This window comes from Pantoea sp. SS70, assembly GCF_029866845.1.
Classification (GTDB): Bacteria; Pseudomonadota; Gammaproteobacteria; order Enterobacterales; family Enterobacteriaceae; genus Pantoea; species Pantoea leporis.
Window position 1 is genome coordinate 1499460 of record NZ_CP117199.1, and the last position, 113413, is coordinate 1612872.

Consider the following 113413-nt stretch of genomic DNA (forward strand, 5'->3'; position numbering starts at 1 on the left):
AATCGGTTGAGCTAATTTCCGCTAGAACACGATAACGATATTTCACTTATTTATTTACGCCCGCGTTTTGTGGCGTGAACTGCCGTTGCGGCAAACCAATTTATTTTTAGGGAGATATATATGGGTAGTTCTTCATTTGCTCAGGATTTAACTGAGCAGCGGGTCGCGCCTGCCACCTTCAATCGCATCTCACCCTCGCCTAACGCTGCAGAGGAGCTGGTATGTTACTGGCTGCAACCCGATGCTGCGGGATCGCATCTCACCTCTTCATTGCTGCCGACCTTTCCGCACAGCACGCCGGCTGAAGATGATTTCCTGCTGTTCAGCGCGGAACGCAGCGCCTTGCCGGCCAACCTGCTGCAGGACGTGGCAAAGCTCAGTGACCAGCGTCCCGAGCTAAACTGTTTTGTGGTCTCACTGGCGAAGCGCGAGCTGGCGAACGGTTTACACTCTTCTCTGCAGCTGTTTCAGCAACTGCATGCGCAGCGCTGGTGGCAGCAGGGCGGCTTTGTGGTGATCTTGCGTGCTGGACTGGCCCGCGCGGGTGGGCCGCTGACGCGTATTCAGGATGTGATGCTGGCCGGATTACTGCATACGCAAACGGCGTGGGTGCTCGATTACGCCAGTGAAGCGTCGCTGACCACTCAGGTAGAAGCCTCGCCGCGCTTAACCTATCAGCAATTTATTACCGATTATGAAAAACTCACGCGATTGTCACACTATATTCCGGAGCGAAACCGCTATCGGGAAAGTTATTTACGCAGCGGCTTATTACAATTAGTCCAGCACGAGTTAAGTGGTGCCGATAAATTCTCAGATAATACCCGCCATGCATTAACCTACTTTGCGGAAAACTTCCCGGCCAAAGGTGCAATGGAAAAACTCATGTTGAAACAACCTGACATCTATTTCTCCATGATGAAAATGAGAAAAAAGCTGGGCGCTTAGCACCAACGTTAATTTTAAGAATAACTCCGGTGTGCGCGTGAATACTTTTATGTCACGCTTAAGGCCACTGAGATAATCCCCAGATGCCAAAACACCTATGTCTATAAAACGTAACGCGATTGCCAACTATGTTGGTCAAATCTATCTGACGCTGTCAGGTATTTTGGTTGTACCACTTTATATTCAACACTTAGGTATGGAAGCCTACGGTTTAGTGGGCTTCTTTTCGATCTTATTAACCTGGCTGCAATTACTCGATGCCGGTGTTTCGACCACCTTGATGCGGGAAGCGGCGCGCTATCGTGCTAATCAGGCGGAATTTGTCTGGTTCCCGGCGCTGTTTGCCACGCTGACCAAATTCTTCCTGTTCTCCACGATTGTGCTGGTGGTGTTGGGTTGGCTGGCGACACCGTGGATTGCCACGCACTGGCTGGATGCGCGTCATCTTCCGGCGGGCGATGTGGTGATTGCCGTGGCGATTATGGTGATCACTGCGGCGATACGCTGGCGCACCAGTCCGTATCGCAGCGTGATTGTGGGCTTCGAACATCAGGTGTGGCTGAACGGCGTCAACCTGATTATCACCACCTTGCGCACCTTTGGCGCGGTGCTGGTGATTCAATTCTTCTCTAATGCGGTATTGGCGTTTTTTGTCTGGCAGTTGCTGGTGTCGATTGCCGAAGCGGCCTGCTGTATCTACAAATCCTGCCAGCTGATCCCCAAAGCGGCGCGCAAAGAGAAGCGCGGCGATCTGAAAGAGGTGCTGAAACCCTTTATTCGTTTTGCGCTCAGCGCGGCATTTTCCAGCGCGGTGTGGACCTTTATTTCGCAAATCGACCGATTGGTGCTCTCCAAGACGCTGCCGCTAAGTGAATACGGTTCATTTACCGTGGTGGCGACCGCCGCGACCGGTATTCTGCTGCTGAGTAGCCCGATCATGCAGGCCATCGTGCCACGCATGACCGGCATGAAAACCCGCAAAGAGGGCGATGCGGAGTCCTTAAAACTTTACCGCTACACCACGCAGGCGGTGGCGATCTTTATGGCGCCGCTCAGTATCACCATCGCCTGTTACGCCGGCCCGCTGCTGTGGGCGTGGACGCAGAAAAGTCAGATTGTTGATGAGATGTCGTTTGTCCTTAGCCTGTACGCATTAGGCAGCGGCATTCAGGCTATCTGCGGTTTGCTCTATCACCTGCAATACATCAACGGCAACCTCAAGCTGCACATGAAAGGCTTCACCTGCTTTGCCGTGCTGCTGGTGCCGCTCAACATCTGGTGCGCCATTCACTACGGCGCACTGGGCACCGGTTGGCTGTGGCTGGGCCAGAACATCTTCTATCTGGTGGGCTGGGCGTGGCTGGTGCATCGCCGCTTTGCGCCGGGCATTCATTTCACCTGGTTAACCCGCGACGTGATGCTGATTTGGGCGGTTTCTGCCGTCGTCGCCTGGCTGAGCACCATGCTGCCGATCGAGTGGAACCAAAATCGCTGGCTCAACCTGCTGTGGCTTGGCTTGATTGGCGCGTTCAATCTCGGCGTCTGCTGTCTGCTGCACAGTGTGGTGTTGAAGCGTCTCAGAATTCCGTTGTTTAACGTTGAGGAAAGAGGATGAGCATGATGTCATCTCACCGTATCCCTTCGGTTTCGGTCATCATACCGAACTGGAATTGCGCGCCCTGGCTGCCAGAAGCGATGGGTTCATTGCTGCGTCAGTCATCGCCGCCGGAACAGATCATTGTTATCGACGATGGTTCCAGTGACAGCAGCGTAGCCTGGCTCACGGCGTTTGCGGCTCAGCATCCGCAGGTAATCCTGCTAAGCGGTGAGCGCGGCGGCGTCAGCGCCGCGCGTATGAAAGGGCTCTCTGTCGCAACCGGTGATTTTGTTTACTTCATGGATGCCGATGATTTTGTCTCCACCGACTTGTTCGCCGACTTCCGTCGCGTGCAGGCGCGCCATGAAGATATCGATCTGTTCTGCTTTGGCGCGAAAATGTTTTTTGATGTGCCTGCCGCGCAGCGCCACTATCAAACCATTCACCAGCGTCATGTCAGTGGATTGCTGCCCGGCGGCAGCACCAGTTTACGTACGCTGATGCAGCATCAGTCGGCGCATCGCGTCGTGTGGAGCAGCATCATTTCGCGTCGCTTGATTGATCAACTGGCGCTGCAGTTTCTGCCGATTCAAAACCATGAAGATGCGCCTTACATGTTTGCGCTCTATCTGCAGGCGCGTAACATTTATTGCACCAGCCAAAGCTACTACTACAAACGCTTTATGCTGACGTCGCTGTCGCAAAGTACGCGCGATTTTTCCTATGTGAAAAATTACTTTATTGCGCGTGAAAGCAGCGAACAGTTCCTGCGCGATCGGCAACTGCCGGTGGATGCGGCGTTGCTGGATAGCTATTACCAAACGGTGATGCACAGCTGCCTGGCGCAGATGCGCAAAAATCACATGGTGATCCCAACGGATTGGCAACCGCAGGTGAATCAGCTGGTGCGCAATGTGTTGCAGCATAGCGCGCGTCTGAAGCTAATGTGGTATTGCCCGACGATTTACAGTGGCTTGCAGGCGTGTCGCGAACAGCTTGGCCGCTATTCTGCACGACGCTGATAACGATCAAATTGTGATGCAGTAGAACAATTTACTTTTGCGCCAGCGCACCTTACCATTCTGGCGCACATTTTCCCGTGCACCCCGACTTCCCTGGTTTCCGTCATTGAGGAGAGTGCATGTTATATCCTATCGTCCGGCCAGCGCTGTTTAAGCTTGATCCTGAGCGTGCGCACGAACTCACCTTTCAACAACTGCGTTTTATTAGCGGCACCCCGCTGGAAGGGCTGATTCGCCAGTCGCTGCCATCACGTCCGGTAACCTGCATGGGATTAACCTTCCCGAACGCGCTCGGCTTAGCGGCCGGTCTCGATAAGAATGCCGAGTGCATTGATGCCTTCGGCGCGATGGGCTTTGGTTTTGTCGAAGTGGGAACGGTAACGCCGCTGGCGCAACCGGGAAATGATAAACCGCGTATGTTCCGCTTAGTGCCTGCCGAAGGGATTATTAACCGCATGGGGTTTAATAATCTCGGCGTTGATCATCTGATTGCCAACGTTAAAAAGTCGCGCTTTAAAGGCATTCTCGGCATCAATATTGGCAAAAATAAAGATACGCCGGTCGAGAAAGGCAAAGACGATTATCTGATCTGCATGGAAAAGGTATATGCCCACGCCGGTTATATCGCCATCAATATTTCGTCACCCAACACGCCAGGATTACGCACGCTGCAATATGGCGAAGCGCTGGACGATCTTCTTTCTGCCATCAAATTAAAACAGCAAGAACTACAACAAAGGCACCTTAAATATGTGCCGGTGGCGGTAAAGATCGCGCCGGATCTGACTGAAGAAGAATTGATCCAGGTTGCCGACAGTTTGGTGCGCCACAATATTGATGGTGTGATTGCCACCAATACCACGCTTGATCGTTCGCTGGTGACCGGCCTTAAATATGCCGAAGAAATGGGCGGATTAAGTGGTCGTCCGGTGCAGTCACGCAGCACCGAAGTGATTCGCCGCCTGGCGCAAGAGCTGCAGGGCCGCTTACCTATTATCGGCGTCGGTGGTATTGATTCGCTGGTTTCTGCGCGTGAGAAAATTACCGCGGGTGCAACATTAGTGCAGATATACTCTGGATTTATTTATAAAGGCCCAGGCTTAATTAAAGATATCGTGACCCACCTCTAAGACATTTCCCACTTTACTGCGCCGAGGGGTTTATTTATCCCTTCGGCTCGTTTATATTTTGTCCTGCTGATGCCTTTTTCAGCTTTTTCTCAGATTTATTTTTTAATTAAGCGCCGTTTAGCGCAGCGATAAACCACAGGGCAGATCATGAAAATCAAACCTGATGACAACTGGCGTTGGTATTTCGACGCTGATCATGACCGCATGATGCTGGATTTAGCCGACGGCATGTTATTTCGCTCGCGCTTCTCGCGCAAAATGCTGACGCCTGATGCCTTTAATGTCAGCGGTTTTTGTGTTGATGACGCCGCGCTCTATTTTAGCTTTGAAGAACGTTGCCGTCAGAGTGGATTAAAAGGCGATCAGCGTGCGGAGTTAGTGTTAAACGCGCTGGTGGCTAGTCGTTTTCTCAAACCCCTGATGCCAAAAAGCTGGCACTTCACCAATCACGCGCACAGCTGGCAGCCCGCTGCGGGCGATATGGTGGCGGTGACGCTGGCTGATAGCGGCGAACAGGCACAACTGTTTGTGGTTGAAAGCGGTGAGAATGCCGCGCTGTGCTTATTAGCGCAAAACGCGTTAACCGTGGCGGGTAAAGGTATGCAGTTGGGTGATGCGATTAAGATCATGAACGATCGTCTACGTCCGCAGCAGCAGGAACAAACCGCCCACTTTGCGCGGGCGGTGTAATCGGCTTACGCCAGTTCGATATCGCCTGCCGGAATACAGCTGCAGCTTAAGATGGTACCATCCGCGCGCACCGCGCTTTTCTTCAGTGCCTTCACTTCACCCGCCACCAACGTCACTTTGCAGCTGCCACAAATCCCGGCGCGGCACGAGTAGGGAATGCGGAAACCCTGCATTTCCAACTGTTCCAGCAGCACTTGCTGATTATCGCCGCTAAAGCTCGTACCCTGATAATCGATGCTCACCGCGCTGTGGCTGCTGGCGGCTGGCGCCAGCGTTTCGACCACGGCGCCCGCACCGTAAGCGCGTGGGGTTTGCTTCTCGATAATGGTCACCGCATCGCCGACGCGAATAATGCCGCTATTAAGGGCGATCAAATTCAGGCCGAAATCGATATCGCCGCTGCCATCCTGCCCGCTGCGAAAACCCTGCAAGGTCGAGAGCGGTTCGCCATCAGGATGTTTACGGCCGCTTTCGGTACCGACGGTAGTAAACACGCAGCGGCTGCACGGCTTCGGCATCTCAAAGGTGATCTCGCCAATTTGCAGGCGTTTCCAGCTATCTTCTTCCCAGGCGGCCGCGCCGCTCACCACCAGATTGGGACGGAACTGCTCAACGCGCACGCTGGCCGGACAGCGCTGCTGCAGATCCTGCAACGAGGCCATATTCACCAGCAGGTAAGGAAAACCGTCGGCAAAGCTTAGCGGCACATGATCAAAACGCTTCACGCGGCGCGTCGGTTGCACGCCGGTCCAGCGCAGCTGCACCGGACGCGGGAAGAAGGTGCTTAACCAGTTGTTGATCGCGTCAGGTGCAATATGCGCGGTGAAATGGTTGCCCCAGACTTCGGTGGGTGACTGCTCAGCGGTGAAATCAGCGAAGCGGATCAGCGCCTGCGAACCATCCGGTGCCTGCAGAAACAGCCCGTCCGGCAGCAGCGCCGGGGTAAAGCGCACCATTTCCGGAAACTGGCGGGCGGTCACGAACGTGCCGTCCCGTTCGGTCACCATAAAGATGCGATCAAAGCCCAGACCGCTTTCCAGCACCTGCGCATGTGACAGTTGCAGACCGCGCATAGATTTAACGGGATGGATGTAAAGGCGTGAAAGCGTAATCATCACCACTCCAAAAAAGGGGTCATAAGTTTTAAAGAAGCTAACTTTATGACATAGCACGCTGATTCGCTATAATGCGCAGCAATTTAAGCAAGAGTAAAAAGTGACGATATGAATTCTCTGTTTGCCAGTACGGCGCGTGGGCTCGAAGAGCTGTTGAAAAGTGAGCTAGACGCGCTGGGTGCGCAGGATTTGCAGGTGGTGCAGGGCGGCGTCCACTTCCAGGCCGACGACCATGTAATGTACCAAAGCCTGCTGTGGAGCCGTCTGGCTTCGCGCATTTTGCTGCCGCTGGGAGAATTTGGCGTCTGGAGCGATCTCGATCTTTACGTGGGGGCGCAAAGTATCCCGTGGACCGAGATGTTCGACAGCAACACCAGTTTTGCCATCCATTTTAGCGGCACCAACGAGGTGATCCGCAACAGCCAGTTCGGTGCGCTGCGCATTAAAGATGCCATCGTCGATAGTTTTACCCGCCAGAATCTGGAGCGCCCGAACGTTGATCGTGAACAACCGGGCATCCGCATCAACGCGTGGCTGAACAAAGATCGCGTCAGCATCGCGCTGGATCTAAGCGGTGATTCACTGCATCAGCGTGGCTATCGCCAGCAAACCGGCGCAGCGCCGCTAAAAGAAACCTTAGCGGCAGCCATCGTGATGCGTTCCGGTTGGCAGAGCAGCACGCCGCTGGTCGATCCGATGTGTGGTTCCGGTACGCTGCTGCTGGAAGCGGCGTTGATCGCCTGCGATCGCGCGCCTGGCCTGCTGCGTACCCATTGGGGCTTCAATCGCTGGAAGAAACATAATCAGGCTGCGTGGCAGGAAGTTCATGCTGCCGCGAAAGAGCGCGCGCGCGTGGGCACCGCCGCTGCGACCGCCCGTTTCTTTGGCTACGATAATGACAGCCGCGTGCTGGAATCAGCGCGCGCCAACGCCCGTCGTGCAGGCGTGTTCGAGCTGTTCACCTTTGCGCAGCAGGATGTGATTAAGCTGAAAAATCCGCTGGCGGGCAAAGAGATTACCGGCACGGTATTGAGCAATCCGCCGTACGGTGAGCGTCTGGAAAGCGAACCGGCGCTGATTGCGCTGCACAGCCAGCTGGGCCGCATCATGAAGCAGAACTTTGGCGGCTGGAATCTGTCGCTGTTCAGCGCCTCGCCAGAGCTGCTGAGCTGTTTGCAACTGCGTGCCGATCGCCAGTTCAAAGCCAAAAATGGTCCGCTGGAGTGCGTGCAGAAAAACTATCAGCTGGCTGCGACCAGCGCAGAAGGCGGCGCGCAGATCGCCGAAGATTTTGCTAACCGCCTGCGCAAGAACCTGAAGAAGCTGGAGAAATGGGCGCGTCAGTCGAATATCGATTGCTATCGTCTGTACGACGCAGATCTGCCTGAATACAACGTAGCGGTCGATCGTTACGCTGATTGGGTGGTGATTCAGGAGTATGCGCCGCCGAAAACCGTGGACGCGAACAAAGCGCGTCAGCGTCTGTTCGATGTGATCAGCGCTACGCTGAGCGTGCTGGAGATCCCGGCCAATCGTCTGGTAATGAAGACCCGCGAGCGCCAAAAAGGCAAAAGCCAGTATCAAAAGCTGGGCGAGAAGGGCGATTTCTTCGAAGTGCAGGAATTTGATGCGCGTCTGCTGGTGAATCTCACCGATTATCTGGATACTGGTTTGTTCCTCGATCACCGTATCGCGCGCCAGATGCTGGGCAAAATGAGCGCAGGCAAAGATTTCCTCAATCTGTTTGCGTATACCGGTACCGCCAGCGTACACGCCGGTTTAGGTGGCGCGAAAACCACCACCACCGTGGATATGTCGCGTACTTATCTGGAGTGGGCCGAGCGCAACCTGCGCCTTAACGGTTTAACCGGCCGTAATCATCGCCTGATGCACGCCGATTGCCTGAGCTGGTTGCGTGAGAGTGACGAACAGTTTGATTTGATCTTTATCGATCCGCCGACGTTCTCTAACTCTAAGCGCATGGAAGACGATTTCGACGTGCAGCGCGATCACATGATGCTGATGCAGAACCTGAAACGTTTGCTGCGTCGCGGTGGCACCATTATGTTCTCCAACAACAAGCGCGGCTTCAAAATGGATCTCGACGGCTTAGAACGTCTGGGTCTGCAGGCGCAGGAAATTACCCAAAAAACGCTGTCGCAGGATTTCGCGCGCAACCGTCAAATTCACAACTGCTGGCTGGTTAGCCACGCCGGTAAGGAATAAGTTTTATGTCACTGATCAGTATCCATGGCGCTTACCTCTCGTTCAGCGATGCGCCGCTGTTGGATAACACCGAACTGCATATCGAAGAGGGCGAACGCGTCTGTCTGGTTGGCCGTAACGGCGCCGGTAAATCGACGCTGATGAAAATCATCAACGGCGAACAGCCGCTGGATGACGGCCGCATCATTTATGAGCAGGATTTGGTGGTGGCGCGTCTGCAACAGGATCCGCCACGCAACATTACCGGTTCTGTTTATGACTTCGTTGCCGAAGGCGTGGCCGAGCAGGCGGAGCATCTCAAGGCTTATCACGCGATTTCCCATCTGGTGATGGAAGATCCGAGCGAGAAGAACCTGAACGAGATGGGTCGTTTGCAAACCATCCTTGACCATCAGAATCTGTGGCAGCTGGATAGCCGCATCAACGATGTGCTGCAGCAGATTGGTCTGGATGCGGATACCGAGTTGTCTTCGCTGTCTGGCGGCTGGCTGCGTAAAGCGGCGTTGGGCCGCGCGCTGGTGAGCAACCCGCGCGTACTGATGCTCGACGAACCGACCAACCACCTTGATATCGAAACCATTGATTGGCTGGAAACGTTCCTCAAGACATTCACCGGCAGCATCATCTTCATTTCGCATGACCGTTCGTTTATTCGCAACATGGCGACGCGCATTGTCGATCTTGATCGCGGCAAGCTGGTTTCCTGGCCGGGGAACTACGATCTGTTCCTGACCGGCAAAGAAGAAGCGCTGCGTGTCGAAGAGATGCAGAACGCCGAGTTTGACCGCAAGCTGGCGCAGGAAGAAGTGTGGATCCGTCAGGGCATCAAAGCGCGCCGCACGCGTAACGAAGGCCGTGTACGTGCCTTGAAAGCGCTGCGTAACGAGCGCTCTGCACGTCGTGAAGTGATGGGCAAAGCCAATATGCAAGTCGGCGAAGCGGCACGTTCAGGCAAAATCGTGTTTGAGATGGAAGATGTCAATTACAGCGTGGGTGGCAAAACCCTGGTGAAAGACTTCTCTACTCAGGTGCAGCGCGGCGACAAAATCGCCCTGATTGGCCCGAACGGTTGCGGTAAAACCACCTTGCTGCGTTTGATGCTGGATCAGCTGAAAGCCGACAGCGGCCGCGTGCATTGCGGTACCAAGCTGGAAATCGCTTACTTCGATCAGCACCGCGCTGAGCTGGATCCGGATCGTACCGTGATGGATAACCTCGCTGAAGGTAAACAGGAAGTGATGGTTAACGGCAAACCGCGCCACGTGCTCGGTTATCTGCAGGACTTCCTGTTCCATCCGAAACGCGCCATGACGCCGGTGCGCGCCTTGTCCGGCGGTGAGCGTAACCGCCTGCTGCTGGCGCGTCTGTTCCTCAAGCCAAGCAACCTGCTGATTCTCGATGAACCGACCAACGACCTTGACGTCGAAACGCTGGAATTGCTGGAAGAGCTGGTGGATGGTTATCAGGGCACCGTGATGCTGGTGAGCCACGACCGTCAATTCGTCGACAACACCGTGACCGAGTGCTGGATCTTTGAAGGCAACGGCGAAATCGGCACCTTTGTCGGTGGCTATCACGATGCTCAGCAGCAGCGCGCAGCCTATAAGCAGGGCAAAGCCTCGCAGGCTAAACCGGCTACACCGGTGAAAACCGCTGAGAAAAGCGACGCCGCCAAACGTCCGGCCAACAAGCTAAGCTATAACCTGGCACGTGAGCTGGAACAGCTGCCACAAAAACTCGAGCAGCTGGAAACCCGCATCGGTGAGTTGCAGGCTAAAATGAGTCATCCAGATTTCTTCAGCCAGCCACACGATAAAACCCAGCCGGTTCTGGATGCGTTAGCGCAAACCGAGCAGGAGCTGGAAGTGGCGTTCGAACGCTGGGAAGAGCTGGAAGCACTGAAAAACGGCGCGTAATCGGAAGGAGTCAGCATGTGTGCAGCGGATCAAGCGCATCAGTGGAGTCTTTGTCCACAGTGTGATTTAACAGTAAAGCTGCCCGCTGTACCGGTTGGCAGCCGTGCGCGTTGCCCGCGTTGTCACACCACGCTGCAAGCCAACTGGCAGGAGCCGCGTCGACGTCCGACCGGCTACGCCTTTTCGGCCCTGTTCATGCTGGTGCTGGCCAATCTGTTTCCTTTCATCAATATGCACGTCGCGGGATTGAGCAGCCAGATATCGCTGCTCGAAATCCCCCAGGTGATGGATCGCGAAGATTACCGCAGCCTGGCAACGCTGTTTCTGCTGTTTGTGCAGGGCATTCCTGCCTTCTGCATGATCACCATTATTCTGCTGGTCAATAACGTCCGCATGCCGCACAGCCTGCGGCTTGGGTTGGCGCGCGTGCTGTTTCAGCTGCGTAGCTGGGGCATGGCGGAAATTTTTATGGCCGGCGTGCTGGTCAGTTTCGTTAAGCTGATGGCGTATGGTGAGATTGGCCTCGGCAGCAGTTTTTGGCCGTGGTGTCTGTTCTGCGTGTTGCAATTGCGCGCTTTTCAATGTGTTGATCGCCGTTGGGTGTGGCACCGCATCAATCCGTTACCGCCGTTGCCGAAAACGCCGCTGGCCGGTGTTAGCGGCCTGAAGCAAGGTTTGCGTAGCTGTCCGTGTTGTACCGCGATTCTGCCCGCTGACCAACTGGCGTGCCCGCGTTGTGGTGTGAAGGCGCATGCGCGCCGCAAGCACAGTCTGCAGTGGACGCTGGCGCTGCTGATCACCTCGGTGATGCTCTACATTCCCTCGAATATCATGCCGATCATGGTGACCGAAACGCTCGGTTCGCAATATCCTTCGAACATTATGGCCGGGGTAATTTTGCTATGGAGCGACGGTTCGTGGCCGGTGGCGCTGGTGATCTTCATCGCCAGTATCATGGTGCCTTCGCTGAAAATGCTGGCGATTGCCTGGCTGTGCTGGCACGGCAGCGGACGCGGTGGGCGCGATGATGAAAAGATGCACGTGGTTTATGAGGTGGTTGAATTCGTTGGCCGTTGGTCAATGATTGATGTGTTTGTAATCGCCGTTCTCTCTGCGCTGGTGCGGATGGGTCGGCTGATGAGCGTGTATCCTGCGCCGGGCGCGCTGCTGTTTGCCATGGTGGTCATCCTCACCATGTTTGCCGCAATGACCTTTGATCCGCGCCTGCTGTGGGATCGACAACGAGAAACTGAACGTAAGGAGCCGCGTCTTGACGGACAACCATCACGGGACTGCTAAGGTCGACCAGATTAAACGCTGGTCGCCGGTCTGGATTGTACCTATTGTCACGCTGTTAATCGGCGGATGGATTCTTTTTTATCACTTCAGCCATCAGGGCCCGGAAGTGACGCTGATTACCGAGAATGCGGAAGGCATCGAAGCCGGTAAAACCACCATTAAGAGCCGCAGCGTCAACGTCGGTGTGGTGGAAAGCGCGGTTCTGACCGACGATTTGCACCATGTAGAGATTAAAGCGCGTCTTAATTCGGGCATGGAAAAGTTGCTGCAGGGCGACAGCGCATTTTGGGTGGTGAAACCGCAAATTGGTCGCGAAGGCATTACCGGATTGGGCACGCTGCTTTCCGGTGCCTATATCGAGCTGCAGCCGGGCGCGAAGGGCGATAAGCCGGAACGTTATCAACTGCTGGATGCACCGCCGCTGGCGCCGCCGGATGCCAAAGGCATTCGCATAACGCTCGACAGTAAAAAAGCCGGTCAGCTTAATGCGGGCGATCCGGTGCTGTTCCGCGGTTATCGCGTAGGTTCAGTGGAAACCAGCAACTTTGATACCGATAAACGCATGATGACTTATCAGCTGTTTATCTCGGCGCCTTACGATCGCCTGATCACCACCAACGTGCGTTTCTGGAAAGACAGTGGTATTGCCGTCGATATGTCTGCATCAGGCATGCGCGTAGAGATGGGATCGCTCACTACGCTATTCAGCGGCGGCGTCAGCTTTGATGTGCCGGACGGCGCTGAGCTGGGCCGGGCGGCGGAGAACAAGGCGGAATACCATCTGTACGACGATCAGCGCAGCATCCAGGATTCGCTCTACAGTGCTCATACCGATTTCCTGCTGTTCTTCACCGATTCAATTCGCGGCTTGCAGGTTGGCGCACCGGTTGAGTTCCGCGGCATTCGTTTGGGTACGGTGTCACAAGTGCCTTATATGATTCCGGGCGTGAATCAGGCGCTGAATACGGATTATCGTGTGCCGGTGCTGATTCGCATTGAGCCGGATCGGTTTGTTAATCGCCTGGGCGGAGATTTCAATCTTGAGCAGCATCTGCAGGATGGCAAAAAACGCGGTCTGCGTGCGACGCTGAAAACCGGCAACCTGCTGTCTGGCGCGCTTTTTATCGACCTCGATTTCTACGATAACGCACCGGCGTATCAAGGCCCGAATCAGGTGGCTGGCCTGGAAGTGATTCCAACCGTCAGCGGCGGCCTGGCGCAGATTCAGCAGAAACTGATGGCGGCGCTGGATAAGATCAACGGCTTGCCACTTAATCCAGTGCTGAATGAAGCCACAGGTACCTTGAAAGAGAGCCAGCGCACCCTGCAGCGGCTGCAGAAAACGCTGGATAACCTTAATCAGATCACGGCGAATCCGGCGATGAAAACCCTGCCTTCAGACATGCAGCAAACCCTGCGCGAACTGAACCGCAGCATGAAAGGGCTGCAGCCAGGTTCACCGGCTTACAGCAAGCTGGTGGGCGATATGCAGCGGCTTGATCAGGTACTGCGAGAACTGCAGCCGGTGCTGAAAACGCTGAATAGCAAAAGTAACGCGCTGGTGTTTGAGGCCAAGCCGGGCCAGGATCCACAGCCAAAGAGGGCGAAACAGTGAAAAAAGGGCTAATTATCGGGGCGCTGTTGCTGCTGGCAGGCTGCAGCAGCACCATTGAAAATACCTATTATCAGCTGCCTGCGGGCAGCAATGTGGCGCGCGTTGAAAGTGCCGCGGGCACTGGCCAACCGATGATTTGGGTTGAGCAAGTAACGGTACCGGATTACATGGCGGGCAATGGCCTGGTCTATCAGACCAGCGATGTGAAGTACGTGATTGCAGCCAATAACCTGTGGGCCAGTCCGCTCGATCAACAGCTGCAGCAAACGTTGATCAGTAATCTCAGTAAAGCGCTACCTGGCCGCCTGGTTGCCGGTGCGCCGCTGGGCGATACGCACGATACGCTGTCGGTAAACGTTACCGGTTTCCAGGGACGCTACGATGGACAAGTGGTGGTGAGTGGCGAATGGTTACTGCAGCATCAAGGACGCCTAATCAAACATGGCTTTAATCTGACGCTGCCGCAAACCGAAGATGGCTACGATGCGCTGGTACGTACTCTGGCTCTCGGCTGGCAGCAAACCGCACAACAAATCGCAAATAGTGTCGTTTCGCTAAATTAAGATTTGTTCGATGCTTATGCTAAGTCCTTGATTTACTGTAGTGTGATCGCAGTCAAATCAGGGGCTTTTTTTATTGCCTAATCAGCCAGATAGACGATCAACTGACAATTCTACATGGCACTTTAACGTCAAAAACATGACATTGGCGTGAATTTTGCGCATTGACCTTTCTTCGGCATCGGGTTAGAACATTACTGTGGTTGAACATTATATCGCCACTCTTTCTTTCCACCCAGATTCCACCAGACCTGAAATGAGGGAAACGAGGCATGAAGAGACAGAAGAGAGACCGCCTGGAACGAGCACATTCACGAGGCTACCAAGCCGGTATTACGGGCCGCTCGAAAGAGATATGCCCTTATCAATTGATCGATGCACGGTCTCACTGGTTGGGAGGTTGGCGTCAAGCCATGGAGGACAGGTCAGCGGTGGCCTAGCACTGCTGGATGTCTAACATTATGGAAGAAACCTCCGCTGCGTGCGGAGGTTTTCATTTGGAAGGATTAGAAAGCTGAAGTGTCTTTGAACAGACCCACTTTCAAATCGGTCGCAGAGTAAATCAGGTTCCCGTCAACGAAGACTTCGCCATCTGCCACGCCCATCACCAGTTTACGGTTAATCACACGTTTGAAGTGAATTTTATAGGTCACTTTTTTGGCGGTAGGCAGGACTTGTCCAGTGAACTTCACTTCACCCACGCCCAACGCGCGGCCTTTACCTTCTGCGCCCAGCCAGCCGAGGTAGAAACCTACCAGCTGCCACATCGCATCGAGGCCGAGGCAACCCGGCATTACCGGATCGCCAATGAAGTGGCAGTCAAAGAACCACAGGTCAGGGCGGATATCCAGTTCGGCTTCGACGAAACCTTTATCGAATTTACCGCCGTCTTCGGTCATTTTGACCACGCGGTCCATCATCAACATGTTGTTGGATGGAAGCGGCGGTCCATTTTCGCCAAACAGTTCGCCGCGACCCGAGGCAATCAGGTCTTCTTTACTATAGGATTCGCGTTTATCTACCATGTTCTCAATATGCCTTCTTTTAGTGAAGCCCGAATATTAGCGAACAGTTGTACGCTGAGCAATGTTATCAGCTGTGGTTGAACCAGTTGAGCCAACGTAGTGGCCACGGACGCAGGCGAGCTTCCTGCTGGTTCAGCTGGGTAATACGTTCCTGAATGGTGCTAAGCAGAGATTCGCCGCTTTCACTCTGCCAGGCAATGCCGGTCAGCAGCGGCAACGCTTCATCTACGCTCTCAATGGCCCAAAGATGGAATTGTCCGGCCTTAACCGCTTCCACAACATCCTGATTCAGACTGAGATGGCGCGCGTTACTGGCAGGGAAAATGACACCTTGCTTGCCGGTCAGTTCACGTGAATGACAGATTTGGAAGAAGCCTTCAATTTTTTCGTTCAGGCCGCCGACGGGCTGCACGTTACCAAACTGATCAACTGAGCCGGTCACCGCAATCTGCTGGTTAACCGGCTGATTAGCCAGCGCACTGATTAACGCACAGAGCTCGGCCAGCGAAGCGCTGTCGCCATCCACTTCGGAATAGGATTGTTCAAACACCAGTGAAGCGGAGAAGGGCAGCTGTTGCTCTAGCTCAAGCTCGGCAATCAGGTAGGCTTGCATAATCATCATGCCTTTCGCATGGATGTTGCCACCTAATTCGGCTTTGCGCTCCACATCGGTGAACTCGCCATCGCCCGGATGTACTACACAGGTAATGCGCGAAGGTTCTCCCCACGGACGCGGATGGCCTGGGAACTCAACCACCGAAAGGCCGTTGATTTGCCCAACCACTTCGCCTTCGGTTTCAATCATGATCTGATTAAGCAGGATTTCATCACGCATGCGATCGGCGAGGAAGCCTTCACGCCATTGGCGCGCTTCCAGCGCTTCTTTCAACGCTTCGCCATTGATGCAGTCGCCATGCAGCGCCGCTTCTTGCAGCTGGCGACGCAGCCAGCGCGGGCAAAGCGGCAACGTGTCTTGATCACCGGTCATGCGTGCTGCTTCGGTGATCAACAATGGCCAGAAATCGGCTTCAGGCTGCGCTAATCCGGCTTGTTCGGCTTGCGTTAGCGTCCACTGGCACCATGACGTCATGTCATCTTCGTCGAGAATTTGTAAGCTCTCTTCGAATTCGCTATACAGCGCCATCTCATGAACTTCGACGTCCATTTCCTGGAAGGCGGCCAGTGCATCACGGTCGCCACACAGTACCAGACGCAGTTGCAACGGTAGCGGGGGAATGGCAACGGGCAATGGTTGACGCTCATCCTGTGAATACCAATCGAAGCGACCTTGCTCAATACACTTACGCAAACGCAGCCACAGCAGCGGCTGTGCCAGTAAAGTGTTGACCGCAAGAATCAACGTACCGCCATTGGTGCGATGCAGTAAGCCCGGTTCAGGCTGCACACGGTCTTTATATTGACGTACGCAACCGAACAACTGTTCAGCTTCAATCCAGTCGGCGAAATGCACGCCGCCCTGGCTGGTGAAGGGGCGATTGATATCGGTTGGCGGTAGAAGACTGACGTTATCGCCCATCACATGATAGTCGCCACCGTAAAGAGAAATCTCATCCGGCTGGAAACGTTGCGCCGCATCGGCGATGCAGGCCAGGTAATCGCTGTTTTCCTGACTGCGTAACAGCAGCAGCGGAAAACCCAGGGTTTGATGATGCAAATGCGCCAGCGCATTCAGCAGACGCGGCTGAACCGCGGCAAGACTATCGCAATCTTCCAGTGAGACGTTCGAGAAAATGGATTGGTAGCGGTCGCTATCCGGCTGCAGGGCTTGCCACGTAATTTGAGTGCTGGTCAAAATATTCGCATTAGTCTGATTTAGGAAAAGCGCGATTATACAGGAATCAACCTGGTTAATCACGGCGGAGTTCCGGCCCGGATTGTGACGGCTGCAACATGTTTTTCCTTGCTGCATCCAGGAAAAAAGCTGTTATTCTTAGTTTGTTACGTGATCACGATGAGATTCCGATGAAATACCAGCAACTCGAAAATCTTGAAAGTGGATGGAAGTGGAAATACCTGGTGAAAAAGCATCGGGAGGGTGAACTGATCACCCGTCATCTTGAGCTTAGTGCGGCGCAAGCTGCGGTCGATACGTTGTTGTCGATGGAAAACAGCCCGGTTGAGGTTAACGAGTGGATCGCCCAGCACATTCATCCAGATTTGGAGAATCGTCTCAAGCAGACGATACGTGCACGTCGTAAACGTCACTTTAATGCTGAGCATCAGCACACGCGTAAGAAATCGATCGATCTGGAATATCTGGTGTGGCAGCGTCTGGCAGGATTGGCGCAGCGTCGCAGTAATACGCTGTCAGAAACCATAGTTCAGTTAATTGAAGATGCTGAACGCAAAGAGAAGTACGCCAGCCAGATGTCTACGCTGAAGCAAGATCTGCAGGCGATCCTCGGAAATGGTGGCTCGGAAAAAGAGTAGAATCCCTTTTTCGTTCTCATTACATTCAGCCATAAAAAAACCCCGCCTTAGCGGGGTTTTTTACTGCGTGATAACTTAAGCCTGTGGCTGAGTTACAACGTCTTTGATACCTTTCACGTCGATTTCAACGCGACGGTCTGGCGCCAGGCAGTCGATCAGGGCATTGCGGCCTTTCACGCTGTCACAGGTGTTGCCAGTAACTGGGTTGGATTCGCCCATACCGCGTGCAGAGATCTTGTTAGAAGGGATACCTTTAGATACCAGGTAATCAACTACAGATTGCGCGCGCTTCTCAGACAGTTTCTGGTTGTACTGCTCTGAACCGATGCGATCGGTGAAGCCCAGTACTACAACAGAGCCGTCTTTCGGATCCATTGAGCTCAGCTGGCTGTACAGCTGATCAAGAGCCTGCTGACCTTCTGGCTTCAGAGTAGATTTGTTGAAGGTGAACAGAACGTCAGACTTCAGGGTGAAACGCTTGGTTTCAACAACTGGCGCTGGAGCTGGAGCCGGAGCTACAACTGGCGCTGCATCTTCATCCTGACCGAAACGGTAAGAAACGCCTACGCTCAGCATGCTGTTGTCTGGACGTGCACCAACGGTACCTGCGTCACCGATGTTGTTAACCCACTGGTAGTCCAGGCGAGTTGCCCAGTTTTTGGTCAGTGCGTATTCAACACCAACAGCAGCCAGCGGAGAAACGCCGGTGTCGTGGTCGCTGATGCGGCCAGTAGTTGGGTTGGTCTGAGTAGAGTCAGCACGCCATACCATACCACCCAGACGGGTGTAGACATCGAAGTCTTCGGTAATTGGGTAGCTCAGTTTAGCAGCCAGCTGAACGCCTTGTGCTTTGAATGCGCCATTGGTCACGGTGCCTTTGTTAGGCATACGGCCCAACCAGTCGTAGCCCAGCTCGAAGCCCAGGTACGGATTCGCCTGATAACCCAGGAATGCACCAGCACCCAGCTGAGATTCATGAGTTGGACCGTTGTTGTTCTCATAACCGTTACCGTAGTAACCAGTATCGTGATACTGAGACCAGCCCAGTTTAGCACCGGTGTACCAGGTGTTATCTTTAGGTGCGGCCTGCGCTACGGTAGCGAAGCCAGCCAGTGCCACTGCAATTGCGATAGCTGTCTTTTTCATTTTTGCGCCTCGTTATCATCCAAATAGGCAATGAGCAAAAAGGTTGCTCTTTGTGTTAATCCTTCGCCGGGTCTAAACGCTCGCTTTTGACTCTACCGAAAAAACGGAGGTTATTGAGCACCCTGGCGAGCTAAAGTCTACAACGAGATTGGAAACTTACAAGTATGATGTGACGCCGGGCAGCAAAAAAACAGCGATTTATACACACATTTTAACAAATCATATGGCTAAATCTTCGGTATTAGAAAACAAAAAAGCGTCTAAGCCATTGTCATAGCTGGCGGGAAAAGAATCAGTAGCTTAGATGCAACTTTTGCAAAAAAAATGCTGAGAAAATTCCTGGATTTACTTAATGAAACAAATCTGAGGGAATTTTTGACGCATTAGGTTGTCTGGAATGAGCATATTGACGTCCCTGTGGACGCAAAATCAGACCGAGTGCTTCACCTTCCGCCGCTGCTTGTTCCAATTCTAAACGCTCTTCATCACTCAATTCGTACGGAATCCAGGCAAGCACGACGCTGTAGTTACCTGTACGTAATGCCTTCACCATACTTTCAACGGTGTTAAAACGCTCAGATTCGGTGATGTGCATACTCTTTTCTAACGGTAATCCCGACTGCTGCATCCAGCTACGATTTAGCTTATGAGCCGGAGTGAGCCACAGCTGCCAGCGCGATTGCTCGCTCAACTGTTTTAGTACCGGAAGCAGCATAAGTTGCATCATTTCAGGTTGTTCGCTGGAGCGCAGTTCAGTAATTCCACCCAGCGAAGGTTGCGCTAAGCCAGGTGAAGCGAAACGATGTGAACGATCAGCAGGGCCAGAGAAATGAGTACGCATAATTTAATCACTCAGTAATGAACTGTATGGATGTACAGTAATGACTTCCTGGATAAAGATCAACCTCAATTTCTGAAAACGCCTCGCAATTTCTGCACAAGATCCCGCACTCCTGCTTTTATTCATTGAACAGCTAAATCGTTTTTTTTATCTTCTAACCAGATGAATCTGCGAGCTTTTATAGGAAATTTCCCGCGCATGGAATCCATTGGAGGGGGCGTTATGAAGAGATATAACCCGGTAGTTGAGCAATCGAAAGCGCAGTTGGCGGCATTAGGTAAAATTGAATCACGTACGCAATTTGGGGGGTATGCGCTGACTATTGAGAAGGTGATTTTTGCTTATATCAATGAAGATGCGCTTTATCTCCGAGCCAGCGAGGCGCTTCACGTCTATAACGCACAGCGTTCACTCGAACCGCTGATTTACCGCAAGCGTGGCGTGCCGGTGACCTTAAGCTACTTCAAAGTAGATACACAGTTATGGCAAAACCCCGAACAATTATTGCAGTTATCGGCTAGCTCATTGCGCGCCGCACAGGAGGAAGCGGCTACCAGACTTGTCTCGCTGCGATTGAAAGATCTGCCGAATTTAAGCCTGCGACTGGAGCTGATGCTGCATAAGGTGGGGATCAGTTCGGTGCGGTTGCTGTGTGAAACAGGATCGCGACAAAGCTGGCTGAAACTACGCGCGGTGAATAAGCACATTGGGTTAAAAACGCTGTTGGCGCTGGAAGGTGCAATATCAGGACATCATGAGGCGGCGTTACCCAGCGCCATCCGGCAAGAGCTCTATGCCTGGTATTTAAAAATGCTCCGCCAGCATGCGGCGGCGGAGCATCAGCAGCCTTAATCGTTGACGAGGGTGCGGCGTAGACGGGCAATTTCGGGCAGCAGCGCGACCAACAATCCCAATTGCTGAATCACTAATGGTGCGCGTGTATCCGGGCTGTTTTTCATCTCGCTCATGCGCTGCATTAGCGCCTGCTGCATCTCTGTGGCTTGCGCATCCGTAACACGATCGATCTGCAGCACATCTTCTATGAAGCAGACCGCGTCATCCAGTAAGGTCAGCAAGGTACTATCTGCCAGCTGTTCGCGATGCGCTCCCAGCGCCGAGATATAGCTGAGGAAGGAGTGGTTCAGACACAGCAGTCGAAACGCATTCTCACGTAGCGGTTGTTGTAGCTTAAGTTCACCACTGATGTTTGACACCACTGACGCTAGCTCAGCATCGGCGTTATGCGCATCGCGACGTGCCACGCGATAAGCCAGACGATTGTCCTTGCCTTGATGATATTGCTCCATAATCGCATCCAGATAGCGGCAGTTGGCATCCAATGTTCGATCGGCAACGGCGGTGATTTTGCGAAAACGCCAGTCGGGCCAGACAAAAGCCACGGCTAGCCATGCCAGGCCGCAGCCAAGCAAGGTATCCACCACGCGCGGCAGCGCCACTTCAAAGCCTTCGCCGAGCAAATTGAAGCACAGCAGAACCAGCAAGGTGATAAACAACGTGGCTTGCGCATATTGAATCTGGCGGAATGCGAAGAACAGCACGCCGCTCAGCACAATCAGCACCAGCTGACCTTCAATCGAGGGCACCAGCCACAAGACCGGCAAACCGATGGCGATGCCGGCTAAGGTGCCGCCAATACGCAAGGCGAGGCGTCGTCGGGTGGCGTTGTAATTGGGCTGACAGACGAACAGGCTGGTCAGCAAGATCCAGTAACCGCGATCGACGCCGGTGATTTGAATAAAGGCGTAGCCAACACACAATACCAGCGACATACGCACTGCATGGCGGAACAGGGCAGATTGTGGGCTGAGATGGCGACTCAGGCGTAAGCGGATATCCGCCCAGCCGCTGAGCCCTTCGCGTGACAGATGGTGATCGCTCTGCGGAGACGGTTCGGCCAGCATCTGCTCTGACTCAATCGATGCCAGTTGCGCATCAATGGCACGCAGATTACGCAGCAGCCAGAACAGTGCGTGAATGTGCGGATCCTGCGGCTCGTTCTGCTGAAGGCGTTGCAGCGCGGTTTCCAGCCGTTCAAAGGTGCGTTCAAAATGGCTGTCGTGATGCCACGGCTGACGCAGCAAAATGGTCTCCGCCAGTTGTCGACACGCGCGCGCTTGCATGTTCATCAGGCGCTGGAAACGGAACAGCACTTCGTTGTAACGCCAGTTATCACGCAGCAAATGATATTGCAGATGCGAGGAGCTGGCGCGTTCATGGATATCCTGCGCGACAAAATAGTAGTGCAGGCTGCGACGCGTGCTGCGTGAACCGCGGTCGCCACGCAAACGACTTTGAATGGTGCTTTTAGTGAGATTGAGCTGGGCCACCAACTGGCTGTTGACCATCGCCGTGGCAACCAGCGTAGCGTCATCCTGATCGCCGCCGTCAGGATCAAACAGGTTTGCTTTGGCTTCAAGATAGCGCGCCAGCTGGGAAAAACTGCCTGCCAGCTGTTCCTGCACCGGGCGCACCGGAAACATCAAATGACCAACAAAGGTCAGCAAGTTGTACCAAAGGGCACCGATCAACAGCAGCGCTGGCTGCATCCACCACTGCGGGAACAAGCCGATGCCCAGCATGGTATAAACCGCAATCAGCAGCGCACCAAAGGCGATGGTGGCATAACGCTGTCCCAGCGCACCGAGCAAAATAAAGCCCCAGCTGGAAAGCGCCAGACCCAGAGCAAACGCCCACGGATGGGGGAACAGCAGTTCCACCGACACCGAAGCAATACAGAAACACACCAGCGTGATCAAAAGATTGCGTACACGCCCAATCCAGCGATCGTCGAGATCCGCCAGCGCCGCGGCGACCACGCCCAGCGTCAGCGGAATGGTCCACTCGATTTGGTGCAGCCACCACGGTACCGCCGCGCATCCGGTTAAGGCAAAGAAGATGCGCAGCAAATAGCGCAGGCTGCTGTTAAACAGATAACGTCGCCAGCCTGGCAAGGCGTCATGAATCATTGAACGGCCTCAGTAGCGGCGACGCGCATTGGCTTCACGCGCAGCCTGCGCTTCTTCAACGGAGACCACGCGACGGCCAACCGGCCACAGCGCAATCGCGGCAATTTTGAAGTTGGCGATGCCAACAGGAATGCCGATGATGGTCAGACACTGCACGATACCGGCCGAGATATGCGCAAGACACAACCACCAGCCAAACAGTATCAGCCAGAAAATGTTAAGGAAGGTGCCGCCGGTATTCATCACATGGCTTTTACTGTCGGGACGCAGCACATCGACATGCACCGCTTCGTTGCCAAAGGGCAGCAGAGACAGTTTGGTGATTTCCCAGCAGGAACGCGTCAACGGCAGCGTAAAAATCAGCACGATGCTCATCAGGGTGGCAAACAGCCAGCTGAGGGTGGTGAAAAAGCCGCCGAGAATGAAATTAAGAATATTAAGTACGGTACGCATAAACGTGTTTTTCCTTTTGCAATCCGCAATATGTGGCGCCAAGTTTAGCCTGTTTTAAGGCTGGAGCGCCAAGAGTCTGACAGGTAAACTGCGCGATATCGAATTCCACATGACGGTGCGGACATGGAACTGAAAGCAACATCAATGGGTAAACGTCTGGCACAGCATCCCTATAATCGGGTGCGCTTGCTGGCCGCCGGCGTGGAAGTCAGTGGCGATCGCCATGAATATCTGATCCCGTTTAACCAGTTGCTCAACATTGCCTGTAAACGCGGCATGGTATGGGGCGAACTGGAGTTTCTGCTGCCAGATGAGAAAGTGGTGCGCCTGCATGGTACCGAATGGCAGGAAACGCAGCGCTTTTTCCACTACTTGCAGCACGCCTGGCAGCAGTGGAGCCAGGAGATGAGCGAGGTGAGCGCGGAGGTGTTGGTCGCGCTGGAGCAGGAAATCCTCGCCTTCACCCAACAGGATCGCTGGTTGAAACGCAGTGAGCTGAGCGCGGTAAAAGAGAGCATTACACGCCAGTTTTCTGCCTTGCCGTTGCCTCTCGCGCGTATTGCCGAGTTTGATAACTGTCGTGAGCGCTGGGAATTCTGCCAGCAATGGCTGGAGCAGGGTGAAGCGGCGATCCGCCAACGCAATCGCCAATGGACCAGCAAGATCCTCAGCGACTATCACGAATTCTTCTCCACGGTTGAAACCACGCCGCTCAATCCATCGCAATGCGAAGCTGTAGTGAATGGCGAAGACGCGCTGCTGGTGCTGGCGGGGGCGGGCAGTGGCAAAACCTCGGTGCTGGTGGCGCGCGCGGGTTGGCTACTGAAACGCAAGCTGGCGCAAACGGATCAAATTCTGTTGCTGGCGTTTGGTCGTCAGGCGGCAGATGAGATGAATGACCGTATTCAAACGCGCCTTGGTGAGAGCGCGATTCAGGCGCGTACCTTCCATGCATTGGCGCTGCATATCATCCGCGAAGGCAGTAACAAACAACCGGTGATCAGCAAGCTGGAAAGCGACAGCAAGGCGCGGCGACAGTTACTGATTGCGACCTGGCGTGAGCAGTGCAACAGCAAGAAAGCGCAGGCCAGCGGCTGGCGTCAGTGGTTACAGGATGAGCTGGAGTGGGAGATTCCCGAAGGTCCCTTTTGGCAAGATGACAAACTGGCGCAGCGCATCGCATCGCGCATGGAGCGCTGGCTGGGCTTGATGCGCATGCACGGCGGCGCGCAGGCGGCAATGATCGCGGATGTGGCAGAAGCGCAGCGCGATAATTTCAGCAAGCGTGTCAAACTGATGGCGCCACTGTTAAAGGCATGGAAAAGCGCGCTGAAAGAGGAGGGCGCGGTCGATTTCTCCGGGCTGATTCACCAGGCGATTGCCATTCTGGAGAAAGGGCGTTTTATCAGCCCGTGGAAGCATATTCTGGTCGATGAGTTTCAGGACATCTCACCGCAGCGAGCCGCACTGCTGACGGCGCTGCGTCAGCAAAACAAGCGAACCAGCCTGTACGCGGTGGGCGATGACTGGCAGGCAATCTATCGCTTTAGCGGTGCCGAAATGAGTTTGACCACCGCGTTCCATCACTATTTCGGCGATGGCGATCGCTGCGTGCTGGATACCACCTATCGCTTTAACGATCGTATTGGTGAGATAGCCAATCGCTTTGTACAACAGAACCCGCATCAGCTGCGCAAGCCGTTGAACAGCTTGTGCAAAGGTAATAAAAAATCGGTGACTTTGCTGCCGCAGGATCAACTGGAAGCGCTGTTCGATAAACTGAGCGGTTATGCCAAACCCGAAGAGCGCGTACTGCTGCTAGCGCGTTACCACCATTTGCGGCCGGCAATCCTCGATAAAGCTAAAACGCGCTGGCCAAAGTTAAAGCTGGATTTCATGACGATCCATGCCAGCAAAGGACAACAGGCGGATTTTGTTATTGTATTGGGGCTGCATCAGGGACGCGACGGTTTCCCGGCACAAGCGCGGGAATCCATCATCGAAGAGGGTTTGCTGCCGCAGCCGGAAGATTTCCCGGATGCGGAGGAGCGACGGCTGGCGTATGTGGCGATGACGCGTGCGCGCCAGCAGGTGTGGCTGATGTTCGATAAAGATCGGCCTTCGGTATTTGTCGAGCACCTGCGCGAATTAGGTGTGCCACAAAGCCGTAAGGCCTGATGATTAGGGTTTCAGGCGTTCGGCGAGATAACGCTGATAGTCTGGAATCTGAATCTCAATCTGTTGGGCAAACTTCGGTGACTGGATAATAAAATCTGCGGTGGTGCGGTTATTGGCCACCGGGATATTCCACACCGTGGCGAGGCGCAGCAGCGCTTTGACATCTGGATCGTGCGGCACCGCATTCAGCGGATCCCAGAAGAAAATCAGCACATCAATTTTACCTTCCGAAATCAACGCACCCACTTGCTGATCGCCGCCCATCGGGCCGCTTAGCATGGCGTTAACATCCAATCCGGTATGACGATTAATCAGATTGCCGGTGGTGCCGGTAGCGTACAACACATGCTGTTGCAGCGTGCTTTGGTTGGTTTGCACCCACTCCAGCAGCGAGGCTTTACAGTGATCGTGTGCAACGAGGGCGATATGTTTCTGAACCTGAAGGGTACGAACGGTCTGCTCCATAGGGCTTCCTGTTTCTTCTCATGCATTATGTGTTAATGCAGGAGTTTACCCCTGGCGTTTCATCACTATCAACTTGTGCGTAAGGTTTTCATCCAGCTAATAAAACGCAGACGTGTGGCGGCATCAAAACGCTTGAACCAGCCATGCAAAGAGGGAAGATCGCTAACGTCCTGCCAGGCGTAATCCAGATTCAACTGCGCCTCGCTGGCGCTCAGCGAATGTAAGGCAAAACGCGGAACCGAAGCGGCGTGGGCATCACGATTATAATTCACCATCGCCTTTTCGAAATCGGTATCACCTGGCTTCGGCAAATGGTCGCGCAGGCTGGTGATTTCTATGCCGCGTTCATCAATCAGTTGAAAGTTGAGGGTTTTGTCGAAGGTGCTACGTTCACGACGATTAGTGAGCGCAGGCAAGCGAATTGCCACCGAATGGGCATTGGCGCTGAAAGTGACAATCATCGGCACGGATTGAAAGTGCGCGGCGTCAGTGCCCGGTTTTTCCACACGAAACAGAAACTGATGCTGCCCACGATCCAGCTCAAGGCTGCCTGCGCCTTTCAGCAGCGAACCAGAAATTTTACGCCCGTCCAGCACCAGCAGTTCGATCTCGGGATCGAGCTTGAGAGTGATGGCCTGGCATGAGGCTGATACGAGCAACAGCAGTAAACCCGTAGCAGTTAAAGACAGCTTCATTTCAACTCCCGGCAGAAGGGGGTAAATCGATTATGTGTAGCAAAGTATTACATTATGGCAGTAAATTTACATTTTTACATATTTATTCGTGCTGCTGCGCAAAGTTCTGGTGACCAACAGTTGCTGCCTGATGCGCAATGCCATCTACACTTAAGCGAATGAACCAGGAGAAAAAAGATGAATGATCAAACGATTCGCGATGTGCTGACTAAAACCAAACGTATCGCGTTAGTGGGCGCCAGCGACCGCCCCGATCGCCCGAGCTATGGCGTGATGAAATATTTACTTGATCAGGGATACGAGGTGATTCCGGTGAGTCCTAAATTGGCGGGACAGCAACTTCTTGGTCAAACCGCCTATGCCACGCTGGCGGATGTACCCGGAAAAGTGGATATGGTAGATGTGTTTCGCAATGCCGAAGCGGCATGGGGCGTAGCGCAGGAAGCGATCGCCATTGGTGCGGATACGTTGTGGTTACAGCTGGGCGTGATTAATGAGCAGGCGGCGGTGCTGGCGCAAGATGCGGGTATGACCGTGATAATGGATCGCTGTCCAAAAATTGAAATTCCTCGGCTGGGGATTAGGCACTAAAACAGAAACGGCGACCGGAGTCGCCGTTTGATTAATGTCTCAGGCTGGGTGCCTGCAGCTGTTGCCGAATTGACGCGGCAAGCTCATCCATTGAAGGTTGTTCGGGATGTTCGAAGGAGGTTTCCCCCGCCAGCTGAACTTCAGCGACATAGGTATGCACCTGATCGCCTTCTTCATCTTCCATCACCACATGATACCAGGGCGCGGCGCGCAGCGTTTCGCTGGCAGCGACATCATCAACTTCTGGCTCATCAAGCGAAAACTCCGGATCGACATCCACGATAACGCCGAGCACCCCGGAGAGACGATGTCGGACCTGCTGTCCAATTCCAAATTTAGTCGTAATCATTGTGACCTCCCAAAAGACTGCCCTGTAACCAATATGGAGGCAGGGACAGCGTTTTCAAGTCACAGCACGCGGCAGGCAAAACCTTTCAGATAAAGCCCTTCAGGATAGCTGGCGATCACTGGATGGTCGGCTGCCTGACGGAACTGCTCTATAAATTGTACATCACGACCGGCATCAACGGCGGCATCAGCGATGATTTTCTGGAACAAATCGGTTGGCATCAGGCCAGAACAGGAGAAGGTCAGCAATACGCCACCAGGATTCAACAGCTGAATGGCCAGCATATTGATATCTTTATAGCCGCGACACGCGCCCATCAACTGGTTCTTGTTCTCTACGAATTTCGGCGGATCCATGACGATCAGGTCGAACTTTTCGCCGCTGTCGCGATAACGACGCAGCAGTTTGAACACATCGTCACGCACAAACTGGGCACGCGACACATCCAGACCATTGAGTTCAACGTTCTGTTTCGCCACGTCGAGTGCGTCTTGCGAAGTATCAACGCTAATCACTTCACGACAGCCGCCCATCAAGGCAGAAACCGCAAAACCACCGGTGTAAGAGAAGCAGTTCAGCACGCGTGCATTATCTGAGTAGCCACGCGTGGCAAAACGGCTGTCACGCTGATCAAGGTAATAGCCGGTTTTATGACCGCCCTGAATATCCACCAGCAGCTTCATGCCGTGTTCAGTAATCGGCAGCAGCGGTGGCGGCAGTTCACCCGAAACCGGCCCTTGTGCCAGCTCCAGTCCCTCTTTTTTACGCACCGCCACGTCTGAGCGATCGTAAATAGCGCAATCCGGGAAACACTGTTGTAAGGCGGAGACGATGGCCGGACGCTGATACTCGGCACCCGCAGACAACAGCTGCATCACCAGGAAGTTGCCGAAGCGATCGATGGTTACGCCCGGCATGCCATCAGACTCACCGGCAATCAGGCGATAGCTGTCCAGCCCATCACGTTTCGCCAGCCAGTCACGCCACAGCTGGGCTTGCTCAAAGCGGCGCACGAAGAAGGTGATGTCGATTGACTCATCCTGTTGCCAACTCCAGACGCGTGCGCGAATTTGTGATTGCGGAGAATACGCGGCGCGAGCCAGCCATTTGCCATTGCTGTCACAGATATCAATGGTTTCACCAGACTGGGCTTTACCTTCCATACGTGCAACGGCACCAGAGAACACCCACGGATGGCGGCGGAGCAGGGATTTTTCACGTCCCTTTGTGAGAATCAATCGAACGGTCATAGTTTGCTATGCTTACCTGAAAAAATGAGGCGCCATTTTCCGGCGGATGGCGGCAAATTGCAACGCAAGCTGATGAGAGAACGCAATGGCTACCACATGCTGTAAAATTTCGGTGCACGGCATCGTGCAGGGCGTGGGGTTTCGCTACCACACCCAAGCGCAGGCCAGAGAATTGAATCTTAACGGTTATGCGCACAATCTGGCGGACGGCAGCGTTGAAGTGCTGGCGTCCGGTGAGGCGCAGCAGGTCGATGCATTAATCAGTTGGCTCAAAGCGGGTGGGCCGCGGAGCGCGCGGGTGGATAAAGTGCTGGTGGAGCCGCATCAGCCCAGGGAAATGCCGACCCGATTCACCACCGGCTGATTACAAGCATTTCGCCGGTTTTGGCAATCCGGCAATTTTGGTCGCCTGCTTGGCCGGGCCTTCCGGGAAAAGACGGAACAGATAGCGGCTGTTGCCTTTCTCCTCGCCATACTTTTGCGCCATGGCTTTCACCAGCATGCGCACCGCCGGCGACGTATTAAACTCCTGGTAAAAGTTGCGCACAAAGTGCACTACTTCCCAGTGCGCGTCACTCATCACGATCGCTTCTTGCTTCGCGATGGCAGCAGCCAGCGGCTCGCTCCAGTCCGCGCTATTTTTCAGATAGCCTTCCGCATCGGTGGCAATCTCTTTACCAGCAAAATTCACAGTCATTCCTCATGGAGTTAATCGACACATTGTAAATTCGCCCGGCCATAAAAAGCAAAAACCCCGCCGAAGCGGGGTTTGATAACTCTTGCGGCAGCTTAATCGCGGTTAGCGAAGCCCAGCAGGCTCAACAGGCTAACAAAAATGTTATACAGCGAAACATACAGGCTTACGGTGGCGCGAATATAGTTGGTTTCACCACCGTGAATGATGTTGCTGGTTTCCCACAGGATGGCACCGGCAGAGAACAGGATGAACAGGGCGCTAATCGCCAGATGCAGCGCAGGTAGTTGCAGGAAGATATTAGCAACCACCGCCACCAGCAGCACGACAAAGCCGGCCATCATCATGCCACTCAGGAATGACATATCGCGGCGTGTGGTCAATACGTAGGCCGAGCAACCGAAGAACACCAGCGCGGTACCGCCCAGTGCCATAGCGATCACATCACCCATGCCTGCAGTGAGGAACGAGCTCAGGATTGGACCAAGGCAGTAACCGAGGAAGCCGGTGAAAGCGAAGGCCGCCAGAATACCTGCCGGACTGTTAGCCAGTTTATGCGTCAGGAACATCAAGCCATAAAAGCCGACCAGCATCAGAATCAGGCCCGGTGAAGGCAAGGCAAACACGGTGCTGAGTGTGGCGGTGACGGCCGAGAAGGCCAGCGTAAAGCCAAGTAACAGATAAGTATTGCGCAGCACTTTGTGGGTGCTGACTAACGATTGCTGCGACGAGCTAAAAATTCTTTCCATCATGCGCTCCTTAAAGAGAGAAACACCAAATATGGCACGAGGATACGCAGCGCCTGAAAGACAGAAAAGGCGTTTTACCCATCTTTACGCGATAAATTGCTGTTTCGCTGAGCAGAATGGCGAAATTGACGCCGAAAAAATAGAATTTGGCTGTTTTTCAGCCGAACGATTCATTGCAGGCTTTACATCGTTATGGGGGATGTTTATAGTGCGCCTCATTGCGGAGGGGTGGCCGAGTGGCTTAAGGCAACGGTCTTGAAAACCGTCGATGGGAAACCATCCGAGAGTTCGAATCTCTCCTCCTCCGCCATTCACTCTTGCAGAGTGACGCAACAAAAAAATCCCCGGAGGGATGGCCGAGTGGCTTAAGGCAACGGTCTTGAAAACCGTCGATGGGAAACCATCCCAGAGTTCGAATCTCTGTTCCTCCGCCATATTAAAGAAGCCCGCAGAAATGCGGGCTTTTTGCTTTTCTGCGTTCATAAATTCCGAAAAACATCGCGTGGCTTTTCCATCTGCTGCCGTTCCCCGACGCCACGCGCGTTAGCTGCTATATTCCATGCACGGTTTTTTGCAAACATCTGGCGATTTTCCGATGCAAGCTGAGTTACACTGTGCGGTAATTCGCTCTTTGGCGGGCTAATCGTTTGAAAGCCAGAGTGTTTCACTGATGAATTATGGAATAGGCACAATGATCAAGAAACTGAGTCTTTGCGCGTTGTCAGTCATCGCTGCGCTCCCGATGGGCATGTCCGCCTATGCTGCGGATGGAGATATGCAACTCCAGCAGGTGCTGATGTTAAGCCGTCACAATCTGCGTGCGCCGCTCGCCAATAACGGCAGCGTACTGGAACAATCCACCAGGAAGAGCTGGCCGCAGTGGGATGTCGCGGGCGGTGAGCTCACCACCAAAGGTGGCGTGCTGGAAGTCTACATGGGGAATTATACCCGTCAGTGGCTGGCACAGCAGGGCTTAGTCCAGAACGGGACTTGTCCGGACAGCAGCAACATCTTTGTCTACGCCAACAGCCTGCAGCGCACCGTGGCGACCGCGCAGTACTTTATCACTGGCGCCTTCCCTGGCTGTGATATCGCGGTCACGCATCAGGATGCGATGGGCACCATGGATCCGATCTTCAATCCGGTCGTCACCGACGGCAGCGATGAATTCAACAAGAAAGCCCTGGCTGCCATGACCGCGGCTAATGAAAAGCTGGCACTGAAGCCTGCCTTCCAGCATCTGGAAAAAATCGTCGACTACAAATCTGCCCCGGCCTGTAACGGCAAAAAGCAGTGTGATTTGAGCAGCGGCGATAACACTTTCAGCGCGGATAACGGTAAAGAGCCGAACGTAAGCGGTCCGCTGAAAATCGGCAACTCGCTGGTGGATGCGTTTACGCTGCAATATTACGAAGGTTTCCCGGCCGATCAGGTTGCCTGGGGCCAGATCAAAACGCCTGAACAGTGGAAAGAGCTGGCGTCGATCAAAAACGGTTATCAGGATGCGCTGTTCGCCTCTCCTGAAGTGGCGCGCGAAGTGGCCGCACCGCTGGTGGATTACATCCGCAGCCAGTTAGTCGATCAGGATAAAGCCAACGCGCCAAAAGTGACGCTGATGGTTGGTCATGATTCCAACATCGCCTCCTTACTCAGCGCACTGCAGGTTAAGCCTTATGAACTGCCGGGCAACGACGAGAAAACACCGATTGGCGGCCAGGTAGTATTCGAACGCTGGCACGATGTGAAGAACAACAAAGATCTGCTGAAAATTGAGTACGTCTATCAAACGGCCGATCAACTGCGCGATGCCGATGTGCTGAGCCTGAAAAATCCACCGAAGCGCGTCACGCTGCAACTGGCGGGCTGCGAAACGGATGCCAACGGCTACTGCAGTTGGGATCAATTCACCGGCGCACTGAATGGCGCTCTGCAAGGTACGCCACTGCAGCCTGCTGCGGCACCGGCTGCGGCAGAACAGCCAGCACCTGCGGCCGCAGCACCAGCCGCAGATGACGCTAAGCAGAAAGCCGATCAGACTGCTGCGGATAAAGCAGCCGCAGACAAAGCAGCAGCGGATAAAGCCGCAGCACAGAAGGCTGCAGACGCGAAAGCGGCTGAAGAGAAAGTGAAGGCGGATAAAGCGGCCGCGCAGAAAGCGGCAGACGAGAAAGCCAAAGCGGAGAAAGCCACTGCCCAGAAAGCAGCGGATGACAAAGCCAAGGCTGATGCGGCAGCGGCACAGAAAGCGCAAGCCGATGCTACGCCAGCCAAGTCAGAAGAACCGGCCAAAGCAGCGACCAGTAACTGAATTGCTGCTCAAAGAAAACCCCGCCGCGGCGGGGTTTTTTGTGCCAGTTAACCGGCGACGACCACTAATTTTTGGTTGGCGAACTCTTTAATCCCCAGATCCGATAACTCACGTCCATATCCGGAACGTTTCACGCCACCAAACGGCAGTTCTGCTGAGGTATCGCTCTGCGAATTGATAAACACCATGCCGGTTTCAATCTGCGATGCCATCTTACGGCCGCGCGCAATGTCTTTAGTCCAGACTGAACCGCCCAGGCCGTAATTTGAATCATTCGCCAGTGCCACAGCGGCACGATCGTCCGCCACCACATACACCTGTGCTACCGGGCCAAAGAACTCCTGATAGTAAGCAGGATTGTCTGGCGTCAGACCAGTGAGCACCGTTGGCTGGTAATAGCAGCCGACGCCATCAATGGCGCGTCCACCAAACTCCACGCGCGCGCCATTTTGCACCGCTTCCTCAACCTGCTTCACTAAACGATCGCGTGCATCTTTTGAAGAGAGCGGACCAAGCGTGGTTTTCTCATCAAGCGGATCGCCCGGCGTGGCCGATTGCAGAGCCGCGCTAAATTTGGCCATAAACGTATCGGCAATTTTCTCATGCAAAATAAAGCGCTTGGCGGCGGTACAGACCTGGCCGCAGTTACTGAGGCGAGCTTGCGCACCCTGACGTACCGCTTCATCGATATCGGCATCGTCCAGCACCACAAACACATCGTTACCGCCCAGCTCCAGCGTCGATTTCTTCAAGTGTTTACCGGCCTGTTCCGCCACGGCACTACCGGCGCGTTCGGAACCCGTCAGCGCCACGCCTTGCACGCGCGGATCGGCAATCAAATCCGCGACTTGATCGGTGGAGATAAACAGGTTGGTCCATGCGCCTTTTGGCGCACCGGCTTCTTCTACCAGCTTTTCAAACACATCGGCGCAGTGCGGCACGATATTGGCGTGTTTCGCCAGCACCGGATTGCCGAGCGCCAGGTTTGGCGCCAGCACGCGCATCAGCTGATAGTAAGGGAAGTTCCACGGCTCGACCGCGACGATCACGCCAATCGGATGGTACTCAAGCCAGGCATCGCCCACATCGCTGGCGTAGGGTTGCGGCTGTAAAAATGTCGCGGCATGTTCAGCGTAGTAGCGGGCGATCTGCGAACAGATTTTTACTTCACCACGGCTCTGGCCAATCAGTTTGCCCATCTCTTTACTGGCGATGGTCGCCAGCTCTTCGGCCCGTTGGTCAATCAAATCGGCTAAACGGTGTAGCACCTGCAGACGCGGTTGAATATCGCCTTTACTCCACGCGGAATGATAAAGCGCATCTGCGGTTTCCAGCGCCTGTTGTGCATAGGCATCATCGTGCTCGTTCCACGCTTTTAGCAGTTGGTTATTGGCTGGATTGATACTTTGATAGGCTGACATACAAGGCTCCTTGGTGATGTAAAGGTAACAAAGGCGGGACAATGCCCGCCTGCAATTCAAACGTTTTTGCGCTCGACCGTTTTATCGTCCCAGGTCAGAACATCCTGGTCGGTCTTTTTGAAGGCGCGAATCAGCACTTCATCGCTGCCTTGCTGGCTCCAGATCTGCTCGGCTAAACGTTCGTCGTAGTTGGCTACCTCAAAAATGGCTTCAGCGATTTCGCGTGAAGTGTGGCGCAGTGATGCCCATTCGCCTACGTGATGCTCTTTCGACTGTTCTGTTGTCATGAAGGTCTCCTGTTGTGGATTTTATCCCTGTAGCTTTACCGCCAGTCCGGCGACGTGTTGGCCCTGAAAACGGGCAATATCCAGTTCTTCCGCCGAAGGTTGACGTGATCCATCTCCGCCCGCCAGGGTGGTGGCGCCGTAGGGCGTTCCGCCGCGTACGTGGGAGATGTCGAAGAGTTCTTTAGTGCCATAACCGATGGGAACAATCACCATGCCGTGATGGGCGAGGGTGGTCCAGACGGAAGTGATGGTTTGCTCCTGGCCGCCGCCGGTACCGGTGGAAGCAAAGACGCTGGCGATTTTGCCGTACAGCGCGCCCGAAGCCCACAAGCCGCCAGTGCGATCCCAGAAGTTACGCATCTGCCCCGCCATGTTGCCGAAGCGTGTGGGTGTGCCAACGATGATGGCATCATACTGCGGCAAATCTTCCGGTTTCGCTTCAGGCGCAGCCTGATCCACTTTGCCGCCAACCTGGGCGAAACGCTCGGCATCCATGCTTTCCGGCACGCGCAATATTGTAACTTCCGCGCCGCTCACGCTCTTTGCACCGTCGGCCACGGCTTGCGCCATGGTTTCAATATGTCCGTACATCGAATAATAGAGCACCAAAATCTTTGCCATGGTTTTCATCCTGCGAGGGTGGTGAGTAACCAAAAGTATAGAAGAGCCTGCGCAGGCTGCTGTACAGAGGTTAAGCAGGTGCCAATAAGTGTCGGCTAACTGCTTGTAACGCGGCGGTAAATTTGCTTTTTCGCAGTGAAATGAGTGAATTATCTGTTTCAAATTGTGAATATCAGGCCGATCTCACCGCTGCGTTGTCTATTATTTAATCAGGTGTGCGGAATATCCGCCGCCAGGCTTTTCACGGCAGCATCGTGACAAGCCCCTAATCTGGATGCTCAATCCGTGGAGGAAATGATGGCCGAACATCGTGGAGGATCAGGCAATTTCGCAGAGGACCGTGAAAGGGCCGCAGAAGCGGGTCGCAAAGGCGGCAAAAACAGCGGGGGTAATTTTAGAAACGACCCACAGCGCGCGTCTGTAGCCGGTGAAAAAGGGGGACGCAGCCGCGGCAAGAAATAGCGCGACTGACCGTTAATCCCCGGCCGCCGGGTTCGCCCGGCGGTGACAGGCATTGCAATTTCCCCGCTCTCTGAGCAAACTGACCGCCAACTGATTATTCTGGTGCGTTATGTCCGCTTCTTCTTCTCGTCTCAGCCTGCGTATTTCGCGTCAGGAGTTGGTGCTCATATTTATTACCATGGTTTGGGGTGGCACTTTTTTGGTGGTACACCGGGCGATGGCCCATTCCGGTCCGTTCTTTTTTGTGGGATTACGTTTTGCTACGGCATCGCTGCTGCTGGCCTTTTTCTTCCGTCGTTATCTCAAGCAAGTTACCTGGCTGGAAATCAAAGCCGGCGCGCTGATTGGCCTGTCGATTGCCGGCGGCTACGGTCTGCAAACCTGGGGCATGCAAACCATTTCCAGCAGTCAGTCGGCGTTTATCACCGCGCTCTACGTGCCGGTGGTGCCGCTGCTGCAATGGTTATTCCTGCGCCGTCCGCCGGGATTGATGGCGTGGCTGGGCATTTTGCTGGCGTTTACCGGTTTAGTGCTGGTGGCGGGTCCGCAGGATGGCAGTTTGACGCTGAATGCCGGTGAAATCGCCACCTTACTGAGCACGCTGGCAATCGCGGCGGAGATCATCCTGATCAGCCGTTATGCCGGACAGGTCGATGTGCGCCGCGTCACGCTGATTCAGCTGATGGTGGCATCGGCCTGCGCCTTTGTTCTGATGATCCCGAATGGCGAATTGGTTCCTGCCATGTCAACGCCGTTGCTGCTGAGCGCGTTGGGTCTGGGCGCGGCCAGCGCCTTAATTCAGGTGACGATGAACTGGGCGCAACGCAGCGTTTCACCGACGCGTGCCACGGTGATTTACGCCGGTGAACCGGTGTGGGCGGGCGTGGTAGGGCGTTTGGCGGGCGAGCGTCTACCTGCTGCTGCGCTGCTGGGCGCGGCACTGATTGTTTGTGGGGTGATCGTCAGCGAACTGCGTATACGCCGCAAGAAAGCGGTGCCCGATCAGGCACCGCTCGAGCCTTAAGGATGTTGCCGTGCCGCCTCGTTCGCCAGCGCGGCGCCGCGACGTTGTAAAATCGCGTTCAGGATGATGGCACCAAAGGTGGCGGTGCCGATGCCGCCAAGGGTGAAGCTGCCAATCTTCAGCGCAAAATCACCGGCGCCCAGCACCAGCGTGGTCGCCACCATGATCAAATTGCCATTCTGATTAAAATCCACATGGTTCTGCACCCAAATGCGTGCGCCTGCCACCGCAATCAAACCAAATACTACAATCGATGCGCCACCAATCACCGGACCGGGAATGGTGTGGATTAGCGCGCCAAATTTCGGTGAGAAGCCAAGCACCAAAGCGATCGCCGCGGCGGCCACAAAGGCCAGAGTTGAATAGACTTTGGTCACCGCCATCACACCGATATTTTCCGCGTAGGTGGTGACACCGCTGCCGCCGATTGAGCCCGACAGCATGGTTGCCAGACCGTCACCGACAAAGGCGCGGCCCATCCAGGGATCGAGATTGCGCCCGGTCATGCCCGCCACGGCTTTAATGTGCCCGAGGTTTTCCGCTACCAGAATGATCGCCACAGGCGCGATCATCACGATGGCCTGCATATCAAAGATCGGTGCGGTGGTGTGCGGCAGGCCAAACCACGGTGCGTTGGCAAGGCCGCTGAAATCCACCGGTTTGCCGAAGCCCATCACGTTGGTTAGCAGTGCATAGATGGCCCACGCGACAATCAGGCCGACCAGAATCAGCAGGCGCTGGATCATCCCGCGCGTGAATACCGCCACCAGACCAATGCACAGCACCGTCATCACCGCCATCCAGCTGTCAAACATCGAGCCGGACACACCGTGCACCGCAATTGGCGCCAGGTTCAGACCAATCGCCATCACCACCGCGCCCGTGACCACCGGCGGCATCAGACGCTCGATCCAGCCGGTGCCGACCTTCATTACAATCAGGCCAATCAGTGTATAGAGCGCGCCGCAGGCAATCACGCCGCCCAGCGCCAGCGCCAGGTTGGGGTTGAGTCCCTGACCGTTAAAGCCGGTTACCGCGATGATTACGCCGACAAACGCCGCGCTGGATCCGAGATAACTGGGTACGCGCCCGCCGGTGACCAGGAAGAACAGCAGCGTACCGATGCCCGAAACCAGAATCGCCAGATTGGGGTCCAGTCCCATCAGCAACGGCATCAGCACCGTTGCGCCAAACATTGCCACAGCATGCTGCAGGCCTAGCACGACCGTCTGCGCAAACGGCAGCGTTTCGTCCGGCGCAATCAGCCCATCATCGGTCATGGCTGACTTTTTCTGCCAGCGGGGGAACCAGGAACTCGCCATCGTCATCTCCAGGGTGTCAGTGAAAGCGGGCCGCACAAGGCGGCGTTAGCGGGCGTCCTGCCGTAAAAGGTGATGATAGCCACGGTCAAACCATGCCAGACCGTGCGTTTCATCATTGCGTACCAGCGCCTGCACTTCGCAAAACAGAATGTCGTGCGTGCCCACGCTGACCACTTGTGCCACTTTGCAGTCAAACGACACCAGCGCGCCGTCTAATAGCGGTGAACCGCTGGCCAGCGTGTGCCAGTCAGCGGCGGCAAAGCGTTCCGCCATCGGCGTTTTGCCGCCAAATAGCGTCGAGAGATCTTCATGCCCGGCGGCCAGGGTGTTAACGCAGAGATAACCGTTGTCGCGAAAAATCGGCCACACCGACGCTGAGCGATTAAGACAAACCAGCAGCGTGGGCGGCGTATCAGTAACGCTGCACACCGCCGAGGCGGTAAATCCGGCGCGTCCAGCGGGACCGTCGGTGGTGATGATATTCACCGCCGCGCCTAAGCACGCCATCGCGTTACGAAATGCATCGCGTTCTACACCGGGTAAAATTGGCAGTTCATGCACGCTCATTGGCGGCTCCTGTGATTAGCTGGCCGCTCGCTGGGCAGGCGCAGCCGTATCGGCCAGCCAGCGCAGCAGCAGCGCATTAAAGTTGTCGGCATCGGTGACGCTCATCGCGTGTCCGCCCCAGGCCATCTCAATCAGGCTGCCGTTGGGCAACGCCTGCGCCAGCTGCGGTGAGCAGCTCCACGGCACCAGCAGATCGTCCTGGCTGCAAATCGCTAACACTGGCTGGGAGATGCGCGCCACATGTGCGCGGAAATCCGCGCTTTTCAATGCATGCAAGCGACGCAGCAGGTTTTCCATGCCCTGGAAATGGGCGACATGGTGCGCATCTTCAGCGTTAATGTGCTCCTGATTGCGCGCCAGCCATTCCGCGGGATAGAGGAACAGCGGCTGCGCACGCACAAAGGCTTCGACGCCGACGTTCATCAGCAGATCCTGACGCACCTGGAAGCAGCGCTGCGTGTGCGCATCCAGCGAAAGCCAGCCGTTGATCACTACCACGCGGCCCACGCGCTGCGGGAAGTCCAGCGCCAGCTGCAGGCCGATTAAGCCGCCCAGCGCATGGCCGATAATGTCGTAATGTTGAATGCCGTGCTGTTCCAGCGTTTCTGCCAGTTCCGCCGCCATCATCGTCATGCTGTAGCCGTCCGGCAGCGTATCTGCGCTGCGGCCGGTACCGCGCTGATCGTACGTCACCACGCGATAATGCGGCGTCAGCGCCGCCAGCTGCGGTTGCCAGAAACCGGCGACGCCGCCTAAACCGGAAGCGAGCACCAGCGTCGGCGCATCTTCAGCGGTTAAACCCTGGATCTCCAGATGCATCAGGCCTCCTGTTTGCCGATATGCGCAACGCTGGCGATTTCGATCAGCGCATCCGGTTTCACTAAGCCGCATTGAATGCAGAAGCGCGCCGGTTTATCACCGGGGAAGTATTCGGCGTAGATCTGATTAATCGCTGCGTAGTTGCTCCAGTCGGTGAGAAAAATCGAGTTGAAGGTCACGTCGTCCATGGTGCCGCCGGCGGTTTCGATCACCTTTTTAATGGTCTCCAGCACGTGACGCGTTTGCGCGGCGGCATCACCGACGTGCACCACGTTGTTGTTGGCATCGAACGGCAAGGTGCCGGAGACGTAGACAACGCCGTCAGCTAAGGTGCCGGGCACGAATGGCGCAATGGGCGTACCGGTGCCGGGCGGAATAATCACACTTTTAGGCATGGCGAAATCCTCTTCTTATCGGTTTGCAGGTGAATCGAGGCGTTAGCTTTTCAGCGTTTCGCAGAAAGTGTCGGTATCGCTGACCCAGCCAAAAAACGTTTCGATATTGAAAATGGCCGCCTGTTGGGCAAACGCCGGACCCGCTTGATAGGTCGCGTCTTCCAGCACCACGCCGAAATATTCCAGGAAGAAGCCGTCACGCAGCGTCGATTCCACACAGACGTTGGTGGCGATGCCGGTAAACACCAGATGGCGGATGCCACGGCTGCGCAGCATGCTGTCGAGCGAGGTATTGAAGAAGCCGCTGTAGCGCGGTTTCGGCAATACGATATCGCCGGCCTGCGGCACCAGTTCATCGACCAGTGCATAATCCCAGCCGCCTTTTGACAGCAGCGTGCCTTGCAGTTCCGGGCGCTTGCGCATGGTTTTCAGCGCATTAGATTTGTGGAAGTTGGGGGATCCGGCATCACCTGCTTCAACGTATTGGTCGTCCCAACCGTTCTGAAACCAGATGATCTGCATCCCGGCGGCCCGCGATGCGGTGACCGCCTGATGGATTTTGGCAATCACCGGCTTGGTAGCGGAGACATCAAAGCCCGCCAGATCGAGATAGCCGCCTTGCGTGGCGTAGGCGTTCTGCATATCCACCACAATCAGCGCACTTTGCGCGGGCGGCAGCGCGATGGCTTCCGGGCGCGCCGGCAAGGTGACGTTCGATAAACTTGAGGTATGGGCGCAAACAACGGTACTCATCAGGCAACCTCCTGCTGGGATGCGATTAAATCGTGGCGACACTGCATTAAGGGCTGGATACGTTCACCGAAATCTTCGATGCCTTGCAGGAAGTCATCGAAGGTGAGCAACACGCCTTGCGTGCCATCGACTAAAGCAACCTCATCCAACATTCGTGCCACATTGGCGTAAGAACCCACCAGCGTGCCCATGTTGATGTTAACGGCGGAGGTCGGATCGGCCATCTGGCGCACGTTGGTGTCGCTGCCAGATTTGGTGTCCTGCTGACTTTGCGTGGTGAGCCAGGCGAGCGCCTCTTCATCGGCGCCGGCTTTGTAGTGTTCCCATTTGGCGCGTGCGGCTTCGTCGCTCTCGGCGGCGATGATCATAAACAGCACATAGCTACCGACGTCGCGCCCCGCTTTATCGGCAGCTTGCTTCATACGCGCGGCAATTGGCGCGAAGGCAGTTGGCGTGTTGACGCCTTTGCCAAAGCAGAAGTTGTAATCGGCGTGCTGCGCCGAGAACGCCATGCCCGCATCGCTCTGACCGGCGCAAATCACTTTCATCGGTTTCTGCGGCTGCGGGCTGACGCGGCAATCGTTCATGGTAAAGAACTCGCCCTTGAAGTCGCTCTGGCCGGTGCCCCACAAATCGCGCAGCACGGTGACGTATTCGGTCAGATATTGGTAGCGGCTGGAGAAGTAAGCATCGCCCGGCCACAAGCCCATCTGCTCGTACTCGGGTTTCTGCCAGCCGGTAACGAGGTTGACGCCGAAGCGGCCATTCGAGATGGAATCAATGGTGGAGGCCATACGCGCCACAATCGCGGGCGGCAAGGTCAGCGTGGCGGCGGTGGCGTAGATTTCGATGCGTGAGGTCACCGCCGCGAGTCCCGCCATCAGCGTGAAGGATTCGAGGTTGTGATCCCAAAACTCGGTTTTGCCGCCAAAGCCGCGCAGTTTGATCATCGAAAGGGCAAAGTCGAAATGATAATGCTCTGCTTTCAGCACGATCTCTTTGTTCAGTTCAAAAGTCGGTTTGTACTGCGGTGCATGGGTGGAGATCAGCCAGCCGTTATTACCAATCGGGATAAAGACGCCAATTTTCATGTGAAACCTCTCTGCATTAGACGGGGACTGCTTCACGCGCTGCGCTGCTTCCTGCACGCATCCTGCGGGCGGCGCTCCATCACAAAATTGCAAAGGCTGTGCCACATTTTTAAAAGATATAAATAACAATGCGTTAAAAGTATTGCCTATTCAAAACTGGAGTAATTGGTCCATTTCAGACCGTTTGGTCAAAACGTTCTGCACGTTTTTCATGCGCCGCGTGGTCAAAAAAGGTGCAGGCGGGCGATTAGGCAGGAAAGAAGGCCTTTGTTATGATGCGTTGACGCAGGACGGAAGAGGTAACAGTGTGAAAAGCGATGAAAAAAAACCGGGACGCCGTTCGCGAGCGGTCGCCGCAAAGCGGGCAGCCATTCTGGAAGCGGCGTTAACCTTCTTCTCGCAATACGGTATTCACGGTACCAGCCTGGATAAAGTGGCGGAGCGCGCCGACGTCTCCAAAACCAATTTGCTGTATTACTATCCGTCGAAAGAAGTGCTGTATGTGGCGGTTTTAAAAGAGATTCTTGATGTGTGGCTGGCGCCGCTGCGCGCGCTGCAGCACGATCACGATCCGCTGACCGCGATACGTCAATACATTCGCCTTAAGCTGGAAGTCTCGCGCGATCATCCGCAAGCTTCACGGTTGTTCTGCCTTGAGATGTTGCAGGGCGCGCCGCTGCTGAAAGGTGAACTGGCCGGTGATTTAAAAGCGCTGGTGGATGAGAAAGCGGCGATTATCGAACAGTGGATCGCCGAAGGTCGGTTGGCGGGTGTGCAGCCGCAGCACCTGTTTTTCCTGCTATGGGCGACTACGCAGCACTATGCGGATTTCGCCTCACAGGTGGAAGCGATTACCGGCCAGACGTTGAACGATGCGGCGTTTTTTGAACAGACGCTGGAAAACGTGCAGCGCATGATAATTGAAGGGATTCGCGTGCGCTGATCCCGCGTTTTCAAGGAGAGTGCATGGATTCGTTATCACAACTGACATTAGGCGCGGCGGTCACCGTTGCGGTGATGGGCAAGCGCGTCCCGCTGTGGCAAGCGGCGCTGGTGGGTGCGGTGGCGGGCACCTTGCCGGATCTCGACGTGTTTATCGATCACGGCGATGCCATCCGCAATATGACGCTGCATCGCACCGAAAGTCATGCGCTGATAATCCTCACCTTAATTGCACCGCTGCTCGGCTGGCTGGTGGCCGGTGCGACACGCAGTCGCGCGCACTGGCGCGGCTGGACGCTGGCGATGTGGCTGGCGCTGGTGACGCATCCGCTGCTGGATCTCACCACCGTTTACGGTACGCAGCTGGGCCTGCCGCTCACCGATTTCCCTTATGCCATTGGCAGCATGTATATCATCGATCCGTTGTATACCTTGCCGTTGCTGATTGCGCTGCTCGTCGCCCTGTGGCGACGCGATGCTGTGGGCTTGCGCTGCAATCAGGCGGGATTATTGGTGAGTACGCTTTATCTCGGCTGGAGCATGGTGGCACAGAGCATGGCGACGCAACACATTGAGCAAGCGCTGGCGCAGCAATCCGTGCAGCCGGAGCAACTGCTGGTGACGCCGACCGCGTTTAATACGCTGGTATGGCGCACGGTGATCATGACGCCAGAGCGTTACGGCGAAGCTTATTGGTCGTTGTTGTCACCGGGGCGTCCGCTGCAGATAAGCTGGCACGATCGTCAACCCGCGCTGTTTGCGCCGTTCAAAGGGCAATGGCATGCCGAGCGTGTGGCGTGGTTTAGTCATGGGTTTTACGCAATGAAGCAGCAGGGCGATCGCACGTTGATCAGCGATTTAAGGATGGGGGAAGAGCCGAGTTACACCTTTACCTTTGATCTGGGATCACCGCAGTCGCCGGAGCTAGCGCCACAGCGAGAGCCTTCGGTGCGTCCTGCATTGGGTGAGGCGTGGCGTAAGCTGCGGGAGAGATTGTGACTTCGTGGTGAAGCGCGTTTGCTGATGAGGTGCGCTTTCTGTCAAAAAAGAAAAAGGCTGCACTTTCTTTCAAAAGGCAGCCTTAACGTAGCCGTGATAAATCAGGCTTTACGACGACGTAACAACCAGCCCATGGTCAGCATCACAAACCACAGCGGCGTGACCATCAGCGCCTGACGGGTATCTTCCTGCAGCGTCAGCAGCACCAGCACAAAGGCGAAGAACGCCATGCATACCCAGCACATAAACTTGCCCAGCGGCATTTTGAACTTCGATTCAGCATGACGCTGTGGATGCTGCTTACGATACGCCAGATAGCTGCACAGGATGATGGTCCAGACGAACATAAACAGAATCGCCGACACCGTGGTGACCATGGTGAACACCGTCATCACATCCGGAATCAGGTAGATCAGCGCCACGCCCGCCAGCAGACACAGGCAGGAGAAGAACAGGCCGGTGGTTGGCACCGCACGCGCCGAGAGGCGACCAAAGGCTTTATGCGCCACGCCTTGTTCCGCCAGGCCGAACAACATGCGGCTGGTGGAGAAGATACCGCTATTGGCGGACGAGGCGGCGGAGGTCAGCACCACGAAGTTGACGATGCTGGCGGCGGCAGGCAAGCCGATCAGCACAAACATCTCAACGAACGGGCTGCGATTCGCCAGCACCTGATTCCAAGGCGTCACCGCCATGATCACCATCAGCGCCAGCACGTAAAACATAATAATGCGCAGCGGAATGGCGTTAATCGCACGCGGCAGAACTTTGTGCGGATCTTTGGTTTCTGCCGCCGCGGTGCCGACCAGCTCAATGCCGACAAAGGCGAAAACCGCAATCTGGAAGCCGGCAAAGAAGCCGCTTAAGCCTTTCGGGAACATGCCGCCGTGATCCCAGATGTTGCTCAGGGACGCGGTGCCACCGTTCGGCGACGGATAATGCATGCTTACCAGCACAATGCCGGTGATGATCAGCGCCACAATGGCGACGATTTTGATAATCGCGAACCAGAACTCCATCTCACCAAACAGCTTCACCGTAGCGATATTCAATGCCAGGAAGACAAAGACGCACAGCAGGGCGCTCATCCAGATGGAGAAGTCCGGGAACCACAGCTGGAAATAGGCGCTGATGGCCACCACGTCGGCAATGCCGGTCACCACCCAACAGAACCAGTACGTCCAGCCGGTAAAATAGCCCGCCCACGGACCGAGTAAATCGGCAGCGAAATCGCTAAAGGATTTGTATTCGAGGTTGGACAACAGCAGTTCGCCCATGGCGCGCATGACGAAGAACAGCATAAAGCCAATGATCATGTAGACGAAAATGATCGACGGGCCCGCGAGGCTGATGGTTTTACCCGAGCCCATAAACAACCCGGTGCCGATGGCGCCACCGATAGCAATTAACTGAATGTGACGATTATGCAGGTTACGCTGGAGTTTATCCGGCTGTTCGGCCGTAGCGAGCGCCTCTTTTGATTGATCAACCATAAATTTTTCTTTCCTGTCGAGATGTTGTGTCAGCTCTATTGGCTGTTTTGCCCGTCATACTTCAAGCCGCAGATGCGTTGGCTACGCGTGTTCACCCCAGGAACTGACTAAATTAAGCTCCCCATGATTCACACACTTGCCGCCTTCCTGCGGCTCACATTATTTAGGGCATTCGTTATGAGCCTTTGTCCAGGCAAGTGGCATAAGATAGTGGAAAGCCAACCCGTTTCGGTAATGGTTTTTCCCCCTTTGTGACCTTTTACGTGCTTTGCTCTGTCAGTAATTATTTACAGAGTTTAAAGCGCAGTCATTTTGCGTAAATCTTCAACAATTAAGCGATTTACGTCACTTTCCGCGCACATGACTTCTACACTTGTTAGTTCATTTCATCAGGAAAAGTGAGGCATTGTGCGCGCTCTGTTCGCCGTCGCGTTGCTGGCTGTATGCGGCTGGTTTAGTTTGCCGTGGTTGAAAACGCATCTGCCGCCTCAGTGGAACCCCTTTACACCGCTCAACGTTACCGATCCGCCCGGTTGGATGACGCGTTACAAGCTAAAAAAGCTGAGTGGCGATCCGGCTGCCTGCCTGGCGGTGATGCGGCAAGCCAGTGAACAGCGGCTGGTGCAGTTTCGTGCCGTGCCGCCTATGCAAGGGAATTGCCCGATTGAGCAGCCGCTACGCATCAGCGGCTACGGTGACGTCACGCTGAGCAGCAGTTTTCTCGCCAGCTGTCCGATGGCGGTGGCCAGCACCATGTTTGTGATTAACAGCGACAGCGCATTACGTCAGGCCGGTTTCAACAGTCCGCTGAAACGCATTGCCCATGTTGGCAGCTACGCCTGTCGCAATATTTATCATCGTCAGGAAGGGCGTTTGAGTGAGCACGCCAGCGCCGATGCCTGGGATATTACCGGATTTCAGCTGGCAAATGGGCGTTGGTTGCAGGTAGGAAAAAACTGGCAACAGCCAGAGGATGCGGAGGCAGGACTGCATGCGCTGTGGCGTAACGGCTGTGCGACGTTCGGTAATGCGCTGGGGCCCGATTATAACGCCGCGCATGCCAGCCATTTTCATCTTGGCATGCGCGGTTCGGGTTACTGCCGTTAGCTATACCGCAGGATTAAGCCCACGTTTTATCAGGAAATGATTAGCCGGCCAGGAGAAAATAAAGCCAATCATTATGGCCAGTTGCAGCATAAACCAGAATGCCGCCAGCAGCGGATTAACCTGCTCGTTCAGCACAAACTTTAGGGCCAACGCCATAAAGATAAAAATACCTAATTGAAAAATCAGCAGGGGGAAAATTTCGGTTTTCAGCGCTAAAAATAATGCGCTGCCAAATGAATGTTTTTCACGTTGGCGAATCGCCAGAAATTGAAAAAGTAATCCCATAAACAATGAAGCGATAACGCAAATAAGCGCCTGCATGCCTATCGTCGGATTAATGGCAAATTGTTTTAGTAAAGTGACTATCGGGATTGTCATTATATCGCCAAATATACAAGCCGCTGCGGATAATGACGTGGAAATAAATATAGTTTGCCAGCTGGCGTTACTGCGTATTTTTTGTGAAACCAACAGCGCAAGTTTTTGCTGTTGTGATGGTTTACGGCCTAAGTACCACCAGACGATCCAGCCAATAAAAGGCATATACAAACCGGTTAATGGCCAAATGATATTCATCACCGCCACCGGATGTGGATGGCGAAAAAGATCTTTTAAAATCATCAGGGCAGTGCAGACGCCCAGAACAAGGAAAGGTAATGCAAACTGGTTCAACATAGTCAGTTCCGCTAAGTTTCCCACCTACATGCGACAATGCGCCTGAGCCTTACTGCAGCAATGTCTTCCAATGCATCTTTTCACTCCGCTAGCATTAAGCGTAGCCGTTAATCAGCGTGAGAGAAATCATATCATTACTTAATGTATTATCTTAACCGCAGAAATAGGTGGGATTAACATTAAGTCAAAACTCATTCACCGTACAAACCCCTTTCACAGCAAAACAATCTGCTTTTTGCATCAATAATTTTAGTTAATGACGATGCTAAAAATTTATCAATCTAACGATCATTTTCAATCAACTGGATGATTGAAACTACTTCAGAAAAATCCTATTCTAATCTGCTGAGGAATTAAAGTTGTGAACCTGTTAACAATTAACGTGAACTTACACATTTCCATTACGTTAACGCATTGACAGTAGAAGAGTTATGCTAGCTGCTGGCAAATTTGCTCCTTTTTCAATCAATATTTTTTGTCTGGCTAATTTATTTTTTGCGTTAACACGAACTAATTTCAGAATGTAAAAGCGTGAAACAGCGCTAAGGCAATAATGACGACCGATAATTATTTCGTCTGGCGAGGCGAAATGGAAAATGAATTTCTGGCGCTAACGCAAGTGACGCAATTGAAATCCCTGTTGCAACAGCAGATTGAAAAGCTGGGTTTCGATTACTTCGCTTTTTTGGTTCAGCATCCGGTGCCCTTTACCCGGCCGCGCTTGTTTTTGTTCAGTACATACCCGGAAGGCTGGGTGAAACGCTACGAAAGCGAGAACTATTATAAGGTCGATCCGGTGCTATTACTCTGTCAGCGGCCGGGACGGGGTGTTGAATGGACGCGCGATTTATTTACCGGTGCGGGTAATTTGTGGGCAGAAGCCAACGCTGCGGGATTAATGAGTGGCTTTTCCTGCTCAGCAATGGCACCAAATCGTACCATTGGTATATTATCTATTGCATCGACACTTCACAGTAAGACCCAACACTTGCGCATAGAGCTTGAGGTGAAACTGCATCTTCTGGCGGAACTGAGTTTGCGCGTGTTGGAGCGTTTGAATGACGATTCTATGGTCGTTTTATCTAACGATTTTAGTCAGCGTGAATTAGAAATCCTGAAATGGACGGCGGAAGGAAAAACGTCGGCGGAAATTTCACTTATTTTAGCCATATCTGAACATACGGTGAATTTTCACCAAAAGAATATGCAAAAGCGTTTTAATGTTTCCAATAAAACGCAGATTGCCTGTTATGCCGCTGCGGTTGGCCTGATATAGCGAAAAAGCAACTACTAATTTTAGTAGTTCCTTCTCCCGTGTCAGTTGTCTACCCTGCGCGCAACGTTGCCAGGCTGGCTCAAAGAAATCATTGCATACATGGGGATGTCAGAGGCGCATGATGAAAGTAATTCAAACACAGCTTAAGGATATGCCGTCCTCACTGTTGGCAGAACTGGGAACGTATCGCTATAGCGTGTTTGCGCGCGGCGAAGGGTGGTCGATTCCACCGCGATTGAGTACGCCAGGGCAAGAGTACGATCGTTTTGATCGTTCGGATGTCACCTGGTTGATTGCCTGGAACGCTCGTCAGGGTATTTGCGGCTGCGCACGTCTGTTGCCGTGGCATGAACCTGAGGTGCCGGAAGGTTTTATTCTGCCTTTCGATCAGGAAAAGGTATGGGAAATGTCGCGCTTCTCGGCGCGCCTTGAGGTGGACGCGGAGCTGCCGCTGAGTATTTTGTGGCACTCGGTGCAATTAGCAGAACTGAGCGGCATGGAGTATTTGATCAGTTCGGCGACGCCAATGCTTGAGAAGATGTTCGAACAGCATCAGGTAGTCTACGAGCCGCTCTCACCGGGCTTGATCCAATCTGAAGACAATCTGTTTGCCATTCGCATTCCGGTTGATCAACCGGCGCTGGCGGAGAAATATCGGGGTACACGACGCTTTAGCCCGGAAGAGGTGCTGCCGTCGCTGGGTGTTTCAGTAAACTGGCAATCACACAGCTAGATACCCCGCGCATTTCGCGCGGGGCATATCGCTTATTGACGGTAAGCGGTTTTGATCTGACGAATTGTATTATTAAACACTTCCGCCTGCGGCTTATCGCCTAACGAAGCTTGCACATAACGCTCCATGTTGATGATCACCTTACCGGCATCGGCTTGACCCATTCCTTTCAGAATCAGCGTCACCATCATTTTCAGACAGGCGACTTCGTCGGCCAGCGCCTGCGTGTCTCGTGAAGTTGCGAAATCTTCATCACTCATAATTGACTCCTTGGGGGTGTTACTCAATGTTGACACATTCTTCCTGTGCGTAAGAAAGAGAGTATATCATAGGGTTTTCAGATGAATTTTAATGAAGCGAGGCGGTAAAAGTCAGACCGCTTTTTAATTGCGCATTGCGCTATTTGTCAGCAACCAGAATTGGCGTTTAGCTGTTATTTACCAGGCGATCGGAATGCGACAATAAAATCGAGCTATAAATTATAACTTAATGATATTAATAACAATTTAACTTATCTCATTTTGCATCTTATTGCCCTGTGCAGTAAAAGCTGGATCAAAGAAATGTTATTGATTTGCATCAGTTCATTTGAGATTTATCTGTGACTGTAGATGTTTTTTCCACCTGAAAACCGGTAAGATGACCGTTCTGAAATATATTTCCCTTTCTTAACCTGCGGAGTACGTCCCGTTGATCAGCCTGCTTCTTGTTGATGACCATGAACTGGTACGCGCCGGTATTCGCCGCATTCTGGAAGATATGAAAGGACTCGTTATTGCGGGTGAAGCGGCGTGCGGTGAAGACGCCGTGAAATGGTGCCGCAGCAATCCGGTTGACGTAGTGCTGATGGACATGAACATGCCCGGTATTGGCGGCCTGGAAGCGACACGCAAAATTGTGCGCTTTAACCCGGATATCCGCATCATCATGCTCACCATTCATACCGAAAATCCACTGCCGGCGAAGGTGATGCAGGCGGGCGCAGCGGGTTATCTCAGTAAAGGCGCCGCGCCGCAGGAAGTGGTGAGTGCGATTCGCTCGGTGCATTCAGGGCAACGCTATATCGCTTCGGATATTGCTCAGCAAATGGCACTTAGCCAGATCGAACCGCAAAAAGCCGAATCCCCCTTCAGCTGTTTGTCGGAAAGGGAATTGCAGATTATGCTGATGATCACACGCGGGCAGAAAGTGACGGAAATTTCCGAACAACTCAGTCTCAGCCCGAAAACCGTTAACAGTTACCGCTATCGCATGTTCAGCAAGTTGAATATCAGTGGCGACGTCGAGTTAACGCATTTGGCCATTCGACATGGCTTGTTCAATGCGGAGCCATTAATCAGTAGTGAGTGACGTTTTCGATTCCAAAGCCTTTCTCAGCACCGTGACCAGCCAACCCGGCGTCTACCGTATGTACGATGCGGCCGGTACGGTGATCTATGTTGGTAAAGCCAAAGACCTTAAAAAGCGCCTGACCAGCTACTTCCGTACGCAGGTGGGCAGTCGCAAAACTGAAGTGCTGGTCAGCAACATCCAGAACATCGACGTCACCGTGACGCACACCGAAACGGAAGCGCTGCTGCTGGAGCATAACTACATCAAGCTCTACCAGCCGCGCTATAACGTGCTGCTGCGCGATGACAAATCCTATCCTTACATTTTCCTCAGTGGCGATAGCCATCCGCGTCTGGCGATGCACCGTGGCGCGAAGCACGCCAAAGGCGAATACTTTGGCCCGTTTCCGAACGGCTATGCGGTACGTGAAACCCTCGCGCTGCTGCAAAAGGTATTCCCGATTCGCCAGTGTGAAAACAGCGTGTATCGCAACCGCTCGCGCCCGTGTTTGCAGTATCAAATTGGCCGCTGCCTTGGACCCTGCGTTTCCGGCTTGGTTAGCGAAGAGGAGTATGCGCAGCAAACCGATTACGTGCGTTTGTTCCTCGCGGGAAAAGATGATCAGGTGATCAATCAGCTGGTCAAGCGCATGGAAAATGCCAGTGAGGAACTGCGTTTTGAAGAGGCCGGGATTTTACGCGACCAGATTCAAGCGGTAAGACGCGTAACCGAGCGGCAATTTGTCTCCAATCAGGGTGAAGACCTGGATGTGATGGGCGTGGCCTTTGATGCGGGCATGGCTTGCTTGCACGTGCTGTTTATCCGTCAGGGCAAAGTGCTTGGCAGCCGCAGCTACTTCCCGAAAGTACCTGCCGATACCGAACTGACCGAAGTGGTGCAAACCTTTGTCGGGCAGTTCTATCTGCAAGGTAGTGAAGCGCGCACTTTGCCGGCGGAAATTCTGCTGGACTTTACACTACCGGAACGTGAGCTGCTGGCGGAATCGCTGAGCGCGCTGGCGGGACGTAAAGTGAACATTCAAAGTAAGCCGCGTGGTGACCGTGCACGCTACCTGAAACTGGCGCGCACCAATGCGGCAACGGCACTGACTACCAAGCTGTCGCAGCATTCGACCATTCAGCAGCGTCTGGCGGCGCTGGCGACGTTCCTTGAGCTCGACACCATTCATCGCATGGAGTGCTTCGACATCAGTCACACCATGGGCGAGCAGACCATTGCGTCGTGCGTGGTGTTCAACCGTGATGGTCCGCTGCGTTCGGATTACCGTCGCTACAACATTGAGGGCATCACGCCGGGCGATGATTACGCGGCGATGAATCAGGTGCTGCGCCGTCGTTACGGCAAAGCGCTGGAAGAGGACAAAATCCCCGACGTGATCATCATCGACGGCGGTAAAGGTCAGTTAGCGCAGGCGAAACAGGTTTTCGCCGAGTTGAATGTACCCTGGGATAAAGATCGTCCGATTTTACTCGGCGTGGCGAAGGGTAGCGATCGTAAAGCCGGGCTGGAAACGCTGTTCTTTGAAGCGGAAGGTGAGGGCGTTTCCTTACCGCCGGACTCGCCTGCGCTGCATGTGATTCAGCATATTCGTGATGACTCTCACAATCATGCGATTTCAGGTCACCGGAAAAAACGCGCCAAAGTGAAGAACACCAGCGCGTTGGAAAGTATTGAAGGCGTGGGGCCCAAACGGCGCCAGCAGCTGCTCAAGTATATGGGTGGCCTGCAACCGCTGATGAATGCCAGCGTCGACGAGATTGCTAAAGTGCCGGGAATTTCCACCGCGCTGGCGGAAAAAATCTACTACTCACTGAAACACTAACGTTGAAAGAGGGGGGGCAATGTAGCAACATACATGAAACCCTACTCACACCAGACAGTTACTGGCATATGCAATTTAACATTCCGACGTGTCTTACCCTGTTTCGAGTCGTACTTATTCCCTTTTTTGTCCTGGCGTTTTATCTGCCATTTCAATGGGCTCCCTTTGCTACTGCACTGATCTTTGTGATTGCTGCGGTTACTGACTGGTTTGATGGTTTTTTAGCGCGTCGCTGGAAGCAGACCACGCGTTTTGGCGCGTTCCTCGATCCGGTTGCGGATAAAGTGCTGGTGGCGATTGCGCTGGTGCTGGTGGCGGAGCATTTCCACGCGTGGTGGATTACGCTGCCTGCGGCAACGATGATCGCGCGTGAAATCATTATCTCTGCGCTGCGTGAGTGGATGGCGGAGATCGGCAAACGCAGCAGCGTGGCGGTGTCGTGGATCGGCAAGGTGAAAACCACCGCGCAGATGTTCTCGCTGTTTGCCTTGCTGTGGCGTCCAGAAGCCACGGTGGTTGGCGTGGGTGTGGTCGCACTGTACATCGCAGCCGTGCTGACGTTCTGGTCAATGTTCCAGTATTTAAGCGCAGCGCGCGGCGATTTGCTTGATAGCTGATCGATGCGATTTAAAAAGCAGCAAACGGACGCAGTGTGTGGATAATTCTATTGACTCACTGCGTCAGATAAGTAGAATGCATCGCATCGAACGGCAGCAAGCCTGCAAGAAGCTGAACAAAATCAGCAAGTTCGATGAAGAAATACAGAATCGAGTATTTCAATTTGTAGCAAGGCAGCAACTGAACGAATCACAGAGAGCTTACTTCAGTAAGTGACCTGTGTGAGTGAAGGAAGCTAACGCAGCAACAAATTGAAAGACGAAGATTATGCGGGAATAGCTCAGTTGGTAGAGCACGACCTTGCCAAGGTCGGGGTCGCGAGTTCGAGTCTCGTTTCCCGCTCCAAATTTAGTGGTTCGTATTCAACGGATTACATATCAGATTAAAGGCGCGTTGGCAGAGTGGCCATGCAACGGATTGCAAATCCGTCTACCTCGGTTCGACTCCGGGACGCGCCTCCAATTACACCCTGCCCGGGTGGTGAAATCGGTAGACACAAGGGATTTAAAATCCCTCGGCTTATGGCTGTGCGGGTTCAAGTCCCGCCCCGGGCACCATATTCGCAGTAGATAAAACGAATAAAATAAAGCAATAAGCAGTAATGTCGTAACCGCCTAAGGGCGGTTTTTTTGTTTTTGTCCTTACCTCATCGCCAATAAAAAACCCGGCAAAGCCGGGCAAGTCATTACGATTGCGGTTGTCCCACCGGACCTGCACCTTCGCTGGCACCCGGCATTGGTTGGTTACTTGGCGCATGTGGGCGCCCATCGTTGCCGACCGCATCACTCTTGTGCATACAACCCGCCAGCGATACCAAGGTTAACGTCACCAATGCTGCTTTTGCTAAAACGTTCATCTGCTGCTCCTTATAATTAAGCGATTGAGTAACCAATCCCAAAGAGATCAAAGGATTGACCATGAGCTAAGCAAAGTCAGTGACAGCAAATTTCGCAAGCGAAGCGCGGCAGTAGCCATAAAAAACGCCGGATTTCCGGCGTTTTTCGTCTCAATCCTAATATTTCTATCCCAGATTGCCACTCAGCCGCTCGCGGAAATCGCTGCTGCGGTTATCCAGCCCGATAAAGGTGACGTTCGCTCCATGGCGCTGATAGCGATATTCGATAGCATCAAGGGCCGCCACGCTGGAAGCGTCCCAAATCTGCGCATGCGTCAAATCGATGGTGACAGTTTTTGGATCGTGGCCGTAATTGAAGTGTTCAAACAAATCATTGCTGCTACCAAAGAACAGCGGGCCGCGCACGGTGTAATTGACCTGTTGGCCATCCTCGCTCAGCTGGCGTTCAGCGTGAATGACGTGAGCGATGCGGCGTGCGAACAGCATCATCGCCAGAATCACACCAACCAGCACGCCAATCGCCAGGTTGCCGGTCCACACGGTGACAGCAACCGTCAGCACCATCACAAAGGTTTCCGACCACGGCATGCGTTTCAGCGTAGCCGGCTGCAGGCTGTGCCAGTTCACGGTTTTCACCGCTACCACCATCATAATGCCCGCCAGTACTACCATCGGGATCTGTGCCATAATCTGGCTCAGTCCGGTCACTAATAACAGCAGCACGATACCCGCCGCGACCGTAGAAACACGCGTACGTGCTTTGCCCAGCTCGACGTTAACGATGGTTTGGCCAATCATCGCGCAACCGGCGATACCGCCATAGAAGCCCGCAAGAATATTGCCGACGCCCAGCGCCCAGGATTCGCGGCGTTTAGCGGAAGGCGTATCGGTGATGTCATCCACCAGTTTGGCGGTCAGCAACGATTCCATCAAACCCACAAAGGCGATGCTCAAAGCGGTGGGCCAGATGATTTGCAGCGTGTGCAGATTGATTGGCACCAGCAGCGTAGTGAAGCCCGGCAAACCGGCGGTCATTGGCCCTTCATCGCCCACGTTCGGTACGCGATAGCCAAGCAGCAACGCCACCGCCGTCACCACTACAATCGCCACCAGCGGTGAAGGGACGCTTTTCAGCACTTTCGGTAGCAGCAGCACGATGGCCAGCGTAACGGCGAACAGCACCCACACCAACGCGGATTGTCCCCAAACGTGCGGGACCTGCGCAAAGAAGATCAGGACGCCGAGGGCGTTAACGAAGCCGATCATCACCGAACGCGGGATATAGCGCATCATGCGCGACAACCCAGCGAGCCCAAAGATAATCTGGATAATGCCGCCCATAATCACCGCCGGCAGGATGTATTCAACGCCGTGCGCATGCACCATTGGGCCGATCACCAGCGCCACCGAACCGGCCGCTGCGGTGACCATCGCCGGACGACCGCCCAAAATCGACAGCGTCAGGCACAGCACCACCGAGGCCACAAGGCTGACTTTAGGATCGACACCGGCAATCACGGAGAAGGAGATAACTTCCGGGATCAGCGCCAGCGCGGTAATAATGCCGGCCAGACACTCGCGGGTTAGCAGGGCAGGCGAACGTAAAACGCGCCCCACAGTGATATCGCTCTCCACCGCAGTGGTGCGCTCAGTTGGTTGACTCATAAATTGTGCAGGCTCTTTTATTATTGTGCGCATACCGTCGCGGTACGGCAGTAACCAGTTAGGATTTTCCGAGAAGGGATGTTACCGGGCAATAAGGTGAGACGCTAGCGCGTTGGGGCAGGTGAGGGTGATTCCATCCCTGGAATCCGGCTTTAGACCGCGAGATCGTCAGGTGTTTTATTCACAACCAATTCAAGCAGATGGCGATAAATATCCAGCTGAATCACATCGCTTTCCATCTCAAGACGGTTAATCAGAGAAGCAATAATCGCTTTATTAGAAACCGGCATACCGGCTTGCAGGATTTCGGCGATGATCTGCCCGAAAACTTCCATTTCACTACTGTCGCTATTACCGGCCAGTTTGAAATAGTCAGCGATGGCAGCGCTACTGTTTGCGGCGTTTTGCATATGTGAAGCCCTTAAGATCGGCCTGATGGCAATGTGCCTTCAGCTCCATGATGAAAAAAATTTGCACGCGGACAGGCGCGCAACACCCAACTCATCAACCAACGCAAAAAGACACCTCTGAAGGTGGAAATCCACAACACCTTCAGAGGCGACGCAAAGTGCATCATTCGTTACGGAGCCGTCAGCTGGCTCACGGGACGTAAACTTATACAATCCGGCGCAACTTGTACAACCTGTATTTTAAGCAATTTGTGCTAGTCCTTATTTAACAGTTACTTATGATTTGTAATGTTTTCTAAAAGCTATACAAGAATAGGCCCAAACCGCCAAATTTTCAGTGAGTTGTACAACTGATAAAGAAAGCTGGAGATTTTTTGTGCTGCCAACTACGTTTGCAGGTGTAAGCAAAATTTTCATTGGCGAGCGGCTTACCTTATAATAACGCTCCCGTTTAGTTAGATACCTAACCATTAGGCCACTACGTTTTGAGCGACTATCCCCAACCCTTTTCTCGTTTGCTGCATCTCACCGCGCACGCGTGGCGTTTGGCTGTTGATCGTCGCCTCAAAGAGAGCGGATTGAGCATGAGCAGCTGGATGGCGATTGCCAGCGTTGCAACCGCCGCCGAGCCGCCAACGCAAAAAGCGCTGGCGCAGTTGCTTGGTCTGGAAGAGGCCAGCGTCGTGCCGCTGGTGGATCGTCTGGTGAAGCAGCAGCTATTGGCGCGCGTGCAGCCGCCGGAAGATCGCCGCAAACGCCTGCTGATTCTGACTGAACAGGGCAGCGTGGCTTTTGCCGAAGTGAAAACGCAGGCCGATGCGCTACGTGCACAGTTGCTGGCGGATATCGATCCTGCCTCGTTGGCGATAACGGAACAGGTGCTGCAACAGCTGCTCGCGCGTCTGGGAAGCGTTTAACGGTGGCAAAACGTAATCCTTATGCTCCGCGCGAATGGCTGCCGCATGAGAAGCCGATGCTGCCGGGCTCGCCCTCAACGCCGCTGCATTCGCCTTCGAAGCGCATCGCATTTGGCATCATTGGCTTATTGATCTCGATTACCGGCGCGCTGAGTAACGCGCTGGTCTCTGCCAACCTCACCAATCTGCAAGGCACCTTCGGCGCTTACAGCAATGAGATCGCCTGGTTGCCCGCGGTATATGTGATGGGCAACATCTCCATCAACCTGCTGCTGGTGAAGTTCCGCCAGCAGTTTGGTCTGCGGCTGTTCACCGAAGCGTTTCTGGTGCTGTATGTGATCGTGGCATTTTTCCACCTGCTGGCTAACGATCTCAGCTCGGCGATCATTGTCCGCACCGCGCATGGCATGGTCGGCGCGGCGCTCAGTTCGCTCGGCATCTATTACCAGATTCAGGCCTGGCCGGCGAAGCATCGGCTTAAAGCCCTGGTGATTGGCATCACCGCATCGCAGCTGGCGATTCCGCTGGCACGATTGTTCTCCACCGAACTGCTGCAGCTGCAAGAGTGGCGCGGTTTATACCTGTTTGAACTCGGTCTGGCGATGATCGCGCTGGGCTGCGTGCTGGTGGTGAAACTGCCGCCCGGCGACCGCATCAAAGCCTTTGAAAAGATGGATTTCCTCACCTTCATGCTGATGGCGCCGGGCATGGCGCTGCTGTGCGCGGTGCTGTCGCTGGGCCGCATCGAATGGTGGTTCAGCACGCCGTGGCTCGGTGTGGCATTAGCGCTGGCGCTGGTGTTGATCGTGGCGGCGATTATCGTCGAGCACAACCGTAAGAATCCGTTGCTGAATACCCGCTGGCTCAGCAACGGCACGATTGTGCGGCTGGGCATTGTGATGATCATGATGCGTATTCTGCTGGCCGAGCAAAACACCGGCGCGGTGGGTTTCCTGCAGCAGCTTGGCTTACTCAACGATCAGATGCGCGGTCTGGCGTTAGCGATCATTGCCGGGGTGATTTGCGGCATGATCGCCAGCGCATTAACCATCAAACCCACGCATCTGAGCTGGCCAATTGTCGTGTCGTTAGTGGTGATGATCGTCGCCTCGCTGATGGATGCGCAATCCAACCCGCTGACGCGTGCCCACAATCTCTACTTTAGCCAGTTTTTGCTCGGTTTCGGCAGCGCCTTCTTCCTCGGGCCCGCTATGCTGCTGGGGATTGGCGGCGTGGTGACGCAGCCGAAAAACCTGGTCAGCTTCTCGGTGCTGTTCGGTATGAGCCAGAACTTAGGCGGCCTGATCGGCGCGGCCATTCTCGGCACCTTCCAGACGTGGCGCGAAAAATACCACTCCAGCCTGTTGGGCGATCAGCTGTCGCAGCTGGATCCCAACGTGACCGAACGCCTCAGCCAGTACAGCTCGCTGTTCAGCAGCCAGTTGCCGGATAGCGTGCTGCTCAGCGCGCAAAGCAGCAGCCAGCTGCAAACGGTGGCGACGCTGCAAGCCAACGTGCTGGCCTATAACGATACTTATCTTCTTACCGCCGCGCTGGCTTTCATCACCTTAATCTGGGTGCTGTATCGCCTGACGCGCTTACGCTATATCAACTGGCGTCAGACTAAAATGAATGCGGCACAACCAGTAACCCCGACGGAGAATTCATGAGCCAACAGGACGACATTCAGGCGGCGGAGCGCGAGCGCACCAACCGCCGACGCATTCTTTCTATCGCCGCTGGCAGCGGCATTGTCATCGTCGGCGTGCTGGTGATCCTCTATGCCTGGCAGCTGTGGCCGTTCACCAGCACCGTTCAGTCCACGGAAAACGCCTACGTGCGTGGCCAGGTAACCTTTATCAGCCCGCAGGTGAATGGCTATCTGACTGAAGTGAACGTGGTGGATTTGCAGCCAGTGACCAAAGGCCAACTGCTGATGACCATCGACGATCGTATCTATCGTCAGCGCGTGCATCAGGCGCAGGCGCAGCTGGATATGAAAATCGCCGCGCAGAACAACAACCAGCAGCAACGTAAAAGTGCCGAAGCCAATATTCTCAGCAATAAAGCGGCGCTGGAAAATGCCAAAGCGCAGGCGCTGAAAAGCAGCCTCGATCTCAAGCGCGTTGAGAATCTGGCGGCTGATGGCTCGCTGTCGGTACGTGAGCGCGACGCCGCGCGCGCGGCAAATGCCCAGGCGCAGGCACAGTTGCGTCAGGCGGATGCGCAGGTGGCCGTTTCACAACAGAATCTGCAAACCGTGGTGGTGAATCGCGCGTCACTGCAGGGCGATGTTGCCAGTGCGCAGGCGGCGCTGGAGTTGGCAAATATCGACCTGGCGAATACGCGCATCATCGCGCCAGACAGCGGCCAGCTCGGTCAGCTGTCGGTGCGCAAAGGCAGCTATGTGACCGCCGGCACGCGTTTGACATCGGTGGTGCCAGAAAACAAATGGATCATCGCGAATTTCAAGGAAACTCAATTGGCGCGCGTGCGTCCCGGTTTACCGGTGAATATCCGCGTCGATGCGCTGGACGGTAAGCACTACGATGGCCGCGTCGAGTTTATTTCGCCTGCCGCCGGTTCCGAATTCAGTGCTATCTCGCCGGATAACGCCACCGGCAACTTTGTGAAAATTGCCCAGCGCATTCCGGTGCGCATCAAAATTTTGAATGACGATCTGCAAGCACTGCGTCCGGGCATGTCAGTGGAAGTGAGCATTGATACCGCCGCAGAGCCGCACAAGGATGCGCCATGAGGCGCTTACTGTTAGCCGCGTGCATGGCATTAATGGTGGGCGGCTGTGCGACGGAAGTAGAAAAAGCGCCGTCATCGTTGCCGATTCCTGAGAGCTGGCGTCAGCAGGTGGGCCCGCATGCGCTGCCGGAGGCGCAATGGTGGCAGAACTTTGGCGATGCCAATCTTAATCGCCTTGTCACGCAGGCGCTGCAGCACAACAGCGATGTCCTCACCGCGCGTTCACGCGTGGATCAATACCGTGCCGAGTTGCGTGCCGCGCAGGGCGATAATTTCCCAACGCTGTCGGCGGGCGTGGCGGCTACGCATCAGCGTGCGCTGTCGGCGGCCACCGGTCAGCCGTATGAAAACGCGGTATTTCAGGGATTGCTGCAGGCCAACTACGAGGTGGATTTATGGGGCAGCCGCAGCAACAGCATTCGCGCTGCGGAAGCTTCGCTGGATGCGCAGCGTGCTGCCGCTTCTGCTGCTGAGCTCACCGTCGCCAGTTCGGTGGCATCGGGCTACCTCAGCTTGTGCGCGCTGGATGAACAGCTGCGCGTAACCCAGGCAACGCTGGCGACACGCAAAAACTCGCTCAACCTGGCGCAGCGCCAGTTTGAAACCGGCTACACCTCGCGGCTTGAATGGATGCAGGCCGCCTCGGAATATCAAACCGCCAAAGCGCAGATCCCGCAGTTGCAGCATCAGATCGAGCAGCAGGAGAACGCGCTTAGCGTGCTGGTGGGCATGAATCCGCGCCAAATTGCGCGCAGCAGCCAGTTCGACCACATCAAGCCGCAAACCCTGCCATCGCTGCTGCCGTCGCAGTTGCTGAATCGCCGTCCCGATATTGTGCAGGCGCAGCGCCAGCTGCTGGCCGCCGACGCGTCACTGGCGTCAACCCAGGCCAAACTGTTGCCGTCGCTCAATCTCACCGCCAGCGGCACCTTGCAAAGCAGCGAACTGCATCAGCTGCTGGATAATCCGTTCCGTCTGTGGAGCATTGGCGGCAGCATTCTGGCTCCGCTGCTGAATCGCGAAGCGCTAACTGCTCAGGTGGATGTGGCGATGGCGACGCGTAATCAGGCGCTGTACGGTTATGAAAAAGTGGTGCGTAACGCCTTCTCCGACGTGGATAACGCGCTGGATGCCATTCGCCGTAGCGAGGAGCAGCTGGCGGAGTTGCAGAAACAGGAGAGTTATGTGGCGGAAGCGTATCGCATTGCCCACAACCGTTACCAAAATGGTTACGCCTCTTATCTGGATGAGCTGGACGCCCAGCGCACGCTGTTCAGCACTCAGCTGAATATCGTGTCAGTAAAAAATACGCTGCTGTTAGCGCAAATCGATCTATATCGTTCGCTCGGCGGCGGCTGGCAGGGTTAAACATCATGTCGCAAGGCCATTTTTCGGTAGAAATTCCGCCGTAAAACGGCCTGCGTCTGGTTTTAAATCGGCAGTAAACGATTCTAAAGTCATTCATGCTTCTTTTTACTTGTCTTTACAAATAATGTTATTATCCGCCCGCTTTACACAGTCTGAACGGAACAGTGTTGGTAAGTTTACCAGCGCGGTCGCTCACTTGAGCGGCATGCAAAGACAGGGGAAGAAAAGGAAATGATGAATAAAAAAATCGGTTTTGCGTTGTTAGTTACTGCGGTCCTGTTAACCGGCTGTGCGCCGCGTACCGCGCCGATCCAGAATGTTAGCCAGACCGTGGGTCAGAGCTACTCGGATGAGCAAATGAAGCAAGCTATCGTCCAGGCGGGCGCCGCTAACCATTGGGTGATGACGCCAGCGGGTCCGGGCGTGATGAATGGTCACCTGGCCGAGCGCGGACATACCGCGGATATTCGCGTGAACTACACCGCGAACAGTTATCAAATTCAGTATGTCAGCAGCCAGAATCTGAAAGCAGGCAGCGGTCAGATTCACCGCAACTATAACCGCTGGATTCAGAACCTGAGCCAGGGCATCCAGACGCGACTGGCGGTCGAAGCCGCTAAATAAGCGCGAAGCGTGATTGCTGACATAATGTTGTAAAGTTAGCCGTAACGCTGCCGAAATAGAAACAGGCGGGCCACGTGCCCGCCTTGTTAATCGGCGACATCCGCATGGGATGACGGGTATAGAGAGCAAGGAAGGGATGCCGCGCAGCGAAAACCGGACCATCCCTGAGGCTGAAGAAAGAATACAGGTATGAAACTCGCTTACTCCCTTGTTGACTGGCACGCCATCGCGCCGGGCAACAGCACCGCAGAAGAGTGGCAACGTTGGGCGCAACAGGCACCGGCGTTAGATGCCACGCAACCTATCGCGAAACCCCAATTTTTGCCGATGATGACCGCGCGTCGTCTCAGCGCCGGCAGCCGTGCTGCGGTTGAGTGCGGGCTGGCGTTATTGGCGCGGCACAGCGTGGACGCCATCGTCTTCACCAGTCGCCACGGCGAACTGGAGCGTAATCTGCGCATTCTCACCGCGCTGGCGGAACAGCAAGCGCTGTCGCCCACCGATTTCGCCATGTCGGTTCACAACTCAGCGGTGGGCAGTTTGACCATCGCCGCGCGTCAGCCGTTGGTTTCATCCTCGGTTTCGGCCGGTATTGATAGCTTCCAGCAAGGATTGATAGAAGTGGCGGCGCTGCATCAGGCGGGTTATGCGCAGGTGCTGCTGGTGGATTTTGACGGCGTGGTGCCGGATTACTACCGTCCGTGGCTACCGGAAATCGATCGCTTTAATGCGCCGTACGCGGTAGCGCTGCTGCTACGGGCGGGCGAGGCATGGCGTTGCGAAGCGCAGGCCGGCAAACCCGCTGAGCTGCACAACCCTCTGCCGCAAAGTCTGCAATTTCTGGCGGCGATGCTGCACAACACGCCACGTTTTAGCGTGGCCGGCGAGCGCCATCAGTGGCACTGGGAGCGTCTGCATGGTGGATAATTCGCTGACCGAGGCGCGTCCCGGTTTCAACTATTACTGGCGGCTGGTGATGACCGCCGTCAGCTTTACGCTGTTCAGCGTGGGCGGCCTGCTACTGTCGCTGATTTGGTTCAATCTGCTGTTACTGGTGCAGCGTGATGGCCTGCGCCGTCGCCATATCGCCCGCAGCAGCATCGCCTGGAGCTTCCGCTGCTTCCTGCGTTTCTGCCGCTTTGTCGGGGTTTACGATTACCAGATCATCGGCGCAGAACAGCTGCGTCAGGATCGCGGCTGCCTGATCGTCGCCAACCATCCGTCACTGATCGATTACGTGATGATCGCGTCGGTGCTGCCGGAGATGGATTGCCTGGTGAAAGCCGAGCTGCAGCACAACATTTTCTTCCGTGGCGTGATTCGCGCCGCCGATTACCTGATTAACAGCGAAGCCGATACGCTGCTGCCAGACAGCCAGCAGCGACTGGCGCGCGGCGATACCATTCTGATTTTCCCGGAAGGCACGCGCACACGTTATGGCGAGCCGCTGAAGCTGCAGCGCGGTGCCGCCAACATTGCGGTGCGCGCGGGCTGCGATTTGCGTGTGGTGCACATCAGCTGCACCGAGCGCATGCTCGATAAGCAAAGCCGCTGGTATCAGATTCCGCTGGTTAAACCGATTTTTACTGTACGCGTACAATCGCGTATTGCCAGCCACGCCTTTAGTGAGGCCGAAGAGGATTCGCAGCCGCTGGCCGCACGTCGTCTGACGCGTCATCTGCAACAGGCGCTGGTGCCTGAAGAGACCAACTAAGTTATGCAAGTACTGATTAACGACATCAAACAGATGATTATCGACACGCTGAATCTGGAAGATATCAGCCCTGACGACATCGAAACCGACGCACCGCTGTTTGGCGAGGGGCTGGGCCTCGATTCAATCGATGCGCTGGAGCTGGGACTGGCGGTGAAAAATCGCTTCGGCGTACAGCTCTCCGCCGAGAGTGAAACGTTGCGCGCGCACTTTTTTTCCGTGGCTACACTGGCCGCGTTTGTTGAACAACAGCAAGCCTGAGAGCAGTCAACATGATGAACAAAAACGAAATTTACCAGGAAGTGGCTTCGCTGCTCACCTCGCTGTTTGAAATTGAGCCGGATGATATTCGTCCGGACGCCCGCCTGTATGAAGACCTCGAGCTGGATAGCATCGATGCGGTCGATATGGTGGTGCATCTGCAAAAGCGTACTGGCCGTAAGATCAAACCGGAAACCTTCCGCGCGGTGCGTACCGTGCAGGATGTGGTGGATGCCGTCGATCAACTGATGCGCGACGAAGCCTGATCGCATGCTGCTGCGGCTGCTAAACGGAGCGGCGCTGCTGGCGTGGCCGTTTCTGGTGTGGTTAACCCTCACCCAGCCACAGTGGCGCGGCGTAACGGGCCTGCTGGCGCTGCTGTTTGTGCTGCGCGTCTGGACGCTGCGCCGCGCCGCCGGGCCGATGGCGCGCGTGATGCTACTGCTGGCGCTGGTGGGCAGCGCGTTATGCCTCGCCAGCCTGCTGCTGCGATCGCAACATCTGCTGCTGTGGTATCCGCTGGTGGTCAATGCATCGATGCTGCTGCTGTTTGGCGCGTCGCTGTGGAGCCCCATGCCGCTAGTGGAACGGCTGGCACGGCTGCGCGAACCGGATCTGCCGCCGCGCGCGGTGCGTTATACCCGCCGCGTAACGCAAGTGTGGTGCGGCTTTTTCATCTTCAACGGCAGCGTGGCGTTGCTCACCTGCCTGCTCAATGATGTCACGCTTTGGACACTCTGGAATGGGTGCATCAGCTATCTGCTGATGGGCACGCTGATGGGCGGCGAATGGCTGCTGCGTCAGCGCATAAGGAAACAGGCATGAACTTACATAGCCTCCGCGACTGGCTCAGCGCGCCGGATCGCATGGTGGCCTGGCACGGCCAACAGCAACATACGCTGCACACCTTGCGTCAGCAGGTGCGGGCGCTGGCCGATCGGCTGCAAAACCAGCCCGGCCAATATTGGGCGCTGTGCTTTGATAACAGCTATGCGTTTACCGCCGCGCTGCTGGCGCTGTGGCACGCCGGTAAAACGCCGGTGATCCCCGGACACTGTCGCGCGGCCCAGCTGGAAGAGATGGCCGACAGCCTGGATGGCGTGATCAGCGATATGCCGCTGGCAGTCGCGCTGCCGCAGCTGCGCTGGGACGGCGCGCTGGCGAGCGGTGCGTTACCGCCGATCGCCGCCGACGCCACGCTGGTGTTGTTCACCTCTGGTTCGACCGGCACGCCGCGTCGCGTAGTGAAATCGCTGCGCGCGCTGGATCTTGAAGCCCGCTGGCTCTCCAGCTTGTGGGGCGCACGCTTACGTGATTGCCATGTGATTGCCTCCGTCAGCCATCAACATCTGTATGGCCTGAGTTTTCGCATCGTGCTGCCGATGGCGTTGGGTTTACCCTTTGCCGCGCAGCAAATTTTCTACAGTGAACAGCTGGCCGATCATCCACCCGATCGTCGCTACGCGTTTATCAGCAGCCCAGCGTTTCTGCGGCGTCTCGATCCGGCATTGGCCGGGCCGCGCTGCGAACTGATCGTGTCCGCCGGTGGTGCGTTGCCGTGGACGGCGGCGCAGCATGCGCAACAGGCGCTGAGCTGCACGGTTGATGAAATTTATGGCAGCACCGAAACCGGCGTGATTGGCTGGCGCTGCGCCCACGAGGAGAACGCGCTGTGGCACTGTTTCCCGCAGATCACCTTGCGTGAGCAGGACGCCGGACGCTGGCGGGTATTTTCCGCCTTGCTGGAAACCGACGCCGGTTGCGCGCTCGACGATAGTATCGTGCAGCAGCCGTCCGGCCAGTTTCAGCTGGCGGGACGTCAGGATCGCGTGGTGAAGATCGAAGATAAACGCGTATCGCTGAGTGAAATTGAACGCCGCCTGCTGGCGTTGCCCGGCGTGGAAGATGCCGCCGCGCTGGCGATTCAGCGTCACGGTCGTCACGCGATTGGCGTGGTGCTGGCGCTGCCTGAGATGCTGGATGCGGCGACGCTGCATCAGCTAAAAATTGAGTGGAAACGCGCCCTGCAACCCTGGCTGGAGCCGGTGGCGATTCCGCGCTATTGGCGCGTGGTGACGTCGATTCCTGTCACCGCACAAAGTAAACGCGCCTGGCCACAAATTGAGGAGTTATTTGATGCTGCCGGTTGAACTGCATGCCGAACATCAGGGCGATGCACTGATATTTCGCCTGCACGTTGTTGCCGATCTCTTTTGGTTTCGCGGCCATTTCCCGACGCTGCCAATTCTGCCCGGCGTGGCGCAGCTCGACTGGGCGCTGCATTACGGCCTGACGCGTTTAGCCATCGGTAAATCTTTCGCTGCGATTGACAATATCAAGTTCCAGCAGCCGGTGCCGCCGGATGCCGAGCTGGCGTTACAGCTGCAGTGGCAGGCAGAAAAATCGCTGCTCAGTTTCAGCTACAGCCTGATCAACGGCGACGTGGCGACGGTGGCCAGCAGCGGGAAGATCCGCCTGTGTTGAGTTCTCACTTCACGCCTTGTGTGCTGATTCCCTGCTATAACCACGGCGCGATGCTGGCGTCGGTGCTGGCGCGGCTGGCACCGTTCAACTTGCCGGTGATTCTGGTGGATGACGGCAGCGATGCCACCACCAAACAGCTGATTGCGGCGCTGGAGGCACCGCAGTTGCGGGTGCTGACGCTACCCCACAATCAGGGCAAAGGCGCGGCGGTGATTGCCGGGATGCGCGCGGCGGCGGCGGCGGGTTACAGCCACGCGCTGCAACTCGATGCCGATGGTCAGCATCAGGTGGAAGACACGCCGCGTATGCTGGCCGAAGCGCAGCGTTATCCGCACTGTCTGATCTCCGGTCAGCCGCTTTACGACGCCTCGATTCCCAAATCGCGCCTCTATGGCCGCTACATCACCCATTTCTGGGTGTGGGTGGAAACGCTGTCGTTCTCGCTGAAAGACAGCATGTGCGGCTTCCGCGTCTATCCGCTCGCGCCATCGCTGGCGTTGTGCGATCGCCATCCAATTGGTCAGCGCATGGATTTCGACACCGAAATCATGGTGCGCCTCTATTGGCAGGGCACGCCGAGCCGTTTTATCACCACGCGCGTGACCTATCCGGCCAGCGGCGTATCGCACTTTGATGCGCTGCGGGACAACCTGCGCATCTCATGGATGCACACGCGGCTGTTCTTCGGCATGTTGCCACGCATCCCGAAGTTACTGCGTCAGCGTAGTGATGCGCAACACTGGTCTGCAACGCCGGAACGACGCGGGCAGAGCGGTTTGCGCTTTATGCTGTGGCTCTATCGCCGCGCCGGACGCTTGCCTTTTATCTTGCTGCTGTGGCCGGTGGTGGCGGTTTACTGGCTAACCGGACGCACCGCGCGCGCCGCCTCGCAGCAGTGGCTGAAGCGAGTGCGGGCGATGGCGCAGCAGCAGAACATCGCGCTGCCTGCGCCGCTCAGCAGCTATCGTCACTTTCTGCGTTTCGGCTACAGCATGCTGGATAAAGTCGCTAGCTGGCGCGGTGATCTGCAATGGGGGCGCGACATTGATTTCGCGCCAGGTGCGGAAGCCACCATTCGCGCCGCCGAGGGCAAAGGCCATCTGATTCTGGCCTCGCATCTCGGTGATATCGAAGCCTGCCGCGCGATGGCCAAACAGGTCAGCGGATTGGTGATTAATGCGCTGGTGTTTACAGACAATGCGCAACGCTTCCGCGAGGTGCTGGAGAGCATTGCACCGCAGGCGGGCGTCAATCTGCTGCCGGTCACCGACATCGGTCCGGATACCGCCATTCTGCTGCAGCAAAAACTCGATGCCGGTGAATGGGTGGCGATTGTTGGCGATCGTACCGCCGTGCATCGCCAGCGCGGCGGCGAGCGTCGCGTGGTGTGGAGTGAATTTATGGGCCATCCTGCACCGTTTCCCCAGGGACCGTTTGTGCTGGCGGCGGCGTTGCGCTGTCCAGTGCTGCTGATGTTCGCCCTGCGCGAACAGGGGCGATTGCGGGTGCACTGCGAAGCCTTTGCCGATCCGCTCTCGCTGCCGCGCGCCCAGCGCCAGCAGGCGTTACAGGCCACCGTCGATCGCTACGCCGAACGGTTACAACAGCACGCGCTGATGGCGCCGCTGGATTGGTTTAACTTTTACGATTTCTGGACGTTGCCCGAGGAGAAAAGCCGCGATGAGTGAAAGCAACTACCGCGCTGAGGTGGACATTACCGTGTCGTTTCACGACTGCGATCCGATGGGCGTGGTGTGGCACGGCAACTATTTCCGCTTTTTTGAAGTGGCGCGCGAAGCCTTGCTGCGCAGCGTCAATTACAGCTACGGCGAAATGGCCGCCAGCGGCTACGTCTGGCCGGTGGTCGATACCCATGTGAAATACCGCCAGCCGCTGCGCTGCGAAGAGGTGGTCCGCGTCGTCGCCAGTATCAGCGAATACGAAAACCGTTTACGCATTGATTATGTGATCCGCAACGCGGCGGGGCAGGTGACCACCAAAGCACACACGCTTCAGGTGGCGGTCAATGCAGCGACGCAGGAGATGTGTTTTGTCTCGCCCGATATTCTGTTTGAACGCCTGGGAGTGAAACCGTGATCAGAACCCTTTGTCTGCTGCTGCTGGTGATCTGCGCCAACGCCAGCGCGGTCACGCTCGAGCAGTTGCAACAGCGCTTTGCCAGCCAACCGGTGATCCGCGCCAATTTTGTTCAGGTGCGCACCATTGCCGGCATGGCGCAGCCGCTGGTGTCACGCGGTCAGTTGCTGATCGCCCAGCAGCAGGGTTTGTGGTGGCAGCAAGCCACGCCGTTCCCGCTGATGCTGATCCTTGATGATAAGCGCATGGTGCAGAGCATGAGCGGTCAGCCGCCGCAGGTGATCACCGCCGACAGCAATCCGCAGATGTTCCAGTTCAACCATCTGTTGCGCGCGCTGTTCCAGGCAGATGAAAAGGTGCTGCGTGAGAATTTTGCGCTCGATTTCCACGATCTGGGCAACAATCGCTGGCAACTTGGTTTGACGCCGAAAGCCGCGCCGCTAAATAAGATCTTTAACCGTATCGATCTGCAAGGCGAGGCGTTTCTTAATCGCATCACGCTGGATGATAAGCAGGGCGATAAAACCGAGATCACCCTTAGCGCTACCCGCACCGAACCGAAACAGTTAACCGATGAAGAGCGAGCCCGTTTTGCCCCAGCGCAGTGAAAAAACCGTTGCGCTGCTGTGGCTGGCGGTGTGCCTGACGTTAGCGGTGGCGCTGGCGGTTTTGCTGCCGCGCAGCCAGCTGAATAGCAGCGTGCTGGCGTTATTGCCGCAGCAAAACCTCGGCCAGGCACCAGCGGAGATCCAGCACGGCTTTATGCAGCGCCTCGATCGTCAGCTGGTGTGGCTGGTAAGTGCCAACGATCACCACGGCGATGCGGTTGCGGCCTGGTGGCAAGCGCAGCTGCAAGCCTTGCCGATGCTGAAACAGGTGAGCGGAGCGCTGGATGACGATCAGATGCAGCGCTGGGGCGCCTATGCGTTTCAACATCGCAACGGCTTGATCGATGCGGCCACGCGCGCGCGCCTGCAGAACGGTGGTAACGCGCAGGCCGACTGGATTCTGGCGCAGCTGTTCTCGGCTTTCGCGGGCGTCGGTAGCAAAGAGATCGGCCACGATCCGCTGCTGCTGGTGCGCGGCGCACAGCTGGCGATGCAGCAGAACGCTAATAAAATGCTGCTGCATAACGGCTGGCTGACGGTCAAGGATGCGCAGCAGCGCCGCTGGTATTTCCTGCACGGCGAGCTGGCGAGCAATGCTTTCAGTATCAAAGAGAGCCATCAGCTGGTGACCGCGCTCAATCAGCTGGAGCAACAGCTGAAAACCCGCTGGCCGGATGCGCAACTGCTGACACGTGGCACGGTGCTGTTTAGCGACGATGCCAGCCAGCGCGCGCAGCATGATGTCGAAACCCTCGGCAGCGCAACGTTAGCGGGATTGCTGCTGCTGGTGTGGCTGGTGTTCCGTTCATTACGGCCGCTGGCGCTCTGTGCATTGTCGGTGGCGATGGGCGCGATGGCGGGCACGGTGCTGACGCTGCTCTGTTTTGGTGAGCTGCATCTCACCACCTTAGTGATGAGCCTCAGCATTGTGGGTATCTCGGCCGATTATACGCTCTACTATCTGACGGAACGCATGGTGCACGGCGAGCAAGCCACGCCGTGGCAAAGTTTGCATAAGGTGCGCGGCACGCTGTTGCTGGCGCTCGGCACCACGGCGATTGCCTGGCTGTTGATGCTGCTGGCACCGTTCCCCGGCTTGCGCCAGCTGGCGGTATTTGCCGCCAGCGGATTAAGTGCTTCCTGCCTGACGGTGATCTGTTTTTATCCGTGGCTGGTACGCGGTTTACCGGTGCGGCCGATTCCGGCGATGGTATGGCTGGCGCGCTGGCTGGCCGCGTGGCGGCGCAATAACGGGCTGAAGCGCGGCTTACCGGCGCTGGTGGCGATCTATGCGCTGAGCGGCATGCTACAACTCAAGGTCGATGATGATATTGCCCATCTGCAAAGCGCCCCGGCGCAGCTGTTAGCGCAGGATCGTCAGCTGGCGCAACTCACCGGTCAGCAGGCCGATCAAACCTGGTTTGTGGTGTGGGGCGATGATGAACAGCAAGCACTGCAACGGCTGAGCGCGCTGGCACCCAAGCTGCAACAGGCGCAGCAGCAAGGCTGGTTCAAAAGTTATCGCGTGCTGCCGCTCAGTTCGCTGGCGCAGCAGCAGCAGGATGTAGCGCTGCTACAGCAGGCTGCACCAACCATTCTGGATCGATTGAAGCAGGCGGGCATTACTGTAGCGAATGCTAATCTCAGCGCCATGCCGGTGACCGCCGCCGACTGGCTGGCGAGCCCGCTGAGTGAAGGCTGGCGGCTGCTGTGGCTGTCGCTGCCGGACGGACGCAGCAGCGTGCTGGTGCCGATCGGCGGCGTTAAAAACAGCGCCGCGTTGCAGCAGCTGGCATCCCAGCAGGCGGGTGTCAGTTGGGTTGATCGCAAGGCCAGCTATGATGAACTGTTCCGCTTCTGGCGCACGCTGCTGAGCGGATTGCTGGCGTTGGCATTATTGCTGATTACCGGCAGCTATATGCTACGACTGGGCGTGAAAGCCGGGATGCGCAGCGCGCTGCCGTCGTGGCTGTCGCTGGCGGCGGCGCTGGCGACGCTGGGCTGGATCGGCGCGAGCCTCAATCTGTTTGCCTTGCTGGCGCTGATTCTGGTGCTGGGCATCGGCATCAACTACACGCTGTTCTTCAGCAATCCGCGCGGCACGCCGTTAACCTCCATGCTGGCGGTGACGCTGGCGATGATGACCACACTGTTAACGCTCGGTATGCTGGTATTCAGCAGCACCGCCGCCATCAGTGGTTTTGGTACCGTGCTGTGCAGCGGGATTTTTTGTGCATTCTTGCTGGCGCCGCTGGCGCTGGCTCCGGGGAAAAGGAAGCAACGATGAAAATGGGCATTTTGCTGCTGTTAAGCCTGCTGTTAAGCCTGCTGTTAAGCCTGCTGGTAAGCGGCTGCGCGCAGCATCAGAGCGACCTCAACCGGCCAACCGCGTGGCTGAAACCGGGCGTGCGCGTCACGCTGCCGGCGCCGGGCATCTCGCCCGCGTTTCAGCAGCAGCAGTTGCTGACCGGCCACGCCAAAGGCAAAACCCAGTCGCTGCTGGTGCTGCTGAGCGCGGATTCACAGCAGCTGAGCCTCGCCGGTTTGTCATCGCTTGGCATTCGCCTGTTCCGCGTCACTTATGATAAAAACGGCATTCACACGCAGCAGATGATGGCGCTGCCGGAAATGCCGCCCGCCAGTCAGGTGTTGGCGGATGTGATGCTGAGCCACTGGCCGATCAGCGCGTGGCAGCCGCAGTTGCCGCGTGGCTGGACGCTGACCGACATCGACGATCGGCGCGAGCTGCGCGATCCCGCTGGCAAGGTGGTAACGCTGATTCGCTATCTGCAGAGCGGCGAGTTGCGTGAGCCGATCAGCATCGATCAACGTGCGTTTGGTTATCAGATTCAAATCCAACATCTGGATGCCTCATCATGATTTACATCTCCGCCTTTGGCATGGTGAATGCGCTGGGCAATAACCTGGCGCACATCGCCACACAGTTGCAAGCGGGCCACGCGCCCGGCATGCAACCGCGCGACGGCTGGCTGCAAGACGGCAAACATTGCTGGCTGGGTGAAGTGCAGGGCGCGTTGCCGCTGATTCCTGCTGCGCTGGCGGCGCATAACACCCGCAACAATCAGCTGCTGCTGGCCGCGCTGGCGCAGATACGCCCGGTAGTGGATGCGGCGATCGCGCAATATGGGCGCGATCGCGTGGCGATTGTGCTTGGCACCAGCACCTCCGGCGTTGATGAAGGCGATCGTCAGGTGGATGACGCCTTGTCGGGCTACGATTACCGCATGCAGGAGCTTGGCGATCCATCACGCTTCCTGGCGCATTTTTTAGCGCTGGACGGTCCGGCTTACACCATTTCGACTGCCTGCTCATCCAGTGCGCGCGCCATAATCAGCGGCCAACGTTTGATTGATGCTGGTTTAGCGGACGTGGCGCTGGTGGGCGGCGCGGATTCGCTAAGTCGTATGCCGATTAACGGCTTCGCCAGCCTGGATTCACTCTCTGAACGTCACTGCGCGCCGTTTAGCGCCGATCGCGACGGCATTTCGATTGGTGAAGCTGCCGCGCTGCTGCTGCTGACGCGCGAAAAGCAGCCGCTGGCGCTGCTCGGCTGCGGTGAATCGTCGGACGCGTGGCACATGTCGGCACCGCATCCTGAAGGCGTCGGCGCCGAGCGCGCTATGCTGATGGCGCTGCAACAGGCGGGTTTACAGCCGCAGGATGTCGGTTACATCAACCTGCACGGTACCGCCACGCCGCTGAACGATCAGGTGGAATCTGCGGTGATTCACCGCCTGTTTGGCGATCGCGTGCCGTGTAGCTCAACCAAACACCTGACCGGCCACACGCTGGGCGCGGCGGGCGCCACCGAAGCGGCTTTAGCCGCACTGATTCTGCAGCAGCATCTGCCGCTGCCGCCACAGGATTTCTCGCTGGCGGCACGCGATACTTCGCTGCCGGCATGCGGTTTGATCACCGCACCACAGCCTTTGGCGCGCCCGGTGATTGCCTCAAATTCGTTTGCTTTTGGCGGGAACAATACCTGCCTGATTTTAGGAAAGCCTCATGAGTGATTTTCTGCCGGTAGGTGCTTATCTGCCGCATCGCGCGCCGATGCTGCTGCTGGATCGCGTCATCCAGGTTAGCGACGACAGCGTGATCTGCGAAGTCAGTATCAACGCGACAGGCGTGCTGGCCCCTTTTCTCACCGCACAGGGCGATTTACCGGCGTGGTACGGCGTGGAAATCATGGCGCAGACCGTTGGCGTCTGGTCGGGCTTTCATGCGCGTCAGCGCGGCGGCGATGAGATTCGTCCCGGCATGCTGCTTGGCGGACGCGGTTATCGTGCCAGCAGCGCCGCTTTCGCCGCCAACAGCACGCTGCGCGTTGAAATGCGTCTGCTGATGCGTGACGACCGATTGGGCAGCTTCGAAGGGGAGATCCGCTGCGGCGAGGCGATCATCGCCAGCGGGCGGCTGAATACCTATCAGCCCAATGAATACGAGTTAATTCAATTGCAACAAGGAGTTCAGCCATGACACGCAGCGTTTTAGTGACCGGCGCAAGTAAAGGTATTGGCCGCGCCATCGCATTGCGTCTGGCGCAGGATGGCTTTGAAATGGTGGTGCATTATCATCGCGACAGCGCCGGTGCCGCGCAGACGCTGGCTGAGATTGAGGCGGCAGGCGGATGTGGGCGCACCTTGCAGTTTGACGTGGCGCAGCGCGATGCCACACGCAGCGCACTGGAACAGGATATCGCCGCACACGGCGCCTACTACGGCGTGGTGAGCAATGCGGGCATCACGCGCGATGCGGCGTTTCCGGCGCTGACCGATGACGAGTGGGACAGCGTGATCCACACCAATCTCGACAGCTTCTACAACGTGATTCATCCGTGCGTGATGCCGATGATTGGCCTGCGCAAGGGCGGACGTATTATTACGCTCTCCTCGGTATCGGGGATCATGGGCAATCGCGGCCAGGTCAACTACAGCGCGGCCAAAGCCGGCATTATCGGTGCCACCAAAGCGCTGGCGATTGAGCTGGCGAAACGCAAAATCACCGTTAACTGCATCGCACCCGGCTTGATTGATACCGGCATGACCGATCTTGAGCCGCTGGTGATTGACGAGGCGATGAAGCTGATCCCGATGAAGCGCATGGGCGCGGCGGATGAAGTCGCCGGACTGGCCAGCTACTTAATGTCGGACATCGCGGGCTACGTCACGCGTCAGGTGATTTCAATCAATGGAGGTATGCTGTGATTCAGCGTGTAGTGGTAACCGGCATGGGCGGTGTGACCGCTTTTGGTGAGCGCTGGAGCGCAGTGGCTGAGCGGATCAAACAGGGCAAAAATGCGGTGCGCCATATGCCGGAATGGCAGATTTACGACGGCTTGCATACGCTGCTCGGCGCGCCGGTGGACGACTTTACGCCGCCAGCGCATTACACGCGCAAACGCATTCGTTCGATGGGGCGCGTCTCACTGATGGCGACGCGCGCCACCGAACTCGCGTTAGAGCAGGCCGGTTTGATCGACCATCCAGTGCTGACCAGCGGTGAAACCGGCATTGCCTACGGCTCCTCAACCGGCAGCACCGGACCGGTGAGTGAGTTCGCCACCATGCTGACGGAAAAACACACCAACAACATCACCGGCACTACTTACGTGCAGATGATGCCGCACACCACCGCCGTCAATGCGGGCCTGTTCTTTGGCCTGCGCGGCCGGGTGATCCCGACGTCCAGCGCCTGTACGTCGGGCAGCCAGGCGATCGGTTATGCGTGGGAAGCGATTCGTCACGGTTATCAAACCGTGATGGTGGCGGGTGGAGCGGAAGAGCTGTGTCCATCCGAAGCGGCGGTGTTTGACACGCTGTTCGCCACCAGCCAGCGTAACGACGCGCCGCACACGTCGCCCGCGCCGTTCGACCAGCAGCGCGACGGATTAGTGATTGGCGAAGGTGCAGGCACCTTGATCCTCGAATCGCTGGAACATGCGCAGGCGCGCGGAGCCACCATTTATGCCGAGCTGGTGGGTTTCCACACCAACTGCGATGCCGCGCATATCACCCAGCCGCAGCGTGAAACCATGCAGATTTGTATCGAGCGCGCGCTGAAAACCGCCGGCGTCACGGCGGAGCAGATTGGCTATATCAATGCCCACGGCACCGCCACCGATCGCGGCGATATCGCCGAGAGTCAGGCCACCGCAGCGATCTATGGCAACAGCACGCCAATCTCTTCGCTGAAAAGCTACTTTGGCCATACGCTGGGCGCGTGCGGGGCGCTGGAAGCCTGGATGAGCATTGAGATGATGCGTGAAGGCTGGTTTGCGCCGACGCTGAACCTGTCGCAACCGGCCGCTGAATGCGGTGAACTTGATTACATCATCGGTGAAGCGCGCCAGATTGAGACAGATTACATCCAATCCAATAACTTCGCCTTTGGCGGGATTAACACTTCGCTGGTGTTTAAACGCTGGCGCGAAGGCTGATAGCAGGTCGCCATGAATGGCGCTTGTTAGTTAAGTCCGCGACGAACGCATGCCGGCTGCTTCGGTACATGTTGTTGAAAAGGGCACAGTTGCCAGAGGCGCTGGCGCGTCTGCTGCGGCAAAAGGGCTATTCGCAGCGCTGAGGCTTTTACGTTGGGCCAGGAGCCTCACGCATGGATGCGTGAGGCAGTTCGGGGTCGGCCAGGGAAGGCCGATCCGCGAACGGTCCGTTGGCACGACGTGGAAGCCGAAGGCACCGCGCTAGCGGCGCGAGGACGGCCCGTGACGCAGCAGATGTGTCAGAGCCCGCTACCTAGTCAAAGCAAAACCCTTTCTTCAGTGATAAGCATTGGTCGCCATGAATGAATGGCGACCCTACAAGACCGGGCAGGGTACCTATTGCACCACTCCTCCATGATATGAAGGTAAAAAGTGGGATTTTTCTTGCTTTCGCACAACGACTGCGCATAATCGCAAACCGCAATAATAATGATTATCACTTCGTTTGCATTAGGGGATCCCATGCGCGCTATGCCTTTCAATCCCGGACTGAAACCGACACTGTTGGCCGTAATGGTCAGCGCCGGTTGTTTGCCAGTGATGGCTGCTACCACCAACACCACAACCTCCACTGACGCGAAAAACGAGCAGCAGACGCTGACCGTGACCGCGACACCGCAAACCGATTTTAAACCAGGCGGCAACGATCTGGTACCGGCTTTCCTCGATGGCCAGGTTGCACACGGCGGCCGCCTTGGCATGCTGGGTGAGCAAAACGCCATGGACGTGCCGTTTAACGTCATTGGTTTTACCTCGAAAATGATTCAGGATCAGCAGGCGCAAACCATCGGTGACGTGGTGCGCAACGATGCTGGCGTGCAGAATCTGAAAGGCTACGGCAACTTTGCCGAGAGCTATCGCATTCGTGGCTTCAAGCTGGACGGCGATGCCATGACCTACGGCGGCCTGGCGGGTATCGTGCCGCGTCAGGTGATGGATGCCTCGCTGATTGATCGCGTGGAGATCTTCAAAGGGGCTAACGCCTTGCTGAACGGTTCGGCGGAGAGCGGCGTCGGCGGCATGATTAACCTCGAGCCGAAGCACGCTGATGATACGCCGCTGACGCGCATCGGGGTGGATTACACGTCCGGTTCCCAGGTGGGCGGCACCGCCGATATTGGTCGTCGTTTTGGCGACAACAACCAGTTTGGCGTGCGGCTGAATGCGGTTAACCGCGAAGGCGGCACCGAGGTAGATGGCGAGAAAAAACGCACCACCGCTGCGTCACTCGGCCTGGATTATCGTGGCGATCGTCTGCGTACGTCGCTCGACGTTGGCTACCAGAAAAAGACCTTCCACGATGCGCGTAACGGCGTCAACATCAGCGGCATCGATTTCATTCCTGATGTGCCGTCCAACGCGAAAAACTACAGCCAGAAGTGGGTGTTCAGCGATATCGAGTCGGAGTTTGGTCTGGCGAAAGCCGAATACGATCTGACCGATCATTGGACCGCCTATGCGGGCCTCGGCGCGCAGCACACACATGAAGTGGGCAACTACGGCATTCCGAAGATCCTCGACAGCGCCGGCAACGCCACCATTGGTCGCTTCCGCACCAATCGCGTGCAGGACAACATGAGCGGCATGGTTGGCCTGCGTGGTGATTTCACTACCGGTCCGGTGACGCATAAAGTGAATTTCGGTTATTCGGCGATGACCACGAATGCGAAAAACAGCTATCGCATGTCGTATGGCAACGATGCCAACGTGAATATTTATCACCCGCAGGATGTGGCTGAACCGGATAGCGTGTTCGCCGGTGGCGCTAAGTTCAGCGATCCGCTGACCACTTACCGTTCACGTTCGCAAGGCTACCTGCTGAGCGATACGCTGGGCTTCTTTGATGACACCTTGCTGGCAACCGTCGGCGCGCGTCATCAAAAAGTGGTGGTGCGTAACTACGGTTATGACGGCGTTGAAGATACCGCGACACGTTTCGACAGCAGCCGTTGGTTGCCGGCGTACGGTTTGCTGTATAAAGCCACGCAAAATATCTCGCTGTATGCCAACCATACTGAATCGCTGACGCCGGGCACCGCCGCGCCGTTTACCGCCACCAACTACGGTAGCGTGACCGGCATCGTGCATGCGAAGCAGAACGAAGTGGGTGTCAAAGCGGACTTTGGTCGCGTCGGCGGATCGCTGGCGCTGTTTGAAATCAAACAGCCGGTTGGCGTGCTGAACAATTCGGTCTACCAGCTGAATGGCGAGCAGCGCAACCGTGGCGTGGAGCTGAACATATTCGGTGAGCCGGTGCTGGGCCTGCGTCTTAACAGCAGCGCCACCTGGATCGATCCGGATATGACCAAAACCGGTGACAGCGATCAGGATGGCAAAAACGCCATCGGCGTACCGCGCTTCACTGCGGCGCTGGGTGCGGAGTATGACATCAAGCCGGTGGACGGTTTGACCGCCACAGCATTGCTGAACTACACCGGTTCACAATATGCCGACCTGGCAAACAACATGAAGCTGGATGATTACACCACGCTGGATTTGGGTCTGCGTTACCGCATGAAGGTTAACCAGAACGATATGGTGTGGCGCGTGGGCGTGGATAACGTCACGAATGAGAAATATTGGGCCAATGTTGATGACAGCGGCACCTATTTGTCGCAGGGTGAACCACGCACGGTGAAGGTTTCACTCAGCTACGATTTCTAATCTGCTCTCGAATGGGGCGCGCCTGCGCCCCATTATTTCTCCGCCAGAAATTTTCCTGTAACTTAGGGCGCATTGCATTACACTCTGTGCGGCAATCCTGCGCGAAAACTCGCCTTTATTTTTGAGTCATCATGAGTTCACCTGCACCACCAGACGACCACGACGAACCTTATCGGCAGCCGCTCGACGACGCGCTCTTCGCCATTGTGGTGCTTGCAGTCACTTCGGTTACGCTTATAATCTTCGTCCTGATGATTACGCTGTGGATGAGTTAAGGTCAGCACCGGGAAAAGGAAGCCTGTAAGGAGATGTCGATGGAATCCAGCGATGACAAACTGATCGCCATAATTGGCCTGCTCTCAGCCTGTTTAATTGGCGTGGTGTTTCTCTTCACCATGACCTGGCTCACCGACGTGCGTCACCCCGCGGATCCTTCACTCGATGTGCAAACCTGCCCGCAAAAACCCGCCACTACGCAACAGTCTTAGCTTTTTGTCTGCCAGTTCTGCCACTTAATCTGTTGACTGCGCAACTCCAGCGCCAGCGCCTCATGCAGGGTGCGATTGCCATTGGGATCGCCGAGGCCAAACAGCGCACCCGGTGAACGCCGATCGTCGGCCCACGCCGGATACTCCACCACCGGATAGAGTGAAATCCCTTCCAGCGCCACGCCGTGATCCAGCGCCAGACGCGCTTCTTCACTGATCTGCCGCAGCCAGGGCGCTCGCGCATCACCTTCGGCTCCGGTTTCGGCCAGAATCATCGGGCGCTGATAACGTTGCCAGCACTGCATTAACAAACGGTGCAGCGGTTGGCGCGTCGGATGGTCGATTGGCATGGTTTCGCCTGAGAAAAACCAGTGATTGTCGGGATAGTAATTAAGACCCAGAATATCGAGGAAATCCGCGCGGCCACCCAGTTCCGGCGCATCGCGTCCGCCAAGCCAATCCCAGGCTTCAAACTGCGCCTGATGCTGCGCGTCGGCGTAGGGTTTGCTGTCAGGATTATCGGGATGCGTCGCCACCTGCACCAGCGGATCGGTCAGCACAAAGCGGGCATCGGGATAAACCTCGCGAATGGCGTGCATCGCCGCCAGCGAGGCGCGCACTAATTGGCGCTTCAGCTCACGACCGCGATCGCTGGCGTAGGGATCGAGCCAGGAAACATCCGCGCCGGCCCACGACCAGAATGAGATCTGATTGATCGGCGTGAAAAAGGGCTTTTCGATGCCTTCATCGCGCATCAGTTGCGCCATGGCGCGGGCGAAGCGTTCAAAGTGATCGATAAAGCTGGCTTTCCAGATATCCAGGTGATCGGGATAGCCAAAGTGCGCCAGCTCCCAGATAATCTGCATATCGTGACGCGCCGCGGCGTGCACCATCGGCAGAAAGGTGCGCCAGTCATATTCGTTGGGCACGGCTTCAATCAGATGCCAGCGAGCGCCATCGCGCGCGGTGTGCAAACCTTCCTGCGCCAGTGCGGCATAATCTTTCTCCAGCAGCATGTCGTGGCCGCTACTGATCACCATATCGAGCCGACGTCCGCCTGCGCGCCGGGCGGTTGAACAGGGAAAACTGCCCTGAAAGAAACTGCGGAACAGCTGAGGGTGATGGCGCAGGGATTGCTGAGTCATAATCCTCTCCTCACATTGAGCGCCGGATGCAGAATGCAGAACGCCTGGCTAAGTCTAGACTAAATTGACGGTGCGCCATTGGGCAGAAAAGGAAGCCTCCGATTGCTTCTTCGCGCATTGATACCAACAATAATAGGTCCACAGCTTTCAGGGATTCACTATGAGTGAAGCAGCAACCTCTTTGCCGCCTGAGGAACATTCGGGCAACCGGCTGAAACCGAGTGTTGAGGCGCGTTGCGCACGACATCCGGGCATGAGCGGCATCCATCCGCTTAACGATGGATTGGACGCTTTTGCTGCGCGCTATCAGTTGATGAGCATGGCGCAGCACACCATTGATGTGCAGTACTACATTTGGCACAACGACATGTCCGGCCGCTTGCTGTTCAGCGCGCTGCTGGACGCCGCCGAGCGCGGGGTGAAAGTGCGATTGCTGCTGGATGACAATAACACACCGGGTTTGGATGAGACGCTGGCGGAACTCGATCGCCACGCCAATATCGCGGTGCGCCTGTTTAATCCGTTCTCGTTCCGCACGCTGCGCGCGCTCGGTTATCTCACCGATTTTTCCCGCCTCAATCGACGTATGCACAATAAGAGCCTGACAGTGGATGGCGCGGCGACGCTGGTGGGCGGGCGCAATATCGGCGACGAATATTTTGGCACCGGCGATGAACCGCTGTTTACCGATCTCGATGTCCTGGCGATTGGTCCGGTGGTCGACGAAGTGACGCAGGATTTCGAACGCTACTGGCGCAGTAAAGCGGTATCGCCGCTGCGCAAAGTGGTTGATGTGAGCGGCGATGCGCATCAGGCAGTGCGCTTGCCACAAGAGTGGCAGCAGAGTGAAGCGGTGGAGCGCTATCTGGCACGGTTGGAGCACTCGTCGTTTATCAGCCAGATGGAGCAGGGCGAGTTGGAGATGACGTGGGCGGAATCGCGCCTGCTGAGTGATGATCCGCGTAAAGGGCTCGGCAAAGCAAAACGCCGCAGTCTACTGCCGCAGCGCATGCTAGAGGTCATCGGCACGCCGCAGCAGCAGTTCGATATTATCTCGGCCTATTTTGTCCCGACGCGATCTGGCGTGGCGCAGCTGCTGGCATTGAAGCGTCGCGGGGTGAAGATTGCCATCCTTACCAATTCGCTGGCGGCCAATGACGTCACGGTGGTGCACGCCGGTTATGCGCGCTGGCGCAAAAAACTGCTGCGCCACGGCATCGCGCTGTATGAACTGAAGCCGCAGGACAATCCGCAAACCGCGCCACACGATCGCGGTATCACCGGTAATTCAGGTTCCAGTTTGCATGCCAAAACCTTCACCGTGGACAATCGCAAAGTATTTATCGGCTCGTTCAATTTCGATCCGCGTTCCGCCATGCTGAACACCGAAATGGGGTTGGTGATTGAGAGTGAAGCCCTGGCGCAGCAAACGCATCAGCGCTTTATTGCCGGGATGCGCGATCGCGCCTGGACGCTACGTCTGGATAAGTGGGGACGCGTCAATTGGGTCGAGTTTGCTAACGAGCAGGGCGAAGTGGTGCACAAACATGAACCGCAATGCACGCTGCTGCAGCGCTTGCTGGTGCGACTGGTGTGGCGCTTGCCGGTTGAGTGGTTGCTTTAGATAAAAAGGGCCAGCTTAGCGGGCCCTTTTTTCATTTGCGTTGCGGCTTACCGGAGAACAGGAAGCGCAGCAGCGGAATGCGCAGATGGATTTCATACAGCGTAAACGCCACGCCAAATACCATCAGTAAGCCGACGAAGAAGCCGAGCGTGTTGTTGCCGATGTGCGGCGTGATGTAGATGCCGTACAAAATGGTCAGCGGATGGTGTACCAGATAGATAAACAGCGAGGCATTCACCAGATACATGATGCGCGGCGAATGGCTGTTCAGCAGCTTATGGCCGAAGCTAAAACAGACGTTTAGCATGCACAACCCCATCAGCGTCGAAATGATCATATCGATTTCATACAGCCAACCTTCACCGCTGCTGTAACGCTGATTCAGGCTATAGGCGATGAATACTGCGATAGCGCCAAAGCACATCACCGGATTAAAGCGCACAAACAACGCTTTCAGCGCCTGATGCTTCCAGCTCAACGCACCCAGCATAAAGAACGGCAGGAACATCAGCGTTTGCATCACGGCAATGCTGAACAGGCCATCGGCAAACACGGCCGGAACGAAATAAAACAGCACGCGGCGGAACGCACACCAAATTAAGGCATAAGTCAGTAGCGCCAGCGTCAATTTGCCCCAGCCAATTTGCTGATAATCGATGCTGCGCTGCTGCTTATTCAGCCAGCGAAACGCCACCATACCGAACGTGGTCAGAATCACCAGTACCAGTAAAAACCACAGATGAGATATCAGCTCCCACGCCAGCGTGTTGTACTTGTTGTAGAGCGAGAAACTGTTCCAGTCGCCGATTTTATCGGTGAGATTTTTGGTGATGAAAAACTGCGGCAAAGTAATCAGCGGCACGGCAGTCAACATCGGGATGCCGACACGCTCCAGACGCACTTTCAACCAGCGCTGCGGCTGATAGCGTAAGTAGAGCATGTAGGAAAAATAGCCTGAAATAACAAAGAACACCTGCATGCGGAAGGCGTGAATAAAGTCGTTCAGCACCGTCAACCACATTGAGGCGTCATGGCTGTTCACGGCCCATTTCTGCGTGGAGTAAATCAGGGAGACGTGAAAAGGCACGCCCAATAACATTAAATACGCGCGAATCGAATCGAGGAAATATTCACGTTCGGGTTTAGCTGAACTCATAATCTTCCAATAGTCAGTTTACTTGCCGGTTTCGCCCTGAAACCGGATTATGCCGAAGGAAAATTCTACCGGCTGTAAACAGGGTATACTATCAGGTGAATCTGTATGTGATTTTGCGGGGTTTAATTATCCTAAAAGCACATTTTCAGCTTACAAATCAGCGGAACAATCTATTACATACGCTGTCGGAAAACCGAATAATCCTTTAAGATAATCGGGTTTGATCTAAGCACACGAAAGGGGGGGATGTGCTGAATAATGTGAATAATAAAGTGGGACTGGTAAAGATGCGCTGGGTAGGCGCGGCAGTTCTGCTGGCTATGTATGCCAACAATAGTTGGGCGTTTAACATTGATGATGTTGCAAAACAAGCCAAGGCGTTGGCAGGGAAAAGTTTCGAAGCGCCAAAAAGCAATTTACCCTCTCAGTTTCGTGAAATGAAGTTTGCTGACTATCAGCAGATCCAGTTTAACCACGACAAAGCTTATTGGGGCAAACTGCGCACGCCGTTTAAGCTTGAGTTCTATCATCAGGGCATGTATTTCGATACGCCGGTGAAAATCAACGAAGTGACGGCGTCTTCAGTACGTGAAATTAAATATAACCCTGACTACTTCAATTTCGGCAACGTAAAACACGATGCTGATGCAGTCAAAAACCTCGGCTTTGCTGGGTTTAAGGTGTTGTATCCTCTAAATAAAAAGGGCAAAGACGACGAGATCACCAGCTTCCTCGGCGCCAGCTATTTCCGTGTGATTGGCGAGGGCCAGGTGTACGGTCTTTCGGCACGTGGACTGGCGATTGATACCGCCTTGCCGTCGGGCGAAGAGTTCCCGCGCTTTAAAGAGTTCTGGATTGAGCGTCCAAAACCGCAGGACAAACAGCTGGTGATCTATGCGCTGCTGGATTCGCCACGCGCGTCCGGTGCCTATCGTTTCATCATCAAACCGGGCAAAGAATCGACGGTTGATGTGCAATCCAAAGTTTATCTGCGTGATAACGTCGGCAAACTGGGCGTTGCGCCACTGACCAGTATGTTCCTGTTTGGTGCAAACCAGCCTTCGCCAGTGACCAACTTCCGTTCAGAGCTGCACGATTCGAATGGTCTTTCGATTCATGCCGGTAACGGTGAGTGGATTTGGCGTCCGCTGAATAACCCGAAACATCTGGCGGTCAGCACCTTTACCGTTGAGAACCCGAAAGGTTTTGGTCTGCTGCAGCGCACGCGTGATTTCAGCCGTTTCCAGGATCTCGACGATCGCTATGACCTGCGCCCAAGTGGCTGGGTTGAGCCGCAGGGTGATTGGGGTAAAGGCCGCGTTGAACTGGTAGAGATTCCAACTGCCGATGAAACCAACGACAACATCGTTGCATTCTGGACGCCGGAAAAACTGCCAGAGCCAGGCAAAGAGATGAACTTCCAGTATCGTCTGCATTTCACCCGTGACGAGAATCAGCTGCACACAGACGATATCGCCTGGGTAAAAGACACGCTGCGCTCTGCCGGTGATGTGAAGCAGTCGAATCTGGTGCGTCAGCCGGATGGTTCTATCGCCTTCACCATTGATTTCGTTGGCAAAGCGATGAGCAAGCTGCCGGAAGATACGCAAGTGGCGCCGCAGGTGAGCGTGGGTAACAACGCTGACGTGGTTGAGCAGAGTGTGCGCTACAACCCGGTGACCAAAGGCTGGCGTCTGGTGTTGCGTCTGCGTGTGAAAGATAACAAGCAGCCGACTGAGATGCGTGCGGCGCTGGTGAGCGGCGACAAGACATTGACGGAAACCTGGAGCTATCAGCTACCTGCCAATGAATAAATCGATATTTCTACCTCAATCTTACGTGGAGGCTCTGCCGCTTGATGCGGCAGGGCGCGCCCGTCTCAGCGATTCGCTGCAAAATGCGCAGGCGTTCCACGCTATTCATACGTCGCTGGGGCAAGATAACGCCGCCAGCGAGCGCCCGGATGATGCGCCGCTGAAATCGGTGTCATCCCGTGTGCAAATGGCCTGGCCGGACTCACTGGCGGATGGTCAGCAGCTCAGCAAGGATTATCTTGATCGCACCACACTGAAGGCGATGCCGAAAGTGAAGCGTTCGCTGATGTTCCCGGAGATCTGGCGTACCAACCCGATTGCGCGCGCCTGGGATTCCCTGCGCGGCCAGAAATCCACTCCACGCTATGCCACCGTTGAAGAGCAGAAAAACGAGGACAAGTGGCGCCACGTTGGCTCCATGCGTCGTTACGTACTGCTGATTCTGACGATTCTGCAGACCGTGGTGGCAACCTGGTACATGAAAACCATTCTGCCGTATCAGGGCTGGACGCTGATCGATCCTATCGAGATGTTCAACCAGAACTGGCTGCAGTCGGTTGAGCTGATCCTGCCGTACATCCTGCAGACCGGGATTCTGTTCCTGTTCGCTATTCTGTTCTGCTGGGTTTCTGCTGGTTTCTGGACCGCGCTGATGGGCTTCCTGCAGTTGCTGATCGGTCGCGATAAATACAGCATTTCGTATTCGACTACCGGCGATGAGCCGCTGAATCCGGAACACCGTACTGCGCTGATCATGCCGATCTGTAATGAAGATGTAGAACGCGTGTTTGCTGGCCTGCGTGCGACCTGGGAATCGGTCAAACGTACTGGCAATGCCGAACACTTCGACGTCTACATTCTGAGCGACAGCTACGATGCCGATATTGCCATCGCCGAGCAAAAAGCCTGGATGGAGCTGGTGCGTGATGTCGGTGGCGCCGGCAAGATCTTCTATCGTCGTCGTCGTCGTCGTGTGAAGCGTAAAAGCGGCAACATCGATGACTTCTGCCGTCGCTGGGGCAGCAACTACAGCTACATGGTGGTGCTGGACGCCGACAGCGTAATGAGCGGTGAGTGTCTTACCGGTTTAGTGCGCATGATGGATGCTAACCCGAACGCCGGTATTATCCAGTCTTCGCCGAAAGCGTCAGGCATGGATACGCTGTATGCGCGTTGCCAGCAGTTTGCTACCCGTGTGTACGGTCCGCTGTTCACCGCGGGTTTGCACTTCTGGCAGTTGGGTGAATCACACTATTGGGGCCATAACGCCATCATTCGTGTGCAACCGTTTATCGAGCACTGTGCGCTGGCACCGCTGCCGGGTGAAGGTTCCTTCGCGGGTTCGATCCTGTCGCATGACTTCGTTGAAGCCGCGCTGATGCGTCGTGCCGGTTGGGGGGTTTGGATCGCCTACGATCTGCCAGGCTCCTATGAAGAACTGCCGCCGAACCTGCTGGATGAGCTGAAGCGTGACCGTCGCTGGTGCCACGGTAACCTGATGAACTTCCGTTTGTTCCTGGTAAAAGGGATGCATCCGGTTCACCGTGCGGTGTTCCTGACGGGCGTAATGTCCTATCTCTCTGCGCCGTTGTGGTTCATGTTCCTCGCGCTTTCTACTGCCTTGCAGGTGGTGCACACGCTGATGGAACCGACCTACTTCCTGCAACCACGCCAGCTGTTCCCGGTGTGGCCGCAGTGGCGTCCCGATCTGGCGATAGCCTTGTTCTCAACTACGTTGGTGCTGTTGTTCCTGCCGAAACTGTTGAGCGTGGTGCTGATTTGGTTCAAGGGAGCGAAACCTTATGGTGGCGCCATCCGCTTGTTCTTCTCGCTGATTCTGGAGATGCTGTTCTCAGTGCTGCTGGCGCCGGTGCGCATGCTGTTCCACACCGTGTTTGTGGTCAGCGCGTTCCTTGGCTGGGAAGTGGTGTGGAACTCGCCGCAGCGTGATGATGATGCGACGCCGTGGAGCGAAGCTTTCCGTCGTCATGGTTCACAGATGCTGTTGGGTCTGGTGTGGGCGGGCGGTATGGGCTTCCTCGATCTGAACTTCCTGTGGTGGCTGTCGCCGATCGTCGTCTCACTGATCCTGTCGCCGTTTGTGTCGGTGATGTCGAGCCGTGCAACGGTAGGGCAGAAGAGTAAGAACGCCAAACTGTTCCTGATTCCGGAAGAGTATGAGCCACCTAAAGAGCTGGTTGATACCGATCACTATCTGCAGATCAATCGTCAACGCGCGCTGAAAAATGGCTTTATGCATGCACTGTTTAACCCGGCGTTTAACGCGCTGGCGACGGCAATGGCAACATCGCGTCACAAGCAGAGCGATTTACTGGATCATGCGCGTGACCGTCGTGTCGATCAGGCACTGAGCGATGCGCCAGAGAAACTGAATCGCGAGCAGCGTTTGCAGCTGATTAGCGATCCGGTGGTGCTGGCTCGTGTGCACTCACGCCTGTGGGAAAGCGCGGACAAATATCATCAGTGGGTGGAAAGCTATCAGAAGCTGAAGCTCAATCCAGAGGCGCTGCCACAGCGCTGAGGATGAGAAAGTAGAAAGCGGCAGAAATGCCGCTTTTTTTTCGCCAGAAATATGACGCAATCTTTACGTGTTAAGGAGTGGTCATCGTCCCTGCGAGATGGTTAAACTAACGCCAGTTCATTGTGAGTAAATGTTGTGAATTATTTCCTGAAAATAACCGCGCTTAGCGCCGCGATTCTTCTGCTCACCGGTTGTGGCAGTATCATCAGCCGCACCTTTCCCGGACAAGGTCACGGCAACCAATATTATCCCGGCGTGCAGTGGGACGTTCGTGACGGACCGTGGCGCGTGCTAACCATTATCGATTTGCCGCTGTCGCTGGTGATGGACACGCTGTTACTGCCCGTCGATGCCAGTCACGGTCCGTACGAATAAACGTTACTATAGATTGTCAGAAGGGCTGTTGTCGTCTTCCCACTCTTGTGCCGCCGCTTCGCCCTCTTCAAGGTCACGCGGTGGTTCCAGCTGGAACTCGCCGTCGTCCCATTCGTGCAGCGTATTTTCCGCCTGCCACTCCTGACGCAGTTCGACTTCATCAAAATCGCCATCAAAGATGGCTTGTGCGGCGTCTCCGCTTGAGATTGGCAGGCATTCACCCTGACCGTCCTCTTCCGCGAAAAATTCGGCCTGCCACATAATGTCGCCATCCTGCATCACGTACTTCTGCAGGGCGAACTGGCTCACGCTGGCATCTTCTTCAGCGATCTCTGGTTGGCTGGCGAGGAACTCTTCACGAGCGGCTTCAATGGCTTCTTCAAGGGTGGTAAACAGGCTCATCATCAACTCCATGTCTGTAAAAAAGGGATTTCACAGAAGGATAGACGAAAAATCGTGACGTGCAGGGCGGAGAGGAAATATCAGTTGGGCGGTTGCGTGAAATTCAACCGCCCAACCGGTCAGGCTATTTTCTGCGGGAAATGCAATACCGGGCGTACTGATTCGTGAATAATTGGAGCAGAGTAACGAATACAACATTTAATACAGGGCTTAACCTTTTTAAAATTAATACGCGCGGTTGATAATGCCTGATTTAAATTATATAGAGTGCCAATAAATACCATATCCTCCTTTACAGGTAAGCGTTTGCACTCTTTCCGATGCAGAAGATGATAACCTTCCTGATCGGTACTGATCGTCACGTAGTAGTAGATACCTTTATTCATATTATATTGTCCTGAGATATATTTGCTGTGTGTAATCTTTTTATATTTTTTAAAAGTGAACGGGTGAAGCTAAGTGCTGCAATCGAAATTAACTGGATTCGATTTTACGAACCAATTCCATAAAGTTATAAGCGAAGCGATTATTTTAACGAAAAGGAATATGGGGTTTTTTAATCAGACAATACCTTGTTTAGTAAGTTAATTTTACTTCATTGATAAGTGATGCCGAAGGATTTAGCAATATTAAATAGGAATAGCCCTGGAAGTTGTAGAAATCAGGTCCGAAACGCTAAACTTTGGTGAATAAATATTAATGAGTGACAATTCCGGTAATCCTGCATCAACGCAGAATTTGGCTGCTATGTCGCAAGGAAAGGTTAATTTTACGTCAACATTGCGTGCTGAAGAAAAGTGATGTCTGATTAAATGCGGCGCTAAGCCAACTATCAGCCTAAGTTCAGGCTGGCACGGCTCACTAATAAATTACCGCATGTGATCGCGCCAAAAGGCAAATTAGTGCATATAAACCGTGGAGCACACAGGGTGCCCCGTCCGATATTAATAAACCGATGGTTCGCCTTGCGGACGCGTTTTAAAGCGGCGATGCAGCCACATGTATTGCTCTGGAGCCAGCAGCACCGTCTCTTCCACCACTTTGTTCATCACCACAGCGGTATCAAGTTCAGATTCCAACGAAAATTTGTCGCGGATATCTGGCATCATTTTCAGCTCATAGCCGCGCGCGTTCGGCAGACGTCGCGCCAGGAACGGCACCACGCTTGGGTTTGCCAGACGAATCAGCATATGGGTGCCGGTGGTTGTCGCCGCGTCCTGAACCGCGAAGAATGGCGCAAACACGCTGCTGCGCGGGCCATAATCATGATCCGGTGCATACCAGATAATGTCGTTGTTCTTCATGGCGCGAATCATGCCTTTCAGATCTTTGCGGTCCAGCATGCTTTTATTGGAGCGCATCCGGCCCCAGGTTTGCAGCCAGTCGATCAACTTGTTGTCGTTGGGACGATACACGCCAATGCCTGGGTTGTGCATACCAAATACCCGCGCTCCCAACTCCAGAGTCAGAAAGTGCATACCAATTAATAATATGCCGCGCTTCTCTGCCAGCGCGTTAGTCACGTGCTCCAGTCCGCTGGTGGTGACCCATTTACGAATACGCCAGTCCGGCCAGAACCACGCCATCCCGGTTTCAATCAGCCCCATGCCTACCGATTCGAAGTTGTGCTTTACCATCGCGTCACGTTCATTGGTCGGCATAGTGGGGAAGCACACTTCAAGATTACGCTGCGCCACTTCAACGCGCCGCTTCATAAAGCGCATGGCAACGCGACCCAATCCGCAGCCAATTGCATGCAGTACCGGATAGGGCAACAGCACCAGCAGATAAAGAAAGCCAATGCCGAGCCAGGTCAGCCAATAGCGTGGATAGAAGAGTTCACGGGTGAGTTGGGGAAGTTGAGTCATGGAAATGTCAGTATCCTGCGTCTTATGCCAGAGAGTCCGGTTTCTGTAATTTTTTGTCATTATGCCATTTTTTCATTCTGGCTGAAATCAAGCATAGACCGAGGAGGGCTTTCCTACAGCAGGGATGCGCACGAAAACGCAATTGTGGCGCACAAATGCGTGTGTAATTTCAGCCGGCAGGCTTATCAAACCAAAATTTTTGTATCAGGCAGAATTCGGGTATCATACGCGCGCTAAATTTCTCTGATTGCTAACAGGACGAACACCATGCCAGTGTTACATAACCTTGTTTCCAATAAAGAGCTGAAGGAACGTATGTTGGCGGAAACCGAACCACGTACCACAGTCTCTTTTTATAAATACTTCCAGATTGCCGATCCTAAAGCCTTCCGTGATGCCCTCTACGTTGAGTTAACCAAACTCAAGGTGTTTGGTCGCGTCTATGTTGCGCACGAAGGCATCAACGCACAAATCAGTGTGCCCGCCAGCCGCTACGAAAAGATGAAGGCCGCTTTGTATGCCTTTGATGCGGCGCTAAATAACTTGCGCATGAACATTGCGCTGGATGATGACGGTAAATCTTTTTGGGTGCTGCGCCTGAAAGTGCGTGAACGCATTGTTGCGGATGGGATTGAAGACAATAGCTTTGATGCCAGCGATGTGGGTGCTTACCTGAAAGCCGCGGACGTTAATGCAATGCTCGACGATCCGGATGCGCTGTTTGTGGATATGCGTAACCACTACGAATATGAAGTGGGGCGCTTCGATAACGCCATGGAAGTGCCGGCCGATACCTTCCGCGATCAACTGCCGATGGCCGTTGATATGCTGCAGGATCAGAAAGACAAAAAGATTGTTATGTACTGTACCGGTGGCATTCGTTGTGAAAAGGCCAGCGCCTGGATGAAACACAACGGCTTCAAAGATGTTTATCACATCGAAGGCGGGATTATTGAATACACCCGTCGGGCGCGTGAACAGGGCTTACCGGTGCGTTTCAAGGGCAAAAACTTTGTCTTTGACGAGCGCATGGGCGAGCGTATTTCCGACGATATTCTTTCCAGCTGTCATCAGTGCGGCATGCCTTGCGATAGCCACACCAACTGCATCAATGATGGCTGTCATTTGCTGTTTATTCAGTGCCCAAGCTGCGCTGAAAAGTACAACAACTGCTGCAGCCCAATCTGCATGGAAGAGTCAACGTTGTCGCCCGAGGAGCAGCGCGCACGCCGTGCGGGCCGTGAAAATGGCAACAAAGTGTTCAACAAATCACGTGGTTTGCTGAACATGACGATGGCGATTCCGGCGCCAGATAAAAAATAAGCGTCAAACAGCCTGAGGTCAGCGGACTTCAGGCTGTATTTCGTTTACTTACGCACGCCTTCCACTGAAATAATCAGTTCAGCTTTCTGCGATGCCGGGCCAAGATCTTTGCTGATGTTGAACTCTTTGAGCACGATCTCACCGCTGGCTTCAAATCCTGCACGGTAGCCGCCCCATGGATCTTTGCCTTCACCGATCAATTTTGCATCCAGCGTGACGGGCTTGGTCACGCCATTCAGCGTCAGGTCACCGGTGATCTTGTAATCTTTACCCTCTTTCTTCACGGCGGTAGAAGCAAAGGTTGCCTGCGGGAACTTACCGGTGTTGAGGAAATCCGCGCTGCGCAGGTGTTTATCACGCTCAGCATGGTTGGTATCGAGGCTGTTGGTGTTGATGGTCACGTTGACTTTATCTGCCGCAGGATTGGCTTCATCAAACGTGAAGCTGCCATCAAAGTCTTTAAAGGTGCCGTACAACCAGCTGTAGCCCAGATGCTGAATGCGGAACTGCACAAACGCGTGCTGGCCTTCCTTATCAAATTTGTAATCAGCCGCGCTGGCCGTCAGGCTGGCGCTCAATAATCCGGCCGCTGCTACTGCCAATAATGTCTTCTTTAGCATGTTACTTTTCCTTTTCAGAGATTAACGGGATGCGGTAACCCAACATCCTTTTCAGTGTCACATCACGGTCGATAAAATGGTGTTTCAGGGCTGCCAGCGCGTGCAGTGCTGAAATCAGCACCAAACCCCACGCCAGCCAAAGATGAATGTCACCCGCCAGATCCGCTTGTTGCGCGGCACCGCTGAACAGGGCGGGAACCGCGAACCAGCCAAATACGGAGATCGGTTTGCCATCGGCGGTGGAGATGAGATAACCGGTGAACAGCAGCACCAACAGTAAGCCGTATAACAGCCAGTGCGCGGCGGTAGCGCTGCGTCGTACGGCGGGCGAATAACTCGCCAACGGTTTGGGCGGCGGTGAAATAAAACGCCAGCCGAGGCGCAGCAGCAGCGCAGCGAACAGCAGAATGCCGATGCCTTTATGAATTTCGGGCGCATCGTGATACCAGCCATCGTAATAACCCAATCCGACCATCCACAAACCCAGCGCGAACATGCCGTAAATAACCAGCGCCATAAGCCAATGCAATAAAATCGAGACAGCGCCGAAATGCTGTGTGGAATTACGCCACATTAAAATCACCTGGAATGAAATAAGTGGTAATGAGCATCTACATTTTGCAATGAAAGATCAATTAACCTTACTTTTCTATAAAGTTGAAAATCATCTTCGGAATAAATGAGGATTTAATTAAAACTCAGTCAGAATAATTGAAGGGATAGCTTAAAAGGCGGGGCTTATTGCGAAGTATTGCATATTCACTACACCAAATGCGGCATAGCGCTGCGCTGAATGTTGATATAGGTAATTAACTGTCAGTTTGTGTCAATTTCGCCGGCACAGGATTAGTACCGGCAAGTATGGTTTAGTTAAATCGCGCGAGGGAGAAAGGCGCAATATCGAAAGAGAACGGTTTGTTCTGCGCAAATTCACTGGCAAGTTCACCCAGCACGCTGGCGAATTTGAAACCGTGTCCGCTTAAGCCGGTGATGATCAGACGATTAGGCTCGCCCGGCAGCGTATCGATAATGAAATCTTCGTCCGGCGTATTGTCGTAGCTGCAGGCTTCACCATGCAAACAGACGCCCACGCCCGGCAGGAATTTACGCAGGAAGTTAAAAGATTCGTTGCCGTCTACCGCGATGCTGCCAAAAGGTTTGCGATCGGCCGGCGTTTGCATCAGCTGTCCGCCATCGTGACGTCCCACTTTCAGCGCGTTGTTATCCGCCGGGAAGCCGTAAAAGTGGCTGCCATCGCTCATCTCCACGGTAAAGCCGGGGAATTTATTGTTCTCGCTGTAGCGACCATCTGCCTGATACCAGGCGAAAACTTTGCGCACGGGCGCAACCGGCAGATCGGCGACCAACTGGCTCACCCAGGTACCGGCGCTGACCAACAGTTTACGCGCGCGGAAAATGCCATCGCTGGTAGTGACTTGCTGCAGATCGCCGTCACGACCTATCTCTGTCACCGGACAGTTAAACAGCTGCGCGCAACCGGCCTGTTCCGCCAGCTGCACCCAGCTGCGCACCGCTTGCTCACATTTGAGGAAGCCGGAGTTGGGTTCGTACACGCCGATGTAGCCATCCGGCACTGTGAACTGCGGCCAGCGCGCGCGCACTTCATCGGCTTGCAGGATTTTCACATCCAGCTGCCACGCTTTCGCGCTATCGATAACATTTTGAATAAAGGAGGAGGTGATGGGCGCTAAGTTGAGGATGCCGCTGCGATGCATGATGCGCTCGCCGCTCTGGCGTTCCAGCTCATCCCAGAGTGTCTGTGCGCGTAGCACCAGCGGCACGTAGCGTTCACCTTCACCATACGCATGGCGAATCAGGCGGGTTTCCCCATGATGTGTGCCCTGGCTGTGCGGCGGATGGGCGCTATCAATCATCAGCACCGATAAGCCAGCCTGCGTGGCGTAAAAACCGGCTGCTGCGCCGACCGAACCGCTTCCCACCACAATCAGATCATAAACCATAACGACATCACTCCAGCAAAACAGCGAAATTTTTCAACAGCATATCAAAAGAGAGCGCCCATGAAAAAGGCACCCTGTTGGGTGCCCTTTCACGCGATAGTAGAAATTAATGCTTTTGATTGTCGCGTAGGTACTGCTCGGTAGACTCTATTTTTGCAATGCCAGCTTCGAGTAGAGAGATGAACTGTCTGGCTACGTCAGTAGTCAGCCAGTAGGTCGGGCCTACGTCAGCTTCTTCTTCTTTCTGCCCCTGCGAGGAGAGCGAGTGCAGGCGAATCATCATGGCGTCATAACTGTCTACGGTGCTGATGTCCCATCCTACCAACGGATGAGTCTGGATGACGTCTTTATTTCTGTCCATTATAACCTCCGTATTACTCGTTAAACGAAGTGCTTCTTGAGGTTCAATGCGGCTGTATCGTGCACTAGCGAAACAATTATAACATGAAATGGCGGGTACAATAGTTAAAAGGTATGACGAACCTAAACAGAGTAAAAATAAACGCGGTTAACATTGCCGTTTAATCGAATAATAAAATGCCCGCAGCATCAGGCATTTTATTGGAATTATTACTGGCAACACTGACGAAGTTATCGGCTTTTATAAGGGAAAACTTTAGGCCGAAAAAGGGGGCACTTTTATGAGTGTGGCTCGACCGGCAGCAGGCCGTGACGTTTCTGAATCTCTTCCGCCAGCCGGGTAAAATGCTGCTGTAACTGCTCGTCATGGTTCTGGTTTTGCGCTTCCAGCGTCAGGTTGTGGACCAGCAACTGATTGGCGCGATCGTCGAGACAGAAGGTCAAGGTGGCAAACGCATTTTCTAATACGGTTAAGCGGCGCTGTTGCTCAGCAATAAATGCCAGCAATTCTCCGAAGGTCATCGCCTCTTCTGGTTTTTCAGTAGTCATGTAAAACACCTCCTGTAAGCATGACGAGGCAAGAATAGGGGATCGTTTAACATGAGTCTAGATGCAGGAAGTTTTTCTGGCGAGAGGGAAATAAAAACAAAAAAGCCGGATAGCGATACCCGGCAAAAACGGCACAGTGGCAGTTAATCGTTATTGAACCAGTCGTCAGCGCTTTCCCAGGTTTCTTGTAACAGTTCGCTGATGCGTTCGCGTGACTCTTTACAGCCACCAAACACGCTGAGTTGGTTGCCGCCGGCATAACGCACTTTGACGTGATGATCGTCGTCGGGGAAATCCTGCGTAATGCGACGAACCAGTTCGACGCTGAGCGCATCCAGTGCACCCGCAGGAAGGGGCGAAGTTTTTGCTACGGTAATTTCAACACGCATAGAAGCCTCCGGGATAATATACTGTTTATTTGTACAGTATAAATTTCCCGAAGGCAAGCAGCAGATCATTATTCTTTGATGCGCCAGTTCAGCGTTTCACCAGCAAGGAAAGGCACCAGCGTGTCATCTGCCAGCGCAATGCTCTCTTCAACCTGCCAGGATTCTCGCACCAGCGTCAGCGTGCCTTCATTCAGCGGCAGACCGTAGAAGTTCGCGCCGTTCTCCGAGCAGAAGGCTTCGAAATGTTCCAGCGCGTTCAGCTCCTCAAACACTGTGGCGTACGCCGGCAATGAGGTCGGCGCATTGAACACGCCGGCGCAGCCACAGCTGGCTTCCTTGAGATGACGCAGATGTGGCGCGGTATCGGTACCGAGGAATACGCGACGATTCCCGCTGGCGACCAGCTTGCGCAGCGCTTCCTGATGGATATTGCGCTTCAGAATCGGCAGGCAGTAAAGATGCGGACGCACGCCGCCCACCAGCATGTGGTTACGGTTGAACATCAGGTGCTGTGGCGTAATGGTGGCGCCCAGCAGATCATTACCGGCTGCCAGATACTCCGCCGCTTCTTTCGTGGTGATGTGCTCCATCACCACTTTCAGCGCCGGGAACTGTTTACGCAGCGGTTCCAACACAGTTTCAATAAAGCGCGCTTCGCGATCAAAAATATCGATGTGAGAATCGGTCACTTCGCCGTGCACCAGCATTGGCATGCCGATCTGCTGCATGCGATCCAGCACTTTAGCGATGGCGGCGATATTGGTCACGCCGTGGCTGGAGTTGGTGGTGGCGTGCGCAGGATAGAGCTTGGCGGCGGTAAAAGTGCCGTCACGGAAGCCGCGCTCGATCTCATCGGGATCAAGTGAATCGGTGAGATAGCAGGTCATCAGCGGAGTAAAAGCATGCTCAGCAGGTAACGCAGCCATGATGCGCTCGCGATACGCCACGGCAGCGGCCACGCTGATAACCGGTGGAACCAGGTTTGGCATGACAATCGCACGACCATTAACTGCGCTGGTATAAGGCAGTACGGCGTTGAGCATCGCGCCATCGCGCAGATGGATGTGCCAGTCGTCAGGGCGGCGGATGGTAATGTGCTGAGGTTGGGCTGTCATTCAAAAAGACTCCGGCTGAGAAGAAAACGAGAGGCACGTTTAGGCCGGGGAGTAATCATAAGGATGTGGGCAACCGTTTGCACGGGATTTTATTGTGACAAACAAAAACCGCACCGGAAGGTGCGGTTGCGCGGATTAATCTGTAAACGGAATCACCAATTGGCCCGGTTTCACTTCAATTCCTTTAGCAAGTTTCTTCGCCAGCGCTTCGCCTTTGCTGCGGTCTGCACTCAGCACATAAGCAGGTCTCTCATTAAAGTAGCGCTTCAGCGACTCATTGAGATACGGCGTGAGGGTTTTCATAATCGACGCCATTTTCTCCGGCTGCACCTGCGCATCGACAATCTCCATGTCATGCAGATAAATCGCGCCTTCCTGTGCGTTGTAAACCGGCTGCGCCTTCATCTTCAGCAGCATTTCGGCCTGCTGCGGACCAAACAGCGAGCTGACATTGATATTGGCTTTACCCGAGAGCGTTATTTTGCCGGGTTCTTCACGGCCAATCTGGCTGTTGAGATCGCTCAGCACAATGTGCGCATTCACCAGCCCGGAAACGCCGATATCTTTTTCGAAGTTATTGCGCTTTTGCAGCGCCTGATTCACTTCCTGTTCGCTGATGGTGTATTGCGTCAATTGGTCACAGCCGCTGAGTAGCACGGCAAAAAGCAGGGCGAAAAGCCCGGTAAACGCCTTTTTCATATTGTCCTCATCCTGATCGAAACGGCAAAACAGCGACAGCCTGCCTGAATCAGCGGCATGTGTCACCAGGAGAGAGATGAGAAGCGCCGCAGCGCCTCTCAGGGATGAAGATTATGCGGCGATGGAGGAGAGCAGATTAACCTGGGTTTGTTTCGCCATGTTGTCGCGATAATCGGCAACGCGGCTTGGCCATTCAATGCCGTTGACCAGCGTTAAGGAGCGCAGCAGCGGGAAAAGATGAATATCATCTTCCGACAGTTCGCCATTTACCGCATTGGGTTTGACGATCAGCTTGTCGAGCTGACGCAGATCGTCGCTGATGTTTTTGATTAAGCCCGGCGCGTGTTTACGCAACTCGCTGAAATCGCCCACGCTGGCCTGCTTCTTCTCGCTGAAGTAGCTACGCGCTTCCGGCGTAGCGAATTCGGCGAAGGAGGCATCGGCGATGCGCGGCAGCAGCAGCTTATTGACGTAGCCATTCACGTGGCGCAGCCAGTCGCTGATCGCAGGATTGCTTTTGCCATTGAGCAGCGGTTGGTGATCATATTTATCTACCAGGCGCACAATATCCATACTTTCCGGTACAGCGCTGCCGTCGGCCTGTTGCAGAATCGGCGCCATTTTCTGGCCGATCAATTTTTTCGGCGTTTGCTCGTCGTCATTCAGCATAACGATGAGTTCTAATGGCAGATTTTTTAAGCCGAAAATCATGCGTGCTTTGACGCAGAAAGGGCAGTGATCGTAGATGTAGAGTTTCATCCCGTTTCTCCTGTGGTTCTAAGGGTGACGGAGGTCACCCTTTTTTCGGACGTGCGGGAAGTATGGAAGAGATCTTTGGCGGGGGCAAATTAGCTGCTGAAAATCGCTGGCGCCACCGAACGCGGCTGGAACTGCCACCAAAGCGCCAAAAGGGTAATCATGCCAACGCTGCTCAGCAGCATCCACGGCAGTTCCGGCAGCGCCCATAGCTGGCCCATATCGAACATCCAGCCGCCGCCGGAGTAGCCGATCAAGCCGCCAATCGCGAGGCCGAGTCGGCTGAAGCCCATATAGCTGCCGCGCGCACGCGAACTGGCCAGCGAAGCGCTGAGCGTTTCTCGCGCCGGTTCAGCAATGATTGAGCCCAGATAAAAGAGGGCGATCAGCATAAACAGCGACGGCAGCGAATCGGTCATGCCAACCGGCAGCAGACTGAACGTCATCAGGAACAAGCCGGCCATCAAACGCGTTTCGAGGCGGAAGCGTTTTTCGCTCCAGCGCGCCAGCGGATAGAGCAGGCTTAATGACAGCAGCGCTTCAATCGCGTACATCCACTTCACCGCAGCAGGCGCCCCGGCTACCTGATTCACCATCACCGGCAGCATCAACATCACCTGCACGGCGAGAATGTAGTAGCCGGTCAATGTCAGCACGTACAGGCGAAAACGCTTGTCCTGCCAGACGCGTTGCATCCCTTCACGCATCGCAATGCGTTCGGTCGAGATGCGCCACGCCGGTAACCAAACGGCGTTAAACAGCGCAGCAGTGACAAACACCGCCGCGCCAACCCAGCACACCAGACGGAAATCCCACGCCAGCAGCCAGCTACCAATCAGCGCGCCCAGCACCGCACCGGCGCTGTCCTGCATCATCAGCAGGGAGAAGAAGCGGCCGCGATCGCGTGCGCGCACCAGTTTCATCACCAGCGCGCTGCGTGGCGGGTCAAACAGCGTGCCGCCAAGACCGGAAAGCAAACAGGCAAACCACAGCAGCCAGGGTTCATGCGCCAGCGCCATGCAGGCAAAACCCGCCGCGCGCATCAGCATGCCGGTGACGATCAGCGGACGCGCGCCAAAACGGTCGGCAATCGCACCGCCGAAGATGCCGAATCCCTGCTGGACGAACTGGCGCAAGCCAAGCGCAATACCGACCATCAACGCGGCCCAGCCCAGCTGTTCGACAAAATGGATGGAAATGAGGGGAAACACCACGAAAAAGCCCATCACAACCAGCATGTTATCCACTAAAAGAAATGTTTTACCGAGGCGTCGTGCCCGCGCAACCCGAGACATGCTAATTCCTGAGCAAATGAGAGGAGATAAGAGACCAATTGGTCTATTTTCCGCCTGCTCAGCGGCGAAAAACAGCTTTCTCAGGATGATATTTTTTCATCGAATCCGCAGAAATATTAATCCTAAATCAGGATGAATCCTGAGGAACGCGTTCAAGGGTTTTACCGCAAGCGGGGTGACGGTTATAGTGAGGAGTATCGCCGCTGGCGTACATCTTTCTTAAGTTATGGATTTCAGGAGTCATGATGTTTGGCTATCGTTCTGCTGGCCCACGCGTGCGCCTCACTACCGATCGCTTAGTGGTGCGTTTAGTACACGAACGCGATGCTTGGCGATTAGCGGATTATTACGCTGAAAATCGTGCGTTTCTCAAGCCGTGGGAACCGGTGCGCGACGAGAGCCATTGTTATCCTTCGGGCTGGCAAGCGCGCCTCGGACTGATCGCCGACATGCATAAACAGGGCTCAGCCTACTATTTTGTGCTGATGGACCCGGAAGAGACCGAAGTGCGTGGTGTGGCGAATTACAGCAACGTGCTGCGCGGATCGTTTCACGCCTGCTATCTCGGCTATTCACTGGGCGAGAAGTGGCAAGGTCAGGGACTGATGTTTGAAGCGCTCACTACCACCCTTCGCTATATGCAACGCCAGCAACGTATTCACCGCATTATGGCTAATTATATGCCGCACAATCAGCGCAGTGGCGATCTGCTGGCGCGTCTTGGATTTGAAAAAGAGGGTTACGCCAAAGATTACTTGTTGATCGATGGGCGCTGGCAGGATCATGTACTCACCGCGTTGACCTGCCGGGAGTGGACCCCGGATCGTCGTGGACAATAATAAGGGATCACCTCAATGAAAATGGCCTTATCCGCGCAGGCATTGCGCGTGATTGGATGCCTGCTGGAGAAGCAGGTCACCACGCCGGATCAATATCCGCTCTCACTTAATGGCGTTGTCACCGCCTGTAATCAGAAATCCAACCGTGAACCGGTGCTGAATCTCAGCGAGATGGAGGTGCAAGCGCAGCTTGATGAGCTGGTGAAAAAGCATCTGGTGACCGCCAATAACGGCTTCGGTCAACGCGTCAGCAAGTATGAACAGCGCTTCTGCAATTCCGCTTTCGGCAATCTGCAACTGAGCAGCGCTGAAGTCGCGGTATTGACGTTGCTGTTCCTGCGCGGTGCACAGACGCCGGGCGAACTGCGCACCCGCAGCGGTCGTCTGCATGAATTCAGCGATATGAATGAAGTCGAGCAGACGCTTAACGGTTTAAGCACGCGCGAGGATGGCCCAATGGTGGTGCGACTGGCGCGCGAACCGGGCAAACGTGAAAGCCGCTATATGCATCTTTTCGGTGGCGAAGTAGTGGAAGACGCGGCCAGCGCAGAAACCGTCAATGACAACGGCGATTTAACCGCGCGTGTCGCGCAACTTGAAGAAACGGTTGCTGAGTTGCAGTCGCAACTGCAACAGCTGCTGCAAAAGGAGCACTAATATGACGCTGCGTATTGGCATTGTAGGATTGGGCGGTATCGCGCAGAAAGCGTGGCTGCCGGTGTTATCGCAAGCCAGCGGCTGGCAATTAGCGGGTGCGTTTTCGCCCAATCAGGCAAAGGCGCAACCGATCTGCGATAGCTATCGCATACCTTATTTTGGTCAACTGGATGCGCTGGCCGCCGCCAGTGATGCGGTGTTTGTTCACAGCAGCACCGCCAGCCATTACGAAGTGGTTAAAGCGCTGCTGCTGGCGGGCAAAGATGTGTGCGTCGATAAACCGTTAGCCGAAACGCTGCAACAGGCAGAAGCGCTGGTGGCGCTGGCGGACAAGCAGAAGCGCAAGCTGATGGTGGCATTTAACCGCCGCTTTGCGCCGCGTTATCAGCAGCTGAAAAGTGACATGTCACGCGCCGCCTCGCTGCGCATTGAAAAGCACCGCGCGGATAGCGTGGGTCCACAGGATTTGCGTTTTACCCTGCTGGACGATTATCTGCACGTGGTGGACACCGCGCTGTGGCTGGCGGGCGGCAGCCTGACGCGCGAGTTAGGGCATATCGAGACCAATGATGATGGCGCGATGCTGTACGCCGAACACCATTTCTCCGCCGGATCGCTGCAAATCACCACCAGCATGCATCGTCGCGCCGGGACGCAACGCGAAGTCGTCAGCGCCATCTGCGACGGTGATTACATCGAAATTAACGAGATGCGCGACTGGCAGCAGGAAAACCGCGGCGGCATGGTGCGTGATGTGCCGCCCGCGTGGCAAAGCCACCTTACTCAGCGCGGTTTCAGCGGCGCAGCGCACCATTTCATACAGTGCGTTGAAAATCAGACGATGCCTGAAACCAGTGGCGAACAGGCGCTGGCGGCGCAGCGTCTGGTGGAAAAATTGTGGCGCGATGCCGAACGTGAATAATTCCTTGTAACACTCAATGCTGGTCATTTCCCGCCGTGGCAGTAGACTATCGCCGGACATCACGGGATGTCCGCGCTAAGTCGCTCATTTCTCCGACACTTTTCAGGATGCGCCACTCAATATGAATTTGTTGAAATCGCTGGCTGCGGTCAGTTCGATGACCTTGTTTTCCCGCGTACTGGGCTTTGCCCGCGATGCCATTGTGGCGCGCGTTTTCGGCGCCGGAATGGCAACCGATGCCTTCTTTGTTGCCTTCAAACTGCCGAACCTGCTGCGCCGTATCTTCGCTGAAGGCGCGTTTTCTCAGGCGTTTGTGCCGATTCTGGCGGAATATAAAAGCAAGCAGGGCGAAGATGCCACGCGCGTGTTTGTCGCTTACGTCTCCGGATTACTGACGCTAGTGCTGGCGGTGGTAACCGTGTTAGGGATGATCGCTGCGCCCTGGGTGATTGTGGTGACGGCGCCAGGCTTTGCCGATACCGCCGATAAATTTGCCTTAACCAGCGCACTGCTGCGCGTCACCTTTCCCTATATTCTGCTGATCTCGCTGGCCTCGCTGGCGGGCGCGATCCTCAATACCTGGAACCGTTTTTCCGTGCCGGCGTTTGCGCCGACGCTGCTGAACATCAGCATGATTGGTTTTGCTGTCTTCGCTGCGCCGCATTTTAATCCACCGGTGATGGCGCTGGCGTGGGCCGTGGTGGTCGGCGGCGTGTTGCAGCTGTTCTATCAGCTGCCGCACCTGAAGAAGATTGGCATGCTGGTTTTACCGCGTTTGAATCTGCGCGATGCGGGCGTGTGGCGCGTAATGCGTCAAATGGGGCCGGCGATCCTCGGCGTGTCGGTGAGCCAGATTTCACTGATCATCAACACCATTTTCGCCTCCTTTTTGGTTTCCGGTTCGGTTTCGTGGATGTACTACGCCGATCGCCTGATGGAGTTTCCTTCCGGCGTGCTGGGCGTGGCGCTGGGCACCATTTTGCTGCCCTCGCTGGCGAAGAGTTTTGCCAGCGGTAATCAGGAAGAGTATTCACGGTTGATGGATTGGGGCCTGCGTCTATGCTTCCTGCTGGCGTTGCCGAGCGCAGTGGCGTTGGGCATTTTGTCCGGGCCGCTGACGGTCGCGCTGTTCCAGTACGGCAAGTTCACCGCGTTTGATGCCCTAATGACGCAGCGCGCGCTGATTGCCTATTCAGTGGGTTTGATGGGGCTGATCGTGGTGAAAGTGCTGGCACCCGGCTTCTATTCTCGTCAGGACATCAAAACTCCGGTGAAAATTGCCATCGTGACGCTGATTGTGACGCAGCTGATGAACCTGGCGTTTATCGGCCCGCTCAAACATGCCGGTTTGTCGCTGTCGATCGGTCTGGCCGCTTGCCTGAATGCGGCGCTGCTGTACTGGCAACTGCGTAAGCAGGATATCTTCCAGCCGCAGCCTGGCTGGTTCAGTTTCCTGACCCGTTTGCTGATTGCCGTAGTGGTAATGGCCGCAGCACTGTTTGGCATTCTGCAGGTGATGCCGGCTTGGGAAGAGGGGCAGATGTGGTGGCGCCTGATTCGTCTGGCGGCGGTCTGCGCCATTGGCGGCGGCGCATACTTTGTGATGCTGGGTCTGCTCGGCTTCCGCCCGCGCGACTTCGCGCGCCGCACGCTGGTATAAAATTATGCTCCCACGCAGACGGAAGTTTGTTTTGGTCCGGCGGTCCTCGCGCCGCTTCGCGGTACCTTCACTGCGTACGTCAGCCTGACGGACCGGCTCAGACGGGACTTCCTTGTCCCGGCTGAGCCTTTCGCCCGCGTCCTGCGGGCAAATCCTGGCTTCCTTTCTCCGTTCAGCGCTGCGGATGCCTGCCCAAAACAAACTTCCGTCTGCTGCTTATCACTGGTGCGCTGTGCTTAAAAGCACAACAAAAAGGCCGCCATCCCAAAAGATAGCAGCCTCCTCAAACCCACTTTTTTCTACCCTTTACGACTTAGCGTCGCCTGACCTTTACCCAAACCATCCGGGCCGTAAAACGCCTGGGTTTGGTGGGGTCGCAACACCGCCAATGCTTCATTGGTGTAGCCGATTTGATGCTGCAACAAAATCCCGTTATGCGTATTGGCATCGCGCAAGCGGCGCGTGTGCTGCTGAATACGCATCCAGCGGCTTTCGCGATCGCTGTGATCACCATAGGGCGCCTGCGTGCCGAGCGTTTTCTCGGTGGTGCGGCGCATCTCGTCCAGATAATTCAACGTCGTCAGCAGCGCGCTTTTATCTTCAGAAATACGCTGCAGCAGGTTGCCATTGATCTGGCCTGCAGAAAGTTGCTGTTGTTCTTCATCCATTACCACCGCAAGGGATGTCAGCACGTCCTGCATTTTGTCTAAGGTGATCAGCAGATGGTCCATTGGGATTAGTTACCCTCTAAATACGCCTTGGTATCGGCGATCAGCGCGTCGGCGATCTTACCGGTATCCATTTTCAATTCGCCATTACGAATGGCCGTCTTCAGCTGCTCAACGCGCGCTGTATTGATATCTTTGCTGCCAGGCTGCATCAGTTGCGCCTGCGCGGTACTTAACTTCACTTCCGCACCGCTTTCGCTGGTGGTGCTGGCTGCGGGCGTCGCGCTCTGACGCACTTTGCTGCTGTTATCGTTATTGTCGCGTGTTTGAACAGTGCTAACCGGATTCGTAGGCTGCGTTCTGTCGATGCTCATGGTAAGGCTCCTGTAAGGTCAGTTGGGGGTCAGCCAACTGAGTCAGCATAGGGTAATGTCTTTGTTGATAACTCTATCGGCAGAACAACAGGGTTCTTTAACGCTTTATAGCGATATCAGAATATTCCCATCCGCGTCGACGCGACCACTGACAACCTGACCATTTCCCATCCTCACGCGCACCATTTGTGCCGCGCTGGCGTTGTTCAGCGCACGTCCTTCGCTGCTGGCATTAAACCCGTTTCCACTGGCGACTACCATCACATTTTGACCGGCTTTCACGCGCCACGGCTGACGCACCATGGTGGCGGTGACTGGCTGTCCTGGCGGGATATCGCGTAGCGCGACCGCATCGACGACGCCGCTGCTATCCATCAATGCGCGTGCTGGCAGTTCATCGAGGCGTCCGGTTGCCAGACGCACGTCCGTCGGGCTGAGATTGCTGCCGCGCGCCACCTGACGGCTCGCCACCAGATATTGCCCGGTGACCTGTACCTGAACCTGCAGGAAACGACGATTTTGATCGCAGTTGGCGGCGATGCTGATGTTGCCCCACTGACGGCTATTGCCCGGCAGCTGCAGTTCAGGGGTTTCGCAGTTTGGCCACTGCGCCTGTGGCGTACGCACCACCACCGTCATGCCGGCGGCATGTTGTGGGTCGCGCGCTTTAAAAAATTGGGTCAACTGCGCGGTAAGGTCCGCAGCAGAACTGGGTAGCGCCAGTGCCAGCAAAAGTGTGGCTAGCAAGGTGGAATATCTGCGCATAACGCCTCCTGACGAGAAGATGGCACTGAGTCTACGCTTCGCGCAAAAAAATCAATGTCAAAAATAGCCGTCATTTTTGCTGCTATTCAGACGATCACCCTTGCATTTGTCCACTTAAGCTGTCAGCTCGAAATTCTCATTCGCGGAGTAAGCATGCTCGACAAACTCGATGCCGCGCTGCGATTTGGTACTGAAGCGTTAAACCTACGTGCTCAGCGTCAGGAAATCCTGGCGTCAAACATTGCCAACGCCGATACCCCGGGCTACCAGGCGCGGGATATCGACTTTGCCAGCCAGCTGAGCAAGGTGATGCAAAACGGTCGCGCCGAAGGCAGCAGTCTGGCGCTGAATGTGACGTCCTCACGCCACATTGAAGCGCAAACCAACTCTCAGCCGTCACTGGATCTGCTGTACCGCATTCCCGATCAACCCGCCGCGGATGGCAACACCGTGGATATGGATCGCGAACGTACGCAGTTTGCTGATAACAGCCTGAAATACCAAACCGATCTCACCCTCATCAGTAGCCAGATCAAAGGCATGATGAGCGTTCTGCAGGGGCAATAAGCATGGCATTGCTGAATATCTTTGATATCGCCGGTTCTGCGATGACAGCGCAATCACAGCGCCTCAACGTCAGCGCCAGTAACCTGGCCAACGCCGACAGCGTAACCGGCCCAGATGGCCAGCCTTACGTGGCGAAGCAGGTGATTTTCCAGACCGACGCCGCACAAGGTGCAGCCACCGGCGGCGTGAAGGTCGCTGGCGTGGTGAACGATCCTACCCCGGCAAAACTGGTGTACGACCCGGGCAATCCGCTGGCGGATCAGAAGGGCTACGTCAAGATGCCAAACGTTGATGTGGTGTCCGAAACCGTTAACACCATGTCCGCGTCGCGCAGCTACCAGGCCAACGTTGAAGTGCTGAACACGGTGAAGTCAATGATGATGAAAACTCTCACTATCGGTCAGTAACGGAGAACGAATATGAGCGTAGCAGTAGGAATTAAAGACAGTCTGGACCCAACGGTACTGACCTCCAGTAGCGCTTCGAGCGGTAACTCTTCCGCCGACCTGCAGAATCAGTTCCTGAACATGCTGGTGGCGCAGCTGAAAAACCAGGATCCCACTAATCCTATGGATAACAGCCAGCTCACCACGCAGTTGGCACAGATCAACACCCTGAGCGGTATTGAAAAGCTGAATACCACGCTGGGATCCATCTCCGGCCAGATCACTACCAGCCAGTCGCTGCAGAGTTCAACGCTGATTGGTCACGGTGTGATGGTCAATGGTTCGCAGGTATTGGTGGGCAGCGGTACGACTACGCCGTTTGGCATTGAGCTGGCGACAGCGTCCACGGCCACCAGTGTCACGATTAAAGACAGTAACGGCGCCACGGTCCGCACCATTGACCTCGGCAAACTGAGCTCTGGCGTCCACACCTTCTCGTGGGACGGCAAGCTGGATGACGGTTCTACCGCCGCGGATGGCAAATATTCTGTTTCGCTGGCCGCCAGCAATGGCAGCACGCAACTGGTGGCGCAGCCGCTGAACTATGCCTACGTCAATGGCGTCAGCACCACTGATGGCACCACAAAACTGGATCTCGGCACCATGGGCTCCGCAACCCTCGATGAAATTCGTCAGATTCTCTGATTAACCTTTTAGCAGGAGAGATTACATGTCTTTTTCACAAGCGGTGAGCGGCCTCAATGCTGCCTCCAGCAATCTGGATGTGATTGGTAACAACATCGCCAACTCCGCCACAGCCGGTTTTAAATCCAGCACCATTGCTTTTGCCGATATGTTTGCCGGCTCTAACGTGGGTTTGGGTACCAAAGTTGCCGCCGTCATTCAGGACTTTGGTGATGGAAGTACAACATCAACCAGTCGTGGACTGGATGTGGCACTGAGCGGCAACGGTTTCTTCCGCATGACCGATGCCAGCGGCGGCGTGTTCTATTCCCGTAACGGCCAGTTCACGCTGGATGCCAACCGTAACCTGGTGAACACCCAGGGTCTGAATGTCACCGGCTATCCGGCCAGCGGCACACCGCCAACCATTCAGACCGGTGCCAACCCAGTGGCGCTGAGTATTCCAACCACGCAGATGGGGGCACGTGCAACAACAACTGCTACCCAGGTTGCCAACCTGAACTCCACCAGCACCACCCCGACCGTCACCCCGTTTGATAAGTCCAACGTTGATAGCTACAACGCGAAAACCACCATGACGGTGTACGACACGCAGGGTAACGATCACCAGTTAGACATGTACTACATCAAAACGGCGGATAACACCTGGACCGTGCACATGGTTGACTCCACCACCGGTAATGAAGTTGGTAATACTTTGGGCGGTGACAACCTGGGTTATCAGATGCAATTTGATGCTAACGGTAAGCTGACGCAGGTGGGGAAAATCACTGCAGCGGGTGTTGCTGACACCAGCGCTTCCCTGGCAAACCTGGTTGTGGACGGCACCAACGGGGCGAATGGCATGAACATCAGCCTGAGCATGTTGGGTAGCCTGCAGCAAAACACCGGTGCGACCACTTTTGGTAACCCAACGCAAGACGGTTATCAGCCTGGCGATCTGACCAGCTACACCATCAATGATGACGGCACCATTACCGGCACTTACTCCAACCAGAAAACCCAACTTCTGGGACAAATTGTCTTGTCGAGTTTCTCTAACCCGGAAGGTCTGAAGTCTGAAGGTGACAACGTCTGGTCTGCCACCAGCTCATCAGGTCAGGCCGCCACTGGTCTGGCAGGCACCGGTACTTACGGCAACCTGACTTCAGGTGCGCTGGAAGCGTCCAACGTCGATATGAGCAAAGAGCTGGTGAACATGATCGTTGCGCAGCGTAACTATCAGGCCAACAGCCAGACCATCAAAACTCAGGACCAGATTCTTAACACCCTGGTTAACTTACGTTAATTCGCTAACGGGATTGCTTTATGGATCACGCAATATATACCGCCATGGGCGCGGCCAGTCAGACGTTGGATCAGCAGTCGGTAACGGCCAGCAACCTCGCCAACGCCTCAACGCCAGGCTTTCGTGCTCAGCTCAACGCGTTGCGCGCGGTGCCGGTCAGCGGCTGGTCGCTGCCGACGCGTACGCTGGTTGCCGCTTCCACGCCGGGCGCCGATATGTCACCGGGCTCGATGGACAACACCGGCCGCACGCTGGATGTGGGCGTTGCGCAGGACGGCTGGTTGGCAGTGCGTGCCGCTGACGGTACCGAAGCTTATACCCGCAACGGCAACATGCAGATCAGCGCGACCGGTATTTTGACTATTCAGGGCAATCCCGTAATGGGCGATGGGGGTCCGATCGCCATCCCGCAAGGCGCTGAATTGACCATCGCGGCAGACGGGACCATCACCTCGCGTAACGCCGGTGATGCACCCAATGCCACGGTGCAGATTGGTCGTCTGAAGCTGGTGCGCGCCACCGGTAAAGAGATGCAGCGCGGTGATGACGGCATGTTCCGTCCTAATCAGCAAACCCAGGCGACGCGCGGCGCTGCGCTGGCAAATGATGCCACCATGACGGTGATGCCCGGCGTGCTGGAGGGCAGTAACGTCAAGCCGGTGGAAACCATGGTCGATATGATCGCCAACGCCCGACGTTTTGAGATGCAGATGAAAGTGATCTCCAACGTCGATGAAAACGAACAAAAAGCTAACAGCTTGCTCAACATGAGCAGCTAAGGCGTAAGGAAAACACCATGATTCGTTCTTTATGGATCGCCAAAACCGGTCTTGACGCTCAGCAAACCAACATGGACGTCATCTCCAACAACCTCGCGAACGTAAGTACCAACGGCTTTAAACGTTCGCGCGCGGTATTCGAAGATTTGATGTACCAAACCCTGCGTCAGCCGGGCACCCAGTCGTCAGAGCAAACCACGCTGCCGTCTGGTTTGCAGATCGGTACCGGTGTGCGTCCTGTCACCACTGAACGTCTGCATCAGCAGGGTAACCTGTCGCAGACCAGCAACTCGAAAGACGTGGCGATTAACGGCCAGGGTTATTTCGAAGTGCAGATGCCGGACGGCACCTCGGCGTATACCCGTGATGGTTCATTCCAGGTTGACCAGAACGGTCAGCTGGTGACTAACGCCGGCTATCCGGTACAGCCAGGCATCACTATTCCGGCCAACGCCACCAGCATCACGATCTCGCGCGATGGCGTGGTGAGCGTAACGCAGCAGGGCCAGACCAACCCGGCGCAGGTCGGTCAGCTGACGCTGAGCACCTTTATGAACGATGCGGGTCTGAACAGCCAGGGTGAAAACCTCTATCAGGAGACACAGGCATCCGGTGCGGCGACGCAGAGTACGCCAGGCCAGAACGGCGCGGGTCTGCTGTATCAGGGTTATGTCGAAACCTCGAACGTCAACGTGGCGGAAGAGCTGGTCACCATGATTCAGACGCAGCGTGCCTACGAGATCAACAGTAAAGCGATCAGCACCTCCGATCAGATGCTGGCGAAGTTAACCCAGCTGTAATGCTGGTGTCGTTGGGCCAGCTCTGCTGGCCTGATTAAGCAACATGAAGAAGGTCAAAAAGTGGCGAAGCAAGTGATTCTCAAGCCTGGTCATTGGTTGGTAGCCACGCTGCTACTCACGCTTAACGGTTGTGCGCTGGTTCCGCGCACACCACTGGTACAGGGATCGACTACGGCAGAGCCGACGCCATCCGCACCGCCGGTGGTGAACGGTTCCATTTTTCAGGGCGTCGCACCGCTGAACTACGGCTATCAGCCGCTGTTTGAGGATCGTCGTCCACGCAACATTGGCGATACATTGACGATCACCTTGCAGGAAAACGTCAGCGCCAGCAAAAGTTCTTCGGCCAATGCCAGCCGCGATGGCAGCAACAGTTTTGGTGTGACGGGTGTACCAACCGGCCTGAGCGGTCTGGTGGGTGCCGGTGGCGAAAAAGCCACGCTGGATGCCAATGGCAAAAATGACTTCGCTGGTAAAGGTGGCGCGACAGCCAACAACACCTTTACGGGCACCATCACCGTCACCGTCAATCAGGTGTTGTCGAACGGCAACCTGCGCGTGGTGGGTGAGAAACAGATCGAAATTAACCAGGGCACCGAATTTATCCGGTTCTCGGGCGTGGTTAACCCACGCACCATCAGCGCCAGCAACGCGGTGCTGTCAACGCAGGTGGCCGATGCACGTATTGAGTACGTCGGAAATGGTTATATCAATGAAGCGCAGACGATGGGCTGGTTCCAGCGTTTCTTCCTGAACGTCTCGCCGATGTAAGAGGTAGTAACAATGAATATGACGACTCTGCTCCGCCTGAGCCTTGGCATGCTGCTCGGTTTCAGCTTACTGGCGCATGCTGACCGCATCCGCGATCTAACCTCCGTGCAGGGCGTGCGCGACAACCAGCTGATCGGTTACGGTTTGGTGGTGGGCCTTGATGGTACCGGTGACCAGACCACGCAAACGCCGTTCACCACCCAAACCGTGAGCAATATGCTCTCCCAGCTCGGCATTACTGTGCCGGCTGGCACCAATATGCAGCTGAAAAACGTGGCGGCCGTGATGGTGACCGCTAAGCTGCCAACCTTTGCGCGTCAGGGGCAAACCGTTGATGTGGTGGTTTCTTCGCTGGGTAACGCCAAGAGTTTGCGCGGCGGTACGCTGCTGATGACGCCGATGAAAGGCGTCGATAACCAGGTTTATGCGCTGGCGCAGGGTAACATTCTGGTCGGCGGTGCCGGCGCTTCTGCCGGTGGCAGCAGCGTGCAGGTTAACCAGCTGAACGGTGGCCGCATTACCGGCGGTGCCACGGTAGAGCGTGAACTGCAGAGCAACTTTGGTAGCCAGAACACCATTAACCTGCAGCTGAATAACGAAGACTTCAGCATGGCGCAGCGCATTGCCGACGCCATCAACAGCCGTGGGATTGGTTCGGCGCAGCCGCTGGATGCCCGTACCGTGCAGATTCGCGTCTCGCCTAATAACAGTTCTCAGGTGCGTCTGCTGGCCGAAATTCAGAACCTTGATGTTGCGGTGCCGCTCGAAGATGCCAAGGTGATTATCAACTCACGTACCGGTTCGGTGGTGATGAACCGCGAAGTGACGCTGAACACCTGTGCGGTGGCGCAGGGCAATCTGTCGGTTACCGTCAATCAGCAGCAGAACGTCAGTCAGCCGGATACGCCGTTGGCGGGTGGGCAGACTGTGACCACCAACAATACCCAGATCGATCTGCGTCAGAGTGGCGGCGCGCTGCAACGGGTTAACGCCAGCGCCAACCTCAATAACGTGGTGCGTGCGCTGAATGCGCTGGGTGCGTCACCGATTGAGCTGATGTCGATTTTGCAATCGATGGAAAGCGCAGGCTGCTTGCGCGCCAAACTGGAAATTATCTGATGAACGATACGCAATCGCTGGTGAATGCGGCGTACGACAGCCGCTCGCTGAACGACCTGAAACGCGAAGCCGCCGCCGACCCGAAAGGGAAGGCGATGCAGGTGGCCAAACAGGTGGAAGGGATGTTCGTGCAGATGATGATGAAAAGCATGCGTGCAGCGCTGCCGCAGGATGGCCTGCTGAGCAACGATCAGACGCGGCTTTTCACCTCGATGTACGATCAGCAGATTGCACAGGACATAGGCAAACGTGGTCTCGGCATGGCCGATATCATCGTTAAGCAGATGCAGCCCGCTCAGGAGCCGGACGAAACCGCCGGTACGGTGCCGATGAAGCTGGATAACAGCTTCATCTATAGCAACCTGCCGTCGAATCAGCTGGAGCAGATGGTGCGTAAGGCGGTGCCGCGTTTGCCGGTCTCGCCCAGCAGTTTGCCGAGCGACAGCAACGACTTTATCGCGCAGCTGGCGCAGCCGGCGCAGGTCGCCAGCCAGCAGAGCGGTATTCCGCATCACCTGATTCTGGCGCAGGCCGCACTGGAATCCGGCTGGGGCCAGCGACAGATTCTGACGCGCGACGGCAAGCCGAGTTACAACGTGTTTGGCATTAAGGCGAGCGGCGACTGGAAGGGCGAAACCACCGATATCATGACCACCGAATACGAAGGCGGGGCAGCGAAGAAAGTGCGCGCCAGTTTCCGTGTGTATGGTTCCTATATGGAAGCGCTCAGCGATTACGTCAAACTGCTGTCCAATAATCCTCGTTATGCCGCCGTTGCCAACGCACCGAGTGCCGAGCAGGGCGCGCGTGCCTTGCAGGCCGCCGGTTACGCTACCGATCCAAAGTATGCGCAGAAACTGGTGGGAATGATCCAGCAATTCAAAAACATGGGCGAAAAAGTGGTGAAGGCGTACAGCAACGACATCACCGATTTGTTCTGATTTTTGCTCTCAAGTTTCACTTAAGCACGCCGATAACAATCACATGCCGCGGGCGTCCTCGTCCGCGCAATCGCACTGATGACTGCCAGCCCGGTTAACGGGAAATTAAGGAACCGAGATGTCCAGCATAATTAACTCAGCGATGAGTGGGCTGAGCGCCGCACAGGCTGCATTAAGCACCACCAGTAACAACATCAGTAATTACACGGTAGCGGGCTATTCGCGTCAGACGGCGATTTTGTCGCAGTCGAACAGCACCTTGCAGGGCAACAGCTATTACGGCAACGGTGTGACGCTTTCAGGCGTACAGCGTGAATACGATGAGTTCATTACTGCGCAATTGCGTGGCTCCAGCGCCAACTACAGCGCAGTGAACACGCAATACAACCAAATTTCCAACATTGACGATCTGCTGTCGACGTCGACCACCAGCTTGTCGACCTCAATCCAAAGCTTCTTCACCAACGTGCAGAACGTGGTGAGTAACGCCAACGACCCGTCGGCGCGTCAGTCAATGCTGAGCTACGCCCAAGGCCTGGTGAACCAATTCCAGACCACCGCGCAGTATCTCAACAATATGCAGAATAGCGTTAACACGGATATTGCCTCGAACGTCGATCAGATCAACACCTTCACCAGCCAGATTGCCGACCTGAACAGCCAGATCGCCAAGCTGACCACCGGTGGTGGCGCGGCGCCGAACAATTTGCTGGATCAGCGCGATCAGTTGGTGAATAGCCTGAACAATGTGGTGGGCGTGAACGTATCCCAGCAGGACGGCAGCTATATTGTCTCGATGGGCAGTGTGACGTTGGTGAATGGTAAAAACTCCACCAGCTTAGTGGCGATGCCGTCCAGCAGCGATTCAACACGTACCACTGTCGGTTATGTCGATAAGCAGGCGGGTAACGTTGAGATCCCTGAGAAGACGCTAACCACCGGTTCACTCGGCGGTTTGCTGGCGTTCCGCACCCAGGATCTGGATACCGCGCAAAATCAGCTCGGCCAGTTAGCGGCAGCGTTCACCACCAGCTTTAATACCGTGCACAGCGAAGGTTATGACAGCAACGGCGACCAGGGGGGCAACTTCTTTAATATCGGTTCGCCAACCGTGGTGGGTAACAGCAAAAATACTTCAGCGGCTACCGTTACGGCGGCCTGGTCAGACACCAGCGCGATGAAAGCCTCTAACTACACCGTAAGTTATGATGGCAGCAACTGGTCGGTGACCCGCATGTCTGACAACGTGAAGTTTAGCGTTACGCCAGATGCGACCGACGGCACCCTCAACTTTGATGGCCTGAAACTGACGGTGAGCACCTCACCCGCGCCTAACGCGAAAGACAGTTTCCTGGTCAAACCGGTCCAGAACGTCATTGCGGGCATGTCGGTCGCGATCACCGATGAGTCGCAAATTGCTGCGGCATCCAGCGCAACCAGCGGTGAAAGCGATAACCGTAACGCGCAGAAATTGTTGGATCTGCAGGATAGCAAGCTGGTGAATGGTAATGCGACCATCGCCCAGGCTTACGCCAGCATTGTCAGCACCGTCGGTAATAAAACCAGTACATTAAAAACCGCGAGCACCACCCAGGAGAACGTGGTGACACAGCTCAGCGATCGCCAGCAGTCAGTATCGGGGGTCAACCTTGATGAAGAGTATTCAAATCTGACTAAGTATCAGCAGTTCTATATGGCGAACGCGCAAGTGCTGCAAACAGCGAGTACCATTTTCAATGCGCTGATGGGCATCCGCGGCTAAGCATAGAGGATAAATACCATGCGTCTTAGTACCAATATGATTTTCAACCAGCAGGTGCGCGGGATCACCGATTCGCAAGCTTCCTGGTTAAAAGTAGGTGAGCAACTCTCTAGCGGACTGCGCGTCAGCAATCCTTCAGATGATCCTATCGCCGCCTCACGTGCCGTCGTGCTTTCGCAATCGCAGGCGAAAAGTACCCAATATGCCACGGCACGCAGCTTTGCCGATCAGAGCTTGTCGATGGAAGAGAACGCACTCTCCAGCGTGACCAGCAGCATCCAGGATGCGCAAACCATGATTGTGTATGGTTCTACCGGTACGCTGAGCGACGATGACCGTGCTTCCATTGCCACCAAATTAGAAGGCATTCGCTCGCAATTACTTAACCAGGCCAATAGCCGTGATGGTAATGGACGATACATTTTTGCGGGCTATCAGACTGATGTCGCGCCTTTCAGCGATGCCGGTGCGCCGGCCGGTGTCACTTATGTGGGTGGCGCGGATGCCATTACGCAGAAAGTCGATGATGGTCGCACGATGGCGGTGAGTAGCACAGGATCGTCAGTATTTATGTCAATAACCAGCAACGCGAAAGCCGAGCCGGACGGCAGTGCCAGCGAGACCAATCTGTTTAACATGCTTGATAGCGCAATTGCAGCGTTAAAAACGCCGCAGGATGATGCTGATGATGCAACCAAGCAGGTTTTCCAGGATGCCATGGATAAAACCAACCGTGGCTTGAGCAACTCCTTGAACAACGTGCTGGCAGTGCGTTCAGCCGTGGGCTCACAGCTGGCTGAACTCGATACGCTGGACGCGCAGGGTGATGACCGTGACACCATTATGGCATCGCAAATGACGGATCTGGTGCAGGTTGATTACA

116 protein-coding genes and 5 tRNA genes (1 of these 121 running past the window's edge) are annotated in these 113413 nt (G+C 55.3%); 75 read left to right on the forward strand and 46 right to left on the reverse strand.

Annotated elements, in window-relative coordinates:
- The first annotated feature begins 120 nt into the window (after positions 1-120).
- From PO881_RS06835 to PO881_RS06855, 5 genes are all read left to right on the forward strand, one after another.
- Positions 121-948 (forward strand): hypothetical protein, encoded by an 828-nt coding sequence (locus PO881_RS06835; RefSeq protein ID WP_192413842.1) that lies wholly within the window; start codon positions 121-123, stop codon positions 946-948.
- Positions 949-1045: 97 nt separating this feature from the next.
- Entirely contained in the window at positions 1046-2563 is a 1518-nt protein-coding gene (locus PO881_RS06840) for an oligosaccharide flippase family protein (RefSeq protein WP_277974711.1), read from the forward strand.
- Between the two features lie 2 nt (positions 2564-2565).
- Positions 2566-3567 carry a glycosyltransferase gene (locus PO881_RS06845; protein ID WP_280172652.1) on the forward strand — a complete coding sequence of 334 codons (1002 nt, stop codon included), beginning with the start codon at positions 2566-2568 and terminating at the stop codon, positions 3565-3567.
- A gap of 119 nt (positions 3568-3686) precedes the next feature.
- Positions 3687-4697 carry a quinone-dependent dihydroorotate dehydrogenase gene (pyrD, locus tag PO881_RS06850; RefSeq protein WP_192234385.1) on the forward strand — a complete coding sequence of 337 codons (1011 nt, stop codon included), beginning with the start codon at positions 3687-3689 and terminating at the stop codon, positions 4695-4697.
- A gap of 147 nt (positions 4698-4844) precedes the next feature.
- Positions 4845-5387 (forward strand): cell division protein ZapC, encoded by a 543-nt coding sequence (locus PO881_RS06855; protein WP_101760931.1) that lies wholly within the window; start codon positions 4845-4847, stop codon positions 5385-5387.
- A gap of 5 nt (positions 5388-5392) precedes the next feature.
- Here PO881_RS06855 and PO881_RS06860 read toward each other — a convergent pair whose 3' ends face one another.
- A complete protein-coding gene (locus PO881_RS06860; protein WP_280172653.1) occupies positions 5393-6502 on the reverse strand; it encodes a YcbX family protein in 1110 nt (369 codons plus the stop codon).
- A gap of 108 nt (positions 6503-6610) precedes the next feature.
- Here PO881_RS06860 and rlmKL point away from each other — a divergent pair, with 108 nt between their 5' ends.
- The 6 genes from rlmKL to rmf all read left to right on the forward strand — a co-directional run bounded on the left by rlmKL (position 6611) and on the right by rmf (position 14558).
- Positions 6611-8728 carry a bifunctional 23S rRNA (guanine(2069)-N(7))-methyltransferase RlmK/23S rRNA (guanine(2445)-N(2))-methyltransferase RlmL gene (gene rlmKL / locus PO881_RS06865; RefSeq protein ID WP_222210645.1) on the forward strand — a complete coding sequence of 706 codons (2118 nt, stop codon included), beginning with the start codon at positions 6611-6613 and terminating at the stop codon, positions 8726-8728.
- Positions 8729-8733: 5 nt separating this feature from the next.
- Entirely contained in the window at positions 8734-10644 is a 1911-nt protein-coding gene (locus tag PO881_RS06870; protein WP_137385513.1) for an ABC transporter ATP-binding protein, read from the forward strand.
- A 15-nt stretch (positions 10645-10659) separates the two neighbouring features.
- Positions 10660-11943, forward strand: a complete 1284-nt coding sequence (gene pqiA / locus PO881_RS06875) for a membrane integrity-associated transporter subunit PqiA (protein WP_192413834.1) — start codon at positions 10660-10662, stop codon at positions 11941-11943.
- Positions 11915-13558 carry an intermembrane transport protein PqiB gene (gene pqiB / locus PO881_RS06880; RefSeq protein WP_192413831.1) on the forward strand — a complete coding sequence of 548 codons (1644 nt, stop codon included), beginning with the start codon at positions 11915-11917 and terminating at the stop codon, positions 13556-13558. Before pqiA ends, pqiB begins: the two co-directional genes overlap by 29 nt.
- A complete protein-coding gene (pqiC, locus tag PO881_RS06885; protein ID WP_101760925.1) occupies positions 13555-14121 on the forward strand; it encodes a membrane integrity-associated transporter subunit PqiC in 567 nt (188 codons plus the stop codon). The genes pqiB and pqiC overlap by 4 nt, the downstream gene beginning before the upstream one ends.
- A 269-nt stretch (positions 14122-14390) precedes the next feature.
- A complete protein-coding gene (gene rmf, locus PO881_RS06890; protein WP_071531634.1) occupies positions 14391-14558 on the forward strand; it encodes a ribosome modulation factor in 168 nt (55 codons plus the stop codon).
- A 66-nt stretch (positions 14559-14624) separates the two neighbouring features.
- On the opposite strand, the gene fabA is transcribed toward rmf, so the two are convergent.
- Both fabA and PO881_RS06900 read right to left on the reverse strand, forming a co-directional pair.
- A complete protein-coding gene (gene fabA, locus PO881_RS06895) occupies positions 14625-15143 on the reverse strand; it encodes a bifunctional 3-hydroxydecanoyl-ACP dehydratase/trans-2-decenoyl-ACP isomerase (protein WP_101760924.1) in 519 nt (172 codons plus the stop codon).
- Positions 15144-15210: 67 nt separating this feature from the next.
- Positions 15211-17073, reverse strand: coding sequence for a Lon protease family protein (locus PO881_RS06900; RefSeq protein ID WP_280172654.1), 1863 nt, complete (start codon positions 17071-17073; stop codon positions 15211-15213).
- Positions 17074-17126: 53 nt separating this feature from the next.
- On the opposite strand from PO881_RS06900, the gene matP reads away from it, so the two are divergent.
- The gene (gene matP, locus PO881_RS06905; protein ID WP_008101445.1) at positions 17127-17594 is read left to right on the forward strand and encodes a macrodomain Ter protein MatP; all 468 of its coding nucleotides are present in this window, start codon (positions 17127-17129) and stop codon (positions 17592-17594) included.
- 75 nt (positions 17595-17669) lie between these two features.
- Here matP and ompA read toward each other — a convergent pair whose 3' ends face one another.
- Together ompA and sulA are read right to left on the reverse strand one after the other, a co-directional pair.
- Positions 17670-18740 carry a porin OmpA gene (gene ompA, locus PO881_RS06910; protein ID WP_101760922.1) on the reverse strand — a complete coding sequence of 357 codons (1071 nt, stop codon included), beginning with the start codon at positions 18738-18740 and terminating at the stop codon, positions 17670-17672.
- Positions 18741-19089: 349 nt separating this feature from the next.
- Positions 19090-19581 carry an SOS-induced cell division inhibitor SulA gene (gene sulA, locus PO881_RS06915; RefSeq protein ID WP_101760921.1) on the reverse strand — a complete coding sequence of 164 codons (492 nt, stop codon included), beginning with the start codon at positions 19579-19581 and terminating at the stop codon, positions 19090-19092.
- Positions 19582-19803: 222 nt separating this feature from the next.
- Between sulA and PO881_RS06920 the strand changes: the two genes are divergently transcribed.
- Entirely contained in the window at positions 19804-20433 is a 630-nt protein-coding gene (locus PO881_RS06920) for a TfoX/Sxy family DNA transformation protein (RefSeq protein WP_101760920.1), read from the forward strand.
- Here the strand turns inward: PO881_RS06920 and yccS are convergent.
- Together yccS and PO881_RS06930 are read right to left on the reverse strand one after the other, a co-directional pair.
- A complete protein-coding gene (yccS, locus tag PO881_RS06925) occupies positions 20430-22568 on the reverse strand; it encodes a YccS family putative transporter (RefSeq protein WP_280172655.1) in 2139 nt (712 codons plus the stop codon). The genes PO881_RS06920 and yccS overlap by 4 nt on opposite strands.
- Positions 22569-22577: 9 nt before the next feature.
- On the reverse strand, positions 22578-23021 hold the full coding sequence (locus PO881_RS06930; protein WP_137385518.1) for a YccF domain-containing protein: 444 nt from the start codon (positions 23019-23021) through the stop codon (positions 22578-22580).
- 123 nt (positions 23022-23144) lie between these two features.
- On the opposite strand from PO881_RS06930, the gene helD reads away from it, so the two are divergent.
- Complete coding sequence (gene helD, locus PO881_RS06935; protein WP_280172656.1) at positions 23145-25199, forward strand: DNA helicase IV; 2055 nt, start codon at positions 23145-23147, stop codon at positions 25197-25199.
- A gap of 3 nt (positions 25200-25202) precedes the next feature.
- Here helD and PO881_RS06940 read toward each other — a convergent pair whose 3' ends face one another.
- The gene (locus tag PO881_RS06940) at positions 25203-25664 is read right to left on the reverse strand and encodes a methylglyoxal synthase (RefSeq protein WP_101760917.1); all 462 of its coding nucleotides are present in this window, start codon (positions 25662-25664) and stop codon (positions 25203-25205) included.
- Between the two features lie 68 nt (positions 25665-25732).
- A complete protein-coding gene (locus PO881_RS06945; RefSeq protein ID WP_210080555.1) occupies positions 25733-26359 on the reverse strand; it encodes a DUF2057 family protein in 627 nt (208 codons plus the stop codon).
- A gap of 177 nt (positions 26360-26536) precedes the next feature.
- On the opposite strand from PO881_RS06945, the gene PO881_RS06950 reads away from it, so the two are divergent.
- Complete coding sequence (locus PO881_RS06950; protein WP_101760915.1) at positions 26537-26950, forward strand: CoA-binding protein; 414 nt, start codon at positions 26537-26539, stop codon at positions 26948-26950.
- 31 nt (positions 26951-26981) lie between these two features.
- Here PO881_RS06950 and hspQ read toward each other — a convergent pair whose 3' ends face one another.
- Both hspQ and rlmI read right to left on the reverse strand, forming a co-directional pair.
- Entirely contained in the window at positions 26982-27299 is a 318-nt protein-coding gene (hspQ, locus tag PO881_RS06955; RefSeq protein WP_008101422.1) for a heat shock protein HspQ, read from the reverse strand.
- A gap of 59 nt (positions 27300-27358) precedes the next feature.
- Entirely contained in the window at positions 27359-28549 is a 1191-nt protein-coding gene (gene rlmI, locus PO881_RS06960; protein ID WP_101760914.1) for a 23S rRNA (cytosine(1962)-C(5))-methyltransferase RlmI, read from the reverse strand.
- A gap of 85 nt (positions 28550-28634) precedes the next feature.
- Here rlmI and yccX point away from each other — a divergent pair, with 85 nt between their 5' ends.
- Positions 28635-28913, forward strand: coding sequence for an acylphosphatase (yccX, locus tag PO881_RS06965; protein ID WP_280172658.1), 279 nt, complete (start codon positions 28635-28637; stop codon positions 28911-28913).
- On the opposite strand, the gene tusE is transcribed toward yccX, so the two are convergent.
- Together tusE and yccA are read right to left on the reverse strand one after the other, a co-directional pair.
- Positions 28914-29240, reverse strand: a complete 327-nt coding sequence (gene tusE, locus PO881_RS06970) for a sulfurtransferase TusE (RefSeq protein ID WP_280172659.1) — start codon at positions 29238-29240, stop codon at positions 28914-28916.
- A 98-nt stretch (positions 29241-29338) separates the two neighbouring features.
- Entirely contained in the window at positions 29339-29992 is a 654-nt protein-coding gene (gene yccA, locus PO881_RS06975) for an FtsH protease modulator YccA (RefSeq protein WP_007887332.1), read from the reverse strand.
- 222 nt (positions 29993-30214) lie between these two features.
- Between yccA and PO881_RS06980 the strand changes: the two genes are divergently transcribed.
- From PO881_RS06980 to agp, 3 genes are all read left to right on the forward strand, one after another.
- Positions 30215-30302: transfer RNA gene (locus tag PO881_RS06980), tRNA-Ser, on the forward strand.
- A gap of 36 nt (positions 30303-30338) precedes the next feature.
- Positions 30339-30426, forward strand: a tRNA-Ser gene (locus tag PO881_RS06985).
- Positions 30427-30683: 257 nt separating this feature from the next.
- A complete protein-coding gene (agp, locus tag PO881_RS06990) occupies positions 30684-32300 on the forward strand; it encodes a bifunctional glucose-1-phosphatase/inositol phosphatase (protein WP_280172660.1) in 1617 nt (538 codons plus the stop codon).
- Between the two features lie 47 nt (positions 32301-32347).
- Here agp and PO881_RS06995 read toward each other — a convergent pair whose 3' ends face one another.
- Genes PO881_RS06995 through wrbA form a run of 3 tightly spaced genes read right to left on the reverse strand, consistent with a single transcriptional unit; the run spans position 32348 to position 34629 of the window.
- Positions 32348-33721 carry an NAD-dependent succinate-semialdehyde dehydrogenase gene (locus PO881_RS06995; RefSeq protein ID WP_101760910.1) on the reverse strand — a complete coding sequence of 458 codons (1374 nt, stop codon included), beginning with the start codon at positions 33719-33721 and terminating at the stop codon, positions 32348-32350.
- 56 nt (positions 33722-33777) lie between these two features.
- Positions 33778-34008, reverse strand: a complete 231-nt coding sequence (locus tag PO881_RS07000; RefSeq protein WP_007887329.1) for a YccJ family protein — start codon at positions 34006-34008, stop codon at positions 33778-33780.
- Between the two features lie 21 nt (positions 34009-34029).
- Positions 34030-34629 (reverse strand): NAD(P)H:quinone oxidoreductase, encoded by a 600-nt coding sequence (wrbA, locus tag PO881_RS07005; RefSeq protein WP_101760909.1) that lies wholly within the window; start codon positions 34627-34629, stop codon positions 34030-34032.
- A 297-nt stretch (positions 34630-34926) separates the two neighbouring features.
- Between wrbA and PO881_RS07010 the strand changes: the two genes are divergently transcribed.
- Positions 34927-35091: a general stress protein gene (locus PO881_RS07010; protein WP_061717065.1), complete on the forward strand. Its 165-nt coding sequence runs from the start codon at positions 34927-34929 to the stop codon at positions 35089-35091.
- A 109-nt stretch (positions 35092-35200) separates the two neighbouring features.
- Positions 35201-36115 (forward strand): DMT family transporter, encoded by a 915-nt coding sequence (locus PO881_RS07015; protein ID WP_217547026.1) that lies wholly within the window; start codon positions 35201-35203, stop codon positions 36113-36115.
- On the opposite strand, the gene rutG is transcribed toward PO881_RS07015, so the two are convergent.
- The 6 genes from rutG to rutA are packed head-to-tail and all read right to left on the reverse strand — an operon-like array spanning position 36112 to position 41062.
- Positions 36112-37437 (reverse strand): pyrimidine utilization transport protein G, encoded by a 1326-nt coding sequence (gene rutG / locus PO881_RS07020; protein WP_110865877.1) that lies wholly within the window; start codon positions 37435-37437, stop codon positions 36112-36114. The two genes, PO881_RS07015 and rutG, sit on opposite strands and share 4 nt — an antisense overlap.
- 45 nt (positions 37438-37482) lie before the next feature.
- Positions 37483-38004 carry an NADH-dependent FMN reductase RutF gene (gene rutF, locus PO881_RS07025; protein WP_110865878.1) on the reverse strand — a complete coding sequence of 174 codons (522 nt, stop codon included), beginning with the start codon at positions 38002-38004 and terminating at the stop codon, positions 37483-37485.
- A 15-nt stretch (positions 38005-38019) separates the two neighbouring features.
- A complete protein-coding gene (gene rutD / locus PO881_RS07030; RefSeq protein WP_280172661.1) occupies positions 38020-38823 on the reverse strand; it encodes a pyrimidine utilization protein D in 804 nt (267 codons plus the stop codon).
- The gene (gene rutC, locus PO881_RS07035; protein WP_280172662.1) at positions 38823-39218 is read right to left on the reverse strand and encodes a pyrimidine utilization protein C; all 396 of its coding nucleotides are present in this window, start codon (positions 39216-39218) and stop codon (positions 38823-38825) included. The genes rutD and rutC overlap by 1 nt, the downstream gene beginning before the upstream one ends.
- Before the next feature lie 42 nt (positions 39219-39260).
- The gene (rutB, locus tag PO881_RS07040; RefSeq protein ID WP_280172663.1) at positions 39261-39971 is read right to left on the reverse strand and encodes a pyrimidine utilization protein B; all 711 of its coding nucleotides are present in this window, start codon (positions 39969-39971) and stop codon (positions 39261-39263) included.
- Positions 39971-41062 carry a pyrimidine utilization protein A gene (gene rutA, locus PO881_RS07045; protein ID WP_280172664.1) on the reverse strand — a complete coding sequence of 364 codons (1092 nt, stop codon included), beginning with the start codon at positions 41060-41062 and terminating at the stop codon, positions 39971-39973. The genes rutB and rutA overlap by 1 nt, the downstream gene beginning before the upstream one ends.
- Before the next feature lie 307 nt (positions 41063-41369).
- On the opposite strand from rutA, the gene rutR reads away from it, so the two are divergent.
- Complete coding sequence (gene rutR / locus PO881_RS07050) at positions 41370-42005, forward strand: HTH-type transcriptional regulator RutR (RefSeq protein WP_110865882.1); 636 nt, start codon at positions 41370-41372, stop codon at positions 42003-42005.
- A gap of 23 nt (positions 42006-42028) precedes the next feature.
- A complete protein-coding gene (locus tag PO881_RS07055) occupies positions 42029-43003 on the forward strand; it encodes a metal-dependent hydrolase (protein WP_192413813.1) in 975 nt (324 codons plus the stop codon).
- A 101-nt stretch (positions 43004-43104) separates the two neighbouring features.
- Here PO881_RS07055 and cycA read toward each other — a convergent pair whose 3' ends face one another.
- Positions 43105-44496, reverse strand: coding sequence for a D-serine/D-alanine/glycine transporter (gene cycA / locus PO881_RS07060; RefSeq protein WP_101760901.1), 1392 nt, complete (start codon positions 44494-44496; stop codon positions 43105-43107).
- 408 nt (positions 44497-44904) lie between these two features.
- Between cycA and PO881_RS07065 the strand changes: the two genes are divergently transcribed.
- On the forward strand, positions 44905-45603 hold the full coding sequence (locus PO881_RS07065; protein ID WP_280172665.1) for an extensin family protein: 699 nt from the start codon (positions 44905-44907) through the stop codon (positions 45601-45603).
- On the opposite strand, the gene PO881_RS07070 is transcribed toward PO881_RS07065, so the two are convergent.
- Positions 45604-46278 (reverse strand): DUF4396 domain-containing protein, encoded by a 675-nt coding sequence (locus PO881_RS07070; protein ID WP_280172666.1) that lies wholly within the window; start codon positions 46276-46278, stop codon positions 45604-45606. It lies immediately after the preceding gene.
- Positions 46279-46831: 553 nt separating this feature from the next.
- Between PO881_RS07070 and sdiA the strand changes: the two genes are divergently transcribed.
- On the forward strand, positions 46832-47554 hold the full coding sequence (gene sdiA, locus PO881_RS07075; protein WP_101760898.1) for a transcriptional regulator SdiA: 723 nt from the start codon (positions 46832-46834) through the stop codon (positions 47552-47554).
- A 121-nt stretch (positions 47555-47675) separates the two neighbouring features.
- Positions 47676-48287, forward strand: a complete 612-nt coding sequence (locus PO881_RS07080) for an acyl-homoserine-lactone synthase (RefSeq protein ID WP_101760897.1) — start codon at positions 47676-47678, stop codon at positions 48285-48287.
- A 32-nt stretch (positions 48288-48319) separates the two neighbouring features.
- Here the strand turns inward: PO881_RS07080 and PO881_RS07085 are convergent, their stop codons facing one another.
- Entirely contained in the window at positions 48320-48547 is a 228-nt protein-coding gene (locus PO881_RS07085) for a DUF2594 family protein (RefSeq protein ID WP_007887303.1), read from the reverse strand.
- A gap of 430 nt (positions 48548-48977) precedes the next feature.
- Here PO881_RS07085 and uvrY point away from each other — a divergent pair, with 430 nt between their 5' ends.
- From uvrY to PO881_RS07115, 6 genes are all read left to right on the forward strand, one after another.
- Positions 48978-49637 (forward strand): UvrY/SirA/GacA family response regulator transcription factor, encoded by a 660-nt coding sequence (gene uvrY / locus PO881_RS07090; RefSeq protein WP_008102320.1) that lies wholly within the window; start codon positions 48978-48980, stop codon positions 49635-49637.
- The gene (gene uvrC / locus PO881_RS07095) at positions 49630-51462 is read left to right on the forward strand and encodes an excinuclease ABC subunit UvrC (RefSeq protein ID WP_110865886.1); all 1833 of its coding nucleotides are present in this window, start codon (positions 49630-49632) and stop codon (positions 51460-51462) included. The genes uvrY and uvrC overlap by 8 nt, the downstream gene beginning before the upstream one ends.
- A gap of 68 nt (positions 51463-51530) precedes the next feature.
- Positions 51531-52079: a CDP-diacylglycerol--glycerol-3-phosphate 3-phosphatidyltransferase gene (pgsA, locus tag PO881_RS07100; protein ID WP_008102316.1), complete on the forward strand. Its 549-nt coding sequence runs from the start codon at positions 51531-51533 to the stop codon at positions 52077-52079.
- A gap of 270 nt (positions 52080-52349) precedes the next feature.
- Positions 52350-52425, forward strand: a tRNA-Gly gene (locus tag PO881_RS07105).
- Between the two features lie 42 nt (positions 52426-52467).
- Positions 52468-52541 (forward strand) — tRNA-Cys (locus PO881_RS07110).
- A gap of 10 nt (positions 52542-52551) precedes the next feature.
- Positions 52552-52637, forward strand: a tRNA-Leu gene (locus PO881_RS07115).
- 128 nt (positions 52638-52765) lie between these two features.
- Here the strand turns inward: PO881_RS07115 and PO881_RS07120 are convergent.
- From PO881_RS07120 to PO881_RS07130, 3 genes are all read right to left on the reverse strand, one after another.
- Positions 52766-52936, reverse strand: a complete 171-nt coding sequence (locus PO881_RS07120) for a hypothetical protein (protein ID WP_280172667.1) — start codon at positions 52934-52936, stop codon at positions 52766-52768.
- A gap of 165 nt (positions 52937-53101) precedes the next feature.
- Positions 53102-54601, reverse strand: coding sequence for a SulP family inorganic anion transporter (locus tag PO881_RS07125; protein WP_192413708.1), 1500 nt, complete (start codon positions 54599-54601; stop codon positions 53102-53104).
- A gap of 152 nt (positions 54602-54753) precedes the next feature.
- Positions 54754-55011, reverse strand: a complete 258-nt coding sequence (locus tag PO881_RS07130) for a biofilm/acid-resistance regulator YmgB/AriR (protein WP_008102310.1) — start codon at positions 55009-55011, stop codon at positions 54754-54756.
- 485 nt (positions 55012-55496) lie between these two features.
- Here PO881_RS07130 and PO881_RS07135 point away from each other — a divergent pair, with 485 nt between their 5' ends.
- From PO881_RS07135 to PO881_RS07245, 23 genes are all read left to right on the forward strand, one after another.
- Entirely contained in the window at positions 55497-55928 is a 432-nt protein-coding gene (locus PO881_RS07135) for a MarR family transcriptional regulator (protein WP_101760893.1), read from the forward strand.
- A 2-nt stretch (positions 55929-55930) separates the two neighbouring features.
- Positions 55931-57598 (forward strand): MFS transporter, encoded by a 1668-nt coding sequence (locus tag PO881_RS07140; RefSeq protein ID WP_280172668.1) that lies wholly within the window; start codon positions 55931-55933, stop codon positions 57596-57598.
- Positions 57595-58686, forward strand: coding sequence for an HlyD family secretion protein (locus PO881_RS07145; protein WP_110865890.1), 1092 nt, complete (start codon positions 57595-57597; stop codon positions 58684-58686). The genes PO881_RS07140 and PO881_RS07145 overlap by 4 nt, the downstream gene beginning before the upstream one ends.
- Positions 58683-60053 (forward strand): efflux transporter outer membrane subunit, encoded by a 1371-nt coding sequence (locus PO881_RS07150; protein ID WP_192413706.1) that lies wholly within the window; start codon positions 58683-58685, stop codon positions 60051-60053. Before PO881_RS07145 ends, PO881_RS07150 begins: the two co-directional genes overlap by 4 nt.
- A gap of 234 nt (positions 60054-60287) precedes the next feature.
- Complete coding sequence (locus PO881_RS07155; protein ID WP_167391170.1) at positions 60288-60677, forward strand: hypothetical protein; 390 nt, start codon at positions 60288-60290, stop codon at positions 60675-60677.
- 189 nt (positions 60678-60866) lie between these two features.
- Complete coding sequence (locus PO881_RS07160; RefSeq protein ID WP_137385538.1) at positions 60867-61604, forward strand: beta-ketoacyl synthase chain length factor; 738 nt, start codon at positions 60867-60869, stop codon at positions 61602-61604.
- Positions 61594-62391, forward strand: coding sequence for a 1-acyl-sn-glycerol-3-phosphate acyltransferase (locus PO881_RS07165; RefSeq protein WP_110865892.1), 798 nt, complete (start codon positions 61594-61596; stop codon positions 62389-62391). The genes PO881_RS07160 and PO881_RS07165 overlap by 11 nt, the downstream gene beginning before the upstream one ends.
- A 3-nt stretch (positions 62392-62394) precedes the next feature.
- Entirely contained in the window at positions 62395-62652 is a 258-nt protein-coding gene (locus tag PO881_RS07170) for a phosphopantetheine-binding protein (RefSeq protein ID WP_007887282.1), read from the forward strand.
- A gap of 11 nt (positions 62653-62663) precedes the next feature.
- Positions 62664-62918, forward strand: a complete 255-nt coding sequence (locus tag PO881_RS07175; protein WP_101760886.1) for an acyl carrier protein — start codon at positions 62664-62666, stop codon at positions 62916-62918.
- Between the two features lie 4 nt (positions 62919-62922).
- Complete coding sequence (locus PO881_RS07180; protein ID WP_110865893.1) at positions 62923-63477, forward strand: hypothetical protein; 555 nt, start codon at positions 62923-62925, stop codon at positions 63475-63477.
- Complete coding sequence (locus PO881_RS07185) at positions 63474-64802, forward strand: AMP-binding protein (protein WP_280172669.1); 1329 nt, start codon at positions 63474-63476, stop codon at positions 64800-64802. The genes PO881_RS07180 and PO881_RS07185 overlap by 4 nt, the downstream gene beginning before the upstream one ends.
- Positions 64789-65136, forward strand: a complete 348-nt coding sequence (locus tag PO881_RS07190; RefSeq protein ID WP_280172670.1) for a hydroxymyristoyl-ACP dehydratase — start codon at positions 64789-64791, stop codon at positions 65134-65136. Before PO881_RS07185 ends, PO881_RS07190 begins: the two co-directional genes overlap by 14 nt.
- Positions 65130-66824 (forward strand): glycosyltransferase family 2 protein, encoded by a 1695-nt coding sequence (locus PO881_RS07195; RefSeq protein WP_280172671.1) that lies wholly within the window; start codon positions 65130-65132, stop codon positions 66822-66824. Before PO881_RS07190 ends, PO881_RS07195 begins: the two co-directional genes overlap by 7 nt.
- The gene (locus PO881_RS07200) at positions 66817-67233 is read left to right on the forward strand and encodes a thioesterase family protein (protein WP_101760881.1); all 417 of its coding nucleotides are present in this window, start codon (positions 66817-66819) and stop codon (positions 67231-67233) included. Before PO881_RS07195 ends, PO881_RS07200 begins: the two co-directional genes overlap by 8 nt.
- Positions 67230-67841 carry an outer membrane lipoprotein carrier protein LolA gene (locus PO881_RS07205; protein ID WP_101760880.1) on the forward strand — a complete coding sequence of 204 codons (612 nt, stop codon included), beginning with the start codon at positions 67230-67232 and terminating at the stop codon, positions 67839-67841. The genes PO881_RS07200 and PO881_RS07205 overlap by 4 nt, the downstream gene beginning before the upstream one ends.
- Complete coding sequence (locus tag PO881_RS07210) at positions 67807-70128, forward strand: MMPL family transporter (protein WP_280172672.1); 2322 nt, start codon at positions 67807-67809, stop codon at positions 70126-70128. The genes PO881_RS07205 and PO881_RS07210 overlap by 35 nt, the downstream gene beginning before the upstream one ends.
- Positions 70125-70721: a DUF3261 domain-containing protein gene (locus PO881_RS07215; RefSeq protein ID WP_280172673.1), complete on the forward strand. Its 597-nt coding sequence runs from the start codon at positions 70125-70127 to the stop codon at positions 70719-70721. The genes PO881_RS07210 and PO881_RS07215 overlap by 4 nt, the downstream gene beginning before the upstream one ends.
- On the forward strand, positions 70718-71875 hold the full coding sequence (locus PO881_RS07220) for a beta-ketoacyl-[acyl-carrier-protein] synthase family protein (RefSeq protein ID WP_280172674.1): 1158 nt from the start codon (positions 70718-70720) through the stop codon (positions 71873-71875). The genes PO881_RS07215 and PO881_RS07220 overlap by 4 nt, the downstream gene beginning before the upstream one ends.
- On the forward strand, positions 71868-72341 hold the full coding sequence (locus PO881_RS07225) for a 3-hydroxy-fatty acyl-ACP dehydratase (protein ID WP_280172675.1): 474 nt from the start codon (positions 71868-71870) through the stop codon (positions 72339-72341). The genes PO881_RS07220 and PO881_RS07225 overlap by 8 nt, the downstream gene beginning before the upstream one ends.
- On the forward strand, positions 72338-73069 hold the full coding sequence (locus PO881_RS07230; RefSeq protein ID WP_176970799.1) for a 3-ketoacyl-ACP reductase FabG2: 732 nt from the start codon (positions 72338-72340) through the stop codon (positions 73067-73069). The genes PO881_RS07225 and PO881_RS07230 overlap by 4 nt, the downstream gene beginning before the upstream one ends.
- Positions 73066-74301, forward strand: a complete 1236-nt coding sequence (locus tag PO881_RS07235) for a beta-ketoacyl-ACP synthase (protein WP_280172676.1) — start codon at positions 73066-73068, stop codon at positions 74299-74301. Before PO881_RS07230 ends, PO881_RS07235 begins: the two co-directional genes overlap by 4 nt.
- A 522-nt stretch (positions 74302-74823) precedes the next feature.
- The gene (locus tag PO881_RS07240) at positions 74824-77025 is read left to right on the forward strand and encodes a TonB-dependent siderophore receptor (RefSeq protein WP_280172677.1); all 2202 of its coding nucleotides are present in this window, start codon (positions 74824-74826) and stop codon (positions 77023-77025) included.
- Between the two features lie 314 nt (positions 77026-77339).
- Positions 77340-77513, forward strand: coding sequence for a hypothetical protein (locus PO881_RS07245; protein ID WP_167391168.1), 174 nt, complete (start codon positions 77340-77342; stop codon positions 77511-77513).
- On the opposite strand, the gene PO881_RS07250 is transcribed toward PO881_RS07245, so the two are convergent.
- Positions 77510-78658: a beta-glucosidase gene (locus PO881_RS07250; RefSeq protein WP_280172678.1), complete on the reverse strand. Its 1149-nt coding sequence runs from the start codon at positions 78656-78658 to the stop codon at positions 77510-77512. The genes PO881_RS07245 and PO881_RS07250 overlap by 4 nt on opposite strands.
- A gap of 160 nt (positions 78659-78818) precedes the next feature.
- Between PO881_RS07250 and PO881_RS07255 the strand changes: the two genes are divergently transcribed.
- Positions 78819-80282, forward strand: coding sequence for a phospholipase D family protein (locus PO881_RS07255; RefSeq protein WP_101760872.1), 1464 nt, complete (start codon positions 78819-78821; stop codon positions 80280-80282).
- Positions 80283-80313: 31 nt separating this feature from the next.
- Here the strand turns inward: PO881_RS07255 and mdoC are convergent, their stop codons facing one another.
- Positions 80314-81438 carry a glucans biosynthesis protein MdoC gene (gene mdoC / locus PO881_RS07260; protein WP_222233246.1) on the reverse strand — a complete coding sequence of 375 codons (1125 nt, stop codon included), beginning with the start codon at positions 81436-81438 and terminating at the stop codon, positions 80314-80316.
- Positions 81439-81716: 278 nt separating this feature from the next.
- Here mdoC and PO881_RS07265 point away from each other — a divergent pair, with 278 nt between their 5' ends.
- From PO881_RS07265 to PO881_RS07275, 3 genes are all read left to right on the forward strand, one after another.
- Positions 81717-83252, forward strand: a complete 1536-nt coding sequence (locus PO881_RS07265; protein WP_206098190.1) for a glucan biosynthesis protein G — start codon at positions 81717-81719, stop codon at positions 83250-83252.
- Entirely contained in the window at positions 83245-85794 is a 2550-nt protein-coding gene (gene mdoH, locus PO881_RS07270) for a glucans biosynthesis glucosyltransferase MdoH (protein WP_101760869.1), read from the forward strand. Before PO881_RS07265 ends, mdoH begins: the two co-directional genes overlap by 8 nt.
- A 135-nt stretch (positions 85795-85929) precedes the next feature.
- The gene (locus PO881_RS07275) at positions 85930-86169 is read left to right on the forward strand and encodes a YceK/YidQ family lipoprotein (protein WP_110865906.1); all 240 of its coding nucleotides are present in this window, start codon (positions 85930-85932) and stop codon (positions 86167-86169) included.
- Between the two features lie 6 nt (positions 86170-86175).
- Here PO881_RS07275 and PO881_RS07280 read toward each other — a convergent pair whose 3' ends face one another.
- From PO881_RS07280 to PO881_RS07290, 3 genes are all read right to left on the reverse strand, one after another.
- Entirely contained in the window at positions 86176-86571 is a 396-nt protein-coding gene (locus tag PO881_RS07280) for a MysB family protein (RefSeq protein WP_101760867.1), read from the reverse strand.
- Between the two features lie 119 nt (positions 86572-86690).
- Complete coding sequence (locus PO881_RS07285; protein WP_008103132.1) at positions 86691-86957, reverse strand: hypothetical protein; 267 nt, start codon at positions 86955-86957, stop codon at positions 86691-86693.
- Positions 86958-87515: 558 nt separating this feature from the next.
- On the reverse strand, positions 87516-88439 hold the full coding sequence (locus PO881_RS07290; protein WP_210080535.1) for a Kdo(2)-lipid IV(A) acyltransferase: 924 nt from the start codon (positions 88437-88439) through the stop codon (positions 87516-87518).
- 267 nt (positions 88440-88706) lie between these two features.
- On the opposite strand from PO881_RS07290, the gene PO881_RS07295 reads away from it, so the two are divergent.
- On the forward strand, positions 88707-89762 hold the full coding sequence (locus PO881_RS07295; RefSeq protein ID WP_280172679.1) for a rhodanese-related sulfurtransferase: 1056 nt from the start codon (positions 88707-88709) through the stop codon (positions 89760-89762).
- A 44-nt stretch (positions 89763-89806) separates the two neighbouring features.
- Here the strand turns inward: PO881_RS07295 and PO881_RS07300 are convergent, their stop codons facing one another.
- The 10 genes from PO881_RS07300 to mdtH form a co-directional block, all read right to left on the reverse strand.
- Positions 89807-90382 (reverse strand): YceI family protein, encoded by a 576-nt coding sequence (locus tag PO881_RS07300; protein WP_101760864.1) that lies wholly within the window; start codon positions 90380-90382, stop codon positions 89807-89809.
- A gap of 1 nt (position 90383) precedes the next feature.
- A complete protein-coding gene (locus PO881_RS07305) occupies positions 90384-90956 on the reverse strand; it encodes a cytochrome b (RefSeq protein WP_110865908.1) in 573 nt (190 codons plus the stop codon).
- A 292-nt stretch (positions 90957-91248) separates the two neighbouring features.
- Positions 91249-92364, reverse strand: coding sequence for an N-methyl-L-tryptophan oxidase (gene solA / locus PO881_RS07310; protein ID WP_222210593.1), 1116 nt, complete (start codon positions 92362-92364; stop codon positions 91249-91251).
- A 106-nt stretch (positions 92365-92470) separates the two neighbouring features.
- Entirely contained in the window at positions 92471-92725 is a 255-nt protein-coding gene (gene bssS / locus PO881_RS07315; protein WP_008103119.1) for a biofilm formation regulator BssS, read from the reverse strand.
- A 278-nt stretch (positions 92726-93003) separates the two neighbouring features.
- Positions 93004-93273: a hypothetical protein gene (locus PO881_RS07320; protein WP_101760862.1), complete on the reverse strand. Its 270-nt coding sequence runs from the start codon at positions 93271-93273 to the stop codon at positions 93004-93006.
- Between the two features lie 143 nt (positions 93274-93416).
- Positions 93417-93662, reverse strand: coding sequence for a DNA damage-inducible protein I (gene dinI / locus PO881_RS07325; RefSeq protein ID WP_101760861.1), 246 nt, complete (start codon positions 93660-93662; stop codon positions 93417-93419).
- A gap of 68 nt (positions 93663-93730) precedes the next feature.
- A complete protein-coding gene (gene pyrC, locus PO881_RS07330) occupies positions 93731-94777 on the reverse strand; it encodes a dihydroorotase (protein WP_101760860.1) in 1047 nt (348 codons plus the stop codon).
- Positions 94778-94912: 135 nt separating this feature from the next.
- Positions 94913-95476: a lipoprotein gene (locus tag PO881_RS07335; protein ID WP_280172680.1), complete on the reverse strand. Its 564-nt coding sequence runs from the start codon at positions 95474-95476 to the stop codon at positions 94913-94915.
- A gap of 111 nt (positions 95477-95587) precedes the next feature.
- On the reverse strand, positions 95588-96235 hold the full coding sequence (grxB, locus tag PO881_RS07340) for a glutaredoxin 2 (protein WP_101760858.1): 648 nt from the start codon (positions 96233-96235) through the stop codon (positions 95588-95590).
- An 89-nt stretch (positions 96236-96324) separates the two neighbouring features.
- Complete coding sequence (mdtH, locus tag PO881_RS07345) at positions 96325-97527, reverse strand: multidrug efflux MFS transporter MdtH (RefSeq protein ID WP_277974731.1); 1203 nt, start codon at positions 97525-97527, stop codon at positions 96325-96327.
- A gap of 245 nt (positions 97528-97772) precedes the next feature.
- Between mdtH and rimJ the strand changes: the two genes are divergently transcribed.
- From rimJ to murJ, 4 genes are all read left to right on the forward strand, one after another.
- Positions 97773-98366 (forward strand): ribosomal protein S5-alanine N-acetyltransferase, encoded by a 594-nt coding sequence (gene rimJ, locus PO881_RS07350; protein WP_101760856.1) that lies wholly within the window; start codon positions 97773-97775, stop codon positions 98364-98366.
- 15 nt (positions 98367-98381) lie between these two features.
- Positions 98382-99023, forward strand: a complete 642-nt coding sequence (locus PO881_RS07355) for a DUF480 domain-containing protein (protein WP_192413671.1) — start codon at positions 98382-98384, stop codon at positions 99021-99023.
- Position 99024: 1 nt separating this feature from the next.
- Positions 99025-99945, forward strand: a complete 921-nt coding sequence (locus PO881_RS07360; RefSeq protein ID WP_101760854.1) for a Gfo/Idh/MocA family oxidoreductase — start codon at positions 99025-99027, stop codon at positions 99943-99945.
- A gap of 121 nt (positions 99946-100066) precedes the next feature.
- A complete protein-coding gene (murJ, locus tag PO881_RS07365) occupies positions 100067-101605 on the forward strand; it encodes a murein biosynthesis integral membrane protein MurJ (protein WP_101760853.1) in 1539 nt (512 codons plus the stop codon).
- A 299-nt stretch (positions 101606-101904) separates the two neighbouring features.
- Here the strand turns inward: murJ and flgN are convergent, their stop codons facing one another.
- From flgN to flgA, 3 genes are all read right to left on the reverse strand, one after another.
- On the reverse strand, positions 101905-102336 hold the full coding sequence (flgN, locus tag PO881_RS07370; RefSeq protein WP_101760852.1) for a flagellar export chaperone FlgN: 432 nt from the start codon (positions 102334-102336) through the stop codon (positions 101905-101907).
- 5 nt (positions 102337-102341) lie between these two features.
- Entirely contained in the window at positions 102342-102647 is a 306-nt protein-coding gene (flgM, locus tag PO881_RS07375) for a flagellar biosynthesis anti-sigma factor FlgM (RefSeq protein WP_101760851.1), read from the reverse strand.
- A gap of 105 nt (positions 102648-102752) precedes the next feature.
- Positions 102753-103412, reverse strand: a complete 660-nt coding sequence (flgA, locus tag PO881_RS07380; RefSeq protein WP_280172681.1) for a flagellar basal body P-ring formation chaperone FlgA — start codon at positions 103410-103412, stop codon at positions 102753-102755.
- A 153-nt stretch (positions 103413-103565) separates the two neighbouring features.
- Between flgA and flgB the strand changes: the two genes are divergently transcribed.
- From flgB to flgL, 11 genes are all read left to right on the forward strand, one after another.
- Entirely contained in the window at positions 103566-103979 is a 414-nt protein-coding gene (flgB, locus tag PO881_RS07385; RefSeq protein WP_008103091.1) for a flagellar basal body rod protein FlgB, read from the forward strand.
- A 2-nt stretch (positions 103980-103981) separates the two neighbouring features.
- Complete coding sequence (gene flgC, locus PO881_RS07390; protein WP_064740862.1) at positions 103982-104386, forward strand: flagellar basal body rod protein FlgC; 405 nt, start codon at positions 103982-103984, stop codon at positions 104384-104386.
- A gap of 12 nt (positions 104387-104398) precedes the next feature.
- Complete coding sequence (flgD, locus tag PO881_RS07395; RefSeq protein ID WP_110865917.1) at positions 104399-105070, forward strand: flagellar hook assembly protein FlgD; 672 nt, start codon at positions 104399-104401, stop codon at positions 105068-105070.
- A gap of 25 nt (positions 105071-105095) precedes the next feature.
- Entirely contained in the window at positions 105096-106358 is a 1263-nt protein-coding gene (flgE, locus tag PO881_RS07400) for a flagellar hook protein FlgE (RefSeq protein WP_101760848.1), read from the forward strand.
- 20 nt (positions 106359-106378) lie between these two features.
- On the forward strand, positions 106379-107137 hold the full coding sequence (locus PO881_RS07405) for a flagellar basal body rod protein FlgF (protein WP_101760847.1): 759 nt from the start codon (positions 106379-106381) through the stop codon (positions 107135-107137).
- Between the two features lie 17 nt (positions 107138-107154).
- Positions 107155-107937 (forward strand): flagellar basal-body rod protein FlgG, encoded by a 783-nt coding sequence (gene flgG, locus PO881_RS07410; protein ID WP_007885801.1) that lies wholly within the window; start codon positions 107155-107157, stop codon positions 107935-107937.
- A gap of 60 nt (positions 107938-107997) precedes the next feature.
- The gene (locus PO881_RS07415; RefSeq protein ID WP_097094260.1) at positions 107998-108708 is read left to right on the forward strand and encodes a flagellar basal body L-ring protein FlgH; all 711 of its coding nucleotides are present in this window, start codon (positions 107998-108000) and stop codon (positions 108706-108708) included.
- Positions 108709-108720: 12 nt separating this feature from the next.
- A complete protein-coding gene (locus tag PO881_RS07420; RefSeq protein WP_101760846.1) occupies positions 108721-109827 on the forward strand; it encodes a flagellar basal body P-ring protein FlgI in 1107 nt (368 codons plus the stop codon).
- Positions 109827-110768 carry a flagellar assembly peptidoglycan hydrolase FlgJ gene (flgJ, locus tag PO881_RS07425; protein ID WP_192413667.1) on the forward strand — a complete coding sequence of 314 codons (942 nt, stop codon included), beginning with the start codon at positions 109827-109829 and terminating at the stop codon, positions 110766-110768. The genes PO881_RS07420 and flgJ overlap by 1 nt, the downstream gene beginning before the upstream one ends.
- A 118-nt stretch (positions 110769-110886) precedes the next feature.
- Entirely contained in the window at positions 110887-112530 is a 1644-nt protein-coding gene (gene flgK / locus PO881_RS07430; protein ID WP_110865920.1) for a flagellar hook-associated protein FlgK, read from the forward strand.
- 18 nt (positions 112531-112548) lie between these two features.
- Positions 112549-113413: the 5' portion of a flagellar hook-associated protein FlgL gene (gene flgL, locus PO881_RS07435; protein ID WP_137385556.1), read on the forward strand. Its footprint extends 104 nt past the window's final position; only the first 865 of its 969 coding nucleotides appear in the window; the start codon lies at positions 112549-112551; its stop codon lies beyond the right edge, outside the window.

Bases quoted from the DNA above. Each gene is read 5' to 3' on its own strand.
- PO881_RS07070 (WP_280172666.1), bottom strand. From the start codon at position 46,278: ATGTTGAACCAGTTTGCATTACCTTTCCTTGTTCTGGGCGTCTGCACT.
- PO881_RS07250 (WP_280172678.1), bottom strand. From the start codon at position 78,658: ATGACTCAGCAATCCCTGCGCCATCACCCTCAGCTGTTCCGCAGTTTC.
- fabA (WP_101760924.1), bottom strand. From the start codon at position 15,143: ATGGTAGATAAACGCGAATCCTATAGTAAAGAAGACCTGATTGCCTCG.
- mdtH (WP_277974731.1), bottom strand. From the start codon at position 97,527: ATGTCTCGGGTTGCGCGGGCACGACGCCTCGGTAAAACATTTCTTTTA.
- PO881_RS07010 (WP_061717065.1), top strand. From the start codon at position 34,927: ATGGCCGAACATCGTGGAGGATCAGGCAATTTCGCAGAGGACCGTGAA.
- rutG (WP_110865877.1), bottom strand. From the start codon at position 37,437: ATGGCGAGTTCCTGGTTCCCCCGCTGGCAGAAAAAGTCAGCCATGACC.
- PO881_RS07180 (WP_110865893.1), top strand. From the start codon at position 62,923: ATGCTGCTGCGGCTGCTAAACGGAGCGGCGCTGCTGGCGTGGCCGTTT.
- PO881_RS07245 (WP_167391168.1), top strand. From the start codon at position 77,340: ATGGAATCCAGCGATGACAAACTGATCGCCATAATTGGCCTGCTCTCA.
- PO881_RS07175 (WP_101760886.1), top strand. From the start codon at position 62,664: ATGATGAACAAAAACGAAATTTACCAGGAAGTGGCTTCGCTGCTCACC.
- flgM (WP_101760851.1), bottom strand. From the start codon at position 102,647: ATGAGCATCGACAGAACGCAGCCTACGAATCCGGTTAGCACTGTTCAA.
- PO881_RS06950 (WP_101760915.1), top strand. From the start codon at position 26,537: ATGAATGATCAAACGATTCGCGATGTGCTGACTAAAACCAAACGTATC.
- PO881_RS07155 (WP_167391170.1), top strand. From the start codon at position 60,288: ATGAATAAAAAAATCGGTTTTGCGTTGTTAGTTACTGCGGTCCTGTTA.
- mdoH (WP_101760869.1), top strand. From the start codon at position 83,245: ATGAATAAATCGATATTTCTACCTCAATCTTACGTGGAGGCTCTGCCG.
- pyrC (WP_101760860.1), bottom strand. From the start codon at position 94,777: ATGACAGCCCAACCTCAGCACATTACCATCCGCCGCCCTGACGACTGG.
- PO881_RS06900 (WP_280172654.1), bottom strand. From the start codon at position 17,073: ATGCAGCAAGGAAAAACATGTTGCAGCCGTCACAATCCGGGCCGGAAC.
- ompA (WP_101760922.1), bottom strand. From the start codon at position 18,740: ATGAAAAAGACAGCTATCGCAATTGCAGTGGCACTGGCTGGCTTCGCT.
- pyrD (WP_192234385.1), top strand. From the start codon at position 3,687: ATGTTATATCCTATCGTCCGGCCAGCGCTGTTTAAGCTTGATCCTGAG.
- PO881_RS06995 (WP_101760910.1), bottom strand. From the start codon at position 33,721: ATGTCAGCCTATCAAAGTATCAATCCAGCCAATAACCAACTGCTAAAA.
- yccS (WP_280172655.1), bottom strand. From the start codon at position 22,568: ATGATTCATGACGCCTTGCCAGGCTGGCGACGTTATCTGTTTAACAGC.
- PO881_RS07290 (WP_210080535.1), bottom strand. From the start codon at position 88,439: ATGACTCAACTTCCCCAACTCACCCGTGAACTCTTCTATCCACGCTAT.
- pgsA (WP_008102316.1), top strand. From the start codon at position 51,531: ATGCAATTTAACATTCCGACGTGTCTTACCCTGTTTCGAGTCGTACTT.
- PO881_RS07055 (WP_192413813.1), top strand. From the start codon at position 42,029: ATGGATTCGTTATCACAACTGACATTAGGCGCGGCGGTCACCGTTGCG.
- PO881_RS06840 (WP_277974711.1), top strand. From the start codon at position 1,046: ATGTCTATAAAACGTAACGCGATTGCCAACTATGTTGGTCAAATCTAT.
- PO881_RS07210 (WP_280172672.1), top strand. From the start codon at position 67,807: ATGAAGAGCGAGCCCGTTTTGCCCCAGCGCAGTGAAAAAACCGTTGCG.
- PO881_RS06855 (WP_101760931.1), top strand. From the start codon at position 4,845: ATGAAAATCAAACCTGATGACAACTGGCGTTGGTATTTCGACGCTGAT.
- pqiA (WP_192413834.1), top strand. From the start codon at position 10,660: ATGTGTGCAGCGGATCAAGCGCATCAGTGGAGTCTTTGTCCACAGTGT.
- sdiA (WP_101760898.1), top strand. From the start codon at position 46,832: ATGACGACCGATAATTATTTCGTCTGGCGAGGCGAAATGGAAAATGAA.
- rutB (WP_280172663.1), bottom strand. From the start codon at position 39,971: ATGAGTACCGTTGTTTGCGCCCATACCTCAAGTTTATCGAACGTCACC.
- rlmI (WP_101760914.1), bottom strand. From the start codon at position 28,549: ATGACCGTTCGATTGATTCTCACAAAGGGACGTGAAAAATCCCTGCTC.
- PO881_RS07240 (WP_280172677.1), top strand. From the start codon at position 74,824: ATGCGCGCTATGCCTTTCAATCCCGGACTGAAACCGACACTGTTGGCC.
- flgK (WP_110865920.1), top strand. From the start codon at position 110,887: ATGTCCAGCATAATTAACTCAGCGATGAGTGGGCTGAGCGCCGCACAG.
- flgC (WP_064740862.1), top strand. From the start codon at position 103,982: ATGGCATTGCTGAATATCTTTGATATCGCCGGTTCTGCGATGACAGCG.
- PO881_RS07225 (WP_280172675.1), top strand. From the start codon at position 71,868: ATGAGTGATTTTCTGCCGGTAGGTGCTTATCTGCCGCATCGCGCGCCG.
- cycA (WP_101760901.1), bottom strand. From the start codon at position 44,496: ATGGTTGATCAATCAAAAGAGGCGCTCGCTACGGCCGAACAGCCGGAT.
- PO881_RS07085 (WP_007887303.1), bottom strand. From the start codon at position 48,547: ATGAGTGATGAAGATTTCGCAACTTCACGAGACACGCAGGCGCTGGCC.
- PO881_RS06860 (WP_280172653.1), bottom strand. From the start codon at position 6,502: ATGATTACGCTTTCACGCCTTTACATCCATCCCGTTAAATCTATGCGC.
- PO881_RS07130 (WP_008102310.1), bottom strand. From the start codon at position 55,011: ATGCAAAACGCCGCAAACAGTAGCGCTGCCATCGCTGACTATTTCAAA.
- yccX (WP_280172658.1), top strand. From the start codon at position 28,635: ATGGCTACCACATGCTGTAAAATTTCGGTGCACGGCATCGTGCAGGGC.
- flgG (WP_007885801.1), top strand. From the start codon at position 107,155: ATGATTCGTTCTTTATGGATCGCCAAAACCGGTCTTGACGCTCAGCAA.
- murJ (WP_101760853.1), top strand. From the start codon at position 100,067: ATGAATTTGTTGAAATCGCTGGCTGCGGTCAGTTCGATGACCTTGTTT.
- PO881_RS06845 (WP_280172652.1), top strand. From the start codon at position 2,566: ATGATGTCATCTCACCGTATCCCTTCGGTTTCGGTCATCATACCGAAC.
- bssS (WP_008103119.1), bottom strand. From the start codon at position 92,725: ATGGACAGAAATAAAGACGTCATCCAGACTCATCCGTTGGTAGGATGG.
- hspQ (WP_008101422.1), bottom strand. From the start codon at position 27,299: ATGATTACGACTAAATTTGGAATTGGACAGCAGGTCCGACATCGTCTC.
- PO881_RS07200 (WP_101760881.1), top strand. From the start codon at position 66,817: ATGAGTGAAAGCAACTACCGCGCTGAGGTGGACATTACCGTGTCGTTT.
- matP (WP_008101445.1), top strand. From the start codon at position 17,127: ATGAAATACCAGCAACTCGAAAATCTTGAAAGTGGATGGAAGTGGAAA.
- PO881_RS07295 (WP_280172679.1), top strand. From the start codon at position 88,707: ATGCCAGTGTTACATAACCTTGTTTCCAATAAAGAGCTGAAGGAACGT.
- rutD (WP_280172661.1), bottom strand. From the start codon at position 38,823: ATGCATCTGGAGATCCAGGGTTTAACCGCTGAAGATGCGCCGACGCTG.
- PO881_RS07255 (WP_101760872.1), top strand. From the start codon at position 78,819: ATGAGTGAAGCAGCAACCTCTTTGCCGCCTGAGGAACATTCGGGCAAC.
- PO881_RS07215 (WP_280172673.1), top strand. From the start codon at position 70,125: ATGAAAATGGGCATTTTGCTGCTGTTAAGCCTGCTGTTAAGCCTGCTG.
- PO881_RS07335 (WP_280172680.1), bottom strand. From the start codon at position 95,476: ATGAAAAAGGCGTTTACCGGGCTTTTCGCCCTGCTTTTTGCCGTGCTA.
- PO881_RS06870 (WP_137385513.1), top strand. From the start codon at position 8,734: ATGTCACTGATCAGTATCCATGGCGCTTACCTCTCGTTCAGCGATGCG.
- PO881_RS07305 (WP_110865908.1), bottom strand. From the start codon at position 90,956: ATGTGGCGTAATTCCACACAGCATTTCGGCGCTGTCTCGATTTTATTG.
- PO881_RS07170 (WP_007887282.1), top strand. From the start codon at position 62,395: ATGCAAGTACTGATTAACGACATCAAACAGATGATTATCGACACGCTG.
- solA (WP_222210593.1), bottom strand. From the start codon at position 92,364: ATGGTTTATGATCTGATTGTGGTGGGAAGCGGTTCGGTCGGCGCAGCA.
- wrbA (WP_101760909.1), bottom strand. From the start codon at position 34,629: ATGGCAAAGATTTTGGTGCTCTATTATTCGATGTACGGACATATTGAA.
- flgA (WP_280172681.1), bottom strand. From the start codon at position 103,412: ATGCGCAGATATTCCACCTTGCTAGCCACACTTTTGCTGGCACTGGCG.
- sulA (WP_101760921.1), bottom strand. From the start codon at position 19,581: ATGCGTACTCATTTCTCTGGCCCTGCTGATCGTTCACATCGTTTCGCT.
- PO881_RS07230 (WP_176970799.1), top strand. From the start codon at position 72,338: ATGACACGCAGCGTTTTAGTGACCGGCGCAAGTAAAGGTATTGGCCGC.
- rutC (WP_280172662.1), bottom strand. From the start codon at position 39,218: ATGCCTAAAAGTGTGATTATTCCGCCCGGCACCGGTACGCCCATTGCG.
- PO881_RS07160 (WP_137385538.1), top strand. From the start codon at position 60,867: ATGAAACTCGCTTACTCCCTTGTTGACTGGCACGCCATCGCGCCGGGC.
- mdoC (WP_222233246.1), bottom strand. From the start codon at position 81,438: ATGAGTTCAGCTAAACCCGAACGTGAATATTTCCTCGATTCGATTCGC.
- PO881_RS07190 (WP_280172670.1), top strand. From the start codon at position 64,789: ATGCTGCCGGTTGAACTGCATGCCGAACATCAGGGCGATGCACTGATA.
- agp (WP_280172660.1), top strand. From the start codon at position 30,684: ATGATCAAGAAACTGAGTCTTTGCGCGTTGTCAGTCATCGCTGCGCTC.
- flgE (WP_101760848.1), top strand. From the start codon at position 105,096: ATGTCTTTTTCACAAGCGGTGAGCGGCCTCAATGCTGCCTCCAGCAAT.
- PO881_RS06835 (WP_192413842.1), top strand. From the start codon at position 121: ATGGGTAGTTCTTCATTTGCTCAGGATTTAACTGAGCAGCGGGTCGCG.
- PO881_RS07355 (WP_192413671.1), top strand. From the start codon at position 98,382: ATGAAAATGGCCTTATCCGCGCAGGCATTGCGCGTGATTGGATGCCTG.
- flgJ (WP_192413667.1), top strand. From the start codon at position 109,827: ATGAACGATACGCAATCGCTGGTGAATGCGGCGTACGACAGCCGCTCG.
- PO881_RS07000 (WP_007887329.1), bottom strand. From the start codon at position 34,008: ATGACAACAGAACAGTCGAAAGAGCATCACGTAGGCGAATGGGCATCA.
- PO881_RS07360 (WP_101760854.1), top strand. From the start codon at position 99,025: ATGACGCTGCGTATTGGCATTGTAGGATTGGGCGGTATCGCGCAGAAA.
- PO881_RS07300 (WP_101760864.1), bottom strand. From the start codon at position 90,382: ATGCTAAAGAAGACATTATTGGCAGTAGCAGCGGCCGGATTATTGAGC.
- PO881_RS06940 (WP_101760917.1), bottom strand. From the start codon at position 25,664: ATGGAGCAGACCGTTCGTACCCTTCAGGTTCAGAAACATATCGCCCTC.
- PO881_RS07080 (WP_101760897.1), top strand. From the start codon at position 47,676: ATGAAAGTAATTCAAACACAGCTTAAGGATATGCCGTCCTCACTGTTG.
- dinI (WP_101760861.1), bottom strand. From the start codon at position 93,662: ATGCGTGTTGAAATTACCGTAGCAAAAACTTCGCCCCTTCCTGCGGGT.
- PO881_RS07185 (WP_280172669.1), top strand. From the start codon at position 63,474: ATGAACTTACATAGCCTCCGCGACTGGCTCAGCGCGCCGGATCGCATG.
- PO881_RS07285 (WP_008103132.1), bottom strand. From the start codon at position 86,957: ATGAATAAAGGTATCTACTACTACGTGACGATCAGTACCGATCAGGAA.
- rmf (WP_071531634.1), top strand. From the start codon at position 14,391: ATGAAGAGACAGAAGAGAGACCGCCTGGAACGAGCACATTCACGAGGC.
- PO881_RS07220 (WP_280172674.1), top strand. From the start codon at position 70,718: ATGATTTACATCTCCGCCTTTGGCATGGTGAATGCGCTGGGCAATAAC.
- PO881_RS07150 (WP_192413706.1), top strand. From the start codon at position 58,683: ATGAGGCGCTTACTGTTAGCCGCGTGCATGGCATTAATGGTGGGCGGC.
- yccA (WP_007887332.1), bottom strand. From the start codon at position 29,992: ATGGAAAGAATTTTTAGCTCGTCGCAGCAATCGTTAGTCAGCACCCAC.
- flgN (WP_101760852.1), bottom strand. From the start codon at position 102,336: ATGGACCATCTGCTGATCACCTTAGACAAAATGCAGGACGTGCTGACA.
- flgB (WP_008103091.1), top strand. From the start codon at position 103,566: ATGCTCGACAAACTCGATGCCGCGCTGCGATTTGGTACTGAAGCGTTA.
- rlmKL (WP_222210645.1), top strand. From the start codon at position 6,611: ATGAATTCTCTGTTTGCCAGTACGGCGCGTGGGCTCGAAGAGCTGTTG.
- PO881_RS07165 (WP_110865892.1), top strand. From the start codon at position 61,594: ATGGTGGATAATTCGCTGACCGAGGCGCGTCCCGGTTTCAACTATTAC.
- PO881_RS07420 (WP_101760846.1), top strand. From the start codon at position 108,721: ATGAATATGACGACTCTGCTCCGCCTGAGCCTTGGCATGCTGCTCGGT.
- helD (WP_280172656.1), top strand. From the start codon at position 23,145: ATGGAACTGAAAGCAACATCAATGGGTAAACGTCTGGCACAGCATCCC.
- PO881_RS07125 (WP_192413708.1), bottom strand. From the start codon at position 54,601: ATGAGTCAACCAACTGAGCGCACCACTGCGGTGGAGAGCGATATCACT.
- PO881_RS06920 (WP_101760920.1), top strand. From the start codon at position 19,804: ATGAAGAGATATAACCCGGTAGTTGAGCAATCGAAAGCGCAGTTGGCG.
- PO881_RS06945 (WP_210080555.1), bottom strand. From the start codon at position 26,359: ATGAAGCTGTCTTTAACTGCTACGGGTTTACTGCTGTTGCTCGTATCA.
- flgD (WP_110865917.1), top strand. From the start codon at position 104,399: ATGAGCGTAGCAGTAGGAATTAAAGACAGTCTGGACCCAACGGTACTG.
- PO881_RS07015 (WP_217547026.1), top strand. From the start codon at position 35,201: ATGTCCGCTTCTTCTTCTCGTCTCAGCCTGCGTATTTCGCGTCAGGAG.
- grxB (WP_101760858.1), bottom strand. From the start codon at position 96,235: ATGAAACTCTACATCTACGATCACTGCCCTTTCTGCGTCAAAGCACGC.
- PO881_RS07405 (WP_101760847.1), top strand. From the start codon at position 106,379: ATGGATCACGCAATATATACCGCCATGGGCGCGGCCAGTCAGACGTTG.
- rimJ (WP_101760856.1), top strand. From the start codon at position 97,773: ATGTTTGGCTATCGTTCTGCTGGCCCACGCGTGCGCCTCACTACCGAT.
- PO881_RS07320 (WP_101760862.1), bottom strand. From the start codon at position 93,273: ATGACTACTGAAAAACCAGAAGAGGCGATGACCTTCGGAGAATTGCTG.
- rutA (WP_280172664.1), bottom strand. From the start codon at position 41,062: ATGAAAATTGGCGTCTTTATCCCGATTGGTAATAACGGCTGGCTGATC.
- rutF (WP_110865878.1), bottom strand. From the start codon at position 38,004: ATGAGCGTGCATGAACTGCCAATTTTACCCGGTGTAGAACGCGATGCA.
- PO881_RS07120 (WP_280172667.1), bottom strand. From the start codon at position 52,936: ATGAACGTTTTAGCAAAAGCAGCATTGGTGACGTTAACCTTGGTATCG.
- PO881_RS07145 (WP_110865890.1), top strand. From the start codon at position 57,595: ATGAGCCAACAGGACGACATTCAGGCGGCGGAGCGCGAGCGCACCAAC.
- PO881_RS06930 (WP_137385518.1), bottom strand. From the start codon at position 23,021: ATGCGTACCGTACTTAATATTCTTAATTTCATTCTCGGCGGCTTTTTC.
- PO881_RS07280 (WP_101760867.1), bottom strand. From the start codon at position 86,571: ATGAGCCTGTTTACCACCCTTGAAGAAGCCATTGAAGCCGCTCGTGAA.